The organism is Paraglaciecola marina (assembly GCF_004360155.1).
In the GTDB taxonomy this organism is placed as follows: Bacteria; Pseudomonadota; Gammaproteobacteria; order Enterobacterales; family Alteromonadaceae; genus Paraglaciecola; species Paraglaciecola marina.
Window position 1 is genome coordinate 1 of record NZ_SAIS01000018.1, and the last position, 92,752, is coordinate 92,752.

A 92,752-nucleotide genomic window follows, 5' to 3' on the forward strand; every position below is an offset into this window, starting at 1 on the left:
CCCTAATCCACATAATACTTAAGTTCCTATAATGTATATTATGTTAAATTGAATATATTCTACATCTTCCATAAATAACATAGAGATTAAGCAAACACACCTGCTAGTTAACGCTACAGTATTTGAAGTTGTCACAACATATTCTTGTTACTCTATGGTGACTTTGCACTATTAGGTTAATGTGTGACCACTGCTATCAATATCAGTTAGCTTAATTAATAAGAATAAAGCTTCTGACATTCCGTAAGAAAAGCATTACCATATATTTTAACTAACTCTTTATATTGTGGTGCTATGGAATTTGCATTTATTCTTCTTGCCTTTGCTTGTGGCTTTGGCGCAAAACTTTTAGGTTTACCCACACTTATAGGTTACTTAACGGCTGGGTTTGTTTTGAATTATTTGGGTTATCAATCCACTGATAACCTTCAAACTCTGGCGAACCTAGGCATCACTCTGATGTTATTTACAATTGGACTAAAACTAAACGTTAGAGATTTATTGAAAAAGGAAGTTTGGCTAGGAAGTATTTCTCACACCCTAGTTTGGGTCACCATAGTTAACCTATCTTTAGCTGGATTCACCTGGTTAGGGCTAGAGGTTTTTGCAGATCTAGACTTCAATACTCATTGTTTATTGGCATTTTCATTAAGTTTTAGTAGTACAGTTTGTATTGTAAAAATACTTGAAGAAAGCGGTGAAATTAAGACACGTCACGGTAAATTAGCTATTGGTGTCTTGGTTATGCAAGACATAGTAGCGGTACTTTTTCTGGTAATGGCGACAGGAAAAATCCCTTCAGTTTGGGCCCCTCTATTACTAGTTTTGTTTTTTATTAAGCCTATATGGGCAAAAATATTAGAAATAGTTGGCCATGGAGAGTTGCTAGTTTTAACTGGATTTATGTTGGCATTGGGTGGATATCAGTTATTTGAAATCGTAGGGATTAAAGGAGATTTAGGGGCTTTAATTGTGGGGATGATTATTGCAACTCACGTGAAATCTGCAGAAATGTCTAAGTCATTAATGGGATTTAAAGACCTGTTTTTAATAGGATTTTTCTTAACAATAGGGTTCAGTGCCCTACCCACTTTTGACTTGTTGATGACTGCTATCTTGCTTTGTCTATTTATACCCATAAAATTTATAATATTTTTTAAACTATTTCTAATGCTTCGCCTTAGAGCGCGAACAAGCTATTTAGCGAGTTTAGTCCTGTCTAATTACAGTGAATTTGGACTAATAGTTGTCGCATTACTAGTTAGCATTGGTTGGTTAACAGCGCAGTGGCTGGTAATTTTTGCGTTAGCGGTTTCTTTTTCATTTGTGATAACAGGCCTTATCTATAAGACTTCTCATAATCAGTATGCAAGGTATAAAGATCACCTAAAGAATTTTGAGAAGACAATACGCTTGAAAGAAGATGTTTACGTTCAGCCGACTGGGGCGCAAATAATAGTTGTGGGATTAGGGCGAGTTGGTAAGGGGGCCTATTCCTCTTTAACAAGTATTCTAGGAGATAAAGTGTGGGGAATGGATGCTGATCCAGTTAGGATTAGGAAGCTTGAAGATGAAGGTTTCCAAGCAATGGTAGGTGATGGTGAAGATGTCGACCTCTGGGAAAACATGGACCTTAGCCATGTAGAACTGGTATTACTGGCACTACCTTCTATTGAGGATATTTGTAATATTACCGAGCAATTGATGCATGCCAATTACAAAGGAAAGATTGCTTCAATAGCCCGTTATGAAGATGAAATTCAACCGCTACTTGATGCTGGCTCTGACAAAGTTTTTAACTTTTTTACAGAGGCAGGAATGGGGTTTGCTGAAGAAAGTTTACAGCTGATAAAACATAGTTCAAGACTCAACAAAGACTAATAACAAGAATCATTATCACTATATATACCATTGTTTTATAAAGGTTTTTTGTGATTTTGATTGGTGTTTTAAGTATCCACATACTATAATGTGTTCAACGGCAATATCTATGGACCAACTCTATGAAAGGTGACAAACAGGTAATCAGTGTACTTAATGAAGTATTAACCTTTGAATTAACTTCAATTAATCAATACTTTTTACACGCTAAAATGTACAAAAACTGGGGTTTTGAAAACCTAAGTAAATTTACCTACAAAAAATCAATTAAAGATATGAAGCAGGCCGATGAGTTGATCGAGCGCGTTTTATTTTTAGAAGGTGTTCCTAATTTACAGTTGTTAGGTAAGTTAATGATTGGAGAAGAAACCACTGAAATGCTGAGCTGTGATATGACTTTTCAACAATCTCAAATACCTTTATTAAAGAAAGCTATTAGCCAGTGTGAAGAACTCCAAGACTTTGTATCAAGAGATTTATTTGAAGGTATTTTAAAGTACGAAGAAGATCATATAGATTGGATAGAAACTCAACAATATCAGATTACGCATATGGGTATTGAAAATTATCTGCAAAGCCAGTTAGAGGAAGATTAATATGCTAGGTAAACAAATCATTATAGATAAACTCAACTCCCTACTGGCTTATGAGTTAGCAGCAATGGACCAATACTTTATCCACTCAGAAATGTATCAAGATTGGGGACTTACCAAGCTGTATGAACGTATCTCCCATGAATTTGATGATGAAAAAGGTCATGCAACTAAATTAATAGAACGTATGCTTTTTCTCGAGGGTATACCTGATATGACCAAGCGAGATGGGTTAGTTATAGGTACCGATGTTCCAAGCATGTTGGAAAGTGACTTAAGGGTTGAATATGTAGTTGCACAAGCCTTAAAAGATACCATTAGCCTTTGTGAGACAGAGCAAGATTACGTAACTCGAGATATGTTATTGGTATTATTGGACGATACTGAAATGGATCACGCACATTGGTTAGAGCAACAATTAGGGCTAATTAAACGGTTGGGCTTGTCTAATTATTTACAATCTCAAATGTAGTATTGTTTTACTAACCCCCTCCCCTAGGCCAGACTCTTGTTGAATCTGGCTTTTTAATTTCTGTGAGTTTCAAAGTTAAAAAACCATGATTGAGTCACTTTCTCTGTATTTTCAGTTTGTATAATAAGCTGCCATTTCATATCAGGCTCACTGCATGCACCTATAAACAATAGGCCATCGTAAGTAAAACTTGAGGAAATATGAGAAACATTTTCTAATATTACGGCTGTTTTACCCATATACATATTTATTCCCTGCACCCAAATTTGTTTGATTTTTAAACTATCACTTAAAGTTACTGTTAGCTTTAATTCTTCTTCTAGTTGGATGGGTTGCAAAAACTTAACAGATACGACTTCACTTTGAGTCTTCAACTCACATTGCGTTTTATTATCTAGGTTACATTGAGTGTTTGTTTTTAAGACAGAATTATTGCTTTGGCTAAACAAAAAGCCAATTACAACTAAAATTATAGCGACCGTGATCAATGTTCTTGTAAAAAAGGTGGGACTCACAATTTCTCAGCAGGTAAACTAACAGGATATTTAGTGTGATGAAAAAAAAGAAGACTGGCAAGCTCGTTTTATCTTTCTTTTTGCTCATTAAATCCCTAGAATATTTAGGGTTATGGATCATATTAAGCTAAATATCAATTGCTTAGCTAATTGGGCAAATATCAGACTATGCTGTATTTTATTTGTAATAATTCAGTAAATTTTATGTTAACAGAGTGGAAGATTCATTAAATGAGTGAAGCTATTCAAGTACATCCCGAATATAACTATAAAGTAATTCGGCAGTTTGCGGTGATGACCGTAGTGTGGGGCATTATAGGCATGGCAATGGGTGTGTTTATTGCTGCTCAACTTTATTGGCCTGCGTTAAACTTCGATACGCCTTGGTTAACCTTTTCTAGGTTAAGGCCATTACATACTAATGCTGTTATTTTCGCTTTTGGTGGGTGTGCATTGTTCGCTACATCTTTATATGTGGTTCAACGAACATCTAATGTAAGGTTATTCAGCGATAAGCTGGCTACATTTACTTTTTGGGGATGGCAAGCGGTTATTGTTTTAGCCGTGATTACACTTCCTATGGGTCTTACAAGTTCAAAAGAGTATGCAGAGCTTGAGTGGCCAATTGATATTCTTTTAGCATTAGTTTGGGTGTCCTATATAATCAATTTCTTCGGAACCATGGTTATTCGTAAGGTTTCTCATATCTATGTAGCGAACTGGTTCTTTGGTGCTTTCATGATCACCGTTGCTGTTTTGCATATTGCTAATAGCATGGTTATCCCCGTTTCATTAACTAAGTCCTACTCGATTTATGCCGGTGCTGTAGATGCCATGATTCAATGGTGGTACGGACATAATGCAGTTGGATTCTTCTTAACTGCTGGCTTCTTAGGCATGATGTATTATTTTGTACCTAAACAAGCTGGGCGCCCTGTTTATTCATACCGCCTATCAGTAGTGCATTTCTGGGCGCTTATTTCATTATACATTTGGGCTGGTCCTCACCACTTACACTACACTGCCCTTCCTGACTGGACACAGTCTTTAGGTATGGCAATGTCTATCATTCTATTTGTTCCATCTTGGGGTGGCATGATCAACGGCATCATGACGTTATCTGGCGCATGGCATAAATTACGAACCGATCCAATTTTGCGATTTTTAGTGGTTTCTTTGTCTTTCTACGGTATGTCTACCTTCGAAGGGCCAATGATGGCTATTAAGACTGTTAACGCATTATCACATTATACTGATTGGACTGTTGGTCACGTACACTCAGGTGCCCTAGGTTGGGTTGCTATGGTGTCAATTGGTTCTATATATCACCTAATCCCTGTGTTATTTGATAAGCCTAGAATGTATAGCATTAAGTTAATCAATGTACATTTCTGGTTCGCTACTGTGGGTGTGGTTTTATATATAGTAGCTATGTGGATGTCAGGTGTACTTCAGGGGTTAATGTGGCGTGCGATTAATGACGACGGTACGCTAACCTATAGTTTTGTAGAATCTCTTGAAGCATCAAAACCATTCTACTTTGTTCGATTCTTAGGTGGAGTTTTAGTAGTGATTGGTATGTTGATCATGGCCTACAACGTCTACAGAACGATTAAAAGTGATAGTAAAGAACAGGCGGTAGAGCCTGAAGCGCAAGCGGTGTAAGGAAGTCTATCGATGAAAAATGCACATGAAATAATTGAAAAAAATGTCGGGCTTATGGCCATTCTTATATTAGTTGCGATTAGTTTAGGAGGGATGGCACAAATAACACCGCTTATGTTCCAACAACAAACTATGACGCCAGTGGATGGCTTAACACCTTATACCCCTTTGCAGATGGAAGGGCGTGATATTTTCATTCGTGAAGGATGTGTAGGTTGTCACAGCCAAATGATCCGTCCTTTTAGGGCTGAAACGGAGCGTTATGGTCACTATTCAGTTGCTGGTGAATCAGTTTGGGAGCACCCATTTTTATGGGGTTCAAAACGAACTGGTCCTGATTTAGCGCGTGTTGGTGGTCGCTATAGTGATGCGTGGCATCAAGTTCACCTAATCAACCCTAGAGATGTGGTTCCCGCTTCTAACATGCCCGGATTTCCTTGGTTAATGGAAAACACCTTAGACGGGGAATTAACAGCGAAAAAGCTATCAGTATTTAGAGACTTTGGTGTTCCTTATACAGATGAAGACATTGCTGGTGCGAAAGACGCGGTTAAAGGCAAAACAGAAATGGAAGCATTAATTTCATACTTACAATCACTTGGCACGGCGTTGAAATAATATGGATTACGCAACGAGTGGCAGTATCTATACAGTTTTAGTGTTTGTTTGTTTTATAGGAATCGTTTGGTGGGCATACAGTAAAAAATCAAAAGCAGGCTTTGATGAAGCAGAAAAGCTAATTTTTGATGATGAACCCCAACAAAATAATCGGGAGTCTAAAGTAGATGAGTAGTTTTTGGAGTATCTGGATTTCAGTTATAACACTGGGGTCAATTTTAGGTTGTTTTCTATTGTTACGCTGGTGTCTGTCTAATCAAACGGGCGTTAAAGAGGGCGACGATATGCATCATGAATTTGATGGCATTATCGAAATTAACAATCAACTTCCTAAATGGTGGACGTACTTATTTTACATATGTATCGCTTGGGGATTAATTTATTTAGTTTTATACCCTGGTTTAGGTAACTTTAAAGGTTTATTGAATTGGCAGAGTTCTAATCAGAAAATTCTATCTTTGGAAGAGTCTAGAGCCGCAATTGAACTTGTTAAAGATAATGGTGTAATTAGCCAATATGATAGAGAAGTTGCATTTGCTAACGAGCTTTACGCTCCTATCTTTGACGGCTATTACAAACAGCCGATTACAGATTTAGCGAAGGATCCTGAAGCTCTTAAAATAGGGCAACGATTATTTAGTCAAAATTGTTCACAGTGTCATGGGTCAGATGCACGTGGTCAACGAGGGTTCCCTAACCTAACAGATGACGATTGGCTGTATGGTGGTACACCTGAAAAAATCACTGAAACCCTCATCAATGGTAGGCAAGCGCTAATGCCAGCCCAGCTAGATGCTATGGGTGAACAAGGTATAAAAGAACTAGTTTCTTATGTACTTAGCCTTAGTAACAGACCAGAGCTAGACCAAGATTTGGTTGAAGCCGGTGAAGCTAGGTTTGCAATTTGTGCTGCATGTCATGGCCAAGATGGTAAAGGTAATTACGCTTTTGGTGCCCCTAACCTAACCGATCAAACATGGTTGTATGGTGGTACAGAGAAAACAATTACTGAAACCTTAACCTACGGTAGAAATGGTGTAATGCCATCGTTTAAAAATACCTTAGGTGAAAAGAAAATCCATTTAGTCGCTGCATATGTATATAGTTTGTCTCAAGACAAATAGACACAATCAGTTATAATGAGAGCCCCTGCCTATGCAGGGGCTTTTTATTTTGTAAATTAAACTTAGAGCACCCCAACTAGATGCAATCAACACCTTCAAAGATTTGGTATAAGCAATTTTGGCCCTGGTTTTTAATATTTGTTCCTTTAACGTCAATGGTCTTAAGTTTTACTATGATGAGATTGGCTTTTAATTCTGAGGACAGCATGGTAGTTGATGACTATTATAAAGAAGGTAAAGGCATCAATTTAAAGTTTCAAAAGGTACAAAAAGCCAAAGACCTCAATATTCAAACATCGGTTAAGGTTTCTTCTGAATATGTAGCTATTAGCTTTGTATCTGGGGCACCTACTAAAGGGGAAGTGTTAACACTTAACTTTTTTCACTCTACCCAGGATTTCAAGGATTTTTCTGTAACTTTGTTAAGAGATGCAAAAGGCGTATTTCGCGCACCTCTAGAGACAGACATATCTGGAAAATGGCAAATTAGTCTACAGCCATTAGATGAAGACTGGAAAATTCAAAAAGTAGTTTCCCTCCCTAAAGCGCAAGCTTTTGAGTTGAACCCTTAGTTTCATGGAAATAAAGTGTTTCCACTGTGGGCTAGCTGTTCCAGCTGGCTCTCATTATCAAACAAAAGTATTGAATAAACCCCAACACTTTTGTTGCCCTGGGTGTTTAGCCGTGGCTGAATCAATAGTAGAAAACGGTCTGGAGGACTATTATCACTACCGTAGCGAGTTTGCTGAAAAAGCATCTGAAAATGACGAAGACTTACTTGAAAAATTATCTGTATTTGATGATGACCTAATACTTAGCGAATTTGTTGGTAAAAACAATAGTACCCATGAAATTCAATTAACCATAAGTGGTATAAATTGCGCGGCATGTGGCTGGCTAATAGAAAAACAACTTTCAAAGCTAAAAGGCATAATGCAGGTTGCTGTGAATGTATCAGCAAGGCGGGCAACAGTCAGTTGGGACAGTGACTTACTGCAATTAAGCGCAATCTTAAAACACATAGAAAACATTGGCTATCACGCCAAGCCCTTTCAACCAGAACAACACGAAGCTTCATACAAGCAAGAAAACCAAGCATTTCTTAAAAAACTAGGTCTAGCCGGTTTAATGACTATGCAGGTCATGATGTTAAATATAGGCGTATTTTTCGATTTATTTGGGCATATAGACGAACAAACAAAGCAATATTTTAATTGGGTGAGTTTGTTATTAACGACCCCAGTATTACTGTATTCAGCATCAGGGTTTTACTCAGGAGCGCTAAGAGCTCTTAAAGCTAAATCTGTCAATATGGATGTTCCAGTTAGCTTAGCTTTGTCATTAACTTATTTATCTAGTGTCCTTGCAACCTTTCAAAACACAGGGCAAACCTATTTTGAATCACTGAGTATGTTTGTATTCCTGTTACTGATAAGCCGATATTTGGAGCATGGCGCACGTTATAAAGCATCACAATTATCCGCTAACATGCTTGAATATATGCCGACTATGGCCAATTTAGTCGAGAACAAACAAGTACACCCAGTACTGGCCAAATCTTTAAAATTAGAGCAGTTAGTGTTAGTTAAAGCCGGCGATCTGGTTCCCATTGATGGGACAATAGTTGAAGGGCAAGGACAGCTAGACGAAGCCTTATTAACTGGTGAATTCGAACTAGTTAGTAAAACAAAAGGTGAAAAGGTTTATGCAGGTACGGTTAATCAATTAGGTACATTAACGATTAAAGTCACCAGTACTTTAAAGCATTCAGTATTAAACCAAATCAACCAACTACAAAGTCAAGCCTTGGCCAATAAACCGAAGATAGCTGGAATAGCGGACCGATTTTCTCAATATTTTGTAGCAGTAGTATTATTAACTTCAGCTATTACTTATCTAGTTTGGCACCAAATTAGCCCAGAAGAAGCACTATGGCATATGATAGCTGTGCTAATAGCAACTTGCCCTTGTGCCTTAGGCCTAGCAACACCCTCGGCTTTGTCTTGTGCTGTAGCCCATTTAAATGGTAAAGGTATTTTGTTAAAACGAGCCGACGCACTAGAACAAATATCAAATGTAGACTGGGTGGCATTCGACAAAACTGGCACCTTAACAGAAGGAAAGTTTTCACTAAGTCAATGTGTAAACAATATCGATAAACGAGATGAGCACTGGCTTCAAGTTGCAGCTTGTTTAGAGCAGTATTCTGAACATCCAATAGCTAAAGCATTCGAAGATATTCAATGCCCCTACCCTGTAGTAAATTTTTCAACAGTAATTGGTAAAGGCATTCAAGGAACAATCAATAATATTCAATATAAATTAGGCTCTGAACTGTACATGGAACAAGAGATACCAAAGCCATTGCAGATATGTAACGTATTTCTACAAGCCAACAATCGAGTACTTTGTGGCTTTGCATTAGCTGATAAAATTCGTCCAAGCACCACTGCTATTTTAGAAACATTTAAGGATAAAAAGGTGACCTTGATTAGTGGCGACGCTGAACCAATGGTGTACGCTATTGCCAAGCAATTACATATCCCTAATTGGTTGTCTAAACACACACCAGAGCAAAAGTTAGGCGTGATTAAAAAAGCTCAGAAAGATGGGTATACCGTTCTAATGGTGGGCGATGGTATCAATGATGCGCCAGTATTAGCTCAAGCCAATGTATCAGTTACTTTAGGAGTAAGCTCTGACCTAGCCAAATCTTCGGCTGATGTAGTGCTGCTAGATAACTCTTTAGATAAAATTAACGTAGTTTTTAATATAGCCAAACGTTGTAAAAATAAAATCAAGCAAAATATAGGCTGGGCCATAGGGTATAATATTTTGGTATTACCACTAGCAGTCTCTGGAGTATTAACGCCTTGGATGGCTGTCATTGGTATGTCTCTTAGTTCCTTAATTGTGGTAATCAATTCAATTAGACTTTTAAAGTAATGGAAGGTGTTTCGTGAGTATTATTTATGTGTTGATCCCCATCGCTATTTTATTAGTCTGTATAGCAGTATTCGTGTTTTTTTGGGCTGTCAAATCAAATCAATTTGATGACTTAGAAAGGCACGGCAGTAGCATCTTGTTTGACGATGACCTACCCAAACATAAGCAAAACTCAACTCCCCCTACTCCAGAAAAACATGAATGATCTATCGTTTATTTCTGCCTTAATAATTGGTCTGGCAGGAGGTATTCATTGTGTGGGTATGTGCGGTGGTATTGTAGGGGCGTTTTCTTACGCTATTCCGAAAGGTGCATCTACGCAGCTGTATGCCTTTACTTATAATATAGGTAGAGTAACTAGTTATACTGTCGCTGGTGCGTTAACCGGATGGTTAGGTAAAATGGTATCTCAACAAGTTGATCAAGGGATAGTGATTCTGCAGTTTCTAAGTAGTGTGTTCTTAGTCATATTGGCTTTATATATTGCAGGTTGGTGGCAAGGTTTAACTAAAGTTGAAGCTGTTGGCAGCCTATTTTGGAAGTTTCTACGCCCCTGGTCAAAGAAAATATTACCCTTCAAAAGTCCGTTACAAGCATTACCTTATGGGGCTATTTGGGGGTGGTTACCCTGTGGTTTAGTATACTCAGTTCTTACTTGGTCTTTAGCCAGTGGCTCAGCCATAAACGGAGCAAAAATTATGTTAGGTTTTGGGTTAGGCACTTTACCCATCATGTTCTTGATGTCCTTAGGGTTTGAAAGATCTAAGACCTATTTACAGCTACCGGTTACCAAAAAAGTGATAGGGGTATTATTGCTAATGTTTGCAGCTTTTCAAATGTATCTAACATTTCAAAATTCCTTAAAGTAAACATCTCAACTTTATTATTAAACCAAGCGTTAACTTACTGGTTGACAGAATTTAAATTATCTTCATAAACTGAGAAGGCGTTAACTTTTTAAATTTAAGAGGTAAGCCAATGCAATACAATAAAATTTTAGCTGTAATTGAAGCAGATTCTTCACAACAAAAATCCCTCTCCAGAGCCCTTGAAATTGCACGAATGAACCAAGCAAGTATAACTGCCTTCCTATGTATTTATGATTTTTCCTATGAAATGACAACTATGTTGTCTATGGATGAGCGGGAAAATATGCGACAGGCTGTAGTTGACGATAAAACTGATTGGCTTAAAAATTTAGTAGCTAAAACCATAGGACGAGAATTTATTGATATTAATGTTAAAATAGTTTGGCATAACCGTCCCTACGAAAGCATCATTCGAGAAGTATTAGAAAATGGCTATGATTTAATAGTTAAAGGGACGCAACATCACGATACCTTGGAATCTGTTATTTTTACTCCTACAGATTGGCATATTATGCGTAAAGCCCCTGTCCCTGTGCTATTAGTTAAAGAACACGATTGGCCTATAGGTGGTAAAATAATCGCCGCTATCAATGCGGGGGCTAACGATGCAGACCATTTATCTCTTAATGAACAGGTCACCAAGCATGCAAATAGCTTTGGAAGTTTATTAGCTTCAGATGTCCATTTGGTTAACGCTTATCCAAGTACACCACTTAATATTGTTATGACAATTCCAGACTTTGATCCGGTAACACACCAAGAAACTGTCAAAGAACACCATAAATTATCACTTCAAACCCATGGAAAAGAATATCAAATCTCTACTGAGTTTTGCCATGTAGCTATGGGGTTACCCGAAGACGTCATTCCAGGCTACGCCTCGAAGCTTGATGCAGAATTAGTGGTTCTGGGGACAGTGGGTAGGCAAGGGATTTCTGCAGCACTTATAGGGAATACTGCTGAACATGTAATAGATAAGCTAAATTGTGATGTATTAGCCATTAAGCCTGACGGATTTATTTCTCCGATAAAATTATCTTAACCAATTTTAAGTGGTCTATTTGTTGCCTTGCCTATCAATGATAATCAAGGCCTCTTTAAAACTTCCATTGTTTCAAAGCCTACCCCTTAGACAGCCAATCAATATAGGGTATAATTTGCGGATAATCGCCTAGCCACAAACTTTCAGTTTATTTAAGTAAGATAACCATGAGTCATATGTCTAACCAAGATCTAAAACCAAACGCTCCTAAAATTCGCAAACGTATCAGGCATTTTACCGGTAAGGCCATAGCTGATTTTAGTATGATTGAAGAAGGCGACAAAGTTATGGTTTGTCTGTCTGGTGGTAAAGACAGCTACACCATGTTGGACGTACTTCTCTATAAACAAAAAGTCGCACCGATTTCATTTAGTATAGTGGCAGTTAATTTAGATCAAAAACAACCAGGATTCCCCGAACATATCTTGCCAAAGTATTTAACTAAGTTAGGGGTAGACTTTGAAATCGTTGAAGAAGACACCTACTCCATTGTGGTCGACAAAGTACCAGAGGGTAAAACAACTTGTGCTTTATGTTCACGTTTACGCAGAGGCATTTTGTATAAAACAGCAAGTCGTTTAGGAGCGACAAAAATAGCACTAGGTCACCATAGAGACGACATGTTAGAGACGCTGATGTTAAATATGTTTTATGGTGGACAGTTAAAATCAATGCCTCCTAAACTAGTAAGTGATGACGGCAAACATATAGTAATTAGGCCTTTAGCATACTGTGCAGAGCAAGATATTGCTGAGTATTCAGCTAACATGGGCTTTCCTATTATTCCCTGTAATTTATGTGGCTCCCAAGAAAACTTACAACGTAAAAAAATCAAAGGCATGCTCCAAGACTGGCAGCAACGCTTTCCTGGCCGTATAGAAAATATGGCTAGAGCCTTACAAAATGTGGTGCCATCTCACCTAGCAGATAATCACCTTTTTGCATTTGAAAGCTTAAGTACTCAAGATACTCCTTATGAAAATGGAGATATTGGATTTGATGAGCCAGAGGTTAAAAACGACACTGTGACATCTGAAGCCAAGCAGTCAATCAATATAGTCACTCCACTAGCAGTAACCAACCTCTAAGGAACGTATCATGAAAATTGGATTAGCTTTGGGGAGCGGTGCAGCTCGAGGGTGGGCACACATTGGTGTGATAAAAGCCTTAGAAGAAATGGGTATCAAAATTGATATAGTAACGGGCTGCTCTATAGGCTCTTATGTTGGAGCGGCTTATGCTTCAGGTAAATTACCTGAGTTAGCCGAGTGGGTAGAAAGCCTAACAGAATGGCAGGTGTTTTCTTTAATGGGGGTGGGCTTTCACAAAGGCGGTTTGATGAGTGGCCAAAAGGTATTTACGGCCCTTGAAGAAAATTTCAGCTGTGAAACATTCGAGCAACTAGATATGCCATTTGGGGCTGTTGCTACCGATTTATATAGTGGTAGAGAAGTTAACTTTTTATCTGGTTCAATTGCGAGCGCAGTTAGAGCCTCATGCTCTATACCTGGCTTATTTCCGCCAAGTTTACATGAAAACCGGTGGTTAGTAGATGGTGGGGTGGTCAACCCTGTTCCTGTTAATATGTGTAGGATGCTAGGAGCTGACTTTGTCATTGCAGTTAACCTAAGTGCAGACTTTAGGCCCCAATCATTGGTAAACCGAGAAATAGATCACGGCAATAACCAAAAGAAAACTTCAGACTTTTTTAAACGTAGCCATAAACAGATTCAACAGTGGTTTAAGAAAGACTCTAATACCTCAGAAGTGGTAGAAGAGCCTTTGATAAAAGAAGCAGTAGATGAAGATGATGAGCCTTGCCTTACACAAGAATGTCTCGATATGTTAGAGCCTGCTCTGGAAAAACAACAAGAAGACGATCAAGACTCACAAACTAAAGTGCCTGCTCCGCCAGCGCCGTCAATTATCAACGCGATGACGGGTTCTCTAGATATACTATCTGCAAGAGTAACCCGTTCTAGACTTGCTGGAGACCCCCCAGATATCTTAATTGAGCCCCAGCTTAGAGATTTTGGCATGATGGAGTTTTACCGCGCCAAAGAACTAATTTCAGAGGGCCATGGCAGTGTAGAACGTATCGCAGCTCAAATTAAATATCATCTTAGTTTAGATGAGGCTAAGTAAACTCAGAGCTGGAAAATATTAAACACTAATTAATTACTAGGCATTACGTTTCAAGCACTGAGGTTAATAATTATTTCTCTACTAAAGCGGTAATACGTATAGGCTTGATTGGAAGATTGAAATTTTTAGCATTCTTTATATCTTCGCTATTTAGGATTAGTCGATTACCTTGCTGTAAACCAAGCTCAGAATTAAAAGGCTTTGAGTTAACGTCAAAATGAAAAACTAACCCTTTTACTGCAGGCATCATAAAAGATAGGAAGCCACCCATATCATCAAAAAAAGCAGTATATTGTTTTAACAAATAGTCCAGCTCATCTTGGGGGTAATGCATTTTTAAATATTGAGGTTTAGTCTCTAGCTGCACAGAAATATCACACTGATTAGCTTGATCGTTAATGTCTAGTACAACTATCGCCTTAGCCATTTTCAAAATTTTATCGGTCGGTACCGTAAATCTATAATTAGCCTCAACGACTAAAGGTAATGTTTGTTTCTGAGTAACTATTTGTGCAGAGGAAATTTTACAGAGACGATTATCTGCTATGTGTTGAAAACCAAAAGCAAACCTTAACGCTTGAGTATCATCACTTTGAAGTTTTTTGACATGACTATAGAAGCTCGCATATTCAACTTCTAAGGGCTCGCCATACGAAAACGAACTGAAAACCATAAGCATAATTAAAATGTTTACTTTCACTGTTGTAACCCCATGTGTTTTTTATTAACTCTTAACATATCAAGCAACTCATCAATGTACTCTTGGCCTCGCTCAGAATAGGAGATTAAGCCATTAGCTAACACGTCTGCAGTTACTGGCTTATTATTTGTGTGACACGCTAATCTCAAAGCTCTAAGTTCTTCATAGGCATATAACCTATTGATATTACGCATGTAAGTCATCACAGCATGGGACAAATCACTAAACTTAGCGACCTCATGAACTGCACCTTCAATACGCTGTTTAGGAACAAAACCACACCCCTCTTTAAAACACCACAAACCAAAAAAGTTATAGCCCTGCCTTGCAAACCTAGAGGTGCCCCACCCAGACTCGATCGCTCCTTGAACTAATACTAATGCCTCAGGAATGACATCAATTTTAATTTTTAACTCATCAAATACTGCATCATTTAAGGTTTCGAATTGCACCGTATACTTGTTTACCAAGTATTCAAATACTGCCTTTTGGGACTTATTAAAAGTTTTACCTGATTTATGTACATCAAATAAGGTTATGACTGCTTGTCGTTCAATTGTAATTATGGTGTTTTGACGTTTAACTTCAGGTAATAAATAAGCAAAGAATGCCTTCTTTTTATCGATAACATTTTCATAGGTATTGAAATCAGGAACAGGATCTTTATCTGACTCTAAGACTGGAATATCAAAGGCCTTGAGGTTGACAACAAGATGACTTTTTTTATCAATATGGTTTTGTTGGGTAACGACAATAAACGTTACGACCAACAGCAATATCACTAGTGCTGATAACAAGTTTTTAAGCATTAAAAATAGATTCCTGTTTTGCTGTGTTGTCGCCCACTTTGACAGTTACACCAAATAGTTCGCGATAAAGCACGCCTTTTAAATTAAAATAAAAAGGTATTAACCATATATAGGCAACACCCAAAGTCAGCATACCCAATAAAAACAGTGCCAAAGAGCCTAGATAGAAAAGGCTTAAACTCGGCCAGTGGTGATTAAAAACTTTAAAAGATTGAATGATAGTGTCTTTAGGTGCTAATTTTTTTTCAATTAGTAACATCATTGAGAACCCAGTAGCCATGCCTAGATAAACGGTAGTCGCAACCCCAACAAACAAGCCAGCTAATGATAGTACTTGTCCAGCTACATCTACTAATATAGCCAACAAAAGAGCTAAAAGAATAATTACAAATGAACCAAATGCTCGCTTTAGTAAAGGGAAAAATGCAGGTTTATGACCCACACTACGAGACATACCAAGCCATAACATTGCGGCAATAATAGGCGCCGTAATCACCACAAAAATCAACTCCATAGTGACTTGCGTTCTCGGTGAAATCATAGTCATATCTGTCACCCCAAGTATATTTTGTACCGCCCAAACAAAGGCCATAACAATAAACAACATTAACATTACACCTTGCATAACTTCTGTTTTGCCTTTTTTAGACAGCTCCCAAGCTTCAACAATTAATGCTTTTAATTCTATTCGAGTTTCGCCATTAATGGATTTCTCATAGCTCCCACCGACCACTTTGAACTCTTCTTGTTTCACTCATCACCTACTTAACATTAAAAATTATACATTTAAGGTAAAACTAAGCTTACCGCTAAAAGAATTAAAACCGCTCCCATGACACGGTCAAACCAATACCCTTTTGAACCTATAAAAGCGCGGACCTTATCTGAACTTAAAATCACCGACAGAAAACAAAACCAAAGCGCAGTAGCAATAGCCAGATATAAGCCATATGCTAATTTGACTACATTTGGAGTGTCAGCAGATACAACGACAGCAAAAATAGATAAAAAGAATAGGGTCGCTTTTGGATTAAGCCCATTAGTTAGAAAGCCAATCATAAACGCTTTTTTGTCTGAAATCAGGACTTCACTGGCGCCACTAACCGAACTACTGTCTTTAGGGGGGGCGGGACTGCGAATTGCTCCCCAACCAATATAAAGCAAGTATGCGGCAGCAATATAACTGATGATTTTAAATAAGTCTGGATTCGCTTTAATTAACAAGCCGATCCCTAATAGTGAATAGATCACATGTACCAGAATGCCAACGCCAACGCCTAGGCTAGTAATTAACGCTAAGCGACGTCCGTAACGAATGCTATGCTTTAAAACAATAGCGAAATCTGGACCAGGGCTAGCCACCGCAAGAATATGTACACTTGCAATCGTTAAAAATTCTAACCAGTTGTTTTCTACATACTCCAACAACTCAATAACCTTCTAGCAATGTATCAACAAACTGTGTCACAACTTGGGTAGCGGAACCATAATTCTTTTCTGAAAACTGATTAACACCGTCACTCGGCTCTAGATTTAATTCAACACTGTGTACCTGATAATGACTAGCTAAATTTACAAATCCCGCGGCGGGATATACCGTGCCGGACGTGCCGATCGATATAAATAGATCAGCATCACGGAGTAATGATTCAATACGCTCCATATGCATTGGTATTTCACCAAACCAAACGATATCGGGGCGCATGGCACTGCTGGGTTGACAACATTTACACTGAGTAGAGCCGTCTATATCATTAAAAGCTTCGGCATTCTTACCAGACTGAATACACCTAGCAGATAACAAACTGCCATGCATATGTATGACATTTTTACTGCCAGCCCTTTGATGCAAGTTATCAACGTTTTGCGTAACCACCCAGAGGTTGTCAGCTAATTTCGCTTCTAGTTTAGCCAAGGCATAATGAGCCATGTTAGGTTTTACTTCTTTGCTTAATAATTGTTTACGCCTTTCGTTGTAAAAGCGATACACCAAGCTGGGGTTGTCACTGAAACCTTCTGGAGTGGCGACTTCATAAACTGAATGGTTTTCCCATAATCCATCATGATCTCTAAATGTTCTCAAACCTGATTCAGCAGAAATTCCTGCCCCTGTCAGTACGACAACCTTTAACGATGAAAGATCATCAGGTAATGAAAAATTAGATAACATGATAGTTTCGTTTTGATATGAATGAATAACGGGCGCATTATCCTTTTTAATGCCTGAACTGGCTAGTAGAAATTCGTTTAATGCTAGTTCGATGAGATACCACAACCTTTCAATACAATATGCGTGATGGACTGGACAATGCTTTCGAAATGTTCTTCGTTGAGTTGCTCTACATTTAGTGCTGCCACTACTTGAACATTAAAATCTGCATAGTGTTGGGTAGCTCCCCAGATTAAAAACAATAAATGATAAGGGTTGATATCATCCATTAAACCGTTTTTTATCCATGTCTTTATAACCTTTACCTTTTGTTCTAACCACAAAGTAAAGTCAGAAGACAAGTAAGACTCAAGGGCATCAGCACCATGAATAATTTCACTTGCAAATATTCGTGAGCCTTCAGGATCTTCCATTGAGTATTTTACTTTAGAGCGTATATAACTCGACAAAGCCACTTTGGGGTCGTCACAATCCGTAAAAGAATCAAAGTTTTTATTCCATGTAGTGACAATATCAGTAAGCACTACCTTGTAAAGCTCATCTTTATTAGCAAAATAATAATGTATGTTTGCTCTGGGTATATGGGCTCGCTCTGCAATTCTTTTAATAGAAGCCCCTTTGAAACCAAAGGTCACAAATTCTTTTTTTGCAGCATCCAGAATGATGGCAACGTTCTTTTTACGAACATTGCCTACATCGTCTGGACTATTGAGGCTAGTGTTAACTGTCATCAAGTTAGTTAATACCGGCAATCAATGACCTTGCAAGAACCGACATTGTGTTCAACTTGCCAGTAATTTAGCTTTGAGCTCTTTTCGTCTTTGATGTAACAATGGCTCGGTATAACCACTAGGTTGCTCTTTGCCTTTGAAAATCAAATCGATGGCTGCCTGAAACGCGACACTTCCTTCAAAGTTATCAGCCATAGGAATGTAGCTAGTATCACCGACATTTTGAGCATCAACAACAACAGCCATTTTCTTAAGGCTTGCCATAACTTGTTCTTCATTTAACAAACCATGATGTAACCAATTACAAATATGTTGGCTGGAAATTCGTAATGTAGCTCTATCTTCCATGCGTCCGACGTTTTCAATATCTGGCACCTTAGAGCACCCTACACCTTGGTCAACCCAACGAACCACGTAACCTAATAATCCTTGCACATTATTATCCAGTTCATGTTGTCGCTCTTGTATCGATACTGAATCTGGGTCATTCAGCAATGGGATTGTCAAAAGCTCATCTAACTGATTATCGGCCTCTCCCCCTAATGATGCTAAAAGTTTATCTTGTACATCTGCAACGTTTACCTGGTGATAGTGCATGACATGTAATGTTGCTGCTGTCGGTGAAGGTACCCAAGCACAACTCGCACCTGATTTAGGGTGGCCTATTTTAGCTTCCATCATGGCTGACATTTCATCTGGAATAGCCCACATCCCCTTACCTATCTGGGCTTTACCTTTTAAGCCTGCTGCTAAGCCAATTAACACATTGCGGCTTTCATAAGCGCCAATCCAAGCTTCATTTTTCATTAACTCTTTACGGGCCATAGGGCCTGCTAACATTGAAGTATGAATTTCATCACCGGTTCTGTCTAAAAACCCTGTATTGATAAACGCCACTCGGCTACTAGCAGCACGTATGCATTCTTTCAAATTAGCTGAGGTACGTCGTTCCTCGTCCATAATTCCCATCTTTATGGTGTTGGCTGGCAAGCTCAGTTTATTTTCTATGGTGCTAAACAGTTCATCAGTAAATGCCACTTCTGTGGGGCCATGCATTTTAGGTTTTACTATATAGATACTTTTCTCTTTAGAATTCACATACTGTGATGAGCCATTTAGATCATGCAGTGAAATCAAACTTGTAATAATACCATCTAAAATCCCCTCAGGTACTTCCTCACCATCGCGTGTCAATACTGCATCTGTGGTCATCAGATGACCAACGTTACGGATAAACTGTAAGCTACGTCCTGATAGGCTAAATGTTTCTTCATCGACGGTGAGGTACTCTCGGTCTGGATTAAGTGAGCGAACTATCTCTTTTCCGCCTTTAACAAGCTTTTCGGTTAAGTCCCCTTTCATTAAGCCCAGCCAATTACGGTAAACTGCTGTTTTATCTTCTCCATCAACCGCAGCAATTGAATCTTCACAATCTTGAATGGTACTTAATGCTGACTCTAAGACAATATCTTTAACTTGAGCTAAGTCTGTTTTACCGATGGGACTATTGGCGTCAATTTGTATTTCAATATGTAAACCATTATTCATGCACAAAATAGCCGTAGGACTGGCTAAAGTGCCTGTAAAGCCAACGAATTGCTCAGGCTTTGCTAGAGCGCTTTTTGAGCCCAACTGAAGCTCTACAACTAGCTGTTTATCTTTTATAAGATAACGAGTGGCATCTTTGTGAGAGCCTGATTCTAAGGGCAAGCTTTGATCTAAGAACTCACGTCCATATGCTACGACTTTAGCGCCTCTAATAGGATCATAGCCCTTGTTAGTACTTTCTTGCTCATCCACTATTATGTCAGAACCATACAAAGCATCGTAAAGGCTCCCCCACCTTGCATTTGCAGCATTTAAGGCAAATCTAGCGTTCATTAAAGGCACCACCAATTGCGGGCCAGAAATTAATGCAACTTCGGCATCTACCTTATCAGTAGTAATTTGAAAGTCTTCGCATTCAGGTACTATATAACCTATTTCACTTAGAAAACTTTTGTAGGACTCATGATTAAACGGGCTGTTTTCGGGAACCTCATGCCAAGCATCGATTTGCGCCTGAAGCTGTTCTCGGGTCTTCAGCAAAGCATGGTTCTTTGGAGCAAATTCGTCCATTACATCGGCCAAAGATTTCCAAAAGTTTTTACTGTCTATATCTAAACCAGGAAGTACCTCTTCATTTACCAACTTATGTAAACATTCAGCAACTTGATAGCCATGTTCAATAACTCGTTCATTCATTTTTTATTTTCCTGTATATCTAAGTAAACTATTATCATTTGTTTGTACCTCAAATGGCTATTACCAAGGCTCAATCACAATTGCCCCATCTAAGGAAACCACATCACAGTTATGGCCTTCTCCCCCTCTGTCTACCACTAAAAAGTCGCTTACTTGATTTAATGCTAAACAATAGTGATGCCAAGTACCTTTATGGTAATTAACCCCTTGGTCTGCGCGGGCTAAAAACACTTCAATTTTATCGGTATCTAACTCACCTTTTGGGGCAACGACCACCAAATATGGTGCTGTACCCATAGGTATGAATGCTTGGCTAGACAATGGATGCCGTTCCATCATTTTGATGGCAATAGGCTGTGCTAATGGCGTTGACCTAAATATATTAATCAGGGTTCTGCCATTGTTTTCAGTTACATCAACGTCTGCTAAGTCATGATATCTTTGAGTATACCCATCATTAATACTGAAGTTATTCGAATCTGAATTCACTTCAATAACATCTCCAAAAGCCGCAAAAGCTTCTCTGGTTAATGCTTTTGGCTTTACTAAAATATTGTCCATTAAACCTCCCCCTTCCGTGAATTAAGCTGCTGGTTTTCCGAAGACTCTCATACGGGAAATGCCGCCGTCCGGGAAAATACTCAAGCGCACATGTGTGAAAGACTGGCTTGGTTGATTCAATATTTCTTTTATAAATAAATGCTCTCTGTGGGCATACAATTTAGTTTTTTCTATTATGGGTTGCCATTCAACCTCTTGGCTTACAAAATCATCACTATCAGTATTTGTACCTTCTAACAAAAAGGTGTCTGGGAAATTACCTTTAAAGTGACACGTATCAATCAATACTTTTTCTACTGATCCAGGCACTGCTAATTTAACTATTGACCAATCTGGACCAGGATCACGCCTGCGCTTTGTTTCCCAACCGTCTCCCATGTCTTTACCACGTCCTGGCATGATCAAATTATTCTTATCACTAAAGAACATGTCACTTACGAGTAAGGCTTTTGCGCCATTTTTGATATAAGCCAAGTCTATTAGCTCGCCTTCAACAAATTGTCCCCACTCAACGTCAGCCTCTCCATAAACACGAAGTCTGGCGACTCCCCCATCGGGGAATATATTGAGTCTGACGTGTGTCCATGAGTCACTATTGTTTATTTCAAATAAGTTTTGGCTATGGGCTGCAACTTCACTTTGTTCAAGTACGGTAATCCAAACCGTTTCATCATCAGGTTGTGTAACACTGTTACATGCTTCAACTGAAACGCTTTCAGGGGCGTTACCTCTAAAGTAATTGGTATCTATGTCAAAACCTTTAATCTTTCCTGGAATACCTAATCTAATAACGCACCAATCAAAATCTCGACCATTATCTCGCCCATAACTGCGTCTCGACTCCCAACCATCCATCCACTTTCCGCGTTCGGTATATTTATCATCGATAAATATACCGCGGCCGGGTTTCAATAAGTTTTCCATTTCTGCAAAAAAATCATCACTACAGGAAAGGGTTTCACCACCCACTCGTTCACTCACCAGGTCAACGAAATGAGTTTTTAATTTCATTTCTAATGCGGTCCCTTTTTTATCTAAGGTATTTTGTGCTTGAGTATCTTTAATCATTTACGATTTCCTAGGCGATTATATACATGGTGTTGAGCGAGTTAACCGCTATACGTAACAGTTAACCACAATAGGTTGAGATAAAAGTGAGGTTAGATTAATAAGAATTTAAAAACCTGACACTTGTGTCAAGTTTGTATTCTAATCAATCTATTCTTGACTGTACAGCTAACCTAACCACTTTTTATACCGCTTTATTACCAACCCACAACCAATTTGCCTTGCGTGTCATTATTTTCCATACGTTGATGGGCTTCGGCTAATTTTGCTGCTGAATATTCAGTATCAATGATGGGAGTAAGTAAGCCATTTGAAAAATCAGCCAAGTGAGCTTTAGCAAATTTTTCAATAAGTTGAGTTTTATAAATATCACTTCTATTACGTAATGTAGACCCTTTTATACTGGCTCGTTTGCCCAATAATAGCGCCATGTCTAAGCCATCAGTATACCGCCCTGCTAACATAGCCAAATATAAAATAGCCCCATCGGTGTTTAACAACTGTAAGTTTCGATTAAGATAATCACCGCCAATAAAATCAACCACCAAGTCACACCCTTGCCAGTGATTCTTAATTTCTTTTAAAAAATCTTGTTGTTTATAATTTATCAACAGATCTGCACCCAGTTTTTTACAAAGTGTCAGCTTGGACTCACTTGAAGCTGTGGTCGCAATGAAAGCCCGGTGTGACTTAGCGAGTTGGATGGCTGCTAATCCCACGCCACTGGCTCCGGCATGAATAAGAACATGTTGCTTAGATAGCAAGCTAGACTCTATAAATAGGGCTTGATATGCCGTTAAAAAGCATTCTGCTATACCTGCCGCTTGCGCTAACGAAATATTCTCAGGCACAACCATGACATGCTCGGTATTTATCAGTACGTATTCGGCATACCCGCCGCCAGCAACTAGGCCAAATACTTCGTGACCAAGCTTTAAATTATGGGTAGCATTTTGTTCATCATGAATCGCCACTATTTCACCGCTTACCTCTAAACCTAATATTTTACTTTCGTTTGGAGGCGCAGGATATTTACCCTGTCGCTGCAGCGTATCCGCTCTATTGATCCCAAAATATGCAACTTTGACAAGTACATGATTAGGCTTCAAATCAGGGGTATTTGTATTTGAAATAGTTAAAGAATCTGGACCGCCGCCTTCAACATACTCTATAAATTTCACTAACTTTGCTCTCCTTTTTAGGTTTTGCATCTAATAGCCCTGATGTACAATCACGGCAAATTTCAAATATAAGTTATCCTATGCCATCCAGTGTTATTTTACAGCCAGGTCGAGAAAAATCTTTATTACGTCGCCACCCTTGGATTTTTTCAAGAGCGATCGAAAAAACCATTGGAAGAACCAATCGTGGAGACACAGTCGATGTATTCTCTCATGATGGCGAATGGTTAGGACGCGGCGCTTGGTCTCCAGAATCACAAATACAAGTGCGTATATGGACCTTTGATCAAAATGAAACAATCGATAACGGTTTTTTTCAAAGACGAATAGCGACAGCTCAAAACAGTAGAGAAGAATTAATAGCTAGGCATGGTTTAACGGGTTATAGATTGATAGCCGCAGAGTCCGATGGACTGCCAGGTATCACTATAGATAGGTATGCAGACGTTTTAGTGTGTCAGCTTTTATCAGCGGGAGCTGAGAAACATAGAAGCAAAATAGTTTGGGCTTTAACAAAACAGTTTCCTGATTGTGCTATTTATGAAAGAAGTGATGTGGCGGTTCGAAAAAAAGAAGGCTTAGAATTAGTTACTCAAGTATTACATGGTGAAGTACCTGATGAAGTCATAATTGAAGAAAATGGTGTAAAAATACTCGTCAACGTAAAACAAGGGCATAAGACTGGGTTTTATTTAGATCAAAGAGATAACCGTGACATTGCTGCAAAATATGCGAAAGGCAGAAACGTACTAAACTGCTTTTGTTATACCGGGACGTTTGGTAGTTATGCCCTAAAAAATGATGCTAAATCAGTCACAAACCTTGATGTTTCTGACTTGGCATTAGAAACAGCTAAAAGAAATGTTGAGATTAATGGTCTAGATACCTCAAAGAGTGAATTTTTAAACTTAGATGTGTTTCAGGCATTACGAGATTTTAAGAAAGAACAAAAACATTTTGATGAAATTATTTTAGACCCTCCCAAATTTGTTGACTCTAAGGGCTCTCTCAACCGTGCCTGTCGAGGCTATAAAGATATCAATATGTTAGCCATGCAGATAATGCGTCCAGGGGGAATTCTATGTACTTTCAGCTGTTCTGGCTTGTTATCGTTTGACTTGTTTCAAAAGGTTGTGGCTGATGCAGCACTCGATGCAGGTAGAACTGTGCAAATAATAGAAAGGCTAGGCCAAGCTGCTGATCACCCCGTATCAACCAACTACCCTGAAGGTTTTTACTTAAAAGGGTTAGTTTGCAAAGTTTTATAAAGCTACGAACAGTGGCCACGGGCCACTGTTCTTAGCTATGAGTTATTTCATTTCTAGAATTTCAACACCTATCGTACAAGTGTTTTCTTCGCTAGATTCACACCACACTACTTTCGTATCTGCCGTTAATGAAGGGATTTGAGCGTTAGTAGACTCAATGTACACATTGATTAAGGTCCCCACCTCAACTGAACTTTCTTCTATTTCAAATGACATACCCGTAGCGCTAATATCCTTACAAACCGCTTGAATAGACCGTGAAGACTCCTCATCTACGATCTTCAGATCACAAGTTGAATTCACCATCATTCTAAAAAAGTTACGTTTATCATCGTATCCTAACATCCCATACCTCTTTCTGTTTAATCTGCTCCCCCTGTTTATAGGGTGCTTAGATTATAAAGTCAACGATTGTTAACAAAGGTTAGACTAAAGAGAGTCTAAATAGGTCAATATACGTTTCATTGATATGGGGGTAGACGTCCCCAACTGCTGAGCGAAAAAGGAAACATGTAACTCTTGTATCAACCACCTAACCTCTTTTAACTCCTTCGGTAGCGGTTGATTGGCAGGAAACTGATTACATTTACTCTTATATGCTGCTTCTGCCTTTTCAATGTTTAATTGGTGGAGCTTGTCTTTTGTTGGATCTATTGGTAGCTTTTCCAAGCGTTTGGTTATCGCTTTGATATATCGTTGCCAGTCATTAAGTTTATTGGCGCCAACATCCGCTACAAACCCTTTGTACACCAAACTATCTAATTGCGCTTTAATATGACCATGGGCATAGATTAAATTAAGGGGGACATTTCCTTTCATTTTTTTCTTTATACCATGGGCTATGGTTAATCCTACTTCTACTTTTTGAGCAATCTCCAAGACCTCTTCATTGATATCTTGCCTCACTCTTTCAGTCACTTTCTGAAAATGCGCTTTATCACGAATAGCAGTATTAAATTCATTGCTATAACTGTCAATCATATGATCGACTGCGGCATCGATACAGTCATCTATCAGAGCTCTAATCTGTCCAAATGGATTAAAATATAAACCGAGTTTAGCTTTGTTAGGAAGCTTGTCTTGTAAATATTTAACGGGAGAAGGGATAGATAATATTATGAGTTGACGCAACCCAATCTTATGTGACTCTTGAGCTATATTTGGCTGTTCGAAAAGTTTAACGGCTACTGTTTTACCTTCATTTACTAAAGCCGGGTAAGCTTTGATCTCATACCCTGAGTTTTTATTTATAAACTCTTCGGGAATAGTGTCAATACTCCACTCTACTAACCCGGACTGTTCTACTTCTGGTGTGGCAACTTGCTGTAGGTTTTCTTTAACTTTGGACTGCAACTGCTGTTGCAACTTGATTAAATCTCGACCCTGTGTAATCACAGTACCTTTATTATTTAGGACTTTAATATTAAAAACTAAATGAGGAGGTAACTTATCTAACTGCCAGTCTTCTATTTCTACCTCAACACCTGTCATACGTTTTAATTTTAAAGATAAACTAGGTAAAAAGGCTAACATCTCACCTTTTTTGTCGACTTGCTGCATATCTGCTAAACAAGCGTCTGCATAATTAGGCGCAGGGACGAAGTTTTTACGAATAGATTTAGGTAAGCCTTTAATAAGAGCAACAATAAGTTCGTGCCTTAATCCAGGTATAAGCCAATCTAAGCCTTGGGGAGTAACTTGGTTTAAAAGAGCCAAGGGCACCATTAAACTTACGCCGTCGTCTATATCCTTAGGATCAAAATGGTAATCCAAAGCCAATGTTAGATTGTTTTGCTTAAACGTTTCTGGAAAAGAGTGAGCATCAATATGACTGGTGGTTTTCTTTAATAAGCTCTTAGGATCAAAATTGAGTAATTCTGGCGTAATAGCCGATGCCTTTTTCCACCACTTTTTAAAGCTAGCTTCTGAGCATACATAATCAGGAAGTTTGTCGGCATAAAATAGAACAAGGGTTTCTTCATCAACCAATAGATCTCGTCTGCGGCTCTTATCTTCAAGATTTTCTACATTTTCAATAATACTTTGATTATGAGACAAAAAAGTAAAGTTCATTTTACTTTCCATGTTCACTAATGCCTCACGGATAAATATCTCTCGGCTACCCACAGGGTCTATTTGGCTAAAGTTTCTACGTCTTTGGTTTACAATCACCAATCCATATAAGGTTACTTTTTCAAACGCTTGTACAACCCCTTGTTTCTTTGACCAGTGGGGCTCTGAATACTCAGTTTTAGTTAAGTGTTGTGCTAATGGTTCTATCCAATCTGATTCAATTTTAGCTGCAACACGTCCAAATAAATGAGCAGTTTCAACTAGTTCAGCCACCATAGTCCACTTAGGCTGTGATTTAGCTAATCCAGAACCTGGGAAAATCATAAAACGGCTATTACGAGCACCTAAATATTCTCTGTCTTTATCTTTTGTACCTATGTGAGATAGTAAACCCGATATAATAGCTTGATGGATAGCCTGATAACTGGCTTCTTGTGAGCTAATACCAAACCCAAGTTCAGCACATGATTTTTTTAACTGACTGACAATATCCTGCCATTCACGCATTCGCATAAAATTAATAAAATGCTTCTTACACCAAGTACGCAATTGATTAGACGACAACGACTGTTGCTGTTCTTTAAAAATTTGCCACAATTGAAAGTACCCTAAAAAGTCTGATTCTTTATTGGTAAAATCTTCATGTTTTTGATCGGCTTGTTGTTTTTTATCTTGCGGACGCTCCCTTGGGTCTTGGATACTCAAGCCAGCTGCAATAACCTGTATTTCGTGTAAACAATTTAACTTATCTGCTTCTATCACCATTCTAGCGTACCTAGGATCAATCGGTAATTTAGCTAACTGTTTACCTCTAGTTGTAAGGCGCTGCCTCCCCTTTTCGCTATCAGTTGCCCCCAACTCTTCTAATAATTTAAATCCATCGTTAATACTCCGTGAATCCGGTGGTTGTACAAATGGAAAGGCATCAATTTTTCCAAAATTTAGGGCCATCATTTGTAAAATAACTGATGCTAAGTTGGTTCTCAGTATTTCAGGATCGGTAAACAAATCTCTGTTTAGATAATCTTCTTCAGAATACAAGCGTATGCATATACCGTTTGACACTCGACCACAACGCCCCGCTCTTTGATTGGCTGAAGCTTGTGAAATAGCTTCAATTGGTAAGCGCTGTACTTTGCTTCTTACGCTGTATCTTGAAACTCTGGCTGTGCCCGGGTCAATGACATACTTAATACCGGGCACGGTTAAAGATGTTTCGGCCACGTTGGTCGCTAATACAATTCTGCGGCCAGAGTGCGCTGCAAACACTTTGTTTTGTTCTGCATTACTTAATCTCGCATACAGAGGTAACACTTCAGTATGACGATATTGCCGCTTATTCAACGCATCAGCTGTATCTCGTATCTCTCGCTCACCACTCAAAAACACCAATATATCACCGGGCTTTTCTGTGATTAACTCATCTACAGCTTCTGTTATAGCTTGTATCTGATCATAATCACCTTGTTCTGTTTCTTTGTAGCGAATTTCAACAGGAAAGGTTCTACCGCTTACTTCAATAACAGGCGCATCATTGAAGTGTTTTGAAAAACGCTGCGGATCTATAGTGGCTGAGGTGATGATTAGCTTTAAATCAGGGCGACGAGGTAATAACTGTTTTAAATATCCTAAAATAAAATCAATGTTTAAGCTTCTTTCGTGAGCCTCATCTATGATAATAGTGTCGTATTGATTTAGAAACTTATCCTGTTGAATTTCGGCGAGTAAAATACCGTCAGTCATCAACTTAATGTAAGTATTGTCTGAGACTTGGTCAGAAAACCTGATTTTAAAGCCTACTTGATGGCCTAAAGGCGTTTTTAACTCATCGGCTATTCTATTGGCTACTGTTCTTGCGGCTAAACGCCTGGGTTGTGTGTGTCCAATTAAACCTCTAACGCCTCTACCTAGCTCTAAACAAATCTTAGGTATTTGGGTAGTTTTACCCGAGCCCGTCTCGCCAGCTATGATCACCACTTGGTTAGCATCAATGGCATCAGCTATTTCTTGTTTCTTGTCACTTACCGGTAAGTCTGGATATTCAATGTCAGGACACTGATTAAGCCTTGTCTCAAATAAAGATTTAGAGCTCTGAACATCCTTATTTAACTTGGCTAAGTATTCCTGTTGTTTGTCTGCAGATATTTTTGCAACCCGGTGCAGCCTAGACAACAGCCGAAACTTATCTTTTGATAGGCAAGACACAATGTCTTCAGATAATTGTTTAATACTTACTTGCTTAGTTTTAGCTTGTTCAGGGGACAAAAATGACGCTCTACTTTTAGTTACAGGAGATAGGTTCAACGAAAATAAGGGCAGATCCTAGAAGAAGAGCAATGCAAATTCCAGCAAAATAAACATTTAAGCTAGTTATGCCCTATTTATTGTTACGTATAAGTATGGTTCTTCCCAAAAAAGAAATAATTAAAAAGTGCCATTATTAACGATAATAATAGAGTACTAAGTGTAATAACTTACCAATTTAAGACGCAGTTTAAGTTTGTAATTATTACACTATAGAAGGCTGCCCTTCTCAAAGTAATAAAAAATAATCTAACATTATCATATAGTTATAATCTGGCATGTATATGGCTTTAGGTTAAGGAGTTAAGGAAATTGGAGATATCAACCGATCCAGTTTTATTAAACACCCAAACTTGCTATAGGACTTTTATGATAGATTATTTGCGTACCAAGACTAAAGAGTTAATCGACTCACCCAAGGTCTATCCAATATTAACTATTATGTCATTCCTAGAATCAATTATTGTGCCTATTCCGTTAGAAACAATACTGATCCCCTTGATGCAAGCCAGGCGTGAAAAAATCTGGCTATTAGCATGTGCGGCAACCTTAGGCTGTGTTGTGGGTGCTATGGTTGGGTATCTCGTAGGCTACTTTTTGTATGATACTTTTGCCGAGCAAATCGCAAGTTTGTTTTCAGACCCGCAACAGTTGCAACAAGTGACGTCAAAAATGCAAGAAAAAGGGTTTTGGTATGTGTTGTCAATTGGCTTAGTCCCGATTCCATTTCAAATAGCCATGTTAGCGGCGGGTGCGGCTAAGTTTTCGTTTTATATGTTTATCTTGGCTACATTAATTGCTCGCTCAGTGCGTTATTTTGGATTAGCAATATTAGTGATGATAGCGGGAAATCAAGCAGAGGCCATGTTCAAAAAGTATAAATTGCCCACTACTATTGTGATAACAGTCTTAGTGATTGTTATATGGTTTGTGCTCTAGAATCAATGTTTCAATTCATTGCACTGCTCACTCTGTTCATTGCTTCACCACTGGCATTAATTGCCTTAAAAGTTTCGACTTTGTTAAATCCACTCAAAGTTTGCCGTTAACCTTTTGTGGCAATTGAATTCAAGTTTGTATAAACATTAGAATCACAACATAATATGCAAAATAAACAATCCAAGGCACTTAGCGGTCCTCAATGAACAACCAAAAAAAAGCTTCTATCTACTGGCACGACTATGAAACATGGGGTGCAAACCCTCAAAAAGATCTGCCTTGCCAATTTGCAGGTATAAGAACCGATTTGGACCTTAATATCATTAATGAGCCTTTAATGATTTATAGCCAAATTCCAAACGATTGTTTACCGCAACCTGAAGCGTGTCTAATAACCGGAATTACCCCACAAAAATCAATTCTGAAAGGGACAACAGAAAAACAGTTCATTGATAAAATCCATGACGAATTTTCAAAACCTAGTACGTGTGTAGCTGGATATAATAATATCCGTTTTGACGATGAAATCACGCGCTACACTTTATATAGGAACTTTTACGATCCTTATGCTCATGAGTGGAAAGATGGCAACAGCCGTTGGGATATCATTGACCTAGTGAGAGCGTGTTATGCATTAAGGCCAGAAGGTATAGAATGGCCTTTAAACGACAAAGGCTTGCCGAGTTTTAGATTAGAAGATTTAACTAAAGCTAACGGTATAGAGCATCAAGATGCCCATGATGCCATGTCGGATGTTTACGCCACCATTGCAATGGCTAAGCTAATTAAACAGCACCACCCAAAACTGTTTGATTATGTATTTGAGCTAAAAAATAAAAACAAAGTACTAGAGTTGATGAATTTCAATCAACTCACTCCACTTGTTCATATATCCTCTAAAATCTCATCAGAATATGGCTGCTGCACCTGGATTGTTCCAGTTGGCGTTCATCCTCACAATAAAAATGCCATTATTGTCTTAAATCTTGCGCTGGACCCAAGTCCACTTTTTGAACTCTCAGCCAACGAAATTAAAGAACGACTTTACACGCCGACCGCTTTACTTGCAGAAGGAGAACAGCGTCTACCTGTTAAATTAGTTCATATAAATAAATGTCCTATTTTAGCGCCTGCTAAAACCTTAACCACAGAAAACGCAGAGCGACTAAAAATCGATAGACAACAGTGTCTACAGAACTTACAAATCATTAAAGATAATGTTTCATTAGTAGATAAGTTAACAGAGGTGTATGACAGTAAGTATAGTGCTAGCGATGTTGACCCTGAACATGCTCTTTATTCTGGAGGTTTCTTCAGTAAAAATGATAAAGATCTGATGCAGCAAATTGTAACAGCGGATGCTCAAGGACTAACAGCGACAGACTTTCCTTTTGAAGACGAACGTTTACACACACTATTGTTTAGATATAAAGCTCGTAACTTCCCAGAAACCTTAACTGATACAGAGTTACAAAAGTGGCAGCGGTATAGAGAGTATAAATTTTTTGATAATGAGTCTAAAGCCAATATAAAAATGCCGGAATACATGATGGAACTGGAAGAGTTATACCAAAAACATGCAAATCAACCAGACAAGCTAACTATCATTAAGGCGTTACATGATTACGCTGTTAAGTTATAAAAAGGTTGCGAATTGTAGTCTATTTTTCTAATGTACGGATTTGGTTAGTCGATACAAATTAAGTTAATAATAATTAAAATCTATACATATTCTATTTATGTAAATAGATAAAGGCGAATAAATGTTGGGTGTAACCTTAAAAGTTGATGAAAATGATCTGTATTTATATATAGAAATATCGCCACAACTTGTCGAAAATAAATTAGATGTTAACTATATCTATTCCTTGATAAAAAAAAGTGAATTTAGTCAATTATTTATTTACGAAGAAAATGTTATCGACATTATTACCACCTACAAAACCTCCCTAAAAAAAGATGATCAGTCCGTTATTAGTGCTCGCATCGGGGAAAGAAAAAACTGTAAAATTCGATGCACTATATTAGAAGACCAACTATCTGCACATTTAGAAATAACAATTGGCTACGGTGGAAAACTGCCAACTACACAATCTTTGATTAACCTTCTTAAAAAAAATAATGTAAAAAGAGGCATTAGTACCAAACGAATTGCAGAATTAGTTCAAAAATGTAGTACGGCAAATTCCGGCGAAATTATTGATAACATAGTTGCCATTGGTCTACCTCCTAGAGCGGGAAAACCTTCAAAACTGATGCCTTTAGTTCCAAATGCGCTCGAGAGAATTTTAATGCCGCAGAGCGTAAACGAAAGTCGTGTAGATATGCGTAACTTAGGAGCTATTATTTCAGTAAAAATAGGGGCCGAATTGCTACGACGTATGCCTCCTGGATCAGGACGAAATGGATATTCAGTGTGCGGTGATGTCATTGAAGCAAAAGCTGGAGAGTGGCAAAATTTTAGGCCTGGGGATGGAACGGTTATTAGTGATCACGATGAGAATTTACTTGTAGCCGATATTTCAGGTATGCCTAAATTCAAAGACCAAAGAATGTGGGTCGATGATATTTTTACCTGTAAAGGTGTCAATGTGGGTACCGGTAATGTGGATTATGATGGGTCAGTGTTGGTAAATGGTGATGTAACTGAAAAAATGGAGATTACCGCAACCGGAGATATCACCATCAATGGATTTGTTGAATCTGCAACAATAAAGGCTGGCGGAGATATCATTATCACCGAAGGCGCTATGGGTAAAGTTAATGATAACGCCACAGAATATAGTACAAAGCTCATATCTAAAGGTAATGTTCATGTTCAACATGGGCAAGGTTTAGACATTTCATGTAATGGTAATGTAACGATTGGTAGGCAATTAGCTCATAGTAAAGTACTTTGTAAGGGCAAGGTTACTGTTGGAGCGATTGCTAAACCTAACGGAAATATTTTTTCTTGTATTATCAACTGTAACGATGGTGTTTCTGCGGGGACATTTGGCGCAGTATCTGGTAGTAATTTAAGCATTGATTTTAGCGAAGGTTTTATTAGGTTAATAGAACGCAAAGAAACCTTAGACGAACTTGTAAAACAGCTAAGGCAAAATAGTGGACGTCATATGGAGAGGATTAAGCTTATAAATTCCAAATCAATTCCTAAAGATATGCAACAAAGGGTTGATGAAGCTAATCAATTATTTCAAAGTGAAATACAGTTATTACAATGGTTAGAAATTAAAGCTGCAGAAGTATTAAAAGCAAAAAATGATTATCAATCTAACATTCAAATTATAGCTAATAAGCGTATTTATCCTGGGGTAATATTAAAACTTAACACTAAGAGCTGGCGACCAGAAAGTGAGCTGGAGGCGACCAAAATATCTTATCTTGGTCATCAATGGAAAGTAGAACCAATTACTTAACTTTCTATAACCCATGCAGCAACTGGTGATTTTTAACTTTATTGCTTTTGAGAAATTGCCAAAAAGTACTTTCCTAACCACAAATATGGCTCTTCACTACTGTATTTTAATTCCATAGCTCTAAGCTGCTCGTACATTGAAACCTGTTTATCTAAATCTCTCAAATAGTCATGAAAACATCTAATCCCAGCTAGCTGAATAATATCCAATGGCAAGGTTTGTAAATATGATAAAATATACTTAGGCTTTTGTGGATTATTAGGGCTTAACCGCACCACGTTCTTTTTTGTCATTCCTCGCTCAACATAATCAATATTTCCATAGAGTACATTCCCAAAAAGTTGCGCATCATAATTAAAGAAGGACAACGACAGATAACCATTATTTTTGGCAAGAGCAACGAGTTTATTGATGACTGGAAGTGGTTCCTTTAGCCACTCTAACACTGCATGACAAATCACTAAATCATATTGAGTTGATTCAGGCAGTGATAAAATATCGGTATGTGATAGAGTCAAATTAGCATGGTCACCTAAGTTTTCACTCGCTAGTTCTAAGGCTTCAGAAGATATATCTGTCAAAGTAACGTTATGGCCTAACCTTAGTAAAGCTTCAGTCATTTTACCGGTCCCCCCTCCTGCGTCTAAAATATTTAGTGGGGTGTTATTCAGACCTATATTTTTTTGTAAATAATGAAGTAATAATTCATGGCGTAACTGACCTTTAGTCGAACCATAAATATTCTTATTAAATTTGTTTGCTAAAGTATCAAAGCTTTGATCACTCGAATTATTTTCCATTTAAACCTTCTCTAAACTCAAGCGGGATTATGGACATCTATAAAAATAGATTCGATGCCCAAATAATTTTGTATATGCTCACCTAACGCTTTAGCACCGTACCTTTCTGTGGCATGGTGACCACAAGCATAAAAATGTATATTCATTTCCCTAGCTATATGGATAGTTTGCTCTGAGACTTCGCCGGTTATAAATGCATCTATCTTTTGATTTGCTGCTTGTTCAATATAGCCTTGCCCTCCCCCGGTACACCAAGCTATTGTGTTGATTTCATTTTTATCTGCAGGTTCATGTAATGGCATTTTATTGAGGCTTAAGTGAATTTTTTGATTCAACTGTTCAGGGGTAATGGGATGTGGGAAACGACCTTTCATTACTACACTTTGAGAATTCCCCTCTTCAAGTGGTACTAGATCAATAATGCCCAAGCGTTTAGCTAACTGAGCGTTATTACCAAGCTCTGGGTGTATGTCTAATGGCAAATGGTAGGCATACAAGTTGATATCATGTTCTAAAAGGGTACTGATCCTTTTCTTTTTCATACCGGTTAAACAGGGCGACTCACCTTTCCAAAAGTAACCATGATGTACAATAATCGCATCAGCCCCAACATCCACAGCTTGATCAATTAGCGCTTGTGATGCAGTGACACCCGTAACTATTTTAGTAATGCTTGTTTTACCTTCAACCTGAAGCCCATTGGGGCAAAAGTCATTTATTTTTTCAGGTGTAAGTACTGAATCTAGAAAGTTTAACAGTTGAAAATTAGTAATATCCATTGAGTTTCCTAGGTGAAATAATGAGCTAGATGCTTGAAATAGCAGCAAAATTAGACATTATAATTAAAACACGGTATAAAAGCCGACCATATTTTTTATTTCACTATAATTATTTAGAAGGCAAAGACCTGATTATGAGTAAATTGGACAAAGACCTAGTCATCGCTGCATTTACGCAAGCCTACACAACCGCTAATGGAAAAGCTCCTGAAATCGAAGCAAAAGGTGGTTGGTATAGTGTAGATGGTGGTAAAAATATAAGACTCGCTGCGTTAAACGATATGATTTCTGAATTAGGCACATCGAACAAAGAAGGCCCTACGGCACCGAAAACACCTACCAAGAAAAAAGCAGCATCGAAAGCCAAAAGCTCTGGATTTTCAGTTAAATCTTTTTACGCAACAAAAATCCAAACAGAAAATGAAGGTGTTAAACTTCCTCGATGATTTTCTATTTTTTTAAAGCCTCTATTATTGTATTGCTAGGGGCTTTAAAAAATTTCCCCTGCTTGCTATTTATAACCACAAATTACTAAGCTATTAAATTAAAAGCTAACAGCCATAGCTCTGATAGTTTACCCTAGCTTCAATCCTAATATTTTAGTCATTCCATGAAGTTAATTAATAAATCCAATAAATTAGAAAATGTCTGTTACGAAATCAGAGGCCCAATTTTAACCGAAGCGAAAAAAATGGAAGATGAAGGGCACCGAATATTAAAACTAAATATTGGTAATCCTGCTCCATTTGGTTTTGAAGCCCCAGACGACATATTAAAAGATGTAATCCACAATTTACCTAGCGCTCAAGGGTACTCAGATTCTAATGGCATTTATTCAGCCCGTGTCGCTGTGATGCAGTACTACCAACAAAAAAATATTAAGCAAGTAAAGGTTAATGATATTTTTTTGGGGAACGGTGTTAGTGAATTAATAGTCATGGCGATGCAAGGGTTATTGAATAATGATGACCAAGTATTACTACCAGCACCTGACTACCCACTATGGACCGCTGCGGTTAGTTTATCGTCTGGTGAGCCAGTGCATTATCGTTGTGATGAAAATAATGGGTGGCAACCGGACATTGAAGATATACGCAATAAAATTTCAGATAAAACAAAAGCGATTGTTTTAATCAATCCAAATAACCCCACTGGTGCGGTTTATTCTGTAGAAATTCTGAAGCAAATCATTGAGTTAGCCCGTGAATTTTCACTTGCTGTAATTAGTGATGAAATTTATGACAAAATTCTTTATGACGATGCAAAACATCACTGTATCGCATCTCTTGCTGAGGACGTATTTTTTATCACGCTAGGCGGTTTATCTAAAAACTATCGGATCGCGGGCTTTAGAGTGGGATGGTTAGTCGTAAGTGGTAATAAATCTATTGCTAATGGATATATTGAAGGGCTAAACATTTTATCTTCAATGCGTATGTGTGCAAATGTACCAAGCCAACATGCAATTCAAACTGCATTAGGAGGTTATCAAAGTATTAATGAGTTGATTAGTCATGATGGCCGGTTAAAAGTACAAAGAGACATGGCCACTAAAATGCTAAATGCCGTTGATGGCTTAGAATGTATCTTGCCCAAAGGGGCCATGTATTGTTTCGTAAAAGTAGAGGCAGATAAATTCAATATCACTGATGATGAACAAATGATATACGATTTATTAAAAGCCGAAAAAATACTCCTTGTTCACGGTTCGGCTTTTAACCTAAATGAAGGCTGTTATTTTAGGTTGGTATTTTTACCCCATGTAGACATACTTAAACCTGCATTAGAAGCGATAGCAAATTTCTTTAAAAGTTATAGACAGATTAATTAAACAATGAAGCAATTCACTCCAAATAAAAGCCACTTTTTTGCCCACTTATCACGGATGAAATTGATAAACAGATGGCCATTAATGCGAAACGTAAGAACCGAAAATGTTCAAGAGCATAGCTTACAAGTGGCTATGGTAGCCCATGCATTAGCACTGATCCGTAACAAATATTTTGAGGGTAGCCTAGATCCAAATCAAGTAGCTACTATTGCTCTATTTCATGATGTATCAGAGGTGATAACTGGCGACTTACCTACCCCAGTAAAGTATTCAAACCCAATTATTCGGGATGAATATAAAAAAATTGAAAAATTAGCTGAGAAAAAACTCATAAACATGGCCCCCGATGAATTCAGAGAAGACTACGCTCAGTTAATTGACCATCATAACCATAATGATGATGTGGCATTTTTAGTGAAAGCTGCCGATGTTATTTGTGCCTATTTAAAAACCCTAGAAGAGCTTTCTGCAGGTAATAGAGAATTTGAGTTAGCTAAAAAAAGGCTTGATAAAATGCTTACCGCATACCACTCACCAGAAGTTGATTACTTCATGAAAGCTTACATACCCAGCTTTAGTTTAAGTTTAGATGAGATCACTCAAGAAGATTGATTGCTTACAAAGCTAGTCCTTTAATCGTTGGTTCGGGGTGTGGGTTTTAAATGCTCCCAATGTTAAGTATTCTCTAAACAACTTATTTTAACAGTATTCTGAAGGTAATAAACTCAATGGATATATGGACAACTCGAAGACACGGCCAAAAAATTCACCGTGATGGTGATCACCGTACCCCTTTTCAACGTGACAAAGCCCGTATTTTACATTCAGCAGCATTTAGAAGGTTACAAGCAAAAACTCAAGTATTAGGCGCAGGTATGAGTGATTTCTATCGTACACGTTTAACCCACTCTCTAGAGGCATCACAAATAGGTCAAGGGATAGCCGCACAACTATTTAGTAAATACCCTGAGTTAACCTCACGCCTAGAATTAAACGATACCCTAATTGAAGCATTGTGTTTAGCCCATGATATTGGCCACCCTCCTTATGGACATGGAGGTGAAGTTGCTCTGCACTATATGATGCGTAACCATGGTGGTTTTGAGGGCAATGGTCAAACATTTAGAATTGTCACTAAATTAGAACCTTATACCGCATTACACGGTATGAATTTAAGCAGGCGTACTCTATTAGGATTAGTGAAATACCCTAATTACCTAGACAATTTAACCAACCAACCAGAGATGCATGGCGCAAACTCACACCGTGAAGTTAAAGCGAGTGAATGGCACCCACCTAAGGGCTTATACCAGTGTGATAGTTCATGGTTTGAATGGTTGATAGCAGTCTTCTCTGAAGCTGACCAAACGCGTTTCATTGAATATAAAAGTAACAAAAGTAAGCACCATAAGACTCAATTCAAATCATTTGATTGTTCAATCATGGAACTAGCCGATGATATAGCGTACGGCATACATGATTTAGAAGATGCCATAGTAATGGGTATTGTTAATCAACGGCAGTTTCACGAAGAAGTCGTTATTCCACTACTAGATATGCAAGATTGCTGGTTGTGTGACAATATTGAAGCTTTAAGCGATAACCTATTTAGTCAGCAACATCACCTACGGAAAAATGCAATTGGCGCTTTGGTAAACTGTTTTGTTACCCATATAGAAATTACAGAGATATGTCCAGAGTTTGAACATGACCTGTTAAAATACAACGCAGTGTTCCCCGCTGTTTACCAACAAGCCCTAGCACTCTTTAAGGGCTACGTTTTCAAACGAGTGATACAAAAGCCAGAGATCCAATTAATTGAATATAAAGGCCAGCAAATCGTGATGGAACTGTTTCAAGCCTTTGCGTCTGATCCTACACGGTTATTACCAGACAACACCCGCCAACGTTGGTTAACGGAAAGTGAAAACAACAATGGTCATAGAGTTATTGCTGATTATATATCAGGCATGACAGATGGGTTTGCAGCCAAACTCTATAGCAGTTTGTTTTTGCCTGCTTCTAGCGGTGTTAATGACAAAATTGGCTAATAAACCCTATTAAATACACTGTGATAAAAACGTGATGTAATTTTTTTCAAGTTTCACTGTCTTATTATGTAACTCCACTGTTTTTTATTAGGTGAAACTTTTAATGTTAATTCGTACTCCAAAACTAAGTGAGCTTAAAGAAAATCAGTTAACAGCCCAAAGTGTTTATAGCAATAGGCGGAATATCCTTAAGGGCTTAGGATACTTGGGTGCTGGCGCCTTACTAACCGGTAATAAAGCAAATGCTTTTAACTTATTTGGTACTGCAGATAAGAGCCCTTTTAAAACTCGGGATTTGTCCTTTTCTCAGCTCACCTCTGAAATTGATAAGCAAATATTAACTCCAGACCAAAAAGTCATTAGCCATAATAACTTTTATGAATTTGGTACAGGTAAATCAGACCCAGTAGAAGCGTCCCAGAACTTTAAAGTTGACCCTTGGACTTTAAAAATTGACGGCTTAGTAGAAGAGCCAATAACCTTAGGGTACGAGGATCTATATAAAGCGTTTGATTTAGAAGAGCGTATTTATCGGCTTCGCTGCGTAGAAGCTTGGTCAATGGTAGTGCCTTGGATAGGCTTTCCTCTGCAAAAACTATTACAAAAAGCTAGACCCTTAAGCTCAGCAAAATATGTAGCCTTTGAAACCTTATATGATCCTAAGCAAATGCCTGGTCAAAAAAGTAGATTTTCCGGGGGCGGGATAGACTACCCCTATGTTGAAGGCCTCAGGTTAGATGAAGCCTCTCATCCGTTAACCTTAATGTCGGTTGGTTTGTATGGAAAAACTTTACCACCACAAAATGGTGCGCCTATTCGTTTAGTCGTACCTTGGAAATATGGCTTTAAAAGTATCAAGTCAGTGGTGTCTATTCGTCTAACCGACAAAATGCCCCCTACAACATGGAACAGACTGGCGCCTTCAGAATATGGCTTCTATGCTAATGTTAACCCTCAAGTTGACCACCCAAGATGGAGTCAAGGTAGCGAAAGGTTAATTACCACTGGGAATTTATTCAATCGTAATAGAGTTGCCACAAAAATGTTTAACGGTTATGAAGAAGTCGCGCCACTATATAAAGACATGGATTTAACTAGGTATATCTAATTGTTTCGATTAAACAAAAATCACATCTTATTGTTAAAAGTGTTTTTACATTGTGCCGCATTTTTACCTCTAGCCCGTTTATATTACTGTGCTTTTGCAGATAAATTAGGAGCTGATCCTGTACAAGTAATCCTGCATTTTACCGGAATTGGTGCATTCAATTTGTTGCTGTTGTCTTTGCTTGTATCCCCTGTGGCTAAGAATCTAAGACAAGGACAATTAATAAATATACGCAGGCCATTAGGACTTTATGCCTTTACCTATGCCCTATTCCACTTTTTGAGTTATATCGCTTTCGATTTACAATTTGAGTGGCAATTACTGATATCAGAGATTTTTAAGCGCCCTTATATATATGTAGGGTTTATAAGTTTATTAATATTGACTGTATTAGCGCTCACATCCACTAAATCTATTCAGCGTAAACTGGGAAGCACATGGCAAAAAATCCATAACTGGGTCTATCTAGCACTGCTCACAGTTAGTTTGCATTATTTTTGGTCGGTTAAATCGGGTCTAATACAGCCAATTATGTATATCTGCTTCGCATTACTACTAACCTTTGTAAGGTATAAAAAATTAACTAAAAACCTTAAACGCCAAAATCAACGCATATAGATTATAAAAAAAACACTTGCATGTTTTTTTATACAGTAATACTGTATATCCAACCACTGTATATATAATCACTAAAATGAGTTTATTATGGCTAGTTTACATGCATTTACACCAATAAAAAAAGTTATCTCTAGGTTACCTGTACCTTCTGATGAGTCACAGATGTTGAATGAAGTGGATTTTACATCTTCATTCAAATGGACATATCTAATTGCAGACAACATGCAATTTAGTGAAAAACGTCCTTACAGCATTAGGTTGCAGAAGCCAGATAACAATACTTTAATTAGTTGGATTGAAAAAATTGTATTAGGTAAAGAGTGCGCCAACCTCTTTATAGAAGAGCTTAACCTAGATGAAGTTACCTACAAACGTATCAAGCAGCTTTGTATAGATAACCAAGTAACTTTAGTTAATTTGTATCAGCAGCACAGCAGCCAACATAATGTTATTAAAGGGCCTTGGTAGAATCTTTATAAAAGGTTGAATACTATTGACCGAGCAATAAGTGTTAGCCTAGGCTAGTTGCTTTGTTAATAATGAGATGTATATATTCGTGCCACTAGATAATAAAAGCTGTTTATGTTTCAGTGAGTTACCTTTTGAAAAATGTTGCCAACCAATTTTAAAGGGGGAGCAAAAAGCAGCTAATGCAAAAATATTAATGAGATCTCGCTTTACTGCTTACGTGTTAAAAGACTACTCCTATATATTTAACACATACGCAGAAGCACAACGGCTGCAATTATCAGTTAAAGTACTATCGCAAAGTGCACAAAGCACCGATTGGTTATCTCTTCAAATTATTAACCATAGAGCCGAGTTAACATCAGCTCAAGTAGAATTTAAAGCATATTACAAGGTCGATAGCTGTTTTTATGTGATGCATGAATTATCTGAGTTTATTTTAGAAAATAATAGCTGGCGCTATACCACAGGTAAGATGCTCGAAAGCTCTGGTGAAATAAAACCAGAACGTAACAGCCAATGTTTATGTGGTAGCGGCAAAAAGTTTAAAAAGTGTTGTGGTAAATAATCAGTACAAAATCAAAAAAGGCTCAATAACAATTGGGCCAATGTCTATTCTAGTATTTTAAATATCTGGCTTTATGTATCTTTTTCAATGGCGAATAAGTCGTAAAAGTTCTGTGTAGTCACTCTAGCCAACTCATCAACACTTATCCCTTTAAGGTTTGCAATAAACTCTCCGACCTCTCTTACAAAGCCTGGCTGATTGGGCTTTCCTCGATAAGGTACAGGCGCTAACCAAGGCGAGTCAGTTTCAATAAGCAGTTTATCCAAAGGAATTTTTTTAACGACATCCTGTAACTCTTTCGCTGTTTTGAAGGTGACAATTCCCGATATGGAAATATACATTCCTAATTCAATAGCAGCTTGGGCCATTTCCCAGTCCTCAGTGAAACAATGTAGTACACCTTTCGTTTCGGGTAACTTATGTTTTTTAAGTAACTCAATGGTATCTTGCCGTGCGTCTCTAGTATGTATTATTAATGGCTTCTCCAACTCATTAGCCACCTTGATATGGTCAATAAATGAAGACAATTGAACTTCTTTGGTTTCGGCACTATAAAAATAGTCTAAACCAGTCTCTCCTATGGCAACCACATTAGTATTGTCAGCCATTGCAAGTAAATCAAGGTAACTACAGGCATCTTCTTGATACAAGGGGTGTACTCCACAGGATATAGAAACATCATCAAAGCTGGCCACTGTATCTGCCATAGCTGGAAAGTCTTTCACTGATACAGCAACACATAGAAAGTGCTCTACCCCACGATTACGGGCAAACTGCAGGGTTTCTGATAATTGTTCGTGGTTTTTATCTAATCTATCTAGATGACAATGGGAGTCTACAAACACAAGGTTTACCTATAAAAAATATGATTTAATTTGATTCGAAATTAGCTAAAGCAGCCAGTAGTTCAGCCAACGTGAGTGTTTTGTTTACGCCCGGATTTTTAAGCTTCTTTAATGCAGCAATACAAAGCAAGTTAATTCGCCAAAAACCTTCTTTTTGGGTACTAAGATAAGATTGTTTCACCCAAGCTTGTAACCACTTTATTACTTTACCTGTATGACTTTGCCAATCCGTAGCGAGTTGTATTGCATTAAGGTTACCCGTCATTACACCCTGTATTCCAGTAATGAAATCTTGATAGTTAAAACTTTGCTCTTGTTGTAACTCATCTAACAGGGTTAGTGGCCTTCCTACAAATAACCTAGCAAAGTTTTCATCTATGTCACCTTGATGGTGTTGTTTAACCCAATCTAAAGTGTTTTCGAGACTTGGTGATGGTAAAACTTGTTTTTCACAGCGGCTTAAAATGGTTGGTAAAATACTTTCAGGCTTTTCAGTAATAAGTAACAGAAAAGTATTGTCAGTTGGCTCTTCTAAAGTTTTCAATAAAGCATTAGCACTGGACTCAGTCATACTGTCAGCGCGGTAGATGATTAGTACCTTAGCTCCGGACATTTGGGCAGTACCAGTTAAGTTTTTAATTGCTTCTCTAACTAAGTCAACACCTATTTGTTTTTCTGATTCTATTTTGTATAAATCTGGATGAGTTTCTGAAGCATTAAGCTTACAGGATTGACATCGACCACAGGTTTGCTCACCTTGTCTATCTTGGCATAAAAGTAGTTTGGCTAGTGTTAATGCAAAAATATCTTTTCCAATGCCATCTGCACCTTGCAGTAACAAAGCATGATGCAGTTTATTAGCAGAAATCCTTGAGCTTAACTGTGAAAATGTAGGCTGCAACCAAGGATACATCTAATTCTCCAAAAACCGAGATACAGCTTGTTTTATGTCTTGATGTACACCTTCAATACTTTGCATAGTATTAATGACTACACAATTTTCATCTTGTTGGGCAATGACTAAATAACGGTCTCTAGTTCTTTCAAAAAAACTAAGGTCTTCTTGCTCTATTCGATCTAAATCACCACGCCCTCTCGCTCTATTAAGGCCTTCTTGTGGTTCTACATCTAAATACAAGGTGAAATCAGGCTTAAAATCTTTCAAGGTAATATTACGAAGCGACTCAATCATATCTAGATCTATTTGACGGCCTCCCCCTTGATAAGCTTGAGATGACATATCATGCCTGTCTCCTAACACCCAATTACCCTTAGCTAAGTTAGGTAAAATTACATTCTGGACCAATTGAGCCCGTGCAGCGTACATTAACAAAAGCTCAGCTTCTATCGTGACCTTTTCAGAAGGCCAATCACCTTTAACACATTCTCTTATAGCTTCGGCCATAGGGGTTCCACCTGGCTCTCTAGTATTAACTAGAGCATGGCCTGCTAGTTTTATTTGCTCAGACACTATATCAACGGCAGTGCTTTTCCCTGCCCCTTCTAAGCCTTCAATTACTATAAATTTACCCGATGTTTGCAATTCTAACTCAACCTTATTTTTTTAATTGATAGGTGCGTACGGCAGCATTATGTTGTTCTAATGTTTCTGAAAACTGATGACTACCGTCACCTTTTGAAACAAAATACAACTCTTGTGTAGCAATAGGGTGAAATGCTGCATCGATGGCTAATTTACTTGGCATGGCAATTGGAGTTGGCGGCAAGCCTTTAATTACATAGGTATTGTAAGGTGTTGGGGTTCTTAAGTCTTTACGTCTGATATTGCCATCAAATTTATCGCCCATGCCATATATAACCGTTGGGTCAGTTTGCAAGCGCATATTCAAGTTCAAACGATTGACAAATACTCCAGCTATTCTAGGTCGCTCTTCTGCCACACCCGTCTCTTTTTCAATAATAGATGCCATGATTAAGCCTTCATAGGCTGACTCATAAGGCAAATCAAAGGCTCTGTTGTCCCAAGCGTTACTTAAGTAGTTTTGCATACTATTTTTAGCTCTTAATACTAAATCATATGCATTGGTTTGATCTACAAAGTGGTAAGTATCTGGCAATAACCAGCCTTGCAAAGAACCACCGGTCATATCTTTAGAAAGTCTATTAACTTTTTCGTGAAAATCACTGTCGACTTTCAGATTTGGATGACTTTCTAAGGTGGCAAGCCAATCTCTCAATCGCAGGCCTTCAACTAAACTCACTGAAAATTGCACTTCTTTGCCACTTACTAATAAATCTAGTAAATCTAACCCAGTCATTGAAGGTGTCAGTAAATAGGTACCTACTTTAACGTTACCTAACTCTGGACTAATTTTAATATTGATTTTTAACCCTAGATTTTCATCAAGAATACCTACACTCTTAAGTCTATTTAAAATACCTTTAGCGGATTGACCTGAATCAACGCGGAAAAACGTAGCAGAATCTAAATTCAATGGCTGCTTTATTTGCTCATTAAAATAATAAAATAACACCCCAATAGTAGCTATCAATAAAAACAACAAAGTAAGCAAAATCTTGAATAATTTAGCCATCTAAATCTCCAACATGTTTTTAAGCATGGACTGCACTTTATATACAGGTTCAATTAGAAATTTGATGACTTTAAAGGTTTCTGGGTCAATCAAATTTTTTACGGGTACTACGCCCATTAGAGAGTTGCATACAAACACGGCTTGAGCCTCAAATAAGGCCTCTACAGGCTCACGAGTTACTATAATTTTATGGCCTGCCTTTTCCATCGTTTCAACTATCCGGTTACGCATTACCCCTGCAACCCCTGATTCACTTAGGTTTGCAGTAAACCACTTATCATTACCAAACCAAAATAAATTACCGACAGACGTCTCAATAATTTCATTTTCTGTGTCGCAAACAATCACATCGTCATATTCAGTAGTAGCTAAAGCTTGCTTAATGAGTACTTGTTCTAGTCGATTTAAATGTTTAATTCCAGCTAGTAAGGGCTGACGGGCCAACTTTATAGGACTAACGCTGACACTTATGCCATCCGTTTGCCAAGCTTTGTAATGTTGTGGAATGGAGTGATGGGTAATAATAAAATTAGGGTGATTTGCACCAACTGGACTATAGCCTCTACCACCACTACCTCGAGTTATCATAATTTTAACGACACACGATTCATTATTTGGCAGAGAATCAAAAACACTTTTACTGAGCTGTTCCCAGTTAGTGAAAGGGATAGATAAACGCTCACAGGCGTCTTTCAATCTTTGGATATGCAAATCAAATAACTCAAGAGAAGCATTTTGATAAGCAATTGTTGTAAAGCAACCATCACCGTATTGAATACTACGATCAGTTAGAGGAATTTGTGATTGTTGCTGCCCATTAACTATCATCAAATTGAAGTAACCCTAGAAACTTTAAAACTATAATAATACGCTAATATAAAAATGTATGTTTGATAGAAGTGGAAGTTTAATGCCACTTCTATCAAGTTTACGGGCGGCTAGTTTGAAAACTTTTTAAACAGTAAAGAGCCGTTGGTTCCACCAAAACCAAAAGAGTTACATAAGGCATAATCCATTTCTTTAGGTTTGGCTTTATTTGCAACAAAATCTAAATCACACCCTTCACCAGGGTTGTCTAAATTAGTAGTTGGCGGTGCTATTTGGTCTCGCAAGGCTAATATTGTAAATATTGCTTCAACAGCTCCAGCTGCGCCTAGTAGATGACCCGTCATAGATTTGGTTGAACTCACCATTAAATTTTTTGCATCTTTAGAAAATACTGATTTAATTGCAGCCACTTCTGCTACATCTCCAGCAGGCGTAGAAGTACCGTGAGCATTGATATACCCGACTGCAGAGGCGTCGATCTTTGCGTCATTAATGGCACTTACCATTGCGGCGGCAGCCCCTTCACCATCTGCTGGAGGTGACGTCATATGATAAGCATCACCACTCATACCAAACCCTACTAACTCAGCATAAATAGTTGCTCCCCGAGCAATGGCCATATCATAATCTTCAAGAACAATGACACCTGCGCCTTCACCCATAACAAAACCGTCTCGATCTTTATCCCAAGGACGGCTAGCTTTATCTGGTGAATCATTACGTGTTGATAATGCTCGAGCTGCAGCAAAACCACCAATACCAAGAGGGCAAATAGTAGATTCTGCGCCGCCAGCTATCATGACGTCAGCATCTCCGTATGCAATGGTTCGCGCTGCAATTCCGATATTGTGTACGCCCGTAGTACAAGCGGTAACAACATTCAGATTAGGTCCTTTCAGCCCCTCAAATATTGAGAAAAATCCTGAAATCATATTGGTAATAGTTGAAGGTACAAAGAATGGTGAAATCTTTCTTGGCCCAGACTCAAGCATGCGACTGTGATTATCTTCAATCAAGCCTAAACCACCTATACCAGAGCCAATTGCGACCCCAATTCGAGAGGCATTCTCTGGCGTAACTTTAAGTCCCGAACTTTTTAATGCTTGCTGGCCTGCGGCAATACCAAATTGGATAAACTTATCCATCTTCTTACATTCCTTTTTAGGAATATATTGCTCAACATCAAAACCTTTTACTTCACCAGCAAATTGAGTTGTAAAAGCTGAACTATCAAAAGAGGTAATTGGAGCAATGCCGCTTTTTCCTGCTAGGATATTTTTCCAAGAAGAATCAACATCATTACCAACAGGGGAAAGCATGCCAAGTCCAGTCACTACAACGCGACGTTTAGACACTATGGCCTCCGACTATAAACATGAAATTAAAATTTGAAAAAAGAAACGGCCCAGAAAGGGCCGTTTTTAAATAACTATAACTTACGCGTCTTTATTAGCGTTAACGTAATCAATAGCAGATTGAACAGTTGTGATTTTTTCAGCTTCTTCGTCAGGAATTTCAGTATCAAATTCTTCTTCAAGAGCCATAACTAATTCAACAGTGTCTAATGAATCCGCACCTAAATCATCAACGAAAGAAGCTTCAGATTTAACTTCCTCTTCTTTTACACCTAATTGCTCGATAATGATTTTTTTTACGCGTTCTTCGATGTTACTCATAATTCTAGTTATCCTTTAAAGTACCTAGATATAAATTTGCGAGTAGTGTATTCAGCAAATCGAGGCCTTGCAAGTAAGTCACTCAACTTTTTATCTGGTCCAACCACTCACGGTTAAATAAATAATCGTTATTACTGTCTGCACATAATACCACATGTGCGACAATCGTTAACCCATGTACATGCCACCATTTACATGAATTGTTTCACCAGTGATATAAGCTGCTTCTTCACTGACTAAAAAACCAACCGCTGCAGCAATCTCTTTAGGATCACCTAAACGATTAGCAGGGATATCTTTAAAAATATTCTCTTTTTGTTCGTCTGTTAGGGCTTTAGTCATATCTGTATCAATAAAACCAGGGGCAACAACGTTTACTGTTATACCTCTAGATGCAACTTCACGGGCCATAGACTTGCTAAAACCAATTACCCCCGCTTTAGCCGCTGCATAGTTAGCTTGGCCAGGATTACCTGTTGTCCCAACTACTGAGCCAATATTAACGATTCTACCCTTTCTCTTTTTCATCATGCCACGAAGTACTGCTTTTGACATTTTAAAAATAGAAGTGAGGTTAGTATCTATAATACCTTGCCACTCATCATCTTTCATACGCATAAGAAGATTGTCACGGGTAATTCCGGCATTATTTACCAAGATATCTACAGGGCCGTATTCTTCAGTAATTTCTTTTAAAACATTCGCCATTGAATCAGGATCAGCAACATTTAATACTTTACCAGTACCATCTGATTGCAAATATTCACCAATTGCTTTTGCGCCGTTTTCAGAAGTTGCAGTTCCTATAACTACCGCACCATCCGCCACTAGACGCTCTGCAATTGCGCGACCAATACCACGGCTTGCGCCTGTTACTAAGGCAATGCTGCCATTTAATTTAGACATTTGTACTCTCTACTTGACTAGTTTAAGTCTGATACAGACTCTAAAGAACCTATGGCTTTACATGTTAAAGCCTTATTTATACGCTTAGTTAAACCTGTAAGCACCTTACCTGGACCGATTTCATATAGGTTATCGACACCTAATTGATGTAATTGGTTCACTGTTTCAGTCCATCTTACTGGGCTATAAAGCTGAGCAATTAACGCTTTTTTAATTGCTTCAGGATCAGACTCCATCTCAACATCTACATTATTGATAACTGGTATTTGAGGCGCCGTGAAATCTATATCATTTAGCAATACTGATAACTTATCTGCTGCAGGCTTCATCAACGCACAATGAGAAGGTACGCTAACAGGTAAAGGTAAGGCTCTTTTAGCCCCCTGCTCTTTACATAGCTCAGCGGCACGTTCAGCGGCTTCTTTATTTCCCGCAATAACTACTTGCCCTGGTGAGTTAAAATTAACTGCAGCAACTACCATATTAGAATCAACTTGAGCTTGTTCGCAACTGGCAATGACTTTTTCATCTTCCAAACCGATTATTGCGTACATGGCTCCAACACCCTGTGGAACAGCTTCTTGCATAAATTGTCCACGTGCTTCAACCAATTTAATCGCATCTTTAAAATCAATGACACCCGCACATACTAAGGCAGAATATTCCCCTAAACTATGTCCTGCCATATAAACTGGTAAAGGCATGTTATTTTCTTTTAACACTTGAAATATTGCATAACTGGCGGCTAATAAAGCTGGTTGGGTTACTTGTGTTTGCCCTAACTTTACTTCATCGTTATTTACTACGTCCCATAAATCATATTGCAAAACCTCACTAGCGGCTGCAAATGTATTTTCTACAGTTGGGAATTCAGAGGCTAAGTCACTCAACATTCCTAAAAACTGTGATCCTTGGCCCGGAAAAACCCATGCTTGTTTACTCATAAAACATTTCTCTAAATAATTAAATTAATAACGAACTAAGGCTGATGCCCAAGCAAACCCGCCTCCAAAGGCTTCTAACAACAAATTTTGCCCTCTTTTAATACGGCCATCGCGAATCGCAGTGTCTAAAGCGGTAGGTACAGTCGCTGCTGAAGTATTGCCATATTTTTCTAGGGTAAGTACCACCTGATCTAATGACATATCTAGCTTCTTAGCCGTTGCTTTAATAATGCGGAAGTTAGCTTGATGGGGTACTAACCAGTCTAAATCAGATTTTTGCATATTATTGGCAGCCAGTGTTTGCTCTACCACTTCACTTAACTTAGTTACGGCAACTTTAAATACTTCATTGCCTTTCATGCTGCCCCAGTTTTCGTGAACGGATTGTTCATTTCCTCTTTGAGGGTTGCCGACTGTAAGCAAGTCACCATATGAGCCAGCAGCATTAATATGAGTGGATAAAATACCTGGTTCTTCACTTGCTTCTATAATAGTTGCACCGGCAGCATCACCAAACAAAATAACCATAGTTCGGTCTTCTGGATTTATTAAACGGCTTAAACAATCGGTACCAACCACAAGTATACGTTTTGCCATACCTGACTTTATATATTGATCAGCAACGCTCAATGCATAGCAATAGCCGGCACAAGCAGCGGCAACGTCAAAAGCTGGAATACCATCAATATCTAAGGCCTTTTGAATCTCGCACGCTGTGCTAGGTAATGCGTAGCGACCTGACGTGGTCGCGCAAACAATCATGTCCAACGATTTAGCGTCGATTCCCGCAGCTTCTAATGCTTTCTGGCTCGCTTCAGTCCCCATAGTTGCAGCGGTTTCATGTTTGCCAATAATCCTTCTTTCTTTAATACCGGTACGATCTGTAATCCATTCGTCAGACGTGTCAACCATAGTTGATAAGTCGGCATTTGTTCTTATTTCGCTTGGGTAGTAACTACCCGTGCCTATTATTCTGGAATTCATTTATTCGTGACGCTCCATTAAAGCCGCTTCTATTTTATCTTTTATTTTTTCAGGAACCTGCATCTCAACTTCTTGTATGGACTTACGAATTGCATACAAAAAAGCCTCTGACGAGGCATTACCATGGCTCTTCACCACAATTCCGCGCAATCCTACCAGACTAGCACCATTATACTGGTCGGGTTTCATGCGCAAATATAATCTATGGAAAATCGGTAGAGCTACCTTAGCTAAAATAGAGAAGTACCAATTTTGTTGGGATACTCTTTTTATTTCTTCGAAAATGAACTTAAATAAGCCTTCCCATGATTTTAATGCAATGTTCCCCACAAAACCGTCTGTCACTATGACGTCAGCTTTTTCTGAAAAAATATCGTGGCCTTCTATATACCCAATGTAATTGATACTTTTAGAATCCGTTAACAATCTAGCAGTTTGCTTAACTTGATCATTTCCCTTTATTTCTTCAACGCCCACATTAAGTAAGGCTACTTTTGGTTGATGAATACTACCAATCTGTTCAGCTAAGACTGACCCCATAACAGCATATTGAAATAAGACTTCTGAATCGCAGTTGATATTTGCACCTAAATCCAACAAATTGACTTTACCATTATTTTTAGTTGGAATTTGCGTGACTAGCGCTGGCCGGTCGATACCTGGTAATGTTTTTAATACATAAAAGGCCATGGTTAACAACGCACCAGTATTACCTGCGCTAACACAAGCATCTGCCTTGCCGTCTTGCACAAGGTCTAAAATTCTACGCATCGACGAATCTTTTTTATGTCTTAATGCATGTGAAGGAGAGTCATCCATTAATACCTCTTGAGAGCATTCAGACAACTCAAGACGGTTTTGGATTTCAATAGATTGTTTGTTGAACCATTCAAGCGTGATTGCTTGTGGGCCACACAGTATTATATTTAAGGTAGGGGTTTCTTGCAGTGCTTTTAATACTGCAGGGAAAATAATATGGGGGCCGTGATCGCCCCCCATGATATCTAACGCTATGGTTAGATGGCTCAATGTTCTATTACTTTAATAAATTAAAGAGATAAAACTTTTTTGCCTTTGTAGTAACCATCAGCGGTCACGTGATGACGAACATGCGTCTCACCCGACGTTGAATCTACAGACAAAGCAACAGTACCAAGCGCATCGTGTGAACGACGCATACCACGCTTTGAACGAGCTTTTTTACTCTTCTGTACAGCCATTATTTTACTCCTAGTCTCGCTTAAGTTCTTTCAAAACCGCGAACGGGTTTGGACGTTCATCGGCCGGTTCAATTTTTCCAAAACTCATTTTGTCTCGCTTTTGTTTGCAATCCTCCTCTGCATGAAGGGCTACAATAGGCAAAGATAAAATCAGTTCATCTTCAAGACACTGAAATAAATTGATTTCTCCGTGGTCATCGACCTCTACCGGTTCGTAAACATCCGGTAATTCATCTTCGTCTTCTTCTTCAGAACCCTGCACAGGACTGAAACAAAAAGATACATCCATAGGATGTTCAAAGACTTCATTACATCTTTCACAGCGTAGTGATGTTAAGCATGCCATTTGACCTTGAAAATAAGTAAGACCCTGCTCGTCTTTTGCAAACTTAATTTCAACATCAATTTCACTGGCAACATCAGCAACCATCCCAAGCAATCTTGGCATATCAGATGCTAAAATAACTCCCCTATAATCGGAACGTTTATTAGCACTTTTTACTGGGTCCAATCGCTTGGGTAATTTCACTTTCTGCATAGCGCGCGCATATTATAGTTTCAGCGTTTATTAGTCAAAGAAAATATCAGAGAAATTATCACGAGCTTACTAGGTGGATCCTAGGTTAATATGGCTACTATCCAAATTACTAATTGTAACCTTGTTCAACCAATGAAAATAGTACTTGCTTCTAGCTCTCTTTACAGACAATCAGTTTTGCAAAAATTAAACATTCCATTTTCTTCATTAGCACCTGATATTAATGAGTCAGCTAATCTGGATGAAACAATAGAGGAACAAGTTATAAGGCTTGCGGAGCAAAAAGCTAAATCAGTTTCAAATAAACTTAAAGACAAACAAGCCTATGTAATTGGTTCTGACCAACTTGCTAGCCTTAATGGTATTGTTCTCGGAAAGCCGGGTGATTATATTCGTGCAAAACAACAATTAATGAGTGCAAGTGGCCAAACTGTAAAGTTTTACACTGGGTTATGTTTGTTTTGTGCAAATAAAAACTTAATAGAAACAATTGTTGATGTATATGAAGTCACATTTAAACGATTAACAGAAACACAAATAGACACCTACTTAACTATTGAGAAACCTTTTGACTGCGCGGGCAGTTTTAAAAGTGAGGGGCTAGGTATTGCTTTATTCTCATCACTTAAGGGTACAGATCCCAATAGTTTAGTTGGACTACCATTAATTCGTCTAATTGAGTTATTTGATAAAATGTCTGTTGATATCTTTGACTTTATGCAAAATCCTAATTAAACAATCTCTGTTAATTCACTCAAAGAATCAATGATTGCTATCGGTTTGTAGCGCATTAAGGTCTTACTTTCATGAACGCCGAAACTCACTGCAACCCTATCCATGCCGATAGACTCTGCCATTTCCATGTCATAAATTGTATCACCTACCATTACAACTTCACTAACTTGTAAATTTAGTTCCGCTAATATTTGCTTGAGCATATCAGGAGACGGCTTACTGTTGGCATCATCTGCCGTCCTTGAAGTGGTGAACAAATGGCCGGTATTAGAATGCAACAAATTATGCTCTAACCCTAGTCTCGCTTTTCCTGTAGCAACAGCTAAGACATGTCCTCTAGACTTTAACTCTTCGAGCATATCTAAGGCCCCTTCAAACATTGGGCTACTAATTTGAGAATGGTTTTTAAAATGTTCTTTATAGGTGACCATTAGCTTTATTGCTTCTTCATGATCATCAATTGAGAAGAGCTTTTTTAGAGCAGGCAATAAACTTATTCCGATAACATTTTTTGCTTCGTTATAGCTTGGTACAGGTAATCCAAAATGTTTAGCACTGATCTGCATGCTTTCTACAATTTTTGTTACAGAATCCATTAAGGTTCCATCCCAATCAAAAATTATTGCCTTATATTTCACTTCTCAACCTTTTTAAAACATTTATTAACTGTAATTCTAATGGAGCTTTAAAGCTGACCCTTTCCTCGGTGTTAGGATGTATAAACGCTAAAGAATGAGCATGTAAAAATAAGCGCTTAAGTCCAAGATTTTTTGTTCTTGTTTCAAATTCAGCATCTCCATATCGATCATCACATGCTATTGGATGACCCGCATGTAAACAATGCACCCTAATTTGGTGAGTACGACCTGTAATGGGAGAGGCTTCGACTAAAGTAGCTTGATTAAAAAGCTCTAAAATTCGGTACCGAGTTTCTGAAGGCTTACCTTCATCATTCACTAACACCATACGCTCACCAGATTTTAAAGTATTTTTAAGTAACGGAGCTTTAACTTTAAATCGATTCGCTGGCCATTCACCTGCTACTAATGCTTGATAACGCTTATCTACTTTTCTATCTCTTAATTGTTCGTGTAAGTTTTTTAACGCCGAACGACGTTTAGCGATCAATAAACAACCGGATGTATCTCTATCAAGCCTATGTACTAGTTCTAAAAATTTTTGCTGTGGTCTTAATGCTCTAAGCCCCTCAATCACACCAAAACTTAGACCACTACCACCATGGACTGCGGTACCTGAAGGTTTATTAAGTACAATTATCCAATCATCTTCATATAGAATACTCGCTTCTAAACTAGACACTTTCTCTAACTTTGTTGAAGGCAACGCCGTGGGTTCTGATACTCTAATGGGAGGAATACGTAATTCATCATGAGCACATAACTTGTACTCTGGCTTGACTCTTTTCTTGTTAACACGCACCTCACCCTTTCGTAAAATACGATAAATGAGGCTTTTAGGTACTCCTTTTAATAAAGTACGCAAATAGTTATCTATCCTTTGACCTTCAAGGTCGGGATCGACGGTTATAAATTGAACTTTTTCAAATAATAGGTCTGCCATATCCGGCGTATTCTAACTGAATTTTAATAATAGTTGTCTAGTATTTTAATTTCTTGCCAGTATTACCGATTTAATGTGATAATACGCGAGTTTTCATACATGAAGTAAATGTATAAAACAAAATAATGAATTAAATGTTCTGTATGCATAAACGACCAAAAGTCGTAAACATAGATTGCTCACCAGTTTCGGTGAACCAACAGTGAAGTGTGTAACTTTTCACTGATTATGGTTAAACAGAACGCTTACATCAGCGATATAAATATCTTACTGAACGCATACGATGTAAAGAAGACGAATTGAATTGACAATATATTTGAACATATATAAAGCCAAATAATAGAGCTAAGTATTTCGAATATAATAAGTTTTAAAGTATATATTTTTATCTAAACTGCAGCCGTGTTTAGAGCCTATCAACATATAGGTAAAGTGTTTGAAAGTAATGCATTAAATAATTAATGGCAATTACACGTACAAAAAAACTTAACTAAAAGTATACAGTCGTGAGGCTGGATCAAACAGGTGTCTAATCACTTAGTCATTCTTTACTTAGTAGCGGTCGGTACATTACTGAGCTAAATAAGAATGAAAAGAATGTTAATCAATGGTACTCAGCAAGAAGAATTGCGAGTAGCACTTGTAGATGGGCAAAAGTTGTATGACTTGGACATAGAAAGTCCAGGACACGAACAAAAAAAAGCCAATATATATAAAGGTACAATCACCCGAGTAGAACCTAGTTTAGAAGCAGCATTTGTAGATTACGGTGCAGAAAGACATGGTTTTTTACCTCTCAAAGAAATAGGTAGAACCTACTTCCCAAAAGGCTATAAGTTTGAAGGCCGCCCTAATATTAAAGAGGTCATCAAAGAAGGCCAAGAAGTAATAATTCAAATTGATAAAGAAGAACGTGGCCAAAAAGGCGCAGCGTTAACCACCTTTATTAGCTTAGCAGGTAGTTACCTAGTATTAATGCCAAACAACCCTCGTGCAGGTGGTATTTCTCGTCGTATTGAAGGTGATGAAAGAACTGAATTAAAAGCGGCGTTAAGTGGATTAAATCTACCCGACGGTATGGGGTTAATCGTAAGAACAGCAGGTGTTGGAAAATCATCTGAAGAGTTAGCCTACGATTTAGACTATCTAGTATCAGGCTGGGGTCGTATTAAAGAAATGGCCGACTCTCGCCCAGCGCCTTTCTTAATTCATCAAGAAAGTGACGTAGTAGTTCGTGCAATACGTGACTACCTAAGACGTGATATCGGCGAAATACTGATTGATAAAACAGCAGTACACGAACGTGCCTTAAAGCATGTTGAACAAATGCGTCCAGATTATGCAAATCGTGTAAAGCTATACAAAGGTGACGTACCTCTATTCAGTCATTACCAAATTGAAAGTCAAATAGAATCGGCCTTCCAACGTGAAGTGCGATTACCTTCAGGCGGCTCTATTGTTATTGACCCAACAGAAGCTTTAATCTCTATTGATATCAACTCTGCCCGTGCAACAAAAGGCAGCGATATTGAAGAAACAGCATTTAATACTAACTTAGAAGCAGCTGATGAAATCGCTAGGCAGTTACGCCTTAGAGATGCGGGTGGTTTAGTGGTAATAGACTTCATTGATATGACACCAGTACGTCATCAAAGAGAAGTAGAAAACCGCATGAAAGAAGCAGTTAGAGGAGACCGAGCTAGAGTGCAACTTGGTCGTATTTCTCGTTTCGGTTTATTAGAAATGTCTCGCCAGCGTTTACGTCCTTCTTTAGGTGATTCTGCTCACAATGTATGTCCACGTTGTAGTGGTCATGGCACGGTACGTGGTACAGAATCCTTAGCCTTATCTGTTTTACGGATAATGGAAGAAGAAAGTATTAAAGACAATACAGGTCAAATAGAGGCACAATTGCCTGTTAATGTTGCAACCTATTTACTTAATGAAAAACGTAAGTCAGTAAGAAGCATAGAAAAACGTCACACAGTTCAGTTGGTTATTATTCCTAATCCGAACATGGAAACACCTCATTACAGTATTTCTCGTCGTAGACCCGATGAAGCTTTACAAGATATGAGTTATAACTTGCCTCTTATTGAGCAAGAAGAAACCATTACCGATAAAACAGTGGCGCCAGCGTTAGCAAAAGAGCAACCAGCTTTACAAAGCCTTATAGAGCCCAATAAAACCAGGCCAACTCAAGTAGCAAGTAAACCAGCTGCAGAAGAAAGCTTGCTGACTAAGATTGGTAAATGGTTCCAAGGCTTACTAAAAGAAGAACCTAAAGAAGTACCAAAGAAAAATACTCGTACACGTAATCAAAATGGTAGCCAGCGTAAAGGCAAGAATAGCCGTAATGATCGTAACAAACGAAATGGCAAAAACTACGAACGTAACGAGAAGAATGATCGTGGCGAGCGTAATGACCGTAACGACAAGTCAACAAAACGGAATGATCGTTCAGAGCGCAAACCAAGAAACGACAATCGTAAGCCTCGTCGTAACGATAAAGCCCACGACACAGAAGCTCAAACCAATCAAAATCAAGAGGTTCATAATAATGTTCCTGCTAAGAAAAAGGAGAAGGTTGCAGAGCGTCGTAAGCGCAGAGACACTAGGCGTAGTGTGAGAGTAGAATCAGAAAAGGTTGAAAATACCAAATCTGCTGCTTTGGCTACTAAAGAAGAAACTACAAACGTTGAGCACATAGATACTAATTCAGTACCCAGTGTTACGACCGCAGCGACGAATGTAAATACTAGTATTCCTGCAGTAGAGACTAGTCCTGCAAATGTAGAAGCCACAACTGAAAAAGTCGAAACTTCTACTGTATCTAATGACGAAGAGCAAAAGCCACGTACACGTAGCCGTCGCTCACCTCGCCATGTTAGAGCTGCCGGTCAAAAACGCCGTAAAGAAACCGAAGTATCTGATGATACAGCCGTTGAAAACAAAACCGCTGATATTACAGAGGCAAACGGTGTTGACACGATTAAGGTTGAAACCCAAGTAGCAGAAGAAGGTAATAAAGCTCCAGACGTTAAGCTAACTCAAGCCGAGCCAAGTGCTAAGCAAGATGAGTTACAATTTGATGAGCCGGCAAAAGTTGAGGAAACACCTGTTCCCGTAGTTGAACAAGCAACCCCTGAACAGGTTTCTTTAGAGTTATCAGATGACGAACCTAAAGCCATCGAGCCTACACCTGCTCCTGCTGAAACAGCCCCTGTTGTTGAAGCAAAAGCTGTAGAACTAGAGGCGCCCAAAGAGAAGGCTTTAGAAGCACCTATTAAAGCTAAGGTAGCTCCAAAAGCCACCTCTTTGAAAGTGTCGAAAAAGGTTAAGTCACAATCTGTTTCAGCACCTATGGCAAGACCTGCAGAAATTACTGAAGACTTTGCTGAGGTTAATATTGGCTCTTTAGCTGACGAAGCTCGCCCAGAGCTTACACGTTCAACTAAAACAGCGGCAATATTAAGTGCATCTAATAAGGCTACAGCACCAGCGTTTAGACCAGGAACAGACTCTTAGTCTTAGTAAAAACTAGCGCTAGCTAACATTATATGCCGTGGGGTAACTCCCCACGGCATTTTTAATTTATAGGTGTGGTGCTATTGTCGCTTATTTGCTGTATCCTCCCGCGACTTATTTTAGCCGTTCATATTTCAAACAAAGCATGGGCTTAGTTTGACACTATTGCTAATCACCTAATTTTGAGAATTATCTATGAGTTTTGCCGACCTAGGCCTTTCACCAAAAATTTTATCCGCTATTACTAGTAAGGGATATACCACCCCCTCTCCTATCCAGGCGCAGGCTATCCCTGCTGTGTTAAAAGGTAGCGATGTAATGGCTGCCGCCCAAACAGGGACAGGAAAGACTGCAGGTTTTACATTGCCTATTTTGCACCTTTTAAGCCAAGGTAAACCTGCTAAAGCTAATCAAGCTAGAGCCTTAATACTTACTCCTACTCGCGAGCTAGCAGCTCAAGTAGCGGAAAGTGTGCAAACCTACGGACAGGACTTATCGTTAAGATCCACTGTAGTATTTGGGGGCGTTGGTATTAATCCACAAATGCAAAAGTTACGAAAAGGGGCCGATGTTCTTGTTGCTACTCCTGGCCGCTTACTTGATTTGTATAATCAAAACGCCGTTAAATTTAATGAGCTAGAAATCCTAGTGCTGGATGAAGCAGACCGTATGTTAGACATGGGCTTTATTCATGACATTAAAAAAATCATTAAACTGTTACCCCAAAAACGTCAGAACTTAATGTTTTCAGCTACATTTTCTGACGACATCAGAAAACTAGCAAAGGGCTTAGTTAACAACCCCGTAGAAGTTTCTGTGTCACCAGCAAACACTACAGTAGATTTAGTAGAACAGTGGGTTTATCCAGTTGATAAAAGCAGAAAGTCACAGCTTTTAACCCACTTGATTAAAGAAAATGACTGGCAGCAGGTATTGGTGTTTAGCCGCACAAAGCATGGTGCAAATCGCATTGTTAAGCAGTTAGAAGGTCGTGGCATTACGGCCGCTGCAATACATGGTAATAAAAGCCAAGGTGCACGTACCAAAGCTCTATCAGATTTTAAACAAGGTAAAGTAAAAGCCTTAATTGCTACTGATATCGCTGCTAGAGGCTTAGATATTGATCAGTTACCACAAGTCGTAAACTTTGATTTGCCAAATGTTGCTGAAGATTATGTTCACAGAATTGGTCGGACAGGCCGTGCTGGCGCTAAAGGACAAGCCATTTCAATGGTGACACAAGATGAATTTAAAGAGTTAGTAGATATAGAAATATTAACTAAACAACTCATACAAAGAAAAGTCATCGCTGGTTATGAACCAAGCCAGCCTTTACCTGAGTCCAAAGAGGGTCAGCGACCTATAAAGGCTAAAAAGAAACCACAAGCTAATAGACAAAATAATCAGTCTAATCGTAACCGCACTGGTGACTCACGCAACAACAATGGGCAACCTTCACAGCGACGCAGAAAAAAACCAGCCAATAACACTTCAGGAAATAGATAAGCTTAAACGAAATACGCAAATACCATTAAAAGAGCAGGCTTAACACGCCTGCTTTTTTAGTCAGTGACTTGCTGTAAGAATACGGTCTAAATGGTTTGAAAAATTCTGCCTGTCTTTTTGGTTTAAAGGTGGTGGCCCTCCAGACTGTTCACCACTGGCTCGCATGGTATCCATAAAATCACGTATATTAAGCCTTGAACGAATATTTTCTTTAGTAAACAACTCTCCTCGTCCACTTAATGCGAGGGCACCTTTTTCTATCACCTCAGCAGCAAGTGGGATATCGCTGGTTATAACTAAATCGCCAAGCTCCACTAACTTTACTATTTCATCATCAGCGACATCAAACCCTTGAGGCACCTGCATGGACCTTATAAATTTTGATGGCGGGGTTCGAATATATTGATTAGCGACATATATGGTTTCGACTTCTTTTCGTTGCGCTGCACGGTTTAAAATATCCTTAATCACCACAGGGACCGCATCTGCATCCACCCAAATTTTCAATTTATTTCCTCACTTTTAAAAACTAAAAACTCTACAACCCTAATGTAAGTTTTGTAACCTAATCAAACAAGCAATTCATTACTGTTAGCTAACAATAAATAAACGCGCTACAACCTCAAAAAATTAAAATTGGTCAATTAAACCATTTAGTAATCAAACACACTAAAAACTTAATAGTGATTTACTTGAAATCGGCACGGAATTACCATAAGCAATTGTTTTTTATGTATTTTATTTCCTTGGCATGGTCACTGCTACGTAAGAATTACAAACTCACTATTTGTTTAATTTACGTTTTTTAAGGGAACCCAAATGCACTTAATAATAAAAAAACCAAGCAGCAATTTAATTACAATTTTAAGCCTTCTACTTAGTGTCAGCTTATTGAGTGCCTGTGGCGATAGCAACGAAACCGCATCTCAAAACGAACCATCTGAAGAATTAATTATTTCAGTACCTGTAGAAATAACCCTATTGTCTAAAGGTGATATTTCATCAAACTACACCACTACAGCGGTTTTAGAACCCAAAGAAGAGGCTTTTGTCGTTCCCAGAGCATCAGGCATTATAGAAAACATTTATGTTGAGGAAGGTGACTATGTAGAAAAAGGCCAAGTGCTGGCGCAAATTGAACCCCGTCGTTATCACCTTAATTTAGACAGAGCAAAAGCGGATCTAGTAGGAGTTGAAAAAGAGCTAGCAAAAATAAACAAAGTTTATAATCAAAAACTAGTCAGTGATGATACCTACGATAAGCTAAGTGCACAATTTGAGTCAGCAAAGGCCACATTATCGTTGGCTGAATTAGATCTAAAAGAAGCAACTATAGTTGCACCAATATCGGGTTATATAGCTGAGCGTAATGCCAAAGTTGGTAATTTAACCGAATCTTTCCAAAGAGCGAGAATGTTCCATATAGTTCAACAAAAAGAATTATACGGTATTGTTTACCTTCCGGAAAAAGAACTTTCTAAAGTATTCAAAAATCAACAAGCCACTCTAATATTAACCGCCTTAGACGATACCACAATCAAAGCTTATGTAGAGCGTATCAGCCCAGTTATCGACGCGACCACAGGTACATTCAAAGTAACATTACGAGTTCCAAATACCAATAACCAACTTAAGTCAGGCATGTTTGCAGAAGTTCAACTCAACTACGACACCCATAAAAATTCACTTTTATTAGCCCGTAAATCCCTAATTGCCATTGATGATAGTATCAATGTATTTGTTGTTGAAAATGGCATTGCTAGTAAACAAAAAATCAGCATTGGCTATCAACAAGGGGAATTAGTTGAGGTCATTAGTGGACTTACCGGTAATGAACAGGTGGTAATTACTGGCCACCAAAACTTAAGAGACCAAGCCCCTGTAGAAATCATATCGACAGAGACCGCACTAGTTGACATACCCGAAACTCCTGTTAAAGGTTAAGGATAAGCAATATGAACATAATTGATATTGCAGTTAAGCGGCCAGTCACTATATGGATGTTTACCTTAGCCATTATACTATTTGGTATGGTGTCTTTATCTAGATTAGCGATAAATCTGTTACCAGAATTATCTTACCCTACCCTCACTATCCGTACAGACTACATTGGCGCTGCACCGAGCGAAATAGAGCAACTTGTTTCTAAACCAATTGAAGAAACCATAGGTGTTGTTAAAGGTGTTCATACAGTTACATCTACGTCAAAAGCAGGTCAATCTGATGTACTTCTAGAGTTTGACTGGGGAACAGATATGGATTTAGCAAGCTTAGAAGTTCGTGAAAAGTTAGACACCTTGCAACTCCCTCTAGATGTTACAAAACCTTTATTACTACGTTTTAATCCTAGTTTAGATCCTGTACTACGTTTTGGCCTTAGTGGTGTTAAAGAGAGTACCAATAATGACCATAAAACCATGCCAATCAATGAGAAAAATATTAAAGCTCTGAGGCTATATGGTGAAGAACAAGTAAAGCGACAACTTGAATCAGTAGCTGGTGTAGCGTCAGTAAAAATTAGTGGTGGGTTAGAAAACGAAATTCAAGTTTTAATAAACCAGCAAAAAACCAACCAACTTAATTTAAACGTAAGTGACATTATAAAACGCCTTAAAGATGAAAATGTAAATTCTTCAGGCGGCAGGGTTAAAGATGGCTCTCAAGAGTATCTTGTTCGAACCTTAAATCAATTTCAAGATTTAGAAGATATTCGAAACCTATTTATTGCCACTCGAGAAAGTAAAAACATTCGATTGGGAGATATAGCAACGGTAAAAGAAGCCTATAAAGAGCCGACCTCAATGAATAGGTTTAACGGTTACCAAGGTGTTGAAATTGCTATTTATAAAGAAGGCGATGCAAATACAGTGCAGGTGGCCGAAAATGTTCAATTTAGAATTGAGCAAATCCAGAATGACATGCCAGCTCAATACCAATTACAACTCCTTTATGATCAATCAAGGTTTATTGGTAGTGCCATAGATGAAGTGAAATCAGCTGGTATTATAGGCGGGCTATTGGCTATGGCAATCTTGTATTTATTTTTGAAAAACATCTGGTCTACTCTGATTATTTCAATTTCAATACCTGTATCGATAATTGCCACCTTTAACTTAATGTATAGCAATGATATCAGCCTAAATATTATGAGTCTGGGAGGGATCGCCCTCGCAATAGGTTTGTTAGTGGATAATAGCATTGTAGTGTTAGAAAACATTGCTCGGCACAAAACCCTGAACAAAACCCCAAAACAAGCAGCCGCTGTAGGAACAAAAGAAGTTTCAATGGCCATAGTAGCGTCAACGCTCACCACCATGGCAGTGTTTTTTCCATTGGTTTTTGTAGAAGGGGTAGCAGGCCAATTATTTAGTGATCAAGCCTTAACCGTTACTTTCGCTCTTGCTGCTTCACTACTCGTTGCGTTAACGTTAATCCCTATGTTAGCCGCTCGAGAAAAAGGCAATAACCACCACAAAGAACCAAGCAAAATAGTCTTTAGTCCTTCAGAACCGAACATAAAACCAATTAGCAAAAAAGCACTAGTTGGTTACTACATTGCCCTTCCCTTTAGGTTTTTATTTAACGGGATTGGCTTGTGTTTTTACTATATATTTTTAGCCTTATCTACATTGTGTATTGGTATATTCAGAGTATTCGGCAAGGCTTCAAAGCTAATTTTACAGCCCATTCTTTGGAGCTTTGAGAAAATATTTGTTCAGATAGAACGCATATATTTAGTGGCATTAAAAGCAGCCCTTAAAATAAGAATCCTAGTCTTAGGCTCGGTAATTATTGTTTCGGCCCTGTCATTACTACTATTACCTAAAATAGGTATGGAGCTTATTCCTGATATGTCACAAGGAGAATTTTTTGTTGAAATTAATTTACCAACAGGTTCCCAGTTAGCTCAAACAGATCAAGTCATTACCGATTTAGCCCAATTCACTTCAACGTTACCTAGTGTTGAAAGAACATATGCACTTGCCGGTACAGGTAGCTTAATGAATGCATCAGCAAGTCAAGGTGGCGATTATTGGGGTAAGTTGAATGTAGTTATGACACCTGATAGTACTAAAGAATCTTCCGAAAGGGTTATAGAAGATATGCGAGCATATTTGTCTAAACAAGCAGGCGTACAAAGTAAATTTGGCAAACCAGCTTTATTTACTTTTGCCACTCCGTTAGCAATACAAATAATTGGTTATGACCTAACATCTTTAAGTGACTACAGCCAATTACTGGTGGAAAGTTTACAGAATGATCAGAGATTCGCAGATGTCAAATCGACATTACAATCTGGAAATCCTGAATTAAAAATCAAATTCGACCATAGTAGAATGTCCCAATTGGGTATAAATGCCCCAGATGTATCCAAACTAATCGCCACTAAAGTGGGAGGAGAAGTCGCCACAAAATATAGTATTCAAGATAGAAAGGTGGATATTTTAGTTAGAACTATTGAAAAGCAACGTGACTCCATAGAAGACATAGGGCAAATCATTGTAAATCCTGGAGCGACTCCCGCTATTCCGCTAAATGCAATTGCTGAAATTACCATGTCTATTGGCCCTAGCGAAATAACTCGAATTGGCCAAGAGCGTGTTGCTGTGGTTTCTGCAAATTTAAACTTTGGTGATCTTAATCAAGCAGTAACTGCGGTTAATGAACACATCAATTCACTAAACTTGCCCCTTAATATTCAAACTAAGGTGGCAGGGCAAAGTGAAGAAATGCAAACTAGCTTCCAGTCATTACAATTTGCTTTAGCTTTGGCAATATTTCTAGTTTACTTGGTGATGGCATCTCAATTTGAATCCCTATTACATCCACTATTGATATTATTTACCGTACCTCTAGCATGTGCAGGCTCTATTTATGGCTTGTATTTATCAGGTACAAATCTAAGTGTTGTAGTATTTATTGGCTTAATCATGTTAGCGGGAATTGTGGTTAACAACGCCATTGTTCTGATAGATAGGATTAACCAAGTTAGAGCCTCTGGTATTGAAAAAACACATGCCATTATAGAGTCAGCACAAAGTCGATTACGGCCGATATTGATGACCACTTTAACCACAACTTTAGGCCTTTTACCCATGGCCATCGGCCTAGGTGAAGGCGCTGAAATCCGCACACCTATGGCAATAACTGTTATATATGGGCTGATGTTCGCTACCTTATTAACTCTGTTTTTTATCCCTGTCCTTTACAGTTTATTTGATCGCAAAAAATTTGTATCACAGCAACAAAACACCTTATCAGACACACTAAATGAAGGGGCGGCTCATGGATAAGTTTGAATCAACGGGAGCTGCATTGGCAGGCTTTGCAATACGTCGCCCCGTAACTATAGGCATGCTGTTCTTTTCAATGCTGGTGTTTGGGTTAATCTCAAGCCAATTATTACCTTTAGAAAAATTTCCAAGTATTGACATTCCAGAAATAACCATACGTATTCCCTACAAAGACGCCACCCCGGTAGAAGTAGAGAAAATGATTACTCGGCCAATAGAAGAAGCACTCGCCACTATGTCTGGCATTGAACGGCTAAGATCAAGCTCAACAGAAGACGCAGCTGTCATTAGATTACAATTTGCTTGGGACGAAAACCTCAAAGCCAAAGGTATTGAAGCAAGAGAAAAAATAGATGCCATTCGTAATGAATTACCATCTGATGTTGAAAGAATATTAGTTTATCAATTTAACACCAACGATATGCCCATATTCACGCTTCGAGTATCTAGCGATAGAGATTTATCCAGTGCTTACGATTTGTTAGACCGTAACCTTAAACGCCCCATTGAAAGAGTGGCAGGTGTATCAAAAGTAGAGCTGTATGGTGTAACCCAAAAGCAGATATCAATTCGTTTAGATCAACAATTAATGACCGCTCTTCAGGTAAAGCCGAATGAATTAGCTAACATCTTGAAAAATGCCAATTTTTCGCTTTCTGCAGGGAGTTATCAAGACAACAATCTTAAGCAAAAGATAAATGTAAACCCACAAGGAGAGTTTAATAGCCTCCAAGAAATTCAGGATTTAATGGTTAAAAAAGGGGTGCGATTAAGTGACATTGCTTTAGTACAATACGAAAAGCCCAAACGGATAGAAGGTCGTCATCTAGACCAAACCTATGCTGTTGGCTTTAATATCTATCGTGAATCTAACAGCAATATGGTGGCTGTCTCAGACGATGTGATGAAGGTTATTGATGAAGCAAATCATAACCCTGCTTTTAACGGCATACACCTTTTTATAATGGATAACGGAGCACAGAGTGTCACTAAATCTCTATCGGACTTACTTGATGCTGGCCTACTTGGAGCCTTATTGTCACTGATTGTGCTGTATGCTTTTCTACGAAATATTACTAGCACGCTATTGGTAGTTTTATCAGTGCCCTTTAGTATTTGTATTACCTTAGGTTGCATGTACGTTATGGGATACACCATCAATATTTTATCTATGATGGGCTTGATGTTAGCTGTTGGTATGCTAGTTGATAATGCAGTAGTCGTTACCGAAAGCATCGAACAAGAGAAAGAAAGCATTGCAAACACTGTAGATGCTACCAAAGCGGGGGTGGCTAAAGTCAGCCTTGCTGTTATAGCAGGAACGATCACAACGGCTATTGTATTTTTACCTAATATCGTTGGTGCTAAAGTTAATGTCACAATATTTTTAGAACACGTTGCCATTGCCATTTGCATCTCGCTATTTGCCTCGCTCCTGATATCGCAAACCCTCATCCCGTTACTTGCAACTAAAATCAAGCCTAAGAATAACAAAGGCAAGCACACTAATATAAAGCGTCCTAGTAAAATGGCCTTGGCTTACAAAGATTTGCTTACCTGGTCACTTAACAATCAAGGTAAAACCGCTTTAATTGCAGTGTTAATTTTAATGAGTACAGCGCTACCTATGCAACACGTTACCAGCGACGATGACAATGATGGCGACCAAAACAGGGTCTGGCTAAACTATGATGTGCAAGGCAGTTACAACATGGAAGAAGTAGAAAAAACCGTTAATAAAATGGAGAACTACCTGTATAGCAATCAGGAAAAGTTTTATATAAAACAAGTTTATACTTATTTTACTGCTGGGCATGCTGTCTCTGGAATTACATTAATAGATAACCTACCCGTATCACAAAAATCCGTTAAAAAACTAATTACCGAAAATATGCCTAAGTTCGTAACGGCAAAACCGAGTTTTCAATGGGATCAAGGCAACGGTGGCGGCATACAAATGACGTTAATTGGGGACTCTTCTGAAAGGCTAGACCAAATAGCAGCACAAATAATTCCCGTATTTTCAAATATTAAAGGACTGACGGAAGTTAAGACTGATACCAGTCAACAGAAACAAGAGTTAAGAGTAGTGATTGATAGACAAAAAGCCTTTAGATTTGGCCTCAACACTCAAGATATATCCCAAGTTATTGCTACGGCGTTAAGGGGAACCAACCTAAGAACATTTAGACATGGTGAAAACGGTGAAGTTGGCATAAAACTCATGTACGACCAAAATCTACAAAACTCAGTGGATGCCCTTAAAAACCTTACGATTACCCGCCAAGGTCAACAAAATGTCACCTTAGATATGATTGCCAACCTATCGGTAGCCCCCCGAGCTTCAGAAATAAACCGCAGTTATAGGCAAACATCGGTCACGATAGGAGGTAATTTACAAGACGGTGTAACATTAGAAGAGGTTCAAAAAAGCATGAAAGGAGTAATGGAGCACATACAGTTGCCTAGTGGTTATGGCTGGACTTTTGATGGCAGTATTAAGCGCCAAAATCAAAATGAAGATGCCATGCAAACTAATATGCTCTTGGCTCTTTGTATGATTTATATAGTGATGGCAGCTCTATTTGAGTCAATATTACTGCCAACGGCCGTTATCACTTCTTTGTTATTTTCACTTACGGGGGTGTTTTGGGCACTCTTTATAGCGGGCATTCCCATGTCGATAATGAGTATGATTGGTATGTTAATATTGATGGGAATTGTGGTGAACAATGGCATTGTATTAGTGGATCGAATAAATCAATTAATCAATGAAGGTTTACAAGTACAGCAAGCAATTATAGAGGCTTGTTTAAACCGGGTTAGACCTATATTAATGACGGTAGCCACTACCGTTTTAGGCTTGGTCCCCTTAGCATTTGGAAGCACTAGGCTGGGAGGAGATGGACCAGCATACTCCCCCATGGCTATAGCGATTATTGGTGGCTTGGTTTTCTCGACCTTAACTAGTTTAGTGTTAGTTCCCCTAGCCTATTTGTTGTTACTTAAGCTTAGAGCCAAAACAGCTAATATGATAAATAACAGTAAAAATTTAGTGAGTAAACTCATTGCAGAGTCATGACAAATAGGTGTTATCAATTTAAGAGAGGCTTAAAAACCTCTCTTAACAACTCAAATCACCAACTTAAGTAGCTCAACAAAAACGGCCTAATTGTTAGAGATTAATAACCAAACCTTCTCTAAAACATCCTTATTCCCTTTCACTGCTTCTTTCACTTTATCATCAGCTAACAAAGTTAAGGAATACGCCACTCTATAATGGTTATTTACTTCGTTATCATCTACTGAAAATGGTGGTCCAGCCATCTTGTTTTGGTCATATACAAAACTAATTAATAACTGTTTTGCGTGTTTTGTAATTAACGGTAAATGGACTGCATATTTTTTACGTAGCCCTTCAGGCAATGCAACCAGTGCAGCTCGATCATAAACAGCATCTACATCACCTAATATATCTAAAGTTAAATCGAAAATATCCCCAACATAAATTTCTAATTCACCGGCTCTATAACACTTCAGCTTACCTATAGTTTTAATATTGGGTGTTACCTGTAACTCTTCAAATAATTGAATTACAGCTGACTCAACCATTTCAATACCGACTACTTGGTATCCTAATGACAGCAACCACCCGACATCTAAGGTTTTACCACATAAAGGAATAAAAATTCTGGCTCCCTCTTCTAGCGCCAATTTCGAGAAGTGACTTTCTAATAAAGGATTAACCGATGGCTGGTGAAACCCCAGTTCTTTATTTTGCCATTTACTGATCCAATATTCTTTTTCCATAGGAGCCTCTAATTACTACTTTACACTTGATTGATGAATTTATATCAGTAGCATACAACTTAAAGTCCACTTGAGGTCAAGGTTTAATGCCACAAAAATTTATAACTATTACTGAAGTCGTAAAACAAACCGGTATTCCTGCTTCAACTCTTAGGTACTACGAAGAAATTGGCTTAATACAGTCTTCTGGTCGTCATGGAATTATGCGAGTCTTTAAAGCCAAAGTGGTGCAACAGTTATCATTAATTTTGTTAGGGCAAGCTGCTGATTTTTCTTTAGATGAAATATCAGATATGGCATTAAAGAATAGCTCAGAAATTGATAGACAAAAATTGTTGGAAAAGTCAGAACAAGTTGACAACAAAATAAAACAGCTCACTAAATTACGAGATGGTCTAATTCACGCAGCACACTGCAGCGCCCCTTCTCACCTTGAATGCCCAAAATTCCAACGCCTTTTATCTATTACCCAAAAAGATAAAAAGAGAAAATTGCAGAGAAAGGCTAACTAGTCACCAAGCAATAGTTTAGCAAGAGTCTCTTTGAAATTGAGAAATTCGTCACTTTGGTTTAGGCTAGCCGCTGTTTATACTAGGCTGATTAAAAAATGATAACCAAAGACTCGAATCCCCTTTACTGTGCGGCAGAAACCCGTTACGAAAACATGCCTTACCGCCGCTGTGGTAAGAGTGGTTTACGGCTACCTGCCTTATCTCTTGGGCTTTGGCAAAACTTTGGTGAAGTAGACCCCTTCTTTAACGCTCAAACAATGCTGCATAGAGCCTTTGATCTTGGTATCAATCATTTTGACTTAGCCAATAACTATGGTCCACCCTTTGGCTCAGCAGAAAGCACCTTTGGAAAGATCATGGCTAATAGTTTGAAGCCATACAGAGATGAAATACTGGTTTCAAGTAAAGCAGGATACGACATGTGGCCTGGCCCCTATGGAATTGGCGGTTCAAGAAAATACCTAATTTCTAGTATTGACCAAAGCTTAAAACGAACCGGACTAGACTATTTCGACGTGTTTTATTCCCATTGTTATGATCCAAACACTCCCCTTGAAGAAACCATGCAAGCGCTCGATTACATAGTGCGGTCAGGTAGAGCTTTGTATGTAGGTATTTCTAGCTATTCGCCAGTCCATACCAAACAAGCTATCCGCATATTAGAAGACTTAGGTACACCGCTGCTGATCCATCAACCTAGCTACAACATGTTTGACCGCTGGATTGAAGATGGGTTAACCGATGTGTTACTCGATGAAAATGTCGGATCAATAGTGTTTTCGCCACTAGCGCAAGGCTTATTGACCAACAAATATTTAAAGGGGATTCCCGAGAATTCTAGGGCGGCACGTTCCGAACAAATTTACTTAAATAAAGATAATATTAGTCTAGACAAGCTAGATAAAATCTCACAATTAAATTCTCTGGCACAGCAAAGGGAGCAATCACTAGCACAAATGGCGGTGGCATGGGTTTTAAACAACCAAGCGGTAACCAGTGCCATAATAGGCGCGAGTAAAGTAAGCCAGATAGAAGACTGTGTTGCAGCATTAGATAATTTAACATTCAGTGAATCAGAGTTAACAAACATCAGCCAAATACTAGAGTCATAAAACGTGCAAACTCACTTAGCCATTACTAACCCTAAAAGCCCACAAAATATGGGTAGCATCTTAAGAGCAGCAGGAAATTACCAAGCACAGAGTATCCGTTATACCGGCGAACGCTACGCCCGTGCACGGGCCTTTCGTACCGATACCAAAAACGTACATCAAGATATCCCTGTTATGCAGGTAGACAGAATTATTGGTCTTGAATCAGACAAGCAATTAACAAAAGTGGCCATTGAACTCGTTGAAGGTGCCACTCCATTACCGCTGTTTGTACATCCAGAAAACGCTTTGTACATTTTTGGACCCGAAGACGGCTCTATTGAACAAGAGGTAATAGACCAATGTGACCAAGTGGTTTACATCCCCACTATCGGTTGTATGAACCTAGCGGCAACGGTAAATGTGTTGTTGTATGACAGACTTGCTAAAACGGCTGCGATGCCGAAAGATAATTCTGTGATTGAAACAAGTAGAGACACAAATAATCGAACTAAGGTTAATAAGTAAACCCTGTTAACCTAAGGGGCAAACACAGCTTAGGATTGCTAGTACGCCTTTAAAGGCTACATTACTCAACAACTCATTTACAATCATCTCATCAGTTAAATCGTTTACACTACTGCCACTATGCGCATCTGCTTATTTTCGGTTACTTCCTTTTTTTGTTACTCCGCAACCATTAAGTGCTATCTAAATGTTAATTTAAGTTAAACGGTCACTATTTGAAGACTTATACACAAGCATTAGAAGAATTGGTGGCCTATGAACAAGCTTAAATAACATTAGTAGACACAGTGGTGAAACTATCTTACCCTTACAAATAATAACAACTGTCGTGAACTTGCTGTAAAAAGAAGGTATGTCATTGAAAAATAATAATAAACAAATTAGACATCAAGTTATAACAGAAGTGTTAACACTATGAATTACACCTTTGAATTAGCCTATAAAAATACATTCAAACAAGCTAATTTAACGGCCCTAATTGTATTGACTATCAGTTTAGGCATAGCTGCCTGTGTGATTACTTATGCTTTAATTTATTTAATGTCTGCGGATCCCTTACCTACTAAAAGTGCAAGGGTGTTACATGTTCAACTAGATAACTGGGACCCCAATAAAGCCGCTATAGAACCGAACTTACCGCCAGAGCAAGTGACTTGGCAAGACGCTACCAATATTGTTGCTGCTAAACAAGCCAAATACCAAGCAGCCAGCGCCATCACTTGGGGAATGGTTACGCCAACAGACAAAAACGCTGCGCCCTTTTTAGGGGTAATGCGTGCCACCCATGGTGAATTTTTCCCTATGTTTAACGTACCGTTTCTGTACGGCCAAGGCTGGCAAAATGCCGAGCCTAATGAGGCAAAGTACGTCACCGTTTTAACTAAAGAAGTTAACGAAAGAGTATTTTCAGGGGAAAACTCAATAGGTAAAACCTTACCTATGCTTGGCAAGATATTTACAGTTGTAGGCGTATTAGATGATTGGCACCCCTCCCCTAAATTTTATGACATGGTATATGGCGCTTTTAGTAAACCAGAAGACTTGTATATACCTTTTCAAATTAAAGCTGAATTAGAACTACCACATGGCGGTATCACTAATTGCTGGGAAACCAATCTAGGAGATAGCTATCAAGGCTTCCTAAACTCAGAATGTACTAACTTTGAGTTATGGGTTGAGGTCGACGAACTAACACATTTCTCTGACTACGAATTTTACTTAAACTCCTACGTCCAACAACAAAAACAATTGGGCCGTTTTGCACGCCCTATTAACAACATATTATTAGATATCAACCAATGGCTTAGTTATAAAAGAGTAGTGAGTAAAGATATCTATGTATTTTTTAGCTTAGCCTTACTTTTTTTATTTGTGTGTTTATTTAATGCTGCAAGTTTAATTAGCACAAAATTTACTGCCAGCACCCATGAAGTAGCGCTTAGGCGAGCCTTAGGTGCCAACCAGCAAAACATCTTTTTACAATCTATGATTGAAGCCATGATTTTGGGAGTTTTAGGAGGTGTATTCGGATTAATATTTAGCTTGTTTGGCTTACAAGGTATCAGCTATTTATACCCGAATTTCAGTACTTTCTTAACCTTAGACCTAACCTTAATTAGTTTTGCTTTTGGTTTGAGCATACTATCAAGCCTTATAAGTGCACTTGGCCCAATTTGGTTTTTAAACCGTACTCCAATTGCCAAACACTTAACATAAAGGTGCCTTAAAATGAATTTAAAAGTATTTATCACGCGCCTATCAATTCCACCAATTTTCCGGACTTTGGCCCGTCAAAAATACCCAACCCTCATGTTAATTTCTCAAATATCCATAGCTTTAGCTGTAATAGCAAATGGACTATTTATAGCTGTGGATAGATTTCAAACTATAAGTACTCTAAGTGGAATCGATGAGTCCAACAGCTTCTTCTTAACAAGCTCAGGCTTTACTGATAACTTTAATATTCAAAATACTATTCACTCAGATCTTGCAAAAATCAGAGCCCTACCAGATGTTGTAAATGCCGTAAAAACTAACTCTTTTCCTTACAGTGATAGTGGTGATGAGTTTGCTTTAAGCACTAACCAAGATAGCCTATCTCCAATACCAGCTGCCAGTTATAAACTAGATGAGCATGGTATCGAAGCACTCGGTTTAGAGTTAGTTGCAGGAGAGAACTTCTCTACAAATGAAGTAATTTGGCAATCTCCGCATACCTCTAAGTTTGCGCCCCATGTATTACTGACGACTCGTACAGCCCAGGCTTTATTTAATACAGATGACTGGCAATCCACCTTAGGAGAGCCTATTTATATTGATAATAATCAATTAGTTATTGTTAAAGGAATCATCAAAACCTTGCATGCTCCTTGGCCCGGCTGGAAACACTTGGAACATAGTTTTATCACACCCTCAGTGGTTACGCATAACTCATCACGATACCTAATAAGGGTAAAACCAGGCACACTTGATGATATGATGAGTGAAATCGAAAGCACCCTAGCTTTAGGTAACAAACAACGCTTAATACGAAAAATGAAAAGTATATCAGACGCTAAAAAAGAGGTTTATGGAGCTGATTTAGCCGCATTAACTATTTTGCTGGTAGTTATAGTTTCTCTGTCTTTTATTGTGGGGTTAGGAATTACTGGAGCTACCTCTTTAAAGATATTAAAACAGACCAAACAGATAGGAATACGCCGCGCACTAGGGGCAAATAAGTATGATATTTTCAGGTATTTTCTTTTAGAAAATTTAATTATAACCTCAATTGGGATCTTTACAGGCATTGTATTTGCTATCGCCCTTAATGTATTTTTGGTGGAGCAACATGCTTTTCAAAAATTACCTTTGAGCTATTTAATAATAGCAGCTTTAGTTATGTATTTATTGAATATTATCGCCACTATTAAGCCTATTCTAAAAGCAGTGAGAGTTTCCCCTATTACCGCAACTCAAGGTAATTAACGGAGACTTAAACCAAGCCTCAAAAATAAATTTAAGATACATTTAAACTTTTTAACTAAAGCAATCGACTTACCCCTTGATTGTGCAATATTCAGGAAAAAAAATGAGAATCGCAGACACTAGCGGCCAAGATACACTTGTTCAAAAAAAGAAAAACAAAAAAGCTATTTGGATAATTTTAAGCTTAGCCGTAGTCGCTATTGTTCTCTATTTCACATTAGCGCCCTCATTAAGCAATTGGTCCAATTCTGATACCAGTATTTCAGCTCAAAGAGTTAGAACCGCTACGGTTACCAGAGGAGATTTAATACGAGACTTGTCGGTACAAGGTCGAGTGGTGGCAGCAGTAAGCCCCAAATTGTATAGCCCAGCGCAAGGCACGATATCATTTGAAGTGGACGCTGGAGATAGCGTAACAAGAGGACAAACTCTAGCGGTAATCGAAAGCCCTGAGTTAACCAACCAATTAAAGCAAGAAGAGTCTGCCCTGCAGCGTTTACAGTTAGAGCTTGATAGGCAAAAAATTCAATCAAATAAACAAGCATTGGTTAATCAAAAGGCAGTAGATCTTGCGAAAGTAGCCTTAACTGCAGCAGATAGAGAAAAACGCCGAGCAGATAAAGCGTTTAAAAGTCAGTCTATAAGCCAAATAGATTACGAAAAAGCCCAAGACGAATTAGAAAATGCCAAGTTGGTTTATAAACACTCAGTAAAAGATGCCGAGCTAAATTTAGAAAGCCTAGCATTTGAAGTAAAAGCCAAGAAGTTATTCGTAGAGCGTCAAATTCTACTGGTTGAAGACTTAAGCCGTAAAGTTGCAGAGCTTACCCTGCGCTCACCAGTGGATGGATTAGTGGGTAATTTATCGGTAGAACAAAAAAACCAAGTAGCCAAAAATCAAGCCATATTAAGCGTGGTAGATTTATCTGAATTTGAACTTGAAGTAGATATTCCAGAAAGTTACGCAGATGATTTGGCCATAGGTATGACGGCTGAAGTCACCCTAAATGGTGAGACCCACTTAGCAAAACTAGTCACCATTTCTCCTGAAATAGAAAACAACCAAGTAAGCGGCCGTGTACGTTTTATGGCCTCTACCGATGACTCTATTAGCCAGCCCAAAGGGTTACGCCAAAATCAAAGGTTAACCACCCGAGTTCTCATGGAAAATAAACAAGATGTGCTCATGGTTCAGCGAGGCCAGTTTTTAGAGACAGGTAACGGCAGAGTCGCTTACAAAATTCAAAACGATATGGCACAACGTATCAGTATACTTACAGGTGCTCGGAGCCTATCTAGCGTTCAAATATTAGAAGGTTTAGCAGTAGGCGACACCATAATTGTGTCGGGTACCGATCAATTTAATGGCGCACAGAGCGTCCTTATTACCAATTAAAAAAAGAACAATAATTAGGAATCAATCATGTTAAAAATGACCGATGTTAAAAAGGTATTTCGTACAGACTTAGTAGAGACCCATGCACTAAAAGACTTCAACCTCCAGGTTGGTGAAGGAGATTTTGTAGCGGTAACCGGCCCATCAGGCTCAGGTAAAACAACGTTTTTGAATATCGCTGGGCTACTAGAAACCTTCGATGGTGGTACCTATGAATTAGATGGTCAAGATGTCAGTAACCTAAATGATAAGCACCGTAGTCAACTAAGAAATGAAAAAATCGGATTTATTTTTCAAGGCTTTAACTTGATACCCGACTTGAACCTGTTTGATAACGTGGACGTACCTTTGCGCTATCGCGGTTTTAACAGCGCTGAGCGTAAAAAAAGAATTGAAAACAGCTTAGAAATGGTTGGTCTAGCGCAACGTATGAAACACCTTCCTTCACAACTTTCTGGTGGTCAACAACAGCGTGTAGCTATCGCAAGGGCATTAGCAGGTGAGCCACGATTTTTGCTGGCAGATGAACCTACAGGTAACTTAGATACCAAAATGGCAAACAGTGTAATGGAATTACTCAAAACCATTAACGATGCCGGGACAACCATCATTATGGTGACACATGATGCTGACCTCGCAAAACAGGCTAGACGTAATATTTATGTTAGAGATGGCCAAGTGAGTGAGCTTTAAGCCGCTGAGTAACGAGTCCTTTAAACCTCAGCAACATGTATCAACCAGGAATATTCCCATGTTTAATTACTATATTAAATTAGCCTTTAAGAGCTTTAAAAGAAATCCTATTCTTAGCTTATTAATGGTAACGGCCATTGCCCTTGGCATTGGCGCGAGTATGACCACTATTACCGTTAACTACTTGATGTCAGCCAATCCTATTCCTCACAAGAGTGAGCAATTATTTCACATTCAAGTCGACAGCTGGGATCCTAATAATCCATTTAATGATGACGATGATGCCCTACCCAACCAATTAACCTGGACAGATGCGACTAATTTAACCCATGCAAAAAAAGCCTTAAGGCAGTCAGCCATGAGTATGTCAGGCGCAATAATTGAGCCTCAAGGCAGCGAATCTAAGCCCTTTGAAGCATCAATCCGTTTAGCCTATACAGACTTTTTTGCTATGTTTGACGTTCCCTTTTTATATGGTGGCCCATGGGATAACAACTCAGATAGTAATCGCGAGCAAGTCGTGGTCCTCAGTAAACGTACTAATGAGAGTGTTTTTGGAGGAGAAAACTCCATAGGTAAAGATATCGTGATAGCGGGTAGACACTTTCAAGTTGTGGGTGTGATTGACACATGGGAAGTCATGCCTAAATTTTATGATGTAAATAATGGCCCTTTTAACGAAACCGAAGAGCTATTTATGCCGTTTTCACTAAAAGAAGATCTAGAGCTGCCTAACTGGGGTAACAACAGCTGCTGGAAAAGCCCAGATGGTGAAGGTTATGCCGCATTTTTGCGTTCAGAATGTATTAACACCCAAATGTGGGTTGAACTCCCCAATGCCCAGGCAGAAGCTGATTACTTAGACTTTTTAAATAATTATGTACGTTCTCAAAAAGAATTAGGTCGCTTTCCACGCCCTTTACACAACCGTCTAAACGATGTGATGGAATGGATGGAGCGACAAGAAGTGGTTGAGGAAGATGCCAAAATGATGATGTGGTTATCCTTTATGTTTTTACTTGTGTGCTTATTAAACACCATAGGGTTACTGCTTGCTAAATTCACAGGAAAGTCTTCTGAGATTGGTTTGCGATTAGCAGTTGGCGCGTCTAAAGCTGATGTATTTAAACAGCACATAGTCGAAACCGCCTGTATTGGCTTAGTAGGTGGTGTTGCAGGTTTAGGGCTAACTTTGGTGGGGTTACAAGGCATTAAATCTTTATACGGTGATTTCGTTGATGATCTGGCCACCCTTGACGCATCTATGATCGTCGTTGCATTAGTCATTGCCTTGGTATCAAGTATCGCAGCGGGTTTATATCCCACTTGGCGAGCTTGTAATATCTCCCCCGCCAGCCAATTAAAAAACCAATAAGGAAAGTGAAGATGAAACAGTCACAACCTCAGACGTCAACAAATTGGGAACTGGGTCCTATTTTAAGAGCCATGCTACGAAACAAGGTAGGAGCAATACTTATCGCATTACAAATTGCGATAACCATGACAATCATAGTTAACTCAGTTTATATCATTGTTGAGCGAAACAAAGACATGCAACGGGATAGCGGCATAGACAACGAAAATAGCTTTTACCTTACAAGCGTAGGGTTTGGTGAAAACTTCAATGTCCCTAATACTGTTGAAGAAGACCTAACCATGTTAAGGGCGTTACCCGGTGTAATCGATGCGATTCAAACTAATGCCGTACCCAATAGTAACAGTGGTTGGTCTATGGGATTAAAAACCCAATCAGGTGTAGAGCATGATGCAGTAGGTACCGCCGTTTACATGGTAGATGACCATGGTGTTAATGCATTAGACGTAGAAATAATTGCCGGAGAGAACTTTGCTCCTAGCGATATAAGTTTACGAACCGTTGGGCAAGTAGACTGGCCAAACAAGACCATTATCACTAAGGCCATGGCAGAAAACTTATTTCCTGATATCAATTATGCCGATGTAGTGGGTAAAACAGTTTATATAAACGACATCGATCCTATGGTAGTCGTTGGGATAATAGATAAGTTACAAGCTCCATGGGTAAACTGGAGTAACGTTGAGAATGTTATGCTGTCTCCCGAAAGACAATCATTTAAGGGTAGTCGTTACTTTATTCGCACAGAGCCAGGTATGCGAGACACCCTAATGAATCAAGTTGAAGAATTATTGGCTAACAGTAACAACCAAAGATTGATCAAAGGTATGCGCAGTATTGAAGAAACCCGAGAGCGCAGCTACCGTGGCCATACCGCCATGATTAAGATTTTGACAACCGTAATGGTCATACTCACAATCGTCACAGCCCTAGGAATTGTCGGCTTAGCGAGTTTTAGTGTAAATCAGCGCAAAAAACAAATTGGTACTAGACGCGCCCTAGGTGCCACTCAAGGGACCATAATCCGTTACTTCATGTTTGAAAACTTTTTAATCAGTAGTATCGGAGTGCTCTTAGGTGCCGTGTTAACCGTTATCTTGAATGTAATACTCGTTAACGCATTTGGGTTAGACAGACTAGATTGGTTCTACATCCCTATTGGTATGCTGGTACTTTGGCTTGTCGGGCAAGCCGCGGTATTTGGGCCAGCTAAAAAAGCAGCGAATATCCCCCCTGCCCTTGCGACCAGAACAGTTTAAAACATATATGCGTAGAGCTTAGGCTCTGCGCATATTTTCAAATAAAGAAGGCTCCCAAGGACGCATAGCCATTAATAATCCAATATGCTGCCTTTTATTTAACGGTAAATCTGAATCTTCAAGATTAAGAGCAGCCGCTTCTTTGGTTAATAGGTTTAACTTACGCTGAATAATATCAATAGAAGACTGAGAGTAGCGCCCCCTCAGGTAAAACCTAAATAACCATTGCTCATTTTGTTTGGGCGCCATAAATTTAATTAACACCTCTTTTTCCATAAACCGCTCCAGCGGCCCACCAGGTATCCATCTAAAATCTTGAGCAATCAGAGACTTAAAATGGTTATTAGGTAATAAATCAATTATTTTCAATTTATCTAATCTTGCCAATAGCCTAATACACTCAAGTTTATCAATATCATAGTAGTTTACAATTTCGTCAAATTTCCACGCATCACGAACACATACAGCAATCAAAAGCAATTTAGGGTCTGCCAATAACTCGCTTTCTTGTTCAACCGTCAACTGACTAATTTGTTGCACCTGCTTTTGAGTTAACGCGAACAAATCAGCCATAGTCATATTAAGTACATCACATATTTGCTCTAAACGCTGCAGCGTAAAACTCTGAGTCGAAAAAATACGCTTAATATTCGCTTCACTCATATCTAACCTAACCGCGATATCTTTGTAAGTAATGTGTTGCTGTCTAAGTAACGACTTTAATGTTTGATTAATTTGACTTATCTGACTCACGTTAATCCTATTAGCCTATAAAAGTATCAATAAACTATACCAAAAGTGTTAATCAAGTATACATAATTCAAAACTGTTTACGTTTTAAATACTGCAGCATAAAGTTATTGAGCATTTCATAAGCAATAAATAATTAAGGAATAACAATGAAAATAACTATCAAGGCGTTAATATTTTCACTCTCATTGGGTGCGTTACCGGCTTTAGCGGCAGACTCTGCACATCACACCTCAAAGGCCAGTAAACACTCGGCACTAGCAGTTACACATAGTGTCGCCTCTACCGCAACCGTTGCAAGCGCTGTTATTGCCACACCTGTGATTGTCGTAGGAAGTGCAGCTGTAGTTGCAGGTACCGCCAGTATGCAGGCTGGTTCGGTACTGGCAGATTCTTCAAACCATAGTGTTGAACCATCAAATAAAAATAGCGGCCCATTAGTCATCACAGAAACCACCATTACCGCTGATCCTGCACCTAACCAAACTATAAAAATCCAACAAAAACAAACTATTACACATACTCAGTAGCTAATCTTAGGCTTGCTGGGGTAACACCTAGCAGGCTTTAATAAATGAGGTCACGATGAAAAAATATATATTAATCGCGCTTATCAGCATATTTAGTGTCAATGTCAATGCTGGCAGTCAAGCAAACCAGCCAGCAACAATTGCCCCAGAGAAGATTATTAAATTTGCAAAAGATGTTGAAAAGTATGCCGCACAGCAAGGTGCAAGAGCATTTATCATTGCCCGAGTAGGAAGACCCAAAAAAGACCTGCCTAAAGGTATTCACTATACCCATACAGCAATTGCTGTGTATTCAACGATCCAATTAGATCATGGTGAAACTGCAAAAGGCTATGCTATTCATAACCTATATCAAGTTGACGGTAAACCAAATCGTAGCCAATTGATTCAAGACTACCCTGTAGATTTTTTCTGGGGAGCTCAGCAGTTAAAAGCAGGAATAATTATTCCCAGTGATGAAATTCAAACAAGGCTTATAAACCTAATTGCCACAGGTAAAAACACACAATTACATAATCCCAAATATTCAGTTATTGCTAACCCTATGAATAGTCAAAAGCAAAATTGTACTGAATATACGCTGGACCTAATAAACGCAGCCATTTATGAAACAACAAATATCCCACAACTTAAGGCTAACACTCGGGCGCACTTCACCCCGCAAAGAGTTAAAACAAATCGTTTTAAACTTATGTTTGGCTCTATGTTAATGGATGACGTTACCACTAAAGATCACTCAGGTAATATCGCTACCGCAACCTTTGGTGCAATCAACAACTACCTGCAACAATATGACTTAGCCAAGCATAGCGTTAACTTTTACGGAGAAGGAAATTTGATAATTCTTTAAAACGACTAATCCCCTGAGCATATTCAATCTTTTTAAAAAGCGAGAAATATTTAGGATTGAGAGGCATCCATTGTATTTGCAATTCGGTCAATTAGTTGGGTACCTAATTTAGTCTCAGTAATTGCTTGCTCTAAGTTACCCTCAGATAAAGCGACCTCTATCTTCTTCTTTTGATTACGTAGTTCCGTTGCTAGGCTAATTAAACTAACATATTCGGAGTTACGGGGATCACGAGTCACTGAATCATAGCTACTGAGGATCCTCACGTAATCATCCATTTGCTGAGTTGTCTCTCTGACCAGTTGAAATTCAATATCACTCGACTTCCAACTTATATTTGTCCAAGCAGGTGATGCCACTAAAGCAAAACCAAATAAAGTTAAGAAACAAGTTAATGTTAAATTGGCTCGACTTTCTCGTTGGATATACTTAAATACCACTGCAGATAAAAGTACACCACCAAATATGACACTGACTATGGTTAAATCCATTTTACTCTCCAAATACTATCAACGATATTAGCTTCCATCTCATAAGGAATACTTAACATTATTTTCTTTAAGTATAGGCCCATTTAAATACTCAATAATAGGATTGTTTGCTCTGACTGCTAATTTAATTCAACGTTAATATCCTTTTGAACAGCACAGCGGAGCAAAATGAGTATTTACTGAGTTCACAGTTGAATTAAGTAATTGTATCCTTTATTTTAGTTCCACAGACTATGCTACTTATACTTTTTAGGTAGTATGTAGTAATTCAGCCTATTCTTTATCACTTTCATTACTTTAGCAGCAAACGTATCCAAAACGAGTGACTATCGTTTACCTACGACAACGAGGACAAGACCATGATTAAGTTTACCATAAACGGTAAAACTCGAGAGTTTTCGGGTGATCCAACTACTCCCGTACTGTGGTATTTGCGCGACGAACTGCAACTAACAGGACCTAAATTTGGGTGCGGTATGGCACAGTGCGGCGCATGTACAGTTCATATAGATGGCGTTGCACAGCGCTCTTGTGTATTGCCTGTATCAGCCGTGTCAGGCAGCAGAATAACCACTATTGAGGGATTGAGTGAAGATGGTGAACATCCTGTTCAACAAGCCTGGGTGGAACACAAAGTGCCCCAGTGTGGTTATTGCCAATGTGGACAAATGATGCAAGCCGCTAGTTTACTGGCCAGCAACCCAACACCAAGTGATGATGAAATTGTACAGAGTATGTCTGGTAATATTTGTCGGTGTGGAACCTATCCACGCATCCATAAAGCAATTAAGTCAGCCTCAAAAGCTATGGCATCGGTACAGTACTATGTCCCTGATACCAAAGGGGAAGAAGCATGAGCCAATATTTTGATTTAAGCCGTCGCGGCTTTTTAAAGTCTAGCGCCACTGTGGGTGCCTTAGTGTTTGGTACATATTTAGCCGGTGGCGCACCAAGAGTTATAGCTGGGGTGCTTGCAAAGCCTTCTGAATCTGCAAAGCGTGCCAATTTATTTGTGGCACTGCGCCCAGATGGCATAGTAGAAATTACTTGTCATCGTTCTGAAATGGGCCAACAAATTCGTACTGCAATCGCGCAAATAGTAGCAGACGAAATGGAGGCTGCATGGGATCAGGTTGTGGTGATTCAAGGAAAGGGTGACCCGAAATACGGAGACCAAAATACTGATGGTTCTCGGAGTATTCGATACAATATGCAGCGGTTACGAGAGATGGGCGCAAGTGTTCGTTATCTTATGCGTGAGGCTGCAGCAAAACGCTGGAATGTATCGATAGATTCATGTTCTGCCGAACAGCACAAGGTAACCCATAGCTCTGGTAAAAGCTTAAGTTATGCAGATTTGGTAAGTGATGCTTTAAACTTAACCCCGCCAGATGCTGATAAAGTACCTCTTAAAAAGCGCAGTGAGTGGCGATATATCAATACCGCCATGGAACATATTGATTTAAAAGATATTGTTACCGGTAAAGCTACTTTTGCAGCAGATGTATTAGAGCCAAAAGCTTTAATTGCTGTGGTGGTAAGGCCTCCTGTGGTTGGAGGAAAAGCCAAGAGTTTTGATGCCACAGCTGCCAAAGCTATTGCTGGTGTGGTAGATGTTATTGAAATTCCAGCGCCTACTGGGGCACCGCAATTTCAACCTAAAGGCGGTGTGGCGATTATTGCCAAAAACACTTGGGCAGCCATAAAAGGTCGTAGGGCATTAACCGTTTCTTGGGACGATGGCAAAAATGGTGATTACAATTCAGAAGCATTTAAAAAAGACCTATTAGCCACAGTCGCTTCACCTCAATCTTCAGTACGTAAAATAGGGGATGCGGAGAACATTTTAGCCAAGGCTAGTAATAAGTTGGTGGCCGATTACTATGCGCCCCACTTAGCACAAGCGCCTATGGAGCCGCCTTGTGCAACCGCTATGTACCATAAAGATAGAGTGGATGTGTGGGCTGCTACCCAAAACCCACAGGCAGACATGGCGACAGTTGCAGCTATGGTTGGCATGGATAAAGAGCAAATAAATGTTCATGTCACTATGCTAGGTGGCGGTTTTGGTCGAAAGTCTAAGCCTGACTTTTCAGCAGAAGCTGCTTATCTTTCGATGAAAACTGGCAAAGCAATCCGTGTTCAATGGACCCGTGAAGATGATATTCAAAACAGTTTTTACCATGCTGTATCGGCGCAACATATCGAAGCGTCTCTTGATAAAAATGGCGCCATAGAAGCCTATTTGCATCGCACCGCATTTTCACCTATTGCATCTACTTTTATAGAAGGTGCCACTGCCCCCCTTGGCTTTGAGTTGCGTTTAGGGTTTACCGATAACCCTATAAACACACCCAACATGAAATTGGAGAGCGGAGAAGCGCCGGCAAAAACCAGAGTTGGTTGGATGCGTTCAGTATCCAATATTTTCCATGCTTTTGCTGTGCAGTCATTTATCGCTGAAGCAGCCCATAAAGCTGGACGGGATCAAAAAGACTATTTACTAGACACTATCGGTCCCGACCGTATTCTAGATGTTACTGAACAGAATGCAGAATACGATAACTACGGCGCTGATAAAGCCACCTATCCACTAGACATAAGTAGGTTACGACAAGTTATTGAGAAAGTGGCTGATATGAGTAACTGGGGAAGAAAGCTTCCTAAAGGGCGAGGATTAGGCATTGCCGCTCACAGAAGCTTTTTAACCTATGTGGCAACAGTTGTAGAAGTCGAGGTTTCTGAAAGTGGTGAGCTAGATATTATTAAGTCTTGGGTAAGCATTGATGCAGGTACGGTGGTGAATACTGATACGGTTAAAAACCAAGTTCAAGGTGGTTCTATATACGGTATAACAGCGGCTATTAGTAAAGGTATCACCTTTGATGAAGGCCGTGTACAGCAAAGTAATTTTCATGATTACCGAGTACCACGAATGAGTGATTCACCTCTTGACGTAGAGGTGGAAATTATACCAAGTAACGCACCTCCAGCAGGTGTTGGTGAGCCAGCCACTCCGGTTTATGCTCCTGCATTATGCAATGCTATTTTTGCTGCTTGTGGCAAGCGTATTAGGCAGTTACCAATAGGTGATCAGCTAAAAGCCTAAGGCTAGATCTTGGGATTATAGAGCTTTAACTGAAGCTTTATTAGGGGCGGTAATAGTATACCGCACCTTTTTTATTATTTAGGTTTATAAACATCCTTAAATATAAGCATTTCAGGTACTCTAGCTGAAGCACCATTGTAAAACCCAGTTTTTTCTACAAACGTTTTAGGGTTTTTAAAGGTGCCAAATAAAATATCAAAAACAGGTAAGTCAGAATAATTATAACCATGTATCCCTACGCCATGATGCACACTATGGCTTTCTGGGCGCTGTATAACATACCCTAGCCATTGAGGAGTTTTGATATTAGTATGCTGAAACACTACTAAGAAAATCGAACCATATAAAAAGTAACTAGCAGCCTCAGGAGTCACGCCGATTATTACCACTAAACTTAGGCTCCCTAATAAGGTAAAGCCCGCCATATCAAGCGGGCTAAAATAGAATGCACCTAACACATCCACTCGCTCAACACTGTGGTGCATTTGGTGAAATACCCTCCACAAAACTTTACTTTTATGCATACTTCGGTGCCAAACATAAACCAATAACTCAAAAATTAATAAAGCAATAAAGGCAGCTAGAAATGGATTTATATGCTCTAAATTAAATACCTGATATTCCATTAAATACTGGTCCCATAATAAAGGCAGGTAGGTAGATGAGTAGAAATACACCACAAATGAAATTGGGGCGCGTATATACCAGCCCTTCGCTGTCATTTGTTGCCGTCCAGGCTTCACGATTTCAGCTAGTAATAGCACATTTAGCATTCCTAAAATCATCAGTGAGACTGGATCAATTAAAATTTCCAATGGTGTAGGCATAATCCTTTCCTTTTTGTTAATTAAATTCCTAATCATTGTTTAAATTAAATGAAGATTTCACCTGAATTTTGGATAACAAATGGCTAATATTTAGCTAATACTTAGGATAAGGTAGTAACATTCTAGCCAGGGCTCATCTAGAACAGGGAGTTCTTAATGAAATACAAAGTCAACTTATTTGAAATTGATACCACCATGTTTTCGATAAAATGTGGCGTTCAGCCTGTACCCGTTGAACCTAAGGTTTTCGATTTAATTATTTATTTAATTGAAAATCGACACATATTAGTAACGAGAGAAAACCTATTTAATAAGGTTTGGGCTGGTCGAGATGTATCAGATACCACACTAAGTAATCATATAAAAAGTGCTCGAAAGGCATTGGGAGATAATGGCGAGCAACAACTTATAATCAAAACAATTCGTGGCCGTGGCTATCAGTTTATTGGCGAGGTAACAGAATCAACAGATGAACCAGTAAGTAGCCATAAAACCACACCTAAGTTGCAAAATAAACAGCACTACCTCACTCGCCTCTTGATTTGGTTAACCTCTAGACACCTAATTCTTCCTTTTTTGCTGCTATGTTTAGGAGTGCTTTGGTGGCTCAAACACCCCGGTTCTAACCTAGCTCCAGAACGCCCTTATGTGCTTGTACTGCCATTTGAAGTATCAGGAATCGATGCAGAAAAATACCAAACCTTTGCCGATCAAAGCACCAGAGAAGTTATTCAAAACCTAAGAAAAATATCAGGCTTAAATGTGGTCCCAGCCACTTCCTCCTTCATGTTTAAACAAAACAAAAGCCATGCTTATATTAAAAATAAACTGCCTTCGATTCGATATATACTTTCAGCTAATATCAATATGTCGACAGGTACTAGATTACAGATTTCACCCGAATTGGACGACTTGAATACCGGTTCACTAGTTTGGTCAAAACACTATCAAAGTCGACTAGACGACACCACTTTTTTCACTACCCAAGCTAAGGTTGCCGAATCAGTATCTAAGGCACTTAAGATAGCCATTCTTGAAAATGAAAAAGTCAGTTTGGCTAAATTTCCTACAGCGAACCTTAGGGCCTATGAATATTATATTGAGGGGCAACATAAGCGGGATTTATTAACCCATAAAGACTTACTAAAAGCTATAGACTTGTTTTCAGCAGCGATTAAATTAGACCCCGAATTTGAAGCGGCATACTTAGCAAAAGCAGATTCTTACCGACTTATAATGGCTTATTTTGATAAACCCGCAGATGTGCTCCCCTTTGTTATAGAGTCGGTCGCTGAAGTCTTAAAGTTAAACCCTAATTCAGCTCAAGCCAGAGCATCTTTAGGGTTAGCTTATGTTTTAGCATGGCGCTGGGAAGATGCATGGAATATGTTAACGCAGGCTCAAAACTTAGACTCAAACTTAGTATTAACTGAAATAGGATTTGCGCTATATTACTCAGCTATGGGCAATGTCCAAGATGTGTTCACATCCCTTGAACAAGCTAATCAAATGGACCCACTTAATATAGAGTTAGCTGATTGGGGCCATTGGGCTCTAGCAATGGTAGGTGAACTTGATGCAGCAATGCAATGGGCAGATAAACAATTACAACTGCACCCAAATGTAGGGATGTTGTTTAGTGGAGCGAGCGTCTCAGCCTCCTTAGCCAAGCAACATCAACGAGCCATTAGGCTAGCTCAACAGGGGGTGCAATTAGACTCTGGTGCCGCCTACCCTATCCTTGCTTTGGCACAAACCTACGGACATGCCAATCAAGCTGATAGAATCCCCAGCTTAATAGAAAAAGCCAAGCAATATGACGGCTATTTATGCCCTTACGAAACAGCCATTACCTATTTATTGATTGACGAAATAGATAAAGCATTTGAGCAATTTAATGAAGCGGTTGAGTATCGCTCAAATTGTTTGGTCTTTACTCGCAATGACCTGAGATTAATCAAGATAAAAAATGATCCTCGTTACTTAGCCCTGCTCATCAGAATTGGCTTAGATGACAAATCTATTAAGGCTTATTCTAAATAGCCTTACTGCCACATAATTTACAATCAAAATTAACCTGTTATTTATTAGCTACTTAGTAATATCAGATGACTAGTTTTGATTATTTATAAACTCATGAATGGTAGCTTTTTATTGACACTAACAGGCAGTCTATTTTTTCTTGAAAGTATCAGTATCAGTTATTTTTGAAGATTCCCTTAAGTACGCATGGGGTTTGATGTAGGTTAATACTGTATTTAAGATGGGTTCATAAAAAAGGCCCAAAAATATGATAAACACTTACTTTTGGGCCCAGCTAGTTATAGATTTTTAGATATAAATTAATCTAAGGTGCGGGTATAACTCATATCCGTAAAGATTATTTCACTGGTATCAAAAAACTCCTCATAAAAATCAGCAAAATCACCATCAGCGTCACCACTTTCTAATTTTTCATTAGTTTCAGGGTTTTGAGCTTGTTGATAGTTACCAAATTTAAAGTAAGAAGCTGAAGAGTCACTCACACTAATGGGGCTAAGTGATTGGCCATTAATTTTTACAGTGACTGTGCCATGGTCATTTATTTCTTCAAAATCAAAGCTATCACCAGAGCGAATAGTAGTTAAAAGATGTTTGGTTTCACCTGAGCCATCTTCTTTAGCCAAGCGAATATACACATCAAATATGCCGTTCATTGCAACACTGTCAGACTCTGTTCCATCGGGAGCATTTTCAAAACCACCCTCGTCTAAATCTGCTATGTACAATTTAGTAATGGTGGCGGTATCTGCTGCATGGTGCTGCGCAACAATTGTTTTTGCACCATCATCTAAATTAGCAGTAATGGTCGCTTTAAATTCTTCGTAAAGCTCTGTCATTCCCACACGGTAATCGCCACTAGATTTTATTTTAAGCTCGTGTCTCCAACCATTACCATTTTCGGTAACATGTTGCGCCGCAAGTGCATCAAACTTCATCTCAATGGGTGATAATGAAACAATGTGATCATCTTCACCTATTTCGCCATGCTCAGCTTCATATACTTCAGAGTATTCAACACACGAGCCATTGTATAGCATTTTGCCGCTAGCCTGACACTCATTGCCATCGCTGTTATCCCCGCCACCGCCGTTGTTGCTGTCATCATCGTCATCGTTATTAGAGCCGCTATTTTCTCCATAAATTTTAACTTCGGTAATATTCATCCAACTACTACCAGCACTATTTGATTGGGCTTTAACGCGAACTTGTTGGGCGTCAAAGTCAGTTACATCGTATAGTTCAATGTCTGTAGAGTTACCACTGCTTACTGTGTCTGCAATTTTTGTCCAGTTACCACTTGTTCCTGGACGAGCGTAAATTTCAAAGGTATGGCTACGAGAATCGCCTCGGCCCCAAGATATACCTACTTGTTTAACGTTTTGTACTTCTTCTAATTCAAGAGTTAGGTTAGTGGCATTGCTGCCTAAACTGGCTGCCCAGCGAGAAGCCCATGCACTGCTTCCGTCTATGGCATTACTAGGAGGATAATTACTATGACTTGTGCCATCATCAAAAGCCGTGCTGATTGTTAACTCACCATCAGTCCCCGTATCTGATCCAGGCGAGGTGGAGGTACTTTCTAACGTAAAATCATCAAAACGTCCTTCATCGTTATAATACTTTCCGAATATTTCACCGGAAGTGGCTGAGCCTGAATTAAAGCTCACTGTTACTTCACTCCAATCATCCGATGTTGATTTAGTTGACTCTGTTGACGAGCCAAGGTTTATGCCGACTTCACCACTGCCTTCAACGTAGGCAGTCAAGACGTAATTTGTATTGGGTGTTAACGTAACAGTTTGGTCAACTCGGCCGCCAGAACCGGTAATTTTTGCTGACTTAGAACCACTGTGAGAATCACCAGATATGGCTGAAGGATCATCATCAGTCCATCCATCAAAACTGCTTTCAAAACCAGGGTTATCTATATTAACTGTAGCTGCATTTACGTTAGCGGTACTAGCAATACTCAATGCAGTAGTTAGGCTTAAATAAAGATATTTCTTTTGTGTAATAAATTTCATATGTAGGGTTATCCGTTTATTATTTTGGTTCACCAATTTAAAAGGCTTCTTCTGTCTTCTCGACAAATTGGCATCCTATTTACCGCCACTTTGTTAATAAATTGGTAAGACCAATTATTGAGACATTAAATATATAATTATCTATAAAAGAAACAAGATCAATACAAATATTTAACAAATTGATAAATAAATTAACCTAAGTGTAATATTGAAATCGATGAAATGAATTATTGAAAATAGATACTTATGATTAATATTGTTTAATATCATTAACTTATGAATATTAATTTACGAATTATACAAACTAAAGGAATAAGTGTTTTTAAAGGCTAAGTGAAATGCTATATGGTATTACCAATTTTATTTTTAGAAAATTTTTCAATTTTTTAGATGCTTTTATGAACTTACCAATATTTAAAATTTTGGTTATACGAACTAATTAACCTACAGACATAACGCCCCCTTAAATTGAATGTACAAACTACTTAGATACTCTCTCTAATTCGACATCGAAAATAAAATATTTAGTATAAACCAACCACAAGCAGCCCCCATAGTTGGGGTAAAGCCATACAACTAGAAAGTAAACGAGATAAAGGACGCAGAAAAGCTCAAGGAAGGAGGCATCAATTGAGAACCGTCTCATAGATGGTTATGACGTCAGCGATACAATCTAACCCAGTTTTGAAACCGACCGGTCATCGTTACATTGACTCAGGGAAACATAAAAAGTGGCAATTATTGCTTATCTGAGGAAGATAATTGTTAACTTTATTCTATGCTTGGAGATGAAGTAATATGGAGCCAACTATGACGAAAATTCAGTTATTGTCACCAAATCATTAGTTAAAAAAACAATTTAGTTTTCATCTGTCATGATAGGCGCAATTAACAAATAGAGCATAATAGATAAATAGCCACCCATAACTAATACATACACTTAAACATTTGGCTTTATTATTAATAGATAAATAGCCACCCATAACTAATACATACACTTAAACATTTGGCTTTATTATCGTTTTTTAGAGATATCTAGCTAGTTGAATGAGGTACTAGAGGGGTCTTCGTACTTTTTAGTGAATCAAGGCTAAATTGGTGTTTTGCAGGCGTAACTAGGTTGTAGTTTTCGCTTTTTTTGAATTTTAGTGGTTATGCAGGTTGTAACAATTTTCTAGCTTTTCCCATTCCTCGAAGTCGTTGATGGCCTGTATGACGCTTAAATTGATTCATCATTATTTCTGCACCTGCTGCGTAGCAAAAGTGCTGTTCAAATTCTGTGGAGAGGGTGAGCCATTGTTCATCATCTAAACCTAACCTTTGTAATATGGGGGATTGGGTTGGGTTTATATATCCTCGTTTGTCTTCTCGTATAATGCGGCCTGTGGTGTCTACTAACTCACAGTAATCTTTTAAGCTAAACGCTATGCCTTGGGGCATGTTTCCTCTGTGGTTGCCTACAAAAGGCATAAGTTGTTGGGGGTGATTGTTATTTTGTTTGATAGATTGAGTGCGTTTTTGAATACTTGTGTGTTTTGATGTTTCTGGCGTTTTCGCAATTCTGGCCCTGATGGGGTTTAAGTCTACATAGGCCATACAGGCCAGTACTGCTGACTCATCTAAAAGGGCTTGAGATTTAAACCTGCCTTCCCAGAAGCGGCCCGTACAATCATCCTCTTTATTGGCTTCTCGGGCGATATATTCATTTAAGTCACGCATTAGCCAGCTAATGTCGTGTAAACGTCTTCTGTATTCAACTATGGTTTCATCTAAAGTGAGTAATTGACCTAGGGTGAGTGTATCGCCCCTAGCAAACATCTGTGTCAGCAGTGTGCCTTTGTGCAACCTATGCCACCGGTTTATGACCTCTTCATCACTCCAAGCCTGAGCCTGCTCTGCATTGACATGTAACACCACATGCACATGATTACTCATCACCGCGTAAGCACACACATCAATCGCTAATACAGAGGTTAAAAACAACAACCTATCTTCTACCCACCCTCTTCGATGCTCATAGCTTTGACCCGAATAATCATCCACTCCACATAAAAAAGAGCGGCGAACACAACGAGAAACACAATGGTAATAAGGGGTATCTTGCAAACAAATTTGAGACTTACGTGGCTGGGGCATGGCATCAATCCGTTGATTTATTTTATAAACAAAAGCCTAGCTCAGTTACAAAATAATGCCATTTTAATTATGGGTGTCTTTGTTATTTTCTTTGTTATTTGATCACAGGCCAATTGGCGGTTCAAGCTCAATGATTAAACAATTACCGCAAAACTAGAAAAGGACAGGGAAACGTCTCTTATTTATAAATTCTACAGCCTCAACGCCGCAATAAACGGCTAAGTAATAGTTGGCTAAAATGTGAAGCGAAGCGGAACCGAGCCAACTATTACGTGTCCGTTATTTAATTGCTTTGTTAGTTTGATTTTTCTTATGCCTATCAAAGAGCAAGAATATACCAGCTAGAAATAAACTTACCACACCCGCCCAACCAGCGAGCCTACTATTTGAAGCATATGCTACAACCATACTTTCATAACTTCGGACTATGTTTCCGTCTTTGGATAACTCATAAACAGAATAGTAACTGTTTCCATCCCAAGGCGGTGAGTGGGAGTCCGTATCATCGTATAAAACAGAGATTATAGAGTCCTCACTGGCTAAAGCTGAATGTGTTTTACTCGTTTGCCCGCCAATAGAGTGATAAATAAGATGTATATTCTCGCCAAGAAACTTAAATCGAAGATTATTACCATGTTTACCTGTAGCTTTTACCCAATCGATTTCGCCTTCAATTAGAGTTAATTCCGCGCGCGGTAAAACCTTACCGCTAAAAGCAAACAAAAAGAGAAACCCAAGCCCGATAAGTGTGCAAATTAGAGAGGATTTTGGAATATCATTGAACTTCATATTAACGCCGATATATCCCAATCAAACTAACGCTTAACATATGGGGATTTTAGGAGCGCTTTTGGCCGAAGGCCAGCGAGTAAAATTCCCACCATGATGTTTTTGTTAGTTTTCATTAAGTATTTGAACCCAAATATTTTGGCCTGCATGATGCTCCTTAATTGTTGACATAGCACAACTCATATCATCTATATTTTCGGTATCCACTACATAGTCTAATACGGATGCATTGACACCACTTTTCCACAACGCCTCATACTCTTTTTCACTAAGTACATCGCAAGTTAACCAAATTGGATGCTTTCCAGAAACTATTAAGCTTTCCATTTCGGAATAAGCTGATTTTGATGTAATGAAGATAACCATAAATCTCTCGGTAAAAACCAATCCTTGATAAGAAAACTAACACCTTCCATAACCGGCGTTGGCGCTCTTTGCCAATGTCCGGTTGATGGATTTGTTATATTCCCGACGCATGAGACAACCTTTGATAAAGCTTGATAACTGAAAATAAAGCCAACCCACATAGGAATGGTAAAGCCAGCCAAATTGCAGTTCTATCTATTGGATTGGTGCTAAACCAAAAAACTATAAAACCACTAAGATAAAGAAGCTGCAACGAGACCATCAAAGCATTACTTCGAAAGTAATGTAAATTAAATGACAAGACTCGAATGGATATTAAAGCGCCTAAACACAAATATATAACAAACGAAAAAGATATCGTCGCTCCTACAAAACCCTTCTCATAGCAAGCTATTGCATAAGCGATAGGCCACAGCGCTAAATGTATATTTTTTTTAATCAACAAATCGTGACATCTCTTGGAATATAACGCCCCAATATGCCGACGAAAAGAGCGCAGCGAGTTG

86 protein-coding genes are annotated in these 92,752 nt (G+C 38.6%); 46 read left to right on the forward strand and 40 right to left on the reverse strand.

All coding sequences use genetic code 11. The features are described from left to right. Positions 1-294: 294 nt before the first annotated feature. From EOK74_RS18320 to bfr (EOK74_RS18330), 3 genes are all read left to right on the forward strand, one after another. Positions 295-1,881 (forward strand): cation:proton antiporter family protein, encoded by a 1,587-nt coding sequence (locus tag EOK74_RS18320; protein WP_133471565.1) that lies wholly within the window; start codon positions 295-297, stop codon positions 1,879-1,881. Positions 1,882-2,003: 122 nt separating this feature from the next. Further along, positions 2,004-2,477, forward strand: a complete 474-nt coding sequence (gene bfr / locus EOK74_RS18325; RefSeq protein ID WP_133471566.1) for a bacterioferritin — start codon at positions 2,004-2,006, stop codon at positions 2,475-2,477. A 1-nt stretch (position 2,478) separates the two neighbouring features. Next, positions 2,479-2,946, forward strand: coding sequence for a bacterioferritin (gene bfr, locus EOK74_RS18330; protein WP_133471567.1), 468 nt, complete (start codon positions 2,479-2,481; stop codon positions 2,944-2,946). A gap of 53 nt (positions 2,947-2,999) precedes the next feature. Here the strand turns inward: bfr (EOK74_RS18330) and EOK74_RS18335 are convergent, their stop codons facing one another. Beyond that, complete coding sequence (locus EOK74_RS18335) at positions 3,000-3,320, reverse strand: hypothetical protein (RefSeq protein WP_133471568.1); 321 nt, start codon at positions 3,318-3,320, stop codon at positions 3,000-3,002. Positions 3,321-3,692: 372 nt separating this feature from the next. Between EOK74_RS18335 and ccoN the strand changes: the two genes are divergently transcribed. The 11 genes from ccoN to EOK74_RS18390 all read left to right on the forward strand — a co-directional run bounded on the left by ccoN (position 3,693) and on the right by EOK74_RS18390 (position 13,870). Next, positions 3,693-5,126: a cytochrome-c oxidase, cbb3-type subunit I gene (gene ccoN, locus EOK74_RS18340; RefSeq protein ID WP_133471569.1), complete on the forward strand. Its 1,434-nt coding sequence runs from the start codon at positions 3,693-3,695 to the stop codon at positions 5,124-5,126. A gap of 12 nt (positions 5,127-5,138) precedes the next feature. Then, positions 5,139-5,744, forward strand: coding sequence for a cytochrome-c oxidase, cbb3-type subunit II (gene ccoO / locus EOK74_RS18345; RefSeq protein WP_133471570.1), 606 nt, complete (start codon positions 5,139-5,141; stop codon positions 5,742-5,744). A gap of 1 nt (position 5,745) precedes the next feature. Further along, positions 5,746-5,919: a cbb3-type cytochrome oxidase subunit 3 gene (locus EOK74_RS18350; RefSeq protein WP_133471571.1), complete on the forward strand. Its 174-nt coding sequence runs from the start codon at positions 5,746-5,748 to the stop codon at positions 5,917-5,919. Next, positions 5,912-6,868 carry a cytochrome-c oxidase, cbb3-type subunit III gene (ccoP, locus tag EOK74_RS18355; protein ID WP_133471572.1) on the forward strand — a complete coding sequence of 319 codons (957 nt, stop codon included), beginning with the start codon at positions 5,912-5,914 and terminating at the stop codon, positions 6,866-6,868. The genes EOK74_RS18350 and ccoP overlap by 8 nt, the downstream gene beginning before the upstream one ends. Positions 6,869-6,948: 80 nt before the next feature. Next, positions 6,949-7,440 (forward strand): FixH family protein, encoded by a 492-nt coding sequence (locus EOK74_RS18360; protein ID WP_133471573.1) that lies wholly within the window; start codon positions 6,949-6,951, stop codon positions 7,438-7,440. Between the two features lie 4 nt (positions 7,441-7,444). Then, entirely contained in the window at positions 7,445-9,814 is a 2,370-nt protein-coding gene (locus tag EOK74_RS18365; protein ID WP_133471574.1) for a heavy metal translocating P-type ATPase, read from the forward strand. 13 nt (positions 9,815-9,827) lie between these two features. Beyond that, positions 9,828-10,019, forward strand: coding sequence for a cbb3-type cytochrome oxidase assembly protein CcoS (ccoS, locus tag EOK74_RS18370; RefSeq protein WP_166638803.1), 192 nt, complete (start codon positions 9,828-9,830; stop codon positions 10,017-10,019). Continuing rightward, on the forward strand, positions 10,012-10,683 hold the full coding sequence (locus EOK74_RS18375; protein ID WP_133471575.1) for a sulfite exporter TauE/SafE family protein: 672 nt from the start codon (positions 10,012-10,014) through the stop codon (positions 10,681-10,683). The genes ccoS and EOK74_RS18375 overlap by 8 nt, the downstream gene beginning before the upstream one ends. A gap of 109 nt (positions 10,684-10,792) precedes the next feature. Then, positions 10,793-11,725 carry a universal stress protein UspE gene (gene uspE / locus EOK74_RS18380; protein ID WP_133471576.1) on the forward strand — a complete coding sequence of 311 codons (933 nt, stop codon included), beginning with the start codon at positions 10,793-10,795 and terminating at the stop codon, positions 11,723-11,725. Between the two features lie 167 nt (positions 11,726-11,892). Further along, on the forward strand, positions 11,893-12,813 hold the full coding sequence (gene ttcA / locus EOK74_RS18385) for a tRNA 2-thiocytidine(32) synthetase TtcA (protein WP_133471577.1): 921 nt from the start codon (positions 11,893-11,895) through the stop codon (positions 12,811-12,813). A gap of 10 nt (positions 12,814-12,823) precedes the next feature. Then, positions 12,824-13,870: a patatin-like phospholipase family protein gene (locus EOK74_RS18390; RefSeq protein WP_133471578.1), complete on the forward strand. Its 1,047-nt coding sequence runs from the start codon at positions 12,824-12,826 to the stop codon at positions 13,868-13,870. Between the two features lie 70 nt (positions 13,871-13,940). Here EOK74_RS18390 and EOK74_RS18395 read toward each other — a convergent pair whose 3' ends face one another. The 10 genes from EOK74_RS18395 to EOK74_RS18440 all read right to left on the reverse strand — a co-directional run bounded on the left by EOK74_RS18395 (position 13,941) and on the right by EOK74_RS18440 (position 23,334). After that, positions 13,941-14,570, reverse strand: coding sequence for a DUF2987 domain-containing protein (locus EOK74_RS18395; protein WP_133471579.1), 630 nt, complete (start codon positions 14,568-14,570; stop codon positions 13,941-13,943). After that, complete coding sequence (locus EOK74_RS18400; protein WP_133471580.1) at positions 14,567-15,379, reverse strand: glucosaminidase domain-containing protein; 813 nt, start codon at positions 15,377-15,379, stop codon at positions 14,567-14,569. Before EOK74_RS18400 ends, EOK74_RS18395 begins: the two co-directional genes overlap by 4 nt. Continuing rightward, entirely contained in the window at positions 15,372-16,133 is a 762-nt protein-coding gene (locus tag EOK74_RS18405) for a hypothetical protein (protein ID WP_133471581.1), read from the reverse strand. The genes EOK74_RS18400 and EOK74_RS18405 overlap by 8 nt, the downstream gene beginning before the upstream one ends. A 32-nt stretch (positions 16,134-16,165) precedes the next feature. Next, positions 16,166-16,807, reverse strand: a complete 642-nt coding sequence (locus EOK74_RS18410; RefSeq protein WP_133471582.1) for a LysE family translocator — start codon at positions 16,805-16,807, stop codon at positions 16,166-16,168. A gap of 1 nt (position 16,808) precedes the next feature. After that, positions 16,809-17,549, reverse strand: coding sequence for a Sir2 family NAD+-dependent deacetylase (gene cobB, locus EOK74_RS18415; RefSeq protein WP_133471583.1), 741 nt, complete (start codon positions 17,547-17,549; stop codon positions 16,809-16,811). An 83-nt stretch (positions 17,550-17,632) separates the two neighbouring features. Then, positions 17,633-18,301: a TetR/AcrR family transcriptional regulator gene (locus tag EOK74_RS18420; protein WP_239024165.1), complete on the reverse strand. Its 669-nt coding sequence runs from the start codon at positions 18,299-18,301 to the stop codon at positions 17,633-17,635. 30 nt (positions 18,302-18,331) lie between these two features. Continuing rightward, positions 18,332-20,524 (reverse strand): malate synthase G, encoded by a 2,193-nt coding sequence (locus EOK74_RS18425; protein ID WP_133471584.1) that lies wholly within the window; start codon positions 20,522-20,524, stop codon positions 18,332-18,334. A gap of 60 nt (positions 20,525-20,584) precedes the next feature. Then, positions 20,585-21,085, reverse strand: a complete 501-nt coding sequence (locus EOK74_RS18430) for an ureidoglycolate lyase (RefSeq protein ID WP_133471585.1) — start codon at positions 21,083-21,085, stop codon at positions 20,585-20,587. Positions 21,086-21,106: 21 nt separating this feature from the next. After that, positions 21,107-22,153, reverse strand: a complete 1,047-nt coding sequence (alc, locus tag EOK74_RS18435; RefSeq protein WP_133471586.1) for an allantoicase — start codon at positions 22,151-22,153, stop codon at positions 21,107-21,109. Between the two features lie 197 nt (positions 22,154-22,350). After that, positions 22,351-23,334, reverse strand: a complete 984-nt coding sequence (locus EOK74_RS18440; protein ID WP_205964722.1) for an NAD(P)H-quinone oxidoreductase — start codon at positions 23,332-23,334, stop codon at positions 22,351-22,353. Between the two features lie 80 nt (positions 23,335-23,414). On the opposite strand from EOK74_RS18440, the gene EOK74_RS18445 reads away from it, so the two are divergent. Further along, positions 23,415-24,602: a class I SAM-dependent rRNA methyltransferase gene (locus EOK74_RS18445; RefSeq protein ID WP_133471588.1), complete on the forward strand. Its 1,188-nt coding sequence runs from the start codon at positions 23,415-23,417 to the stop codon at positions 24,600-24,602. 42 nt (positions 24,603-24,644) lie between these two features. On the opposite strand, the gene EOK74_RS18450 is transcribed toward EOK74_RS18445, so the two are convergent. Further along, positions 24,645-24,947 carry a PilZ domain-containing protein gene (locus EOK74_RS18450; protein WP_133471589.1) on the reverse strand — a complete coding sequence of 101 codons (303 nt, stop codon included), beginning with the start codon at positions 24,945-24,947 and terminating at the stop codon, positions 24,645-24,647. Between the two features lie 84 nt (positions 24,948-25,031). Then, a complete protein-coding gene (gene hrpA / locus EOK74_RS18455) occupies positions 25,032-28,940 on the reverse strand; it encodes an ATP-dependent RNA helicase HrpA (protein ID WP_133471590.1) in 3,909 nt (1,302 codons plus the stop codon). A gap of 408 nt (positions 28,941-29,348) precedes the next feature. Here hrpA and EOK74_RS18460 point away from each other — a divergent pair, with 408 nt between their 5' ends. The 3 genes from EOK74_RS18460 (at position 29,349) to EOK74_RS18470 (ending at position 33,337) form a co-directional block, all read left to right on the forward strand. After that, complete coding sequence (locus EOK74_RS18460) at positions 29,349-29,918, forward strand: YqaA family protein (RefSeq protein ID WP_133471591.1); 570 nt, start codon at positions 29,349-29,351, stop codon at positions 29,916-29,918. Positions 29,919-30,120: 202 nt separating this feature from the next. Next, positions 30,121-31,560 (forward strand): exodeoxyribonuclease I, encoded by a 1,440-nt coding sequence (gene sbcB / locus EOK74_RS18465; protein WP_133471592.1) that lies wholly within the window; start codon positions 30,121-30,123, stop codon positions 31,558-31,560. Positions 31,561-31,681: 121 nt separating this feature from the next. Next, a complete protein-coding gene (locus tag EOK74_RS18470) occupies positions 31,682-33,337 on the forward strand; it encodes a DUF342 domain-containing protein (RefSeq protein WP_133471593.1) in 1,656 nt (551 codons plus the stop codon). A gap of 38 nt (positions 33,338-33,375) precedes the next feature. Here EOK74_RS18470 and EOK74_RS18475 read toward each other — a convergent pair whose 3' ends face one another. Next, the gene (locus EOK74_RS18475; protein WP_133471594.1) at positions 33,376-34,137 is read right to left on the reverse strand and encodes a methyltransferase; all 762 of its coding nucleotides are present in this window, start codon (positions 34,135-34,137) and stop codon (positions 33,376-33,378) included. A gap of 17 nt (positions 34,138-34,154) precedes the next feature. Beyond that, the gene (locus EOK74_RS18480) at positions 34,155-34,916 is read right to left on the reverse strand and encodes a Nif3-like dinuclear metal center hexameric protein (RefSeq protein WP_133471595.1); all 762 of its coding nucleotides are present in this window, start codon (positions 34,914-34,916) and stop codon (positions 34,155-34,157) included. A 134-nt stretch (positions 34,917-35,050) separates the two neighbouring features. Between EOK74_RS18480 and EOK74_RS18485 the strand changes: the two genes are divergently transcribed. The 8 genes from EOK74_RS18485 (at position 35,051) to EOK74_RS18520 (ending at position 41,560) form a co-directional block, all read left to right on the forward strand. Continuing rightward, positions 35,051-35,362, forward strand: coding sequence for a hypothetical protein (locus EOK74_RS18485; RefSeq protein WP_133471643.1), 312 nt, complete (start codon positions 35,051-35,053; stop codon positions 35,360-35,362). A gap of 164 nt (positions 35,363-35,526) precedes the next feature. Then, positions 35,527-36,747, forward strand: coding sequence for a pyridoxal phosphate-dependent aminotransferase (locus EOK74_RS18490; protein WP_133471596.1), 1,221 nt, complete (start codon positions 35,527-35,529; stop codon positions 36,745-36,747). Positions 36,748-36,750: 3 nt separating this feature from the next. Continuing rightward, positions 36,751-37,359, forward strand: coding sequence for a 5'-deoxynucleotidase (gene yfbR, locus EOK74_RS18495; RefSeq protein ID WP_133471597.1), 609 nt, complete (start codon positions 36,751-36,753; stop codon positions 37,357-37,359). A 116-nt stretch (positions 37,360-37,475) separates the two neighbouring features. After that, positions 37,476-38,798, forward strand: a complete 1,323-nt coding sequence (locus EOK74_RS18500; protein ID WP_133471598.1) for an anti-phage deoxyguanosine triphosphatase — start codon at positions 37,476-37,478, stop codon at positions 38,796-38,798. Between the two features lie 103 nt (positions 38,799-38,901). Beyond that, positions 38,902-39,906: a protein-methionine-sulfoxide reductase catalytic subunit MsrP gene (msrP, locus tag EOK74_RS18505; protein ID WP_133471599.1), complete on the forward strand. Its 1,005-nt coding sequence runs from the start codon at positions 38,902-38,904 to the stop codon at positions 39,904-39,906. Further along, entirely contained in the window at positions 39,907-40,524 is a 618-nt protein-coding gene (gene msrQ / locus EOK74_RS18510) for a protein-methionine-sulfoxide reductase heme-binding subunit MsrQ (protein ID WP_133471600.1), read from the forward strand. It abuts the gene before it with no gap. An 87-nt stretch (positions 40,525-40,611) separates the two neighbouring features. After that, positions 40,612-40,992: a hypothetical protein gene (locus tag EOK74_RS18515; protein ID WP_133471601.1), complete on the forward strand. Its 381-nt coding sequence runs from the start codon at positions 40,612-40,614 to the stop codon at positions 40,990-40,992. 88 nt (positions 40,993-41,080) lie between these two features. Next, positions 41,081-41,560 carry a YchJ family protein gene (locus tag EOK74_RS18520; protein ID WP_239024166.1) on the forward strand — a complete coding sequence of 160 codons (480 nt, stop codon included), beginning with the start codon at positions 41,081-41,083 and terminating at the stop codon, positions 41,558-41,560. Between the two features lie 71 nt (positions 41,561-41,631). Here the strand turns inward: EOK74_RS18520 and EOK74_RS18525 are convergent, their stop codons facing one another. The 13 genes from EOK74_RS18525 to yceD all read right to left on the reverse strand — a co-directional run bounded on the left by EOK74_RS18525 (position 41,632) and on the right by yceD (position 52,056). Next, positions 41,632-42,405: a TatD family hydrolase gene (locus EOK74_RS18525; protein ID WP_133471603.1), complete on the reverse strand. Its 774-nt coding sequence runs from the start codon at positions 42,403-42,405 to the stop codon at positions 41,632-41,634. 25 nt (positions 42,406-42,430) lie between these two features. After that, a complete protein-coding gene (holB, locus tag EOK74_RS18530) occupies positions 42,431-43,318 on the reverse strand; it encodes a DNA polymerase III subunit delta' (RefSeq protein WP_133471604.1) in 888 nt (295 codons plus the stop codon). After that, positions 43,319-43,948, reverse strand: coding sequence for a dTMP kinase (gene tmk, locus EOK74_RS18535; protein ID WP_133471605.1), 630 nt, complete (start codon positions 43,946-43,948; stop codon positions 43,319-43,321). A 13-nt stretch (positions 43,949-43,961) separates the two neighbouring features. Next, positions 43,962-44,960, reverse strand: coding sequence for an endolytic transglycosylase MltG (gene mltG, locus EOK74_RS18540; protein WP_133471606.1), 999 nt, complete (start codon positions 44,958-44,960; stop codon positions 43,962-43,964). Continuing rightward, complete coding sequence (gene pabC, locus EOK74_RS18545) at positions 44,961-45,788, reverse strand: aminodeoxychorismate lyase (RefSeq protein ID WP_133471644.1); 828 nt, start codon at positions 45,786-45,788, stop codon at positions 44,961-44,963. It lies immediately after the preceding gene. Between the two features lie 110 nt (positions 45,789-45,898). Further along, the gene (gene fabF, locus EOK74_RS18550; RefSeq protein WP_133471607.1) at positions 45,899-47,143 is read right to left on the reverse strand and encodes a beta-ketoacyl-ACP synthase II; all 1,245 of its coding nucleotides are present in this window, start codon (positions 47,141-47,143) and stop codon (positions 45,899-45,901) included. A gap of 81 nt (positions 47,144-47,224) precedes the next feature. Continuing rightward, positions 47,225-47,464, reverse strand: a complete 240-nt coding sequence (gene acpP, locus EOK74_RS18555) for an acyl carrier protein (RefSeq protein WP_133471608.1) — start codon at positions 47,462-47,464, stop codon at positions 47,225-47,227. A 168-nt stretch (positions 47,465-47,632) separates the two neighbouring features. Further along, positions 47,633-48,370 (reverse strand): 3-oxoacyl-ACP reductase FabG, encoded by a 738-nt coding sequence (gene fabG / locus EOK74_RS18560; RefSeq protein WP_133471609.1) that lies wholly within the window; start codon positions 48,368-48,370, stop codon positions 47,633-47,635. A 17-nt stretch (positions 48,371-48,387) separates the two neighbouring features. Next, the gene (gene fabD / locus EOK74_RS18565; RefSeq protein ID WP_133471610.1) at positions 48,388-49,314 is read right to left on the reverse strand and encodes an ACP S-malonyltransferase; all 927 of its coding nucleotides are present in this window, start codon (positions 49,312-49,314) and stop codon (positions 48,388-48,390) included. A 24-nt stretch (positions 49,315-49,338) separates the two neighbouring features. Further along, complete coding sequence (locus EOK74_RS20965; protein ID WP_205964724.1) at positions 49,339-50,298, reverse strand: beta-ketoacyl-ACP synthase III; 960 nt, start codon at positions 50,296-50,298, stop codon at positions 49,339-49,341. After that, positions 50,299-51,327, reverse strand: a complete 1,029-nt coding sequence (gene plsX, locus EOK74_RS20970) for a phosphate acyltransferase PlsX (protein WP_205964727.1) — start codon at positions 51,325-51,327, stop codon at positions 50,299-50,301. A 20-nt stretch (positions 51,328-51,347) separates the two neighbouring features. Beyond that, positions 51,348-51,518 (reverse strand): 50S ribosomal protein L32, encoded by a 171-nt coding sequence (gene rpmF / locus EOK74_RS18575; RefSeq protein WP_133471611.1) that lies wholly within the window; start codon positions 51,516-51,518, stop codon positions 51,348-51,350. 10 nt (positions 51,519-51,528) lie between these two features. After that, entirely contained in the window at positions 51,529-52,056 is a 528-nt protein-coding gene (gene yceD / locus EOK74_RS18580; protein ID WP_133471612.1) for a 23S rRNA accumulation protein YceD, read from the reverse strand. 132 nt (positions 52,057-52,188) lie between these two features. On the opposite strand from yceD, the gene EOK74_RS18585 reads away from it, so the two are divergent. Further along, positions 52,189-52,791: a Maf family protein gene (locus tag EOK74_RS18585; protein ID WP_133471645.1), complete on the forward strand. Its 603-nt coding sequence runs from the start codon at positions 52,189-52,191 to the stop codon at positions 52,789-52,791. Here the strand turns inward: EOK74_RS18585 and EOK74_RS18590 are convergent. Further along, entirely contained in the window at positions 52,788-53,429 is a 642-nt protein-coding gene (locus EOK74_RS18590) for an HAD family hydrolase (protein ID WP_133471613.1), read from the reverse strand. The two genes, EOK74_RS18585 and EOK74_RS18590, sit on opposite strands and share 4 nt — an antisense overlap. Beyond that, on the reverse strand, positions 53,419-54,372 hold the full coding sequence (rluC, locus tag EOK74_RS18595; protein WP_133471614.1) for a 23S rRNA pseudouridine(955/2504/2580) synthase RluC: 954 nt from the start codon (positions 54,370-54,372) through the stop codon (positions 53,419-53,421). Before rluC ends, EOK74_RS18590 begins: the two co-directional genes overlap by 11 nt. A gap of 597 nt (positions 54,373-54,969) precedes the next feature. Here rluC and rne point away from each other — a divergent pair. Then, positions 54,970-57,900 (forward strand): ribonuclease E, encoded by a 2,931-nt coding sequence (rne, locus tag EOK74_RS18600; protein ID WP_133471646.1) that lies wholly within the window; start codon positions 54,970-54,972, stop codon positions 57,898-57,900. Between the two features lie 195 nt (positions 57,901-58,095). Further along, positions 58,096-59,406 carry a DEAD/DEAH box helicase gene (locus EOK74_RS18605; protein WP_133471615.1) on the forward strand — a complete coding sequence of 437 codons (1,311 nt, stop codon included), beginning with the start codon at positions 58,096-58,098 and terminating at the stop codon, positions 59,404-59,406. Between the two features lie 60 nt (positions 59,407-59,466). Here the strand turns inward: EOK74_RS18605 and EOK74_RS18610 are convergent, their stop codons facing one another. Further along, the gene (locus EOK74_RS18610) at positions 59,467-59,913 is read right to left on the reverse strand and encodes a YaiI/YqxD family protein (protein ID WP_133471616.1); all 447 of its coding nucleotides are present in this window, start codon (positions 59,911-59,913) and stop codon (positions 59,467-59,469) included. A gap of 312 nt (positions 59,914-60,225) precedes the next feature. Between EOK74_RS18610 and EOK74_RS18615 the strand changes: the two genes are divergently transcribed. From EOK74_RS18615 to EOK74_RS18625, 3 genes are read left to right on the forward strand one after another with little or no spacing between them, the layout of a single operon-like run. Beyond that, positions 60,226-61,350 carry an efflux RND transporter periplasmic adaptor subunit gene (locus EOK74_RS18615; protein ID WP_133471617.1) on the forward strand — a complete coding sequence of 375 codons (1,125 nt, stop codon included), beginning with the start codon at positions 60,226-60,228 and terminating at the stop codon, positions 61,348-61,350. Positions 61,351-61,361: 11 nt separating this feature from the next. Beyond that, a complete protein-coding gene (locus EOK74_RS18620; RefSeq protein ID WP_133471618.1) occupies positions 61,362-64,700 on the forward strand; it encodes an efflux RND transporter permease subunit in 3,339 nt (1,112 codons plus the stop codon). Further along, positions 64,693-67,782, forward strand: coding sequence for an efflux RND transporter permease subunit (locus EOK74_RS18625; RefSeq protein WP_133471619.1), 3,090 nt, complete (start codon positions 64,693-64,695; stop codon positions 67,780-67,782). Before EOK74_RS18620 ends, EOK74_RS18625 begins: the two co-directional genes overlap by 8 nt. A gap of 86 nt (positions 67,783-67,868) precedes the next feature. Here the strand turns inward: EOK74_RS18625 and tmpT are convergent, their stop codons facing one another. Next, positions 67,869-68,510: a thiopurine S-methyltransferase gene (gene tmpT / locus EOK74_RS18630; RefSeq protein ID WP_133471620.1), complete on the reverse strand. Its 642-nt coding sequence runs from the start codon at positions 68,508-68,510 to the stop codon at positions 67,869-67,871. A gap of 86 nt (positions 68,511-68,596) precedes the next feature. Here tmpT and EOK74_RS18635 point away from each other — a divergent pair, with 86 nt between their 5' ends. The 9 genes from EOK74_RS18635 to EOK74_RS18675 all read left to right on the forward strand — a co-directional run bounded on the left by EOK74_RS18635 (position 68,597) and on the right by EOK74_RS18675 (position 78,331). Further along, entirely contained in the window at positions 68,597-69,022 is a 426-nt protein-coding gene (locus EOK74_RS18635; protein WP_420818939.1) for a helix-turn-helix domain-containing protein, read from the forward strand. 95 nt (positions 69,023-69,117) lie between these two features. Continuing rightward, positions 69,118-70,134, forward strand: coding sequence for an L-glyceraldehyde 3-phosphate reductase (gene mgrA, locus EOK74_RS18640; RefSeq protein WP_133471621.1), 1,017 nt, complete (start codon positions 69,118-69,120; stop codon positions 70,132-70,134). A 3-nt stretch (positions 70,135-70,137) separates the two neighbouring features. Further along, on the forward strand, positions 70,138-70,641 hold the full coding sequence (locus EOK74_RS18645; protein WP_133471622.1) for an RNA methyltransferase: 504 nt from the start codon (positions 70,138-70,140) through the stop codon (positions 70,639-70,641). A 414-nt stretch (positions 70,642-71,055) separates the two neighbouring features. After that, complete coding sequence (locus EOK74_RS18650) at positions 71,056-72,357, forward strand: ABC transporter permease (RefSeq protein ID WP_133471623.1); 1,302 nt, start codon at positions 71,056-71,058, stop codon at positions 72,355-72,357. A 12-nt stretch (positions 72,358-72,369) separates the two neighbouring features. Continuing rightward, positions 72,370-73,608: an ABC transporter permease gene (locus EOK74_RS18655; protein ID WP_133471624.1), complete on the forward strand. Its 1,239-nt coding sequence runs from the start codon at positions 72,370-72,372 to the stop codon at positions 73,606-73,608. A 103-nt stretch (positions 73,609-73,711) separates the two neighbouring features. Next, positions 73,712-75,004, forward strand: coding sequence for an efflux RND transporter periplasmic adaptor subunit (locus EOK74_RS18660; protein ID WP_133471625.1), 1,293 nt, complete (start codon positions 73,712-73,714; stop codon positions 75,002-75,004). Positions 75,005-75,031: 27 nt separating this feature from the next. Continuing rightward, entirely contained in the window at positions 75,032-75,697 is a 666-nt protein-coding gene (locus EOK74_RS18665) for an ABC transporter ATP-binding protein (protein ID WP_133471626.1), read from the forward strand. 58 nt (positions 75,698-75,755) lie between these two features. After that, the gene (locus EOK74_RS18670) at positions 75,756-77,072 is read left to right on the forward strand and encodes an ABC transporter permease (protein ID WP_133471627.1); all 1,317 of its coding nucleotides are present in this window, start codon (positions 75,756-75,758) and stop codon (positions 77,070-77,072) included. 11 nt (positions 77,073-77,083) lie between these two features. After that, on the forward strand, positions 77,084-78,331 hold the full coding sequence (locus EOK74_RS18675; RefSeq protein WP_133471628.1) for an ABC transporter permease: 1,248 nt from the start codon (positions 77,084-77,086) through the stop codon (positions 78,329-78,331). An 18-nt stretch (positions 78,332-78,349) separates the two neighbouring features. Here the strand turns inward: EOK74_RS18675 and EOK74_RS18680 are convergent, their stop codons facing one another. After that, positions 78,350-79,084, reverse strand: coding sequence for a helix-turn-helix domain-containing protein (locus tag EOK74_RS18680; RefSeq protein ID WP_133471629.1), 735 nt, complete (start codon positions 79,082-79,084; stop codon positions 78,350-78,352). A gap of 146 nt (positions 79,085-79,230) precedes the next feature. Between EOK74_RS18680 and EOK74_RS18685 the strand changes: the two genes are divergently transcribed. Further along, positions 79,231-79,611 (forward strand): hypothetical protein, encoded by a 381-nt coding sequence (locus EOK74_RS18685; RefSeq protein WP_133471630.1) that lies wholly within the window; start codon positions 79,231-79,233, stop codon positions 79,609-79,611. Between the two features lie 55 nt (positions 79,612-79,666). Further along, positions 79,667-80,461, forward strand: a complete 795-nt coding sequence (locus EOK74_RS18690; protein WP_133471631.1) for a DUF2145 domain-containing protein — start codon at positions 79,667-79,669, stop codon at positions 80,459-80,461. 50 nt (positions 80,462-80,511) lie between these two features. Here the strand turns inward: EOK74_RS18690 and EOK74_RS18695 are convergent, their stop codons facing one another. Continuing rightward, a complete protein-coding gene (locus tag EOK74_RS18695) occupies positions 80,512-80,952 on the reverse strand; it encodes a hypothetical protein (protein WP_133471632.1) in 441 nt (146 codons plus the stop codon). 359 nt (positions 80,953-81,311) lie between these two features. On the opposite strand from EOK74_RS18695, the gene EOK74_RS18700 reads away from it, so the two are divergent. Together EOK74_RS18700 and EOK74_RS18705 are read left to right on the forward strand one after the other, a co-directional pair. Beyond that, a complete protein-coding gene (locus tag EOK74_RS18700; protein ID WP_133471633.1) occupies positions 81,312-81,809 on the forward strand; it encodes a (2Fe-2S)-binding protein in 498 nt (165 codons plus the stop codon). Further along, positions 81,806-84,061, forward strand: coding sequence for a xanthine dehydrogenase family protein molybdopterin-binding subunit (locus EOK74_RS18705; RefSeq protein ID WP_133471634.1), 2,256 nt, complete (start codon positions 81,806-81,808; stop codon positions 84,059-84,061). Before EOK74_RS18700 ends, EOK74_RS18705 begins: the two co-directional genes overlap by 4 nt. A gap of 74 nt (positions 84,062-84,135) precedes the next feature. On the opposite strand, the gene EOK74_RS18710 is transcribed toward EOK74_RS18705, so the two are convergent. Beyond that, complete coding sequence (locus tag EOK74_RS18710) at positions 84,136-84,888, reverse strand: sterol desaturase family protein (RefSeq protein ID WP_133471635.1); 753 nt, start codon at positions 84,886-84,888, stop codon at positions 84,136-84,138. 156 nt (positions 84,889-85,044) lie between these two features. Between EOK74_RS18710 and EOK74_RS18715 the strand changes: the two genes are divergently transcribed. After that, complete coding sequence (locus tag EOK74_RS18715; RefSeq protein ID WP_133471636.1) at positions 85,045-86,931, forward strand: winged helix-turn-helix domain-containing protein; 1,887 nt, start codon at positions 85,045-85,047, stop codon at positions 86,929-86,931. A 299-nt stretch (positions 86,932-87,230) separates the two neighbouring features. Here EOK74_RS18715 and EOK74_RS18720 read toward each other — a convergent pair whose 3' ends face one another. From EOK74_RS18720 to EOK74_RS20975, 5 genes are all read right to left on the reverse strand, one after another. Further along, on the reverse strand, positions 87,231-88,955 hold the full coding sequence (locus EOK74_RS18720; protein WP_133471637.1) for a polysaccharide lyase family 7 protein: 1,725 nt from the start codon (positions 88,953-88,955) through the stop codon (positions 87,231-87,233). Positions 88,956-90,107: 1,152 nt separating this feature from the next. Next, positions 90,108-91,091, reverse strand: coding sequence for a transposase (locus EOK74_RS18725; protein WP_133471638.1), 984 nt, complete (start codon positions 91,089-91,091; stop codon positions 90,108-90,110). A gap of 279 nt (positions 91,092-91,370) precedes the next feature. Continuing rightward, positions 91,371-91,880, reverse strand: coding sequence for a hypothetical protein (locus EOK74_RS18730; RefSeq protein WP_133471639.1), 510 nt, complete (start codon positions 91,878-91,880; stop codon positions 91,371-91,373). Positions 91,881-91,985: 105 nt separating this feature from the next. Continuing rightward, a complete protein-coding gene (locus EOK74_RS18735; RefSeq protein WP_133471640.1) occupies positions 91,986-92,246 on the reverse strand; it encodes a hypothetical protein in 261 nt (86 codons plus the stop codon). A gap of 94 nt (positions 92,247-92,340) precedes the next feature. Further along, on the reverse strand, positions 92,341-92,752 hold a 412-nt coding region (locus tag EOK74_RS20975), incomplete at its 5' end, for a hypothetical protein (RefSeq protein ID WP_205964729.1).

Coding starts and splice junctions, on each gene's coding strand:
- EOK74_RS18320 (WP_133471565.1), top strand. CDS start 295: ATGGAATTTGCATTTATTCTTCTTGCCTTTGCTTGTGGCTTTGGCGCA.
- bfr (WP_133471566.1), top strand. CDS start 2,004: ATGAAAGGTGACAAACAGGTAATCAGTGTACTTAATGAAGTATTAACC.
- bfr (WP_133471567.1), top strand. CDS start 2,479: ATGCTAGGTAAACAAATCATTATAGATAAACTCAACTCCCTACTGGCT.
- ccoN (WP_133471569.1), top strand. CDS start 3,693: ATGAGTGAAGCTATTCAAGTACATCCCGAATATAACTATAAAGTAATT.
- ccoO (WP_133471570.1), top strand. CDS start 5,139: ATGAAAAATGCACATGAAATAATTGAAAAAAATGTCGGGCTTATGGCC.
- EOK74_RS18350 (WP_133471571.1), top strand. CDS start 5,746: ATGGATTACGCAACGAGTGGCAGTATCTATACAGTTTTAGTGTTTGTT.
- ccoP (WP_133471572.1), top strand. CDS start 5,912: ATGAGTAGTTTTTGGAGTATCTGGATTTCAGTTATAACACTGGGGTCA.
- EOK74_RS18360 (WP_133471573.1), top strand. CDS start 6,949: ATGCAATCAACACCTTCAAAGATTTGGTATAAGCAATTTTGGCCCTGG.
- EOK74_RS18365 (WP_133471574.1), top strand. CDS start 7,445: ATGGAAATAAAGTGTTTCCACTGTGGGCTAGCTGTTCCAGCTGGCTCT.
- EOK74_RS18375 (WP_133471575.1), top strand. CDS start 10,012: ATGAATGATCTATCGTTTATTTCTGCCTTAATAATTGGTCTGGCAGGA.
- uspE (WP_133471576.1), top strand. CDS start 10,793: ATGCAATACAATAAAATTTTAGCTGTAATTGAAGCAGATTCTTCACAA.
- ttcA (WP_133471577.1), top strand. CDS start 11,893: ATGAGTCATATGTCTAACCAAGATCTAAAACCAAACGCTCCTAAAATT.
- EOK74_RS18390 (WP_133471578.1), top strand. CDS start 12,824: ATGAAAATTGGATTAGCTTTGGGGAGCGGTGCAGCTCGAGGGTGGGCA.
- EOK74_RS18400 (WP_133471580.1), bottom strand. CDS start 15,379: ATGCTTAAAAACTTGTTATCAGCACTAGTGATATTGCTGTTGGTCGTA.
- cobB (WP_133471583.1), bottom strand. CDS start 17,549: ATGTTATCTAATTTTTCATTACCTGATGATCTTTCATCGTTAAAGGTT.
- EOK74_RS18425 (WP_133471584.1), bottom strand. CDS start 20,524: ATGAATGAACGAGTTATTGAACATGGCTATCAAGTTGCTGAATGTTTA.
- EOK74_RS18430 (WP_133471585.1), bottom strand. CDS start 21,085: ATGGACAATATTTTAGTAAAGCCAAAAGCATTAACCAGAGAAGCTTTT.
- alc (WP_133471586.1), bottom strand. CDS start 22,153: ATGATTAAAGATACTCAAGCACAAAATACCTTAGATAAAAAAGGGACC.
- EOK74_RS18445 (WP_133471588.1), top strand. CDS start 23,415: ATGCCATCCAGTGTTATTTTACAGCCAGGTCGAGAAAAATCTTTATTA.
- EOK74_RS18450 (WP_133471589.1), bottom strand. CDS start 24,947: ATGTTAGGATACGATGATAAACGTAACTTTTTTAGAATGATGGTGAAT.
- EOK74_RS18460 (WP_133471591.1), top strand. CDS start 29,349: ATGATAGATTATTTGCGTACCAAGACTAAAGAGTTAATCGACTCACCC.
- sbcB (WP_133471592.1), top strand. CDS start 30,121: ATGAACAACCAAAAAAAAGCTTCTATCTACTGGCACGACTATGAAACA.
- EOK74_RS18470 (WP_133471593.1), top strand. CDS start 31,682: ATGTTGGGTGTAACCTTAAAAGTTGATGAAAATGATCTGTATTTATAT.
- EOK74_RS18475 (WP_133471594.1), bottom strand. CDS start 34,137: ATGGAAAATAATTCGAGTGATCAAAGCTTTGATACTTTAGCAAACAAA.
- EOK74_RS18480 (WP_133471595.1), bottom strand. CDS start 34,916: ATGGATATTACTAATTTTCAACTGTTAAACTTTCTAGATTCAGTACTT.
- EOK74_RS18485 (WP_133471643.1), top strand. CDS start 35,051: ATGAGTAAATTGGACAAAGACCTAGTCATCGCTGCATTTACGCAAGCC.
- EOK74_RS18490 (WP_133471596.1), top strand. CDS start 35,527: ATGAAGTTAATTAATAAATCCAATAAATTAGAAAATGTCTGTTACGAA.
- yfbR (WP_133471597.1), top strand. CDS start 36,751: ATGAAGCAATTCACTCCAAATAAAAGCCACTTTTTTGCCCACTTATCA.
- EOK74_RS18500 (WP_133471598.1), top strand. CDS start 37,476: ATGGATATATGGACAACTCGAAGACACGGCCAAAAAATTCACCGTGAT.
- msrP (WP_133471599.1), top strand. CDS start 38,902: ATGTTAATTCGTACTCCAAAACTAAGTGAGCTTAAAGAAAATCAGTTA.
- EOK74_RS18515 (WP_133471601.1), top strand. CDS start 40,612: ATGGCTAGTTTACATGCATTTACACCAATAAAAAAAGTTATCTCTAGG.
- holB (WP_133471604.1), bottom strand. CDS start 43,318: ATGTATCCTTGGTTGCAGCCTACATTTTCACAGTTAAGCTCAAGGATT.
- mltG (WP_133471606.1), bottom strand. CDS start 44,960: ATGGCTAAATTATTCAAGATTTTGCTTACTTTGTTGTTTTTATTGATA.
- pabC (WP_133471644.1), bottom strand. CDS start 45,788: ATGATAGTTAATGGGCAGCAACAATCACAAATTCCTCTAACTGATCGT.
- acpP (WP_133471608.1), bottom strand. CDS start 47,464: ATGAGTAACATCGAAGAACGCGTAAAAAAAATCATTATCGAGCAATTA.
- fabG (WP_133471609.1), bottom strand. CDS start 48,370: ATGTCTAAATTAAATGGCAGCATTGCCTTAGTAACAGGCGCAAGCCGT.
- fabD (WP_133471610.1), bottom strand. CDS start 49,314: ATGAGTAAACAAGCATGGGTTTTTCCGGGCCAAGGATCACAGTTTTTA.
- EOK74_RS20965 (WP_205964724.1), bottom strand. CDS start 50,298: ATGAATTCCAGAATAATAGGCACGGGTAGTTACTACCCAAGCGAAATA.
- rpmF (WP_133471611.1), bottom strand. CDS start 51,518: ATGGCTGTACAGAAGAGTAAAAAAGCTCGTTCAAAGCGTGGTATGCGT.
- yceD (WP_133471612.1), bottom strand. CDS start 52,056: ATGCAGAAAGTGAAATTACCCAAGCGATTGGACCCAGTAAAAAGTGCT.
- EOK74_RS18585 (WP_133471645.1), top strand. CDS start 52,189: ATGAAAATAGTACTTGCTTCTAGCTCTCTTTACAGACAATCAGTTTTG.
- rluC (WP_133471614.1), bottom strand. CDS start 54,372: ATGGCAGACCTATTATTTGAAAAAGTTCAATTTATAACCGTCGATCCC.
- rne (WP_133471646.1), top strand. CDS start 54,970: ATGTTAATCAATGGTACTCAGCAAGAAGAATTGCGAGTAGCACTTGTA.
- EOK74_RS18605 (WP_133471615.1), top strand. CDS start 58,096: ATGAGTTTTGCCGACCTAGGCCTTTCACCAAAAATTTTATCCGCTATT.
- EOK74_RS18615 (WP_133471617.1), top strand. CDS start 60,226: ATGCACTTAATAATAAAAAAACCAAGCAGCAATTTAATTACAATTTTA.
- EOK74_RS18620 (WP_133471618.1), top strand. CDS start 61,362: ATGAACATAATTGATATTGCAGTTAAGCGGCCAGTCACTATATGGATG.
- EOK74_RS18625 (WP_133471619.1), top strand. CDS start 64,693: ATGGATAAGTTTGAATCAACGGGAGCTGCATTGGCAGGCTTTGCAATA.
- tmpT (WP_133471620.1), bottom strand. CDS start 68,510: ATGGAAAAAGAATATTGGATCAGTAAATGGCAAAATAAAGAACTGGGG.
- EOK74_RS18635 (WP_420818939.1), top strand. CDS start 68,597: ATGCCACAAAAATTTATAACTATTACTGAAGTCGTAAAACAAACCGGT.
- mgrA (WP_133471621.1), top strand. CDS start 69,118: ATGATAACCAAAGACTCGAATCCCCTTTACTGTGCGGCAGAAACCCGT.
- EOK74_RS18650 (WP_133471623.1), top strand. CDS start 71,056: ATGAATTACACCTTTGAATTAGCCTATAAAAATACATTCAAACAAGCT.
- EOK74_RS18655 (WP_133471624.1), top strand. CDS start 72,370: ATGAATTTAAAAGTATTTATCACGCGCCTATCAATTCCACCAATTTTC.
- EOK74_RS18660 (WP_133471625.1), top strand. CDS start 73,712: ATGAGAATCGCAGACACTAGCGGCCAAGATACACTTGTTCAAAAAAAG.
- EOK74_RS18665 (WP_133471626.1), top strand. CDS start 75,032: ATGTTAAAAATGACCGATGTTAAAAAGGTATTTCGTACAGACTTAGTA.
- EOK74_RS18670 (WP_133471627.1), top strand. CDS start 75,756: ATGTTTAATTACTATATTAAATTAGCCTTTAAGAGCTTTAAAAGAAAT.
- EOK74_RS18675 (WP_133471628.1), top strand. CDS start 77,084: ATGAAACAGTCACAACCTCAGACGTCAACAAATTGGGAACTGGGTCCT.
- EOK74_RS18685 (WP_133471630.1), top strand. CDS start 79,231: ATGAAAATAACTATCAAGGCGTTAATATTTTCACTCTCATTGGGTGCG.
- EOK74_RS18690 (WP_133471631.1), top strand. CDS start 79,667: ATGAAAAAATATATATTAATCGCGCTTATCAGCATATTTAGTGTCAAT.
- EOK74_RS18695 (WP_133471632.1), bottom strand. CDS start 80,952: ATGGATTTAACCATAGTCAGTGTCATATTTGGTGGTGTACTTTTATCT.
- EOK74_RS18700 (WP_133471633.1), top strand. CDS start 81,312: ATGATTAAGTTTACCATAAACGGTAAAACTCGAGAGTTTTCGGGTGAT.
- EOK74_RS18705 (WP_133471634.1), top strand. CDS start 81,806: ATGAGCCAATATTTTGATTTAAGCCGTCGCGGCTTTTTAAAGTCTAGC.
- EOK74_RS18710 (WP_133471635.1), bottom strand. CDS start 84,888: ATGCCTACACCATTGGAAATTTTAATTGATCCAGTCTCACTGATGATT.
- EOK74_RS18715 (WP_133471636.1), top strand. CDS start 85,045: ATGAAATACAAAGTCAACTTATTTGAAATTGATACCACCATGTTTTCG.
- EOK74_RS18720 (WP_133471637.1), bottom strand. CDS start 88,955: ATGAAATTTATTACACAAAAGAAATATCTTTATTTAAGCCTAACTACT.
- EOK74_RS18725 (WP_133471638.1), bottom strand. CDS start 91,091: ATGCCCCAGCCACGTAAGTCTCAAATTTGTTTGCAAGATACCCCTTAT.
- EOK74_RS18730 (WP_133471639.1), bottom strand. CDS start 91,880: ATGAAGTTCAATGATATTCCAAAATCCTCTCTAATTTGCACACTTATC.
- EOK74_RS18735 (WP_133471640.1), bottom strand. CDS start 92,246: ATGGTTATCTTCATTACATCAAAATCAGCTTATTCCGAAATGGAAAGC.